This window comes from Collinsella sp. CLA-JM-H32 (assembly GCF_040098165.1).
GTDB lineage: Bacteria > Actinomycetota > Coriobacteriia > Coriobacteriales > Coriobacteriaceae > Collinsella.
In genome coordinates this window covers 115344-230686 of record NZ_JBBNMZ010000002.1, presented here as the reverse complement: position 1 = coordinate 230686, position 115343 = coordinate 115344, and the positions used below count along the sequence as shown (strand labels likewise).

Genomic DNA, 115343 nt, shown 5'->3' with positions numbered 1-115343 from the left:
ATGCGGTAGTAGTTAAAGGCGGATTGCCCACAAAGCGTCAGGTCCATAATGCCCTCCTGGCCGAAATCATCTCTTTGAAGCGAGTGATGCCAGCGTCAATCCGGAAGTATGCGGCAAAATCTGAACCCTATGAGCGGACCTGGCTTTTGAGGCTAGTTTATCAGGCATTTTGTTGCGAAAAAACAGGGTGTGCTCGGAGGTTCCAGAATTTGCCGCATACTTCCGAAAACCAGGTCGATTTGGTTCTTGCTAAAACGATTTATCAGCCCTGTGTGAGGTGTGGGTTTGCCACCGGGCGAACACTTTTAGCGCTTGGGGCTTTATTTTTTGGGCCTCGAAGGGTGGATTTCGCGCTTTTGGTAAAGAAATGAGTGCGTGTTTTGCCGTGCGGCGGCATTGGCACAGAAAAAGGGCCCGGAAGGCGAAGCCTTCCGGGCCCTTTGCAATGCAAATCTGCTTGCAAGTACGATTTAGCGCACCTGAGCGACGTATGCGACGTTGGTCGAGGAGACCTTGTCCTCGAGCTGGACGCTCATGCGGGGATCGCCGGCGGTAGCGACGGTCAGATCGCCGGCCTCGACGTAGCCGAGCTCCTTAGCGGTCTCGATCGCCTTGACGATCGTGCCGTTGACGGTGCCCTGGGTAATCTCGGCCTGATGCGGGATAACGCCCCAGTACATGATCATCTGCTGGACGGCCCACTCGTGGCGGGAGAACGCGCAGATCGGCATGTTGGGACGGAAGTGCGAGATCAGGCGAGCGGTACGACCGGTGGTCGTCGGCACGGTGATGCACTTGGCGCCAACGGTGGTAGCCATGTTCACAGCGGACATACCCACAACGTTGTTGACGACGCGGGTGCCATGAGCGTCAGCCGGAACCTCGAGTGGAGCGTGAGCCGGGAGGTACTTCTCGGTCTCGAGAGCAATGCTGGCCTGCATCTTGACGGCCTCGACCGGGTACTTACCGGCAGCGGACTCGCCAGAGAGCATAACGGCGTCGGTGCCGTCGTAAATGGCGTTAGCAACGTCGGCAACCTCGGCGCGCGTCGGGCGCGGGTTCTGCTGCATGGAGTCGAGCATCTGCGTAGCGGTGATAACGGGCTTGTAGGCCGCGTTGCACTTGGCGATGATCTCCTTCTGGATGTGCGGAACGAGCTCGGGCTTGATCTCGATGCCCAGGTCGCCACGGGCGACCATGATGCCGTCGGAAGCCTCGAGGATCTCGTCGAAGTTCTCGACGCCCAGGGCGCACTCGATCTTCGGGAAGATCGTCACGTGCTCGCCACCGTTCTCGCGGCAAAGCTCGCGGATGCCGCGGACGGACTCGCCGTCACGGATGAAGGAAGCGGCGATGTAGTCGATGTTCTCGGTCAGGCCAAAGAGGATGTCCTGACGATCGCGCTCGGTGATGGCGGGCAGCGAGATGTTGACGTTGGGCATGTTGACGCCCTTGCGCTCGCCGATCAGGCCGTCGTTCTTAACGACGCAGGTCATGTCCTGGCCGTCGACGGACTCGACCTCGAGGGCAACCAGACCGTCATCGATCAGGATAAGGGAGCCCTTCTCGACCTCGGAGGGCAGAGCCAGGTAGTCGAGGGAGATGTGCTCAGCGGTGCCGTGGAAATCCTCGGACGTGGGCTGAGCGGTGACGACGATCTTATCGCCGGTCTTGACGGCAACCTTCTTGCCGTCGACCAGAAGGCCGGTGCGGACCTCGGGGCCCTTGGTGTCGAGCAGGATGCCGACGGGCAGACCGAGCTCCTTGGAAATACGACGGACGCGCTCGATGCGACCGTGGTGCTCGTCGTAGGATCCGTGCGAGAAGTTAAAACGGGCGACGTTCATGCCCGCCTTGATCATCTCGCGGATGGTCTCGTCGCTATCGCAGGCGGGACCCATGGTGCATACAATCTTGGTGCGCTTGTACATTCAGACCTCCATCTGACATCGTCTTGCGCTGATAGATAAACCATAAGAAATAAAACTGAGATGATTATAACGAAATGCCGACCGAATACCCCAAAAAATCGACCGTATGCCGAATTAGAAGTTCATTTTTTGCGAATAAACGGTATATGCAAAAACTTTACCAACCGTTCTAACCGCTGCTATCTGGGCGATATTTCAGTTTGATGATGCACCGAAGAAAAAACGTTTTATCAATGTCGAACATCATACGGTCTGCATCGTTGCACTCGAGCCGTGTTTCCAATTGGAATGTTTTGGCTAGACGCGCCGCTTTGGGGTACCATAGCTCCACTATCAACTGCCGCTCAGCACGGCAGCCTTGATGAGCCCTTGCCCTTCTCCTGGGAATTATGATCGGGCATCAATCTGCTGAGTGGCCCGAATCCCAGGAGGGGACTCTATATGCAAAAGGAATACCTGTCCGCCGCGGCGGAGGTACTCAGCGACCAAGGTGTCGATGAGGACCTCGGCCTGAGCAACGACGAGGCGTCGTCGCGCCTCGCCAAGACAGGCCCTAACAAGCTCGAGGAAGCCGAGAAGACGCCGTTGTGGAAGCGCTTCTTTGAGCAGATGGCCGACCCCATGGTCATCATGCTGATCGTTGCCGCCGTCATCAGTGCACTCACGGGCATGGTCAAGGGTGAGGCGGACTTTGCCGACGTCGCCATCATCATGTTCGTCGTTATCGTCAACTCGGTGCTGGGCGTGGTTCAGGAGGCCAAGAGCGAGGAAGCTCTCGAGGCATTGCAGGAGATGAGCGCGGCGCAGTCCAAGGTTCTGCGCGACGGCAAGCTCGTGCACCTGCCGAGTGCCGAGCTCGTGCCTGGCGATGTGATCATGCTCGAGGCGGGCGACTCCGTCCCGGCCGACTGCCGCGTGCTCGAGAGCGCCACGATGAAGATCGAAGAGGCTGCACTCACCGGCGAGTCCGTGCCTGTCGAGAAGCATGCCAACGTGATCGAGCTCGCCACCGGCACCGACGACGTGCCGCTCGGCGACCGCAAGAACATGTGCTACATGGGTTCCACCGTGGTGTACGGTCGCGGTCGCGCCGTCGTGGTCGGTACCGGTATGAACACCGAGATGGGCAAGATTGCCGGCGCCCTGGCCGAGGCCAAGGAAGAGCTCACGCCGCTGCAGGTGAAGCTTGCCGAGCTCAGCCGCATCCTTACCATCATGGTTATCGTCATCTGCGTCGTCATCTTTGGCGTCGACATCATCCGTCACGGCGTGGGCAACGTCCTTACCGACCCGACGGCCCTGCTCGATACCTTTATGGTTGCCGTCTCGCTCGCCGTCGCCGCTATCCCCGAGGGCTTGGTCGCCGTCGTGACCATCGTCCTTTCGCTCGGCGTGACCAAGATGGCCAAGCGCCAGGCGATCATCCGCAAGCTTTCTGCTGTCGAGACACTCGGCTGCACGCAGACCATCTGCTCCGACAAGACCGGTACCCTTACTCAAAACAAGATGACCGTTGTCAAGCACGAGCTCGCTGCGCCCAAGGAGAAGTTCTTGGCCGGCATGGCGCTGTGCTCCGATGCCCAGTGGGACGAGGAGCTGGGCGAGGCCGTGGGCGAGCCGACCGAGTGTGCACTCGTCAATGATGCCGGCAAGGCTGGTCTTACTGGCCTGACTGCCGAGCACCCGCGCGTGGGCGAGGCCCCGTTCGACTCGGGCCGTAAGATGATGTCCGTGGTCGTCGAGACCCTGGACGGCGAGTACGAGCAGTACACCAAGGGCGCGCCCGACGTGGTGATTGGCCTGTGCACCCATATCTACGAGGGCGATAAGGTCGTCCCCCTGACTGAGGAGCGCCGCGCCGAGCTCGTGGCAGCCAACAAGGCCATGGCCGACGAGGCCCTGCGCGTGCTGGCGCTGGCGAGCCGCACCTACACCGAGGTTCCCGCCGACTGTAGCCCCGCTGCGCTTGAGCATGACCTGGTCTTCTGCGGCCTGTCCGGCATGATCGACCCGGTCCGTCCCGAGGTGGCCGACGCTATCCGCGAGGCGCACGACGCTGGCATCCGCACCGTCATGATCACGGGCGACCACATCGACACCGCCGTGGCCATCGCCAAGCAGCTGGGCATCGTCGCCGACCGCAGCCAGGCCATTACCGGTGCCGACCTCGACCGCATGAGCGACGAGGAGCTCGACGCGCACATCGAGGACTACGGCGTGTACGCCCGCGTCCAGCCCGAGCACAAGACCCGCATCGTCGAGGCCTGGAAGTCGCGCGATCAGATCGTCGCCATGACGGGCGACGGCGTCAACGACGCCCCGTCCATCAAGCGCGCCGACATCGGCGTGGGTATGGGCATCACCGGTACCGACGTTACCAAAAACGTCGCCGACATGGTGCTCGCCGACGATAACTTCGCCACCATCATCGGTGCCTGCGAAGAGGGCCGTCGCATCTACGACAACATCCGCAAGGTCATCCAGTTCCTGCTTTCGGCCAACCTTGCCGAGGTGTTCTCGGTGTTCATCGCCACGCTCATCGGCTTTACTATCTTCCAGCCGGTGCAGCTGCTGTGGGTGAACCTGGTCACCGACTGCTTCCCCGCGCTCGCGCTGGGCATGGAGGACGCCGAGGGCGACATCATGAAGCGCAAGCCGCGCAACGCCAAGGACGGTGTCTTTGCCGGTCACATGGGCCTGGACTGCGTGGTCCAGGGCCTGATCATCACCGTGCTGGTGCTGGCGAGCTTCTTTGTGGGCGTGTACTTTGACATGGGCTACATCCACATCGCCGATATGATCGCCGGTAATGCCGACGAGGAAGGCGTGATGATGGCCTTCATCACGCTCAACATGGTCGAGATCTTCCACTGCTTCAATATGCGCAGCCGTCGTGCGTCGCTGTTTAGCATGAAGAAGCAGAACAAGTGGCTGTGGGCTTCGGCCGCGCTGGCACTGGTGCTGACGGTGATCGTGACCGTGCAGCCGACGCTTGCCGAGATGTTCTTTGGCCCCGTGACGCTTGAGCTCAAGGGCGTTCTTGCCGCGCTGGGCCTGGCCTTCCTGATCATCCCGCTGATGGAGATCTACAAGGCGATCATGCGCGCGGTGGAGAAAGAGTAGCGCACTCGTCCGGGCCCGCCCCACGCCCTTTCTCCCTCACTGGTCCTCGCGCTTCGCGCTGTGGAATCGTTCGGGAGAAAGGGCTTCCGGGGCGGGCCCTGCGGTATCCTTGCTGGCTTTTCTCCCGCGCGGATGATAAAGGGCTGAGGGAAAGTTTGTGAGCTGGTCGGGCTTTGCCCGGCCAGCTCTTTTTGATTTAAAATACCTGCTCAGTTGTGATTTATGGTGCTGGGAGGCGCTTGTGGGCAAGGCTAAGGCTAAGGCGAAGAAAAAGACGACGGGGGCGCGGGCTAAGCGTGATCGTCGTCGGAAGCTCGCGACCGAGGCTCCCGTATCTGCTGAGGAGCTGCTGGCAAGCGTGCCGGGGCTTGACGCGCTGCAGGACGTTCCGGCGTTTGATGACCTGCCAGTCGATGAAACCCAGCAGACTGCCTTTGATGATTTCTGCGCACATGCTGAGGAGCCCGAGCAGATGCAGCTTGGCGCCGTGGTGCGCTTAGATCGCGGGTTTCCGCTGGTGGTGACGGCCGACGATACCTTTCGTGCCGAGCATGCCGTGGGGTTTGCCAAGTCGCGCGGCGAGGACGAGGTGCTGCTGCCCGCCGTGGGCGACCGTGCGGCGGTGCGCCGCGCTCCCGGGCACGATATGGGCGTGATTGAGTGCGTTCTGCCGCGCCGTACGAGCTTTGAGCGTTGGCGCGGCCGTGCCCGCGGAGAGCGTCAGGTGCTCTGCTCCAACGTGGATAGCGTGCTAATCGTGCAGGCGCTCGGTGCCGGTGAGGTGCTGCTCGACCGCGTGGCGCGCTCGCTGGTGTTGGCGCTCGACTGCGATGCCGAGCCGGTGGTGGTGCTCACCAAAGCTGACCGCTGCGATGCCGAGGAGCTCGAGCGCGATCTGGACCGCGTGCGCCGCCTGGTGGGTCCGGACGTGCGCGTGATCGTGACGTCCTCTGCTGAGGGCCGCGGCCTGGACGAGGTCCGTGTCTGCGTGCCTGCCGGGAGCTGCGCCATGATTCTGGGCGAGTCGGGTGCCGGCAAGTCGACGCTGCTCAATGCACTGCTGGGCCACGATACGTTGGCGACCGGCGGTGTGCGCGAACGCGACGACCAGGGCCGTCACACTACCGTCGCGCGCGTGATGGTGGCGCTGCCGGGCGACGCCGGTGTGATCGCCGATGCCCCGGGCCTGCGCAGCCTACCGCTCGTGGGTCACGAGCGGGGTCTGGCGCGCGCCTTCCCCGAGATTGTCGAGGCATCGCGCGCGTGCCGGTTTGGCGATTGCACACATACCCATGAGCCGGGTTGCGCCGTTCGCGAGGCCGAGGACGCCGGGCAGATCGACAGTCTGCGTCTGGAAACGTTCCAAAACTTGGCGTCATCCATGCGCGTGAGCGCTCAAATGCTCGATCCCGATGTTCATCTGTAATTGATTTTTCCTATGACAGCCGTCTCCCAACTGTTCGGGAGACGGCTTTTTTGCTGCGGAAAAGCCTCGAAACATGCAGTTTGCTGACGTGCTGACCAAAACCTTGCCATGAGCTTGACGGGCTGGTCAGCTTTTGGTCGGCGATTGGTTTGACATCGAAAACCAAGATCGCGATTGCGCCGCTTTGCACTCTGACCGCCCAGACAATGGTGGTACGGGCATTCGCCCGGCACTGCCATGAGAGGAGCGGCCGTGAACAAGAGCAAGCGCAACGCCATCAGTCTGGTCGCGGGCGTGCTCGCTGCTCTGCTCTGCATGGTTTACGGCTCGTCGATCCGCTCACAAGCCGAACAGGTCCAGGCTGAGACCTTGGCCAAGTACGGTGGCGATCGCGTCGAGGTATGCGTCGCGGCGCGCGATATCGATGTGGGCGAGACCCTCGATGAGACCAATGTCATAACCCAGGAATGGCCGACGAGCCTGCTGCCGCGTGACGCGGCGACCGAGCTGCGCCAGGTGCGCGGCGACGTGACGACTTCGCGTATTCCCAAAAACGCCGTGATCTGCAATGTCTACACCAAGGCCGAGAGCCACAAGCTCGAGGTGCCTAAGGGCAAGGTCGCCGTTTCGGTGGCGGTCGATGCCGAGCACTCGGTCGGCGGTGCCACGGGCGTGGGCAGCTATGTGGACGTGTACGTGCAAAAAGATGGCGTAACCGATCGACTGTGCGGCGCGCACGTGATCGATACCAGTGAGAATTCCGGTGCCACGCGCGAGGGCAAGATCGAATGGGTGACGCTGGCGGCTGACCCCGAAGACGTCAAGGAACTGCTGGGAGCCTCGGGCAAGGGAACGGTCAGCTTGACGATTCCCGCCACGGCGCGCGGCAAAAAGAGCGGAGGCGACGAGTGATGAAGGCGATCTGGCTTGCGTGCTGCGCGTGCGGCGATTACGGGCTGTTGCAGCAGGAAGTCGAGGGCCGTGATGCGGGTGCACAGGTGCTTCGCGTGGGTGACCTGGACGGGCTGGTTTCCATGGCGCGGGCGTTTCCGTCGCGCCGCGGGGCTGCCATCATCGCGGCGTCTCTGTTTGATATCGAAGATGTGCGCAAGACTGTTGCGCGCCTGACGGCCGAAGGCCGCGTGAGTCGCGTGGTCGTGTTGATAGAAGCGCTCGATCCGTCGGATATCGAGGGACTGTTTCGCGCGGGGGCGACCGAGGTCATCGCTGCGCACAGTATATGCGGCAACGGGCGCGCGGGCGAGGGAGCGGTTGATTCCGATCGGCGCATGACGATTGAGCCCGATGCTTTTGTTGATAGGGAACCCGGGGCGCCTCGCGCTACAAGAGGCCCGCGTGTTGATGATTATGGAAAAGCGGAAGCCGAGCATGGTCGGCGCCCCCGGAACCCCCTTGTATACGATGACGCTGGGGGGCCGGCACAGCATGCTGGCGACTCCCCGGCTGTAGATATGGGATACGTGCACGGCGTGAATCTGGCGGATGAACTCGACGAAGTTGAGGGCTTTGCCGGGTGCGGCGAGTTGTCGCTGATGCAGCATGAGCAGATTGCACAGAACGAGCCTGCCTTGCAGACCGAACAAGCTGCCATGCCGGCTTGGACGCAGCGTGTGGTTGCGGCGGGGGAGACGGGGACGCTGTCGCCGACGCCCGCCCCGCCGCCTCCGATGCCGCCGGCAGACGCTGCCGCTCCGCAGCATCGAGCTCCGGTCATCTGCGCCATTTCGGGTTCGGGCGGTTGCGGCAAGTCGACGATCGTTGCCACCATGGCACACACATCGTCGCTGTTGGGCTTGCGTGCCGCCGTGCTCGACCTGGACCTGATGTTTGGAAACCTTTACGACTTGTTAGGCGTCGATGCTCCGCGCGATATGGCGGCACTTATCGAGCCGGCGGCGGGCGCGCTCACCGAGCCGGATATCGTAGCCACATCGATGCGCGTGGCGCCAGGCGTTACGCTCTGGGGTCCCGTTGCGGCGCCCGAGCAAGCCGAGCTCATGGCACGTCCGGTGGAGCTACTGCTTGATGTTTTGCGTCGCGAATCCGACGTGGTCTTTATCGATACCTCGGTCTTTTGGGGCGACGCCGTGGCGGCTGCGGTGGCGGCGAGCGACCGTTGCCTGGTCGTTGGCGATGCTGCGGTGTCGTCCGCGACGTCGGCGTCGCGCGTCATTGAACTGGCGAGTCGAGTAGGTGTGCCGCGCACGCGCATGAGCGCCGTGTTCAACCGGTTCGGTGCGCGCGGAGCAGACGAGGACGTCGCCATGCGCTTTGAGATTGCCTGTGCGTTGAGCTCCAAGATTCGCATCGCCGATGGCGGGCAGGATCTCGCCGCGCTCATGGCGTTTGGGCGCGCTGACGAGGCAGTGGGGCAGACCAGCGCTTTTGCGACCAGCGTGCGCGAGGCCACGCGCGAGATGCTCGTGGAACTGGGGTGCGCCGTCGGCCCTTGGAGCGATATAGTCGCCGACCGTGCAACGCGCACCGATCGCCCGCGTATTCGCCTTCCCTGGTCGCGCGAGGGTGATCAGCGATGAGCCTGCAAACAAGGATTAAGGCTGCCGGCGCTGCAGCGGAGGCAGCGCCTGTAGATGCGGGGCGTCGCCGCGCGGTGAAACGACGTACCAAGCGCGCCGTGATGGACCGCATGGGTTACGACGAAGTGGCGCGTATCAGCGCCTATATCGACCCGGCACTTGCCCGCTCGGAATTGCGTCCCGCGGTGGAGGCGGCGCTCAATGTTGAAGAGCCGACCGATCTCGCGACGACCGAGCGCGAGGCCATCATCGACGAGATTTTGGATGACGTGGTGGGCTTGGGGCCGTTGCAGCCGCTCATCGAGGACGACACCGTTACCGAGATCATGATCAACGGCTGCCGCTCGGCTTTCTTTGAACGCGGCGGCGTCTTGTACCCCATCGAGCATGCGTTTGAGGATGATGAGCAGATCCGTGTGCTTATCGACCGCATCATCTCGCCACTTGGCCGCCGTATCGACGAGCGCAGCCCCATCGTCAACGCCCGTCTCAAAACGGGCTATCGCGTCAACGCGGTGATTCCGCCTGTGGCGATTGACGGACCGATTCTCACCATCCGAAAGTTCTCGGACCGTATCTGCTCGCTGGACGAGCTTGTGGGGCTGGGGTCGCTGCCGCTTTGGTATGCGCAGCTGCTGTCGTGCGCTGTGTCGCTGCGACAGGACCTGGCGGTTGCGGGAGGCACGGGATCTGGTAAGACCACTCTGCTCAACGCGTTGTCATGCGAGATTTCCACCGGCGAGCGCATCGTGACGATCGAGGACTCTGCCGAGCTCAAGTTTGCGCATCATCCGCACGTGGTGCGCCTAGAGGCGCGCGAGGCTTCAATTGAGGGTGAGGGTGCGGTGACGATTCGCGACCTAGTAACTAATGCCCTGCGCATGCGCCCCGACCGCATCGTGGTGGGCGAGGTGCGTGGTGCCGAGTGCTGCGACATGTTGCAGGCCATGAACACGGGCCACGACGGGTCGCTCACCACACTTCATGCGGGTTCAGAACAGGAGACCGTGGTGCGTCTGACGTTGCTTGCACGTTATGGCATCGATCTGCCGAGCGAGCTCATCGAGGAGCAGATTGCCATGGCGCTCGACGGCATCGTGATGTCCGAGCGCCACGCCGATGGCAGGCGTTTCGTCTCCTCGTATTCGGGGGTGCGTCGCGCCGCGTCGGGCGGCGTAGAGCTCGAGCGCTATGTGACTTTCGATGCCGCCGAGCGCACCTGGACGCTTGACCGCGAGCCGCCGTTTATCGCAGAAGGCCTGCGGTCGGGGACGCTCACACAAGAGGAGGTGGACGAATGGAGGTCGCTGTGCCCCTCGTCGTAGGGGGTTTGGCAGGGTTTTCTGTTGCGACGGCGTGCGGGGCGGAACCTCGTGTGCCGCAGGTGCCGCCGGCGGAGCTGGCGCGTCAGGCGCTCGAGACGGTGGCAGAGAGGCTGCCGCGTGAGCTGGTGGAAAACGATCTGCTGAAAAAGATCGCCCGTTCGTGGACATCGCTGGCTCCGGCGCATCGCCTTGGCCTCGTGATCGAAGATACTTCGGGGCGATTGGCGTTTCTACTGCTATCGAGCGGTGTCTGCTGCGTTTTACTAACGATGGTGTCGTTATCGCCCCTCGGGTTTGCCTTGGGACTTGTTGCTCCGATTGCCGCTGGCGCCGCTCGGGATGGCTTTGAGAGCCGGCGCGAGCAACACGATGCAGAAGAGGCCATGCCCGAGGCGTTTACCGCACTTTCCATGTCGCTTGCCTCGGGACATTCGCTGGCCCAGGGCATGCGCTTTGTGGGCGCTCATGCGCAAGAACCGGTGCATACCGAGTTTTTGCGGGTGGCGGCGGCGATCGATTGCGGTATCTCGGCGACCGACGCGCTCGATGACTTGCTCGTGCGCATCGACGCTCCCGGCCTTTCGCTTGTGACCTTGGCGCTTAAGGTGTCTCAGCGCACCGGTGCTCCGCTTGCCGACTTACTGTCCGAGGCGTCGAGCATGGTGGGGGAGCGCATTGAGCTCAAGCGCCGCCTGGATGTCAAGACGTCGCAGGCTCGCATGTCTGCGCATATGGTCGCGGCGATGCCGGCGGGCATGTGCGCGGTGTTGGCGCTGCTTTCGGCAGATTTTCGTCGCGGTCTTGCGACGCCTGCCGGCGTGGGCGCTGTGGTGCTGGGTCTTGCCCTCAATGCCGTTGCCCTGGTGGTTATCCGACGCATTATGCGGGTGGAGCTATGAGCGCCCCGGTTGCAGTTGCGGCTTGCCTGTGCGCCCTGAGTGTATTTGTCGCGACGGGTTTGGATCGGGCGGATGCACGCAAGATCGCAGGGGCCTGCAAGCGCGAGGCGGTGCTGGTCGCTGCCGCGGGTCGCTCAGTGGTCGATGCCCTGACCGCGCGAGTGAAGGGCGCGGTTGGAGTGGGCGGCCCGGCGCGAGTGCCGCTCGGCGAAGTGTCCGAGATGATCGATGTTGTGCGCTTGGGTCTTTCGGCCGGTCTTTCTTTTGATGCGGCGCTTGAGATTTTCTGCGCCAACCGCCGGTCAGTGCTGGCTCTTCGCCTTGAGCGGGCCTGCATGGCGTGGCAGGTGGGCGTGGGCACGCGTGAGGACGAGTTGTTGGCCGCCGCGCGCGACCTGGACGTGCGAGCGCTCGAGACCTTTGCCATCACGGTGGGGCAGGCGCTCGCCCTGGGTGCCCCACTTGCCGAGACGCTGGCCGCTCAAAGTCGCGAGATCCGTGCGGCTCATCGCGCTGCGGTCGAGCGCGAGATCGAGCGTGCGCCCGTCAAGCTGCTGATTCCCACCGGCACGCTCATCTTGCCGGCGTTGCTTCTGTCCATATTGGGCCCGCTGCTGGGAGCAGGCGGGATGATGTAGGGAGGAATACATGAACACGATGACTGACGCTGCTGGCAAGGTCCAGGGCTGGGCGTTTTGCCGGGCGGCACATGTTCGTCAACGCGCCAAGGAGCTACTGCAGGAGGAGAGTGCACAGGGTACCACCGAGTATGCCATCTTGGTCGGCGTGCTCGTGGTGATCGCGATTATCGCCATCGTCGCATTTAAGGGCAAGGTTAAAGAGCTATGGGATGCGATCAGCGAGGGCATCAACAGCCTGTAGAGGGCGAGCGCTCCATCGGGGTGCTGCTGGTGTTTGCTTGCCTGATCGTGGCGATGGCGGCGGTGCTTTGGGGGCTTAACGCCGCGCGGCAGCAGCGTCCTGGGGCCGCCTTCGATTCGGGCTCAGATTCGGCGGTGGCGTCTCAAAAAGATGAGATGCGAGATGCGGACGATTCGGATGTCGCTGTCACGGCGCAAACCTTTCTGCGGACGCTCGACAAGCGGTCTGGCACTACGACGGATTCGCCTGAGGACAGCGCGATTGCGGTCCGGCTTGCATGGTCCGAGGACCGACCGATGACCGAGGCAGCGGCGGATATGTTACGCGCCTACCGCGAGGTGCCAACGGCCCAGCTCGCCCTGAGCGGCTATCTCGATATTAAGGGCAACGTATGGGGCGCCATCGTGCGCGATGGGCGCGGCTGGGTCGATATGGTGACGGTTGCCGCGGATGCTGGCGATGCTTCATGTCGTCTGCGCGCGGTGCGCCTGGTCCCGCAAACAATAAGCTCAAAGGAGGGATCGTGAAATGCATGGCGTTCTGCGTGAAGAGGTTGCCCAAGCGACTGTGGAATACGCCATCGTCACGGTGGCGCTGCTATCGATCGTGCTGGCGATTGCGGGACTTTGGCGTGCTGGCACCGATGGACGCTTGGCGGCGCTGGTTGAGCGGGCGGCATCCCATGGCGTTGCCTCGATGTCGGTTATCGACGCCGCCGCGGGCGCTAAGGACATCGCGTTGTATTGATATCGCGCACGAGGACCGGGCGCGGTCTACGGTCGAGGCTGCTTTTTTGCTGCCGACGTTTCTGACGCTCATCCTTCTCGCACTGCAACCGGTGTGCCTGCTTTATACGCGCGCGGTCATGGAGTCTGCCGCCGCCGAGACCGCGCGGCTCATGACCACGACGACGGCGGAGGACGACGATCTTAAGGAGTTCACCCGCCGCCGGCTTGCCGCAGTGCCCAACGTTTCGATCTTTCATGCCGGCGGGCCGTTGTCGTGGGATATCGAGCTTGGCCGGGCCGGTGCGGGTGGCGTCTCGTCCGTGTCCGTTTCCGGCGAGGTCAAGCCGTTGCCTGTGATCGGTGCGTTTGCGCAGGCTATGGGTGGTACCGCCGAGGGCGGCTACGTTGAGCTCAAGGTTGATGTCTCGTATCAATCGCGTCCCGAATGGCTGGAGGGAGATTATGATTCGTGGATTGCTGCATGGGATTAAGCGTTTCTGGTCTAGATGCGTTTTGACGCGCCGTCCGAGCTGCCATCGCAAACGAGGCGGCTTTATGGGCCGCGCCGGTGTCGACCTGTTTATCGAAGACGGTGCCTACACCACGCTTTCTTCTGCCGTGGTCATCCTAGTGGTGCTCACGTTGTTGTTTTCGTCGACCGCGGCGATATGGAGCATGTCGCGTGCCGGGGATACCCAGGTGGCGGCCGATAGCGGCGCGCTGGCGGGTGCCAACGTAGTGTCGTCCTATCACACGGCTGCCACGGTGGTTGATGCGAGCATCTTGAGTCTGGGGCTGGCGGGGTTTGCCACAATCGGGACGGGCCTGGTCGCCATCCTCATCCCAGGTGCCGAACCAGTTGCCGGCAATATGGTCGACACCGGGATTGAGATCATTAAAACGCGCAACAAGTTTGCCAAAAGCGCATCGGAAGGCTTACAGAAAATCGAGACGGCTCTGCCGTATCTGATCGCCGCGCGTGCCACGCAGGCGGTGTCGGCGCAGGATACCGATAGTGTGGCCTATACCGGTACGGCGCTTGCCGTGCCCAGGACATCCGAATCGGACTTCGCTGCGCTCAAAGGGTCAGAGATCTCGACCGATACCATTAAAGACACATCAGATGATTTAGAGCGTGCGGCCGAGGAGCTGCGGAAGGCTTCTGAGGACACGGCGAAGGCTAAAGAGCGCGCTTGGCTGGCGGATTGTGGTGGGTCGGACGAGAGTTCGATTGGCAAGTACTCGTGTATGTGGGAGCGTGCGAAAAAACTAGCAGAACTATCTGACAGTCAGAACCGTCATGAAAAGTCGAGCATCACATGGGAGCCGCAAATAGCGCTCGATCGCGCGAAAATCTATTACCGGCAGCGCTTGGCGAATGAAAAACCTCAGGGATCGAGCGTCGAGATGAAAGCGCAGTCAGCCGCTCGAAAAGCGTTCTATGCCTATGCGATTGAAGAGGTCGATCGAGCATACATAAAAGATGATGGTGAACGGTTTTCTGCCTATATCCCACTATTGCCGCGTGTCCCAAACGAGGTGCGGCCGACCGAGCTTTACACCGATGCTGCATGGCCTGTAAGCAACAATGACGGCAGAACATACCTGCATTATGGAGCCGAATGCCCCGTCTATCAGAAAGGGACTCCGAGTGGGCTGGCATCTGTTGCTGATTATGATGGTCGTGATACATGCGAAGCGTGCGGCTTCGGCGTGGTTGCGCTTGGAAGCGCCCTTATGCCGCCTTCGTCCATCAGAAATGGCTTCGAATACCACTTCAATGAATTCAAAGAGGCTCTGGAAGACTACGTCGAATGCCGCAACAAAGAACTCGAACTTGAGCGTCAGACCGAGGATGAGGCCGACCGTGCGGGCAATGCGTTTGACCAGGCCATTAAAGCGCTTTCCGGCGAGCGCCCGCGTATCGCCCCACCTGGACGCAACGGCGTGGTCGCATTTGCAGTTTCGGGTGACATTACCAGCCCCGATCAACTTAACTCCTCGTTTAACACGGCAGTCAGGCTTGGCGATCGCGGTGCTATCTCTGCCGCGGTGCTGGCGCCCGATGAGGCGACGGCGCAAAACAACGTGCTTTCGCGATTTTTCTCGACATTGAAGGAACGCTCGGGCGGCGTTGCCGGCGTGCTCGACGGCGTCATGGATGTTTGGGGACGGCTGCTCGTGGGATACGGTGATATCCAAGGTTCGGTCGACGAACTTATGGACGAGATGATTAAAGACCTAGGAGGGGGCAGCGGTGCGTTGGGCTCCATTGCATCGTGGCTCGGCGATACCGTTTCGGCGTCCGTGGCGGCGCTGGGTTTGGAACCGTGCGACTTGCGCCTGCGAAAGCCGGTGCTGACCGATTCCGCCAACGTCATTAAGAGTCCGGGGTCTGACATTGCTGGTCTCTCTCAAGCGCAAGACAAACTGCGAAGTATTCCGTTGGGCGTGACCGATCCCAAGGCGCTTTGCGAGGCGTTGGAATATCAAGTCGAACGCACCATTAGCGGTACGGTGTTCACGCTTGCGGAGATTCCTCTGCCCGGCGGCGGCTCCATCCCACTCACCGTCGATGTCGCGACACTGGTTGGCGCTCTGGGCGGTGGGTCGTAATGAGTATTCGCATGCGTCTGCGTGAGGAGCGCGCCCAAGCGACGGTGGAGATGGCAGTGGTTACGCCCGTTTTGCTGGTGCTGGCACTCATCGTGTACAACGTCATGATCTTTGCCGGCGCTGTCGCGCGCTTCGACCGCGTGGTGCCCGACATCGTGCTGGCGCACGCTGTGGCGCCGGGCGGGGAGGGTGACGAGAGCTCTGCCGATGCCTCGGTGACGGTCCAGACTCAAATTCTGAATGCCATGGAAGGCTATGACTTGCAGATCGAAGTGTCGAGCGAGCAAGGCGCGAAGGCATCAGATGGTGGCCTGCTCTCCCTATCCGGTACGTTTAGGACCTACACCTGCACCATGCACTATGAGCCGTGGCCGACTTCTCTCAGCATCGCTGGCGTTCCGCTGGGGGCGCCGACAACGTTGTCGCACGAGCGCGCGGTGACGGTCGATCCATGGCGTCCGGGGGTGGTCATGTGACCGCGGTCTCGTCCTACATCGCTTACGCGCGGGCACTCAACAGGCTGGGTTGGACGCCGGCCGAGTTTGTGGTGGCGGAGTCGTTTGTCGTGCGCCTGCGCGGCATGCTGGGACGGCGTCAGGTTGCCGCCAACGGCCTGCCGCTCGTCATGGCGTTTCCACGCTGCTCTTCGGTCCATACGTGTTTTATGGCCTATCCCATCGACATCGCCTTCATCGATGCGCGCGGCAATATCCTCGCGCGCTACGAAAACGTATGTCCCTGGTGTATGTGCTCCTGCCCCGGCGCCTGGGCGGTATTGGAACGCCCTTCAATCCTCGCTACACCTCCCGCCCTCCAACAAGTGCCGGCGTAAGAGATTGGCGACAGCGGACTTTCGTCATACGAAATTGGGTAAGATGGAGGAGAAGGTGCATGGATGTTGAGATCCATCCGAACGCCAAAAAACACTTGACGGAAAAGCAGGTACTAGGTGCCTGGTTCGCGGTTACTGAGTGCATTCGCCGCGAGTCGGAGGACGAGCCGCCGAGATGGCTTGCCATTGGATGGCTTCCAGATGGTCGAAGTGTGGAACTTGTTGCGGTCGAACTAATTCGTGGATGGCTCATTATTCATGCCCTGTCTCCGGTTCAGAAGAAATTCTGGCAAGAGATCGAGCGAGCTCGGCAGAGGGGTCGATGATGGGCAAGACGTATACGGCCGCTAATGGTCAGGTTGTAACGGATGAAATGATTGACGCGTGGTGCGAGTCGTACGAGCGCGGAGAGTTTCCGGATGGCGAACACACCGTTGGTGGGATCGTGCATGGACGGCCCCCGCTCTCAGGTGAGGGGACGGCAACGCTGTCGGTCAAGATTCCTCTGGGAATGAAGGAGGCCATTCGTCGACGGGCGGCTGCCGAGGGGATGACGCCAAGTGAGTTTGCCCGTGCGGCTCTGAGCGAAAAACTTCTTGCTGCCGGCTGATGCCTCTGACGTGCCGATTTATAGAACCGAGGCTGTGCTCAAAAACTTTTTTAAAATTCTCGGTTGACCGGAACGCGTCCTTGGTTATACTAATCAAGCCTTGAAACAAGGCACACCTCAAATGGCTGGGTAGCTCAGTTGGTAGAGCAGAGGACTGAAAATCCTCGTGTCAGGGGTTCGATTCCCTTCCCCGCCACCTTGAATTGACTAGGACCTCTGCAAAGGGGTCCTTTTCTTTTATACAGCCCCCACATGGAATCGAACCCCGTGAGGGCGCGGAGCTGAGTAAACGCGTAAGCGTTTGCCAGCGCAGCTCGCAAGGCGCGTAAGCGCCACAGCGGTCCGTCCGCGCAGCGCGCGGACGCGATTCCCTTCCCCGCCACCTTGAATTGACTAGGACCTCTGCAAAGGGGTCCTTTTCTTTTATTGAGGGCTCTGCGGAAATTGCGTCCCGGAATTTGGCTTCAGAGTGGGATGCGCTTTCCGGCGCTTACTTCCGACGTGCGTGCACATCTCGGGCCCGCCCGCCCAGACATTCCTCCCGCTTTTGCGCCACTTTACAGACCGTTCGGTCGTCTGTCCGCACGCGCGGGTATACTCAAAACGATACTTTTCCTATGCAATACGATGCAGGCTCGGCCTGCACGATCCGAAGGGGGCAGTGATGGAGAGGATACTCGGCGTTAATCTCTCTGGCTGGTTTATTCCCGAGCCTTGGGTGACCCCGTCGCTATACGCGGCGACCGGTGCATCCAACGCGGCCGAGCTGCAGGAGGCCATGGACACCGCCGCCTATAACGAGCGCATGCGCCGTCATTACGAGACGTTTGTGAGCGAGGACGATTTCCGCCGCATGGCGCAGATTGGCCTCAATGCCGTGCGCCTGCCGGTGCCTTGGTATGCCTTTGGCTCACAGGAGTCCGATGCCTCCTACATCTCGGTTGTCGATTACATCGACCGCGCGATTGAGTGGGCTGCCAAGTACAACATTCGCGTGCTGCTTGACCTGGCGACTGTGCCCGGTGGCCAGGGCGATTCCAACGATTCGCCCGCCACGCCGGAGGCTGTTGCCGAGTGGCATTCGTCCACTAACGGCCGCCATGTCGCACTCGACGTGCTCGAGCGCTTGGCCGAGCGTTACGGCGAGGCCGAGAGCCTGCTGGGCATTGAGCTGCTGGATACGCCGCAGATGAGTGTCCGCAAGAGCCTCTTCACCATGACGGATGGCATTCCGGCGCACTACCTGCGCAACTTCTATCGCGACGCCTATGAGCTCGTCCGTTCGTATATGCCCGAGGATAAGATCGTCGTCTTTTCGTCTTCGGGGCATCCCAGCGAGTGGAAGCATTTTATGCGCGGCGCCAAGTACAAGAACGTCTACATGGACCTTCACCTGTACCATTACCGCGACGAGCATGCGCTCGACATCACGAGCCCCCGCGGGCTGACGACGGCGATTTCGCGTAACAAGCGCGAGCTTAAAGAGGCGATTTCGACTGGGTTCCCCGTGCTGGTGGGCGAATGGTCGGGCGCGGCGATCTTTGCCAACTCGTCGGTTACGCCCGAGGGCCGCAATGCCTACGAGCGCGTGTTTATCGCCAACCAGCTGGCTTCGTTTGCGCCGGCTGCCGGTTGGTTCTTCCAAACGTGGAAGACCGAGAAGCGCATTGCAGCATGGGATGCCCGCGCGGCGCTCGGTACGCTCGAGCGCGGCATGATTGAATAGGTTGATATGACGCAAAACAGCGCCCATACGGGCAAACTCTATGTGGTCGGCACGCCCATCGGCAACCTGGGCGACCTGTCCCCGCGCGTTGGCGAGGCCTTTGCCGCTGCCGATGTCATCTGCTGCGAAGACACGCGCGTGACGTCAAAGCTGCTGATGCACCTGGGCATTTCCAAGCCGCTTGTCCGTTGCGACGAGAATGTGATCGCCAGCCGCGCCACCGGCCTGGTCGACCGTCTGCTGGCGGGGGAGACCCTCGCCTTTGCCTCGGACGCCGGCATGCCGAGCGTGTCCGATCCCGGCCAGGCGCTGGTCGAGGCGGCGCGTGAGGCCGATGTGCCCGTCGAAGTTGTTCCCGGGCCCTCTGCTTGCGTCACGGCGCTCGTTTCGTCCGGCATTCCCTGCGAACATTTTTTCTTCGAGGGCTTTTTGGGTCGAAAGCGCGGCGACCGCGTGCGCCGTTTGCAGCGCCTTGCCGTGGTTCCCGGCGCACTCATCTTCTACGAGTCTCCACATCGCATCGTGGCGACGCTCGAGGCTGTGGCAGAGGTTTTTCCCCAGCGTGAGGTTGCCGTCTGCCGCGAACTCACCAAGCTGCACGAGGAGGTCTTGCGCGGGCCCGCCGCCCAGCTCGCCGAGGAGCTGCGTGCTCGCGGCGAGGTGAAGGGCGAGATTGCGCTGGTCATCGCGCCGCCGAGCGAGGACGAGGAGGCCGGTATCGTGCCGGTTGGCGCCGCGGCAGCGGATCCCGACGAGGCCCTGCGCGAGGATATCCGCGCCGCGCTCGAGGAGGGGGAGCCCGCCTCTGCGGTGGCCAAGCGCCTGTCTCAGAAGTATTCGCGCCGCAAGCGCGATGTCTATGCCATGGTGCTCGATATGCAATAGATGGAGGATATCCAGCCCTTGCGCTAGAATCATCCTCTGTATGCAACGTTTTTCTGGAGGACAAACCCCATGGATCAAAGCAAGCCTTCGTTCTTTATCACGACGCCCATCTACTACGTCAACGCCGATCCGCACCTGGGCACGGCTTATTCCACCATCATCGCCGACGTTCAGGCTCGCTATCGCCGCTCCGCCGGCTATAACGTCAAGTTCCTGACCGGCATGGACGAGCACGGCGAGAAGGTCGCCGAGGCCGCAGCCAAGCACAACATGACGCCGCAGGAGTGGACCGACAGCCAGGCTCCGCACTTCAAGGAGCTTTGGAGCAAGCTCGAGATTTCCAACGACGACTTCATCCGCACCACCGAGCCGCGCCAGCATCATGCCGTGCAGTACCTGTGGGAGCGCATGAAGGAGTCCGGCTACCTGTATAAGGGCAGCTACGACGGTTGGTATTGCGTGCCTGACGAGACCTACTTCACTGATACGCAGGTCCAGAAGGGCGACGAGGAGTACGGCAGCGTCGGCCAGCACCTGTGCCCCGACTGCCACCGTCCGCTTGAGCGCGTGCAGGAGGAGTCCTACTTCTTTAAGCTTTCCGCCTTCCAGGACAAGCTGCTCAAGCTCTATGACGAGCACCCCGACTTTGTCGAGCCTGCGTTCCGCATGAACGAGGTTCGCAGCTTTGTCGAGGGCGGCCTTAACGACCTTTCCGTGAGCCGTACGAGCTTTGACTGGGGCATTCAGGTCCCGTTTGACGAGGGTCATGTGACCTACGTGTGGTTCGATGCGCTGCTCAACTATATGACGGCCGTCGGCTACGGTGTCGACACCGACGAGGCGCGTGCCGAGCTGGCCTATCGCTGGCCCGCGCAGTTCCACATCGTGGGTAAGGACATCATCCGCTTCCACTGTGTCATTTGGCCCGCCATGCTCATGGCCATCGGCGAGGCCCTGCCCGAGCACGTCTTTGCCCACGGCTTCCTGACCGTGCGCAATGCCGAGACCGGCAAGGCCGAGAAGATGTCCAAGAGCCGCGGCAACGCCATCGCTCCGCAGGACGTTATCGACATGCTGGGCGTCGAGGGCTATCGCTACTACTTCATGACCGACGTCGTCCCCGGCACCGACGGTGCCATCAGCTTCGATCGCATGGAGCAGGTCTACAACGCCGACCTGGCCAACAGCTGGGGCAACCTTATCTCGCGTTCGCTCAACATGAGCGGCAAGTACTTTGACGGTTGCGCGCCCGCCAAGCCCGCGTCGTTCGATGCGTTCGACAACCCGCTGGCAAAGATCGCCGATGGCCTGGTCGAGCGCTACATGGCCAAGATGGACGTGCTCGATTACGGCGGAGCCAAGGATGAGGTCATGGAGCTCATCCATGCCGCCAACCACTACATCGAGGACTCCGAGCCCTGGGCGCTTGCCAAGGACGAGGCCAAGGCTGACGAGCTGGCATTTGTGATCTACAACCTGCTCGAGGCCATCCGCATTGCCGCTCACCTGCTGATGCCGCTCATGCCCCAGACTTCTGCCGAGGCCCTGCGTCGCCTGTCCTGCGAGGAAGAGGCCGCGAGCGACGACCTCAAGGGCATTTGCACTTGGGGCCTGCTTGCCGGTGGTCAGTCCGTCGAGAAGGGCGATCCGCTGTTCCCGCGTCTGGCGTAGAGACCGCGCGAGCGCCATATCGGCAATTTGCTGTTTAGCTGTAAGGGCATGGCCGCCACGGTCCATGCCCTTTTGTTTCAAGACGCCGCCATCATGCTAAGGAGGCAACCATGACAACTTCGCCTTTGGCAAACCCCACGGCCACCAGGGAGCTGCTGGAGGAGTTTGGCCTTGCGACCAAGCATCGCCTGGGCCAGAACTTCCTGATCGACAACCATGTAATTGAGCGCATTTGCGAGCTTGCCGAGCTTGCAGGCGATGAGCGCGTGCTCGAGGTTGGTCCGGGCGTTGGTACGCTCACGCTTGCGCTGTTGCAGGAGGCGGCGTGCGTCACGTCGATCGAGGCCGATCCCGAGCTCGAGCCGGTGCTCGATGCTCACGCCGCCGACTACGCCAACTTCCGCTTTATCATGGGCGACGCGCTTAAGGTGACGCCGGAGCAGATTGAGCAGGCCGCCGGCGGTGAGCCGACGGTATTTGTCGCGAACTTGCCCTATAACGTGGCGGCGACAATCATCCTGCAGTTCTTCCAGACGATGCCCGCGCTCAAGCGCGCCGTCGTCATGGTGCAAAAGGAGGTTGCCGATCGCATTGCCGCAGTGCCGGGCAACAAGACCTATGGCGGCTATACGGCAAAGCTCGGCCTGTATGCGCAGGTGACGGGTCGCTTTGAGGTGCCGCCGCGTTGCTTTATGCCGGCGCCGCACGTGGACTCGGCCGTCGTGCGTATCGACCGTGTTGACGGCGTGGTGCCCGAAGGACTCGATCGCGAATTTGTGGCCCGCGTGATTGATGCTGCATTTGCTCAGCGTCGCAAGACCATCCGCAATTCCATGAGCGCCAACGGTTTTGCCAAGGACGTGCTCGATGCCGCTTTTGAGGTTTGCGGTATCGCACCCACCACGCGCGCCGAGACGCTCGATGTTGCCGACTTTGTCCGTCTGGCCCGGGAGCTAATCCATGACGCCTAATGCCGAACGCGTGACGTTTACCAAGAAAAAGAAGACGGTTGCTTGTCCCGTGCCCTTGGCGCCGCTTGCCGACACGCATGCACATCTGCTTTGGTTTTGGGGCAAGGATGTGCCCGAGACGCTCGTGCGCGCCAAAGCCGCGGGCGTCGACCTGTTGGTGACGATGTTCGACCCCATTGCCGACAAGCGCAGCGTGGCGGACTATAGCGACTGGCTGGTGCGCGAGATTCTTCCGATGCAGGATATCCCGCAGATCAAGTATCTTGCCGGCGTGCATCCGTATGGCGCGCCGGACTATACCGACAACGTTCATGCACAGGTCGTTGCCGCACTTGATGACCCCTTATGCGCCGGTATTGGCGAAATCGGCCTGGACTATCACATGGACTATGACGACGATATCGCGCCGGCACCCCATAACGTGCAGATTGATTGCATGGCGCGCCAGCTCGAGCTTGCCGTGCGCCGCAATGTGCCGGTGGAGCTGCACCTGCGTCACGAGGACTCGGATGGGGAGCGCACCTCGCACGTCGATGCGTACAACGTACTGCGCGAGGTGGGTGTGCCCCAGGCTGGTTGTGTGCTGCACTGTTTTGGCGAGGACCGCGCCACGATGGAGCGCTTTGTGGATTTGGGCTGCTATATCGCCTATGGCGGTGCGGCCACCTTTAAGCGCAACGACGATGTGCGCGAGGCATTTGCGGCAACCCCACTCGATCGAATTTTGTTCGAGACGGATTGCCCGTATATGGCTCCGGAGCCCATCCGCGGTCTTGAATGCGAGCCCGCAATGATCTCTATTACGGCAAACACGCTGGTCAACGACCGTGTCGATCGTACCGGCGAGGATGCTGAGGCAATCGCGCGAGCAGCTTGGGAAAATGCCTGCAAACTTTTTCAAAAATAGTTCTTGCGTTCGCGATGGCGCTCCGTTATTCTAATTCCTGCACGCGGGCGTGGCGGAATTGGCAGACGCGTACGGTTCAGGTCCGTATGGGGGCAACCCCATGAAGGTTCAAGTCCTTTCGCCCGCACCATTAAATGAAAGAGCTCCCAGCAATGGGAGCTTTTTTGTTATGGGCCCATCACAGGGACTTGAACCTGTGAAGGAGCGAGCGTAAAGAAAACGCGGAGCGTTTTTAGCGAGCTGGCGAGGACGCCGGCAGGCGGCCGAAGCCGGTGCGGATCCGCGAAGCGGATACGCGGACGTCCTTTCGCCCGCACCATTGAATGAAAGAGCTCCCAGCAATGGGAGCTTTTTTGTTATGGGCCTCTTGTTGATGTCACGTTGCTGCTTCGTGCGGGTATCCTAATGCCAACGTGTGCCTATCAGAGGAGAGACCATGCTGTTGTCCGGTATCATCGCCGCCCTTACCAGCCTTTTGATTCCCATCATCATCCTGTTGTTGCTGCTTCCCAACGCCTGCTATGTCGTTGAACAACAGCATGCCGTGATCATCGAGCGTCTGGGCAAGTTTAACCGCATCGTCAACGCGGGCTTCCACATGAAGGTGCCCGTGATCGACCGCAAGGCCGCCACGGTGAGCCTGCGTACCATGAAAAACGGTTTTGGCATCGACGTTAAGACCCAGGACAACGTGACCATCGGCCTTGAGGTCTCTGCTCAGTACCACGTGAGCTATGACATGGGCGCCGGCCCGGCAGATTCGGGTATCTACAAGAGCTACTACATGCTGCAGGAGCCCGTCGACCAGATGCGTGACTTCATCACCGACGCCCTGCGCTCTTCGATCCCCGTCTACACACTCGATGAGGTCTTTGCCAAGAAGGATGACATCGCCAAGGACGTTAATGCCACCGTGTCCGAGCAGATGGCTGCCTACGGCTTCACCCTCGTGTCGACGCTCATCACCAAAATCGCACTGCCGACCGAGGTTGAGAACTCCATGAACGACATCAACGCTGCCCAGCGCAAGCGCGCTGCGGCACAGGAGCTCGCTGAGGCCGACCGCATCAAGCGCGTCACCGAGGCGACCGCCGAGGCTGAGGCTATGGAAAAGGCGGGCGAGGGCATCGCCAACCAGCGCAAGGCCATCGCGCTGGGTATCAAAGATTCGCTCGAGATCATCCAAGAGACGGGTGTCGGCAATGACGAGGCCAACCAACTGTTCATGTTTACGCAGTGGTCCGAGATGATGACGGAGTTCGCTCGCACGGGTAAAACCTCGACGGTCGTGCTGCCGAGCGACTTTTCGCAGTCGGCCTCTATGTTCGAGCAGATGCTGGCTGCCGGTAAGGTTCAGAACGAGTCAAAGGAGTAGGCACGCGTGAAATACACCGTCGTTTGTGTTGGCAAGCTCAAAGAGCGCTTTTGGAAGGACGCGTGCGCTGAGTACACCAAGCGCCTAGGCGCCTATGCCAAGGTGGATATCCGCGAGGTGGCCGATATCGACCCGGCTAAGGCGGGCGGCGTGGATGCCGCGCGCGACAAGGAGGGGGCGGCAATTCTTGCTGCATTGCCGTCTCGAGCGCATGTGATCCTGCTGGCTATCGAGGGCAAGGAGCGTTCGAGTGAGGAGCTCTCGGCGAGGCTCGACGATCTTATGCTACGAGGCAGCAGCGACATCGCCTTTGTGATTGGCGGTTCGGACGGCGTGAGCGATGAGGTGCGCGCCCGCGCCGACGAGATGCTCAGCTTTGGACGCATTACCTTGCCGCATAACTTGGCGCGCGTGGTGCTGCTGGAGCAAATCTACCGCGCCTGCAAGATCAGCCGTGGCGAGCCGTATCACAAATAGGTCGGCAATACGAAACAATGGCGTGGGACAATACCTTTCGTTTTGAGGAATGTGTCTGAAAGGACTATGAGATATGAAGATTGGATTTGTCGGTTTTGGCAATATGGCGAGCGCTATGGCCGATGGCTGGATCGCTGCCGGTGTAGCTGCGAGCGACATGTGCGCCTGCGCGGGTCGCTACGACGCACTGGTTGAGCGCTGCGAGGCGCGCGGCATGGTCGCCTGCCACGATGCCGCCGAGGTTGTCGCCGCATCCGATATCGTGGTCGCTGCGGTCAAACCGTACATGATCGAGAAGGTATTCGCCCCGCTCAAGGATGCTCTTGCCAAAAAGGTCGTTCTGTCGGTTGCCTGGACCTGGGACAGTGCCAAGTGGGAGCAGGTCCTGCCGGGCGTCGCGCATATCTCGACGGTGCCCAACACACCGGTTTCGGTGGGCGAGGGCGTCATCGCTTGCGAGAAGGCTTCCACGCTTAGTGATGAGCAGAGCGCAGTGGTGCTTGATCTGCTTGGCAAGCTCGGTGCGGTGGTCGAGCTCGACACGAGCCTGCTGTTTGTGGGCGGCACGGTGGGTGGTTGCGCTCCGGCATTTGTCGCCATGGCAATCGAGGCCCTGGGCGATGCAGCGGTCAAGCACGGTATCCCGCGTGCCGATGCCTATCGCATTGTGAGCCAGATGGTGTTGGGTACGGCAAAGCTGCAGCTTGCAACTGGCCAGCATCCTGCGGCGATGAAGGATGCCGTATGCTCGCCCGGTGGTGCCACCATCAAGGGCGTCGTTGCGCTCGAGGACGCCGGCATGCGCAGCGCCCTGGTCAAGGCAATCGACGCAACTCTCCAGTAAAACCGACCAAAAAAGGAAGGGTTTATTTTTGGCAGGTATTTTCTGCGGTTTTGTCCTTTTAGCGAAAAGCGCCCCGCAACTGGCTCAATTCCAGTTGCGGGGCGCTTGCGTTTGCCCAGATAAAACAGACCAAAATAAACCTGTCCCTTTTTGGCAGGTTAGTCCCAGAAGCTGTCTTCCTCATCCTCGGACTTGGGTCCGCGGTCGACGTACATCTTATGGGTACGCTTCTCCATTACAAAGGCAAGAATCGCAAATAACAGGATGCCGCCGGCGAAAAGGATGGCAAAACCGGTGCGGGTGCCAAACAAAAAGGAAAAAACTGCGTCCATTGGGTGCCTTCTTGCGTAGTTGAGTTGGGTCGTAAACGCTCATAAGTATATACTTGCCCATACATGTACAAGGTTGCAACCTAAATGGAATGTATATCGCCGGAGGATCTAATGCTTGATATCAAGTTTGTTCGCGAGAACCCCGATGCCATCGATGTCGCCATGGCTAACCGCCAGACGTCTTGGGATCGCGAGAAGTTCTTTGAGCTCGACGACGAGCGCCGTGCCGTCATCACCGAGGTCGAGGAGCTCCAGGCTACGCGCAATGCCGAGTCCAAGAAGATCGGCGCCCTGATGAAGGAGGGCAAGAAGGACGAGGCCGAGGCCGCCAAGGAGGCCGTGCGCGCCGTCAACGAGAAGATTGACGGTCTGGCCGAGCGCCGTACTGCTCTCGAGCAGGAGCAGTACGACTTCATGGCTCACCTGCCCAACATTCCTTGCGAGGCCACGCCGTACGGCAAGGACGAGGACGAGAATATTGAGCGCCGTCGTTGGGGCACCCCGCGCGAGTTCGACTTCGACTTTAAGCCGCATTGGGATCTGGGCACCGATCTGGACATCCTCGACTTCGAGCGCGGCAACAAGCTCTCCGGCAGCCGTTTTACCGTTCTCGGTGGCGCTGGCGCCCGCCTGGAGCGCGCCCTCATCAACTTCTTCCTCGATACGCACACCAGCCGTGGCTTTAAGGAGTGGTGGCCGCCCATCGTCGTCAAGCGTCAGACCATGTTTGGCACGGGTCAGCTGCCCAAGTTCGAGGACGACGCCTATCACGTCTCGGGCGACAACTTCCTGATCCCCACCGCCGAGGTCGTGCTTACCAACCTGCACGCCGGCGAGGTCCTCGATGCCGACACTCTGCCGCGTCGCTACACCGCCTTCACCCCCTGCTTCCGCGAGGAGGCCGGTTCCGCCGGTCGCGATACCCGCGGCATCATCCGTCAGCACGAGTTCGACAAGGTCGAGATGGTCAAGTTCGCTAAGCCGGAGGAGTCCGACGAGGAGCTCGAGAGCATGACCGCCGAGGCCGAGTATCTGCTGCAGCAGCTGGGCCTTCCGTATCGCGTGATTAGCCTGTGCACCGGCGACTTGGGCTTCTCTGCCCGTCAGACCTACGACGTCGAGGTCTGGCTGCCGAGCTACAACGCCTACAAGGAGATCAGCTCCTGCTCCAACTGCGGCGACTTCCAGGCCCGCCGCGCCAACATCAAGTACCGCGACCCCGAGAACTTCAAGGGCTCGCGTTACCTGCACACCCTTAACGGTTCCGGCCTGCCGGCTGGTCGTACCATGGCTGCCATTCTGGAGAACTACCAGAACGCCGACGGCACCATCACGATCCCCGAGGTTCTGCGTCCTTACATGGGCGGTCTCGAGAAGATCGAGCCGGTCGCGTAACTTGGCTGCATAGGGGATATGCAAGGGCGCTCCTTCGGGGGCGCCCTATTTCGTGCGCAGGTCCATACCATGCCGTGCGGACAGCTCGATAGAAAACACACGAACAAACGTTCTGTATACATGCATTTACCTGCTATGCTTTTGCTAACTAAGAGCAAGAGAAAGGGGATGTGATGGAGCTGTTCGACGAGCGGGTTGTGTTGTTCCAGAGTGATGAGGGCGGGGAGCACCTGCTGGTAACGTGCGAGCCGTCGGGTATGGGTGGCTTGGTGGTTCGGCAGACGAGTGAGGGACCATTGACGCAATGGTGCTTTGAGGAGTCGCCGCATGTGGTCGAGACCTTTGTGACGCACGTGGGGCTTGTGGCGCTGGAGCACTTCTATGGAGTTGGGACTTCCAACCAGGTCGCGCGCATGCTGAGCATCTCGTTTGCCGATTATGATTGTGCCCAGCGGGTGAGATCGCTCCTGAGGGAACTTGATGCCAAGTTTGACGTGATCGAAAAGCCAATCGATCGTACGGGGAACGGCGGTATATGCGGAGCAGCATGACAAAACTGCGTTTCACAAAAAAGTTTGAGATTGAGCTTGACTCCAATAAGCTAAAGTGGTTTTATATGTCTTGCGCTGCGGCGTTACCTCAGCTGGATAGAGGGTCTGACTACGAATCAGAACGTCATAGGTTCGAATCCTATACGCCGCACCAATTGAACTTGAAGCCTCCGGCAACGGGGGCTTTTCTTTTACGCCGGCACCGCACGGATTCGAACCTCGGTCGAGGCGCGAGCATCTTAATCATCACTTCGTAAAATTTTTCCAAATTGTCGCTTGACCCATCGAGGGGTCACGTGCATAATAATCCGTGCGTTGCGGCGTTACCTCAGCTGGATAGAGGGTCTGACTACGAATCAGAACGTCATAGGTTCGAATCCTATACGCCGCACCAATTGATTTTAAAGCTCCCGGCAACGGGAGCTTTTCTTATATCGCGATGCGTCGAAGATCGCATCAAGTGGTCTAAATGAGTAAAAATCAAATTCAATAACTTTTTTCGAAAAATGCTTGACCTTTATTCAGTCGATGTGCATAATAATCAACAAGTCGCGGCGTTACCTCAGCTGGATAGAGGGTCTGACTACGAATCAGAACGTCATAGGTTCGAATCCTATACGCCGCACCATTTGAGATTAAAGCTCCCGGCAACGGGGGCTTTTCTTTTACGTAAACACTGCATGGATTCGAACCTCGGTCGAGGCGCGGGCGTAAAGAAAACGCGGAGCGTTTTTAGCCCGCGGGCGAGCGCGCCGGCAGGCGGGCGAAGCCGGTGCGGATCCGCGCAGCGGATGCGCGGAATCCTATACGCCGCACCATTTGAGATTAAAGCTCCCGGCCACGGGGGGGGGCTTTCTTTTGCGCTAGCTTGAGTGCTTTTGTCCAAAGGGACGATTTCCTGTCGACTCGTGTAAGATTCCGAGTAGGTGTCGCGGCCCATCCGCGACCACTCCTTCTCTCAACGACCGATCAGGGTGATACTTCGTGGCAGAGCGTCCGACATACAAGCTCAGGTTTCTCGATCCCAAGAAGCGCTTTCCGGCGATGCCCGAGCAGCCTGCGGGACGCTCATATGGCGTGGTCTGGAAACTCTTTGGCGAGGACCAGCATGAATCTTGTTATGTCGTCGAATTCGTTGGCAAAAGTCATGTGTCGCTTTTGGGCTACGTAAGCGTTTCGGGTGAGGTGTACAAGGTGGACCGCCCCGTTAGCGAGGCTCCGCTGCCCAACGATCCCGACATGGAACTGGTCCTTGACGAGTCGGATTCCAGTATTGGTGAGATTATGGTAAGGGAAGCCAGCGGTGCAATGCGTACGTGCGCGCGAACCGTCGGCTCTCCCGAAGGCCCCATGCGCGAGCAGTCCGATCACGAGACATGGAATTCGGCCCGCTCCCTTCCTTACGGCGAGTTCATGGCGTCGATGTTCCTGCGCTACGTGATATTTGCCAACTCCGAAAGCGCTATTGCGAACACGGCGGGCGTCGACGGTCTCGATGCGGACATGCAAAACGTTGTCGACAAAATAAAGCTCGTAAAGTTGCCCGAGCCGGTCGAGGTGTTTTTGGGCTTTAACACGGCACCGCTACCTGACGCTATCGAGACGCTGCTCTACCGTGTCGACCATGCCGAGAATCCGAGCGGTATCGAGCGTTATGCGGCCGCCCTTATGAGCGAGGTCGACTTGCCCCGACTGCGCACCATCGCCGCCAAGTCCGAGATGAGCCTGGCTCGCATCGATCGCTCAAAGCTTTTCTATCTCAATTTTGATCGTAGCCTGCTGGACCAGGACGAGATTGACATGCTGCTTGCCATCGAGTGCCGTCTCAACCGCCTCTCTGGCATCCTCGAGCGCATCGGGGCCGGATTGGCCCCTGCGGCATCCTCGCCGAGCCTTGAGGGCTGCGCGCTCTTTGATGCGTGGCATATCGCCAAGACGACCAACGATGTTCCCCGACTGCTCGATACGGCCTCGAGCGATAACCCGTGGGGCAAACCGGGTACGGTGGCTTGCCAGCCGGGCGGTGAGTGGGATGTGCGTACCCGCTTCGCGCGTATTGTCGAGGCGCTTAACGTGGTCACACGGCTCGACTATACCTATCGGGCAAACGTTGCCGAGGGGATTATGCTCGTTCGGTTTGGGCGGTCTGTCGTTGATGCCATGCCGCAACGTGAATACGACGCTCAGGATGACGCCTGGCGCGAGCTGGACGAGGACATGCGCGCGATCTGGGCCGCGGAGCACGATGCGCGCGTGGCACTTACGCTTGCGGCAGCGTGTTTTGCCGCGGGCACCTGCATCACGCGCTGCTATGTGCAGATTGCTGCTCCCGACAGTGAGCAGGGCGAGCGCGTTGTCGCAACGTATTTCTTTGGGCGCGCGGCCTATCTGGCCGATTGCGTGCCTGTCGCCAAGGATCTTGAGAGCATGGACATGGACGATATGCCGTGCAAGCGTGTGCTTGAGGCGTATGAGTCAACCGCTCCGGAGACGATTGAGCCTGCGGAGGTTCATGCTCGTCCGCGTGATGACCATCGCACACTGCCGCCGGCGCTGCGCGATCTGCTGCTTGCCGATACGGCTGACGAGTTGGAGGTCATGGAAGAGGACGACGACCCATACGTGGCCCGCGTTGTTGAATTGCGCGAGCAGGCAAAAGTCGACCGTACAGGTGCCTTTGAAGGCTTTTCCCGTCTTGTCGAGGAGTTGGAGGCTAAGTGCGCCGTCGCCGAGCTTTTGGCGACAGGTCCGGTTCAAACGCAGTTTTGCGATAACCAGCTGGTACGCATGGTGCTACCGGTGTTGGAAGAAGACCGCTCTGTGCGAATCCTTCGTGCGCCCGATGCGCTGTACTTTGCCCAGCACGAGATCTGCAGCTTTTACGCCGAGCAAGAGGACTTTGAACGAGCACTGCCCGAGGTGCGCCATCTTTACGATCTGGCACGCTCGTCCATGCAATCGCACTTTGCGCTCATCAACGTGCTTGCGCGTCTGGAGCGCTTTGACGAGATTATCGAGGTGGCGCGCCACGGCCTACGTATTGCCAGCGATCGTTCTGCAATCGGCTACCTGTTCTATCGCTTGGCGTTTGCCTATTGGAATTGCGATCAGCTCGACCTGGCGCTGGCTTGTTACCGTCTGGTGCCGCGCGGCGAGGAGTCGGGCAGTAGCGCGCTGGAAGAAATGCAGGGCCTTATGAATGAGATGGGCGTCAGCGAGCCTCCGACGTTCGAGGAGGCGGTCGAGACCATCCGCAAGGCTGGACTCGAGCTGCCGCCAGTGTCCGCCGTGACGAATCAGCTGGCAGATGCCGCTGTGCAACTGGTCGACAACGGCTTCTTTTTCCTGGCACGCGGTTGCATCTTCCAAATGTGGCGCACCATGGGCAACGACGAGCTCGGCTCCCTCAACCGCTCGCTGGGGTAGGCGAAGCCTCCAAGGAGGAAAGGATGCTAGGCAATTAGAAAATTTCCTCTTGCCCATCCTTGGCTGTTTGGTTACTATAGAACGGCTGTTACGGAGAGCTGACCGAGAGGCCGAAGGTGCTCGCCTGCTAAGCGAGTATGCCCCAAAAGGGCATCTGGGGTTCGAATCCCCAGCTCTCCGCCAGTATGAATTTGAAGAAGGGTCCCATTTGGGGCCTTTTTTGTGCGGAGAAAGGAGGCTGGGGATTCGAACCCGAGAGGGCACGGGCGTTAAGCAAACGCGAAAGCGTTTGTAGCCCGTGGGCGAAAAGCCGCCAGGCTTTGAAGCCGGAGGGCATGCGTAGCATGCCCGGACATCCCCAGCTCTCCGCCAGTTTAACTTTAAAGAAGGGTCCCATCGGGGGCCCTTTTTTATTATCGAGAAAGGGCGCTGGGGATTCGAACCCTCAAAAAAAGGAGGCATCCTTTCGGACACCTCCTTTCAGCGAGTGTATTGTTCTTCGATCTTACATCTCGGGCGCCTTGGCTACGGTCTCGCTCTCGGCTGTGAGCGGGCGGTTGTCGATGCGGCGGCCCAAGCGATCGAGCTTCACGAGCAGCCATTCAATGGGATTCGGCCCTGCACCTTCCTCGTCGGCAACTAGGTCCATGACGGCGATCTTGGTGCCGTCCTGCTTGAGCGTAACGCTGCCCACCTTGTCGCCCACATGCACCGTGCCCGAAAGATCGTCGTAGCTAACCTTTTCGGTCACCTCGCCAGCAAGGGAAAACACGGTCGCTTGCGCCGTGGGGTCGGCGAGCGTGGCGTCGATCGTCTTGTCCGTCCAATCTGTCTGGCTAATGCGTGCCATGAGCGGGTTGCCGTTGGCGGTTTTTTCCTGCGTGTTGGCGATCGCGACCGTGACCTTGTGGCCGTAGTACCAATTGGCAAGGGTTGCGGTATCGGTAAAGCGCTGGTCGGTGGTGGTGGAGTTCAAAACGACGGTGTAGATCTCGTCGCCGTCGCGGTTGTAGGCGCTCGTAAAGCAATAGCCCGCGTCGTCGGTGGTGCCGGTCTTGCCGCCGATGTTGCCATCTTGGCCCAGCAAATAGTTATGCGTGTCCATGGAATGCGAATGGTCGGCGCCGTCGGCGCCCGTGACCTCGATCCAGGAATCCTCGCTCGCTACGACCTCGCGGATCGTGTCGTTTTTCATGGCCTCCTGCATCATCAGCGCTACGTCGTGTGCGGTTGAGTGCATATCGCCAGCCCACTCATCAAAGTCCAGACCGTGTGGGTTCTCAAAGACCGTGCCGGTGCAGCCGAGCTTCTTAGCGCGCTCGTTCATGGCCTTCACAAATGTGGCCTCGGCGTCTTTGGTCTTAGGGTCGATCTTCTTGCCCACATATTCGGCGAGCACGATGGCGGCGTCGTTGCCCGAGGGAATCATCAGGCCACGCAGTGCCTGCTCAACGGTAAGCTCGTCGCCTTCGAGCAAGCCGGCGGTCGAATTACCCACGGTGGCTGCGGCGTTGCTCACCGTGACCCTCTCGTCCATTTTGCAATTCTCGACGGTTAGGATTGCGGTCATGACCTTGGTGATCGAGGCGATTTTGACCTGCTCATCGGCGCCGCGCCCATAGTAGACGGTGCCGTCTTTGCCCATGACGAGGGCATTGGTCGCATCGATATCGGGCAGGTTTTCGGCCGTGATGCCGCGCGCATCGGCGGTTTTGCCGCAAACATTGTCGGTCGTAAGCACTTGGGCGCCGGCGACGGTGGGCACGCCAGCGGCAAGGGCGATAGCGCAGACAAAGCCGGCGGCAAGCTGGGCTGAGCGCTTTGCAAAAGAGGTGAGGGACTTCACGGATTTCGCTTTCGACGGGATGGTCTCTTCTGGAACAAGAGTATATCGTTTGCCGGCGTCGGCGATCATCGCGTGCGTGCGTGGCCCACATCCGCGCCCGAACGGGCACAAGGGTGCTTAAGGCCGACTTAATCACCCACGCTTGTTGTGTGTGACGGGCGCCCCCTCGGGCATAATGGAGCGCGAGAGGAGCACGCATGAACGAGCGCATTTTGGTAGTTGATGACGAAAAGGCCATCGCCGACTTGGTTGGTATCTACCTTACAAAAGAGGGCTTTGATGTCCAGATTGCCTATAGCGGGGCCGATGCTGCCAAGGCAATCTTGGAGCAGGAGTTCGATCTGGCGCTGCTGGATGTCATGCTGCCCGATATCGATGGCTTTGAGCTGCTGCGTACGATCCGTTCCAGCCATACCTATCCCGTGATCATGCTGACGGCGCGCGATGCCCAGCAAGACAAGATCGAGGGCCTTTCGCTTGGCGCGGACGATTACGTGGTTAAGCCGTTTCGTCCTCTGGAGCTCATCGCGCGCGTGCACGCTCAGCTTCGCCGCTACACCAGCTACGGTAGCCGCGCACAGGCGGCCGAGTCGCCGACCCTCCAGCTCGACGGCTTGGAGATCAACCGCGATGCTCGTTCCGTGACGGTGGACGGTGCACCGGTACGCCTCACACCCACCGAGTATTCAATCTTGCTGTATCTGGTCGAGCATCGCGGCAGCGTGGTGGCCGTGGAGGACCTGTTCCGTGCGGTGTGGAACGAGGATTTTATGCCCGGCTCCAACAATACGGTGATGGTGCACATTCGCCACTTGCGCGAAAAGATTGGCGACGACGCACAAAAGCCGCGCTTTATCAAAAACGTCTGGGGCGTCGGCTACATAATCGAATAACGCTTTTCGCTTGTGAGGATCTTGATATGACAAAAGACGATAGGCAAGCGTTCGAGGTGCCCGATCGGCTCTTTGAATACGTGAGGTCGGTCGTCGACAACCGCGCGCTTGCAACGGTGCTGCTCTTTTTGCTGAGCCTGCTGCTGATTGGCATCGACAACATCGTCGGAATCTTGGCGGTGCTGCTTGTCGGCTTTTTGCTGATCGATCGATTTGAGATCGTGTGCCGCTGCGTGGTGATTGGCGGCGCCGCGTGGGCCATGACGTTGGCGATTGGCGCCATGGCGCTCGGCGGCATCGAAGGGCCGGTGCTGTTCGATGCCGGCTTTGTATTCAACATGCTTGGCTTTGTGCTGGCGCTTGCCGCGTGCGTGCTGTTCTTGTGTGGCCGCGCCCTGTACTACCAGGGCTACGAGCAGGGCGAGCAGCATGCCGATTGTGTGCTGGCCGCTCGTATTCAAGATCGCCTGATCGATCACCCCGACACCTGGGATAACATCGACGGCGACTTCTTGGAGGTCGAGGGCGCCCTTAACCGCGTGCGTGACCGTGAGCGCAAGGTGCAGCAAGCTCTGCGTGACGAGTCGCATCGCAAGGACGATTTGGTCACGTACTTGGCACATGACCTACGCACCCCGCTTGCCAGTGTGGTGGGCTATCTTTCGCTGCTGCAAGAGGCTCCCGAGCTGCCGGTTGAGCAACGTGCGCACTTTACGGGCGTGGCGCTCGACAAGGCGCACCGGCTCGATACGCTCATCGAAGAGTTCTTCGATATCACGCGCTTTGACTTCCACGATATCGTGCTCACGCGCGGCTATGTTGATCTGGGGTTGCTGCTGGCTCAGGTGACTGACGAGTTCTATCCCATCCTCAACGAGCAGCATAAGGAAGTCCAAGTTGATATTCGCGAGGACCTGACGGTGCTCGTGGATGGCGACAAAATGGCTCGCGTGTTCAACAACATCATGAAAAACGCTATTGCCTATAGCTATGAGGGCTCGACCATCACGATCGAGGCCAGACGCCGGGACGGCGGTGGCGTGCGCGTGCGCTTTATCAATCAGGGCGATCCCATCCCTGAGGCAAAGCTCAAGGTGATCTTTGAGAAGTTCTATCGCCTGGATGCGGCGCGTGCGACCAATCGCGGCGGCGCTGGACTGGGGCTTGCCATCGCCAAGGAGATCGTATGCGCGCACGGCGGTACCGTTGCATGTGAATCGACGCCCGAACACACGATATTCACCATCGAGCTGCCCGCCGCATAGCCAGTGTGCCCTTACAAACACTTGACAATGCGCTCACGTGCATATGAGCCGCGATTCCTACTATCGATACTGCTGAATTGATATCGATGTGGAGGTATGCGGTATGACGGCTGCTGCGGCTGTGGAGCCCACGGAGCTTGAAGAACTCATGAAAGCGCAGGCCGAGGCCGCGCACGAGCGCGAGGTTGGGGATGCGACTCGCCCCACGGCAGAGGATCTTGCCGCCTCGCCGACGCGAATCGATGTTGAGGGCCTCGACCTGTTCTATGGCGACCACCATGCGCTCAAGGACGTGAATATCAAGATCCGCGACAAGCAGATTACCTCGTTCATCGGGCCTTCGGGCTGCGGAAAGTCCACGTTGCTGCGCTGCTTTAACCGCATGAACGACGGCATCAAGGACTGCCGAATCGAGGGCAAGATTGCGCTCGATGGTCAAGATATCCTGGGCGACTACGACATCTGCCGCCTTCGCCAGCGCGTGGGCATGGTGTTCCAGCGCCCCAACCCGTTTCCCATGAGCATCTACGACAACGTCGCGTATGGTCCGCGCGGAATGGGAGTGCGCGATCGCGTCGTGCTCGACGAGCTGGTCGAAGACTCCCTGCGACGCGCCGCCCTGTGGGACGAGGCCAAGGACAAGCTCAAAGAGTCGGGTCTGGGTCTTTCGGGCGGCCAGCAGCAGCGTCTGTGCATCGCCCGCGCACTTGCCGTGCAGCCCGACATTCTGCTGATGGACGAGCCGACCTCGGCACTCGACCCTGTGTCGACGCTGGTGGTGGAGCAGCTGGCCTGCGAGCTCAAAGAGACCTGCACGCTCGTGGTCGTTACGCACAATATGCAGCAGGCGGCGCGTATCTCCGATTCGGTCGCATTCTTTTTGCTGGGTGAGCTGGTGGAGCACGCGCCCACCGCGCAACTCTTCAAGAATCCGACCGATCCGCGCACGGCGGATTATTTGACGGGGCGTTTTGGCTGATACCATCTAGTAAAGGTACCTTTAGGGTTAAGATGCGGTCATGCCGGCCGCAAAGGGGTTCAACATGATCTATTACGTCGAGGACGATGACAACATCAGGGATTTGACGGTCTATGCGCTGCGCAAGCAGGGGATTGAGGCCGAAGGCTTTTCGTGCGACGGTGAGTTTAAGGCTGCCGTGGCGCGACGGGTACCCGATGCCGTCCTGCTCGACATCATGCTGCCCGATACCGATGGCTTGGCGATTATGCGTCGACTGCGTGCCGATCGCCTGACGGCGACGGTGCCCATCATGATGCTTACCGCCAAGGATACCGAGCTCGACAAGGTGATGGCGCTCGATGGCGGTGCCGACGATTACCTGACTAAGCCGTTTTCGCTCATGGAGCTCGCCAGCCGCTGCCGCGCACTGCTGCGTCGCGGCGGCATGGTCAAACAGGCAAGCGATGTGCTCAGCGTGGGCGACATTGTGCTCTCGCCCAGCCATCGTGAGGTGACTGTTGCCGGCGAGTCGCTTAAGCTCACCCTGCGCGAGTTCGACCTGCTCGAGTACCTCATGCGCAAGCCCGGCGTGGTCTTTACCCGCGAGTCGTTGCTGCAGAGCGTGTGGGGCTGGGACTTCGACGGCGGTTCGCGCACCGTTGACGTGCATGTGCAGACGCTTCGCCAAAAACTGGGCGAGCATGCCAGCGCCATCGAGACCGTGCGCGGCGTGGGCTACCGCTTGGCCGAGCCTTCTGCCGGTGATGGTGCCGAAGGTGACGACACCGCGGCCACCGCATCGGAGGAGTAACCCGTGGTCTTCGCCCCCCAGGGAAAACATACGCTGTCGCACCGCGTTTTTGTGACGATCTTTGTCTGCGCCATGGCGGTTATCGTGGCGTTTACGGTGCTGGGTGCGTTCTTTGTGCAAAACACCTTGGCGGATGCCACGAGTGCCAATCTGGCGCAGGAAACCGAGCTCATTGCTGCCGCCCTCGACGAGCAGCAGGAGCCCATCCCGTTCTTGCGTAGCCTCGATCGAGAGGACTTGCGCATCACGCTGATTAACAAGGATGGATCGGTTGCCTACGACAACGAGGCGTCGCCTTCCACACTGCCCAACCATGGCGATCGCCCCGAGGTCATCGAGGCCTTTGAGAGTGGTTCGGGTTCCGCGGAGCGCGCAAGCTCTACGCTCGACGAGATTATGCTGTATCGCGCCGTCGCCCTTGATAACGGCCAGGTTGTCCGCTTGGCGCAGGCCCAGCCTGGCGTTGCGGCGATTTTGCTGTCGATGGTGGCGCCGATGCTGCTTATCGCAGCAGCGGGTGCGGTACTCTCGTTTTTTATGGCGCGCCGCGAGTCCCGTGCCATCATCGCGCCTTTGCAAGAGGTGGATTTGGACCACCCACGCCGTAGCTATGAGCACGCCTATGCCGAGATGGTCCCCATGCTTGAGCGTATTGAGTCGCAGCGCCAGGAGCTCAAGCGCCAAATGGCGGTGCTGGCGGACAACGACCGTATGCGCCGCGAGTTCACGGCGAATATCACCCATGAGCTCAAGACGCCGCTTACGGCGATTTCGGGCTATGCCGAGCTCATCGCAAACGGCATGGTCGAGGGCGAGGGCGACCTGCGCAACTTTGGCGGTCGCATCTATCGTGAGGCGGGCCGCTTGGCAGCGCTTGTCAACGATATCCTTACGCTGTCTAACTTGGACGAGGCCGAGCGTGCAGCTGAGGGCGAGGCGGTGCCCATTGGGTCCACGGAGCCTATTGAGCTCTCGCGTGCCATCTACGCGGTCGAGCAGCGTCTTGAACAGGTCGCCCGTCAGGCGAATGTGACGATAAGTCATGAGACCAAGCCTGTGGTCATCGAGGGCGTGTCGCGCTTGATTGACGAGCTCATCTATAATCTGGCAAGCAACGCCATCCGCTACAATCGACCCGGCGGTACGGTTACGCTGCAGTGCGGCACCAACGACGAAGGCCATCCGTTCCTTGCGGTCGCCGACACGGGAATCGGTATCGCGCCTGAAGAACAGGGCAAGGTATTTGAGCGGTTCTATCGCGTGGACAAGAGTAGGTCCAAGGCACGCGGCGGAACCGGTCTGGGGCTTGCCATTGTCAAACATGCGGCCCTGTATCATCACGCCACGCTCGATCTGTCGAGCGAGTTGGGCGTGGGAACCACCATTACGGTGACGTTTCCCATACAGCAGGACGAGCCATTCGCATAGCGATACAACATAGATATTGATGCAGACGCCGCATTTGACTTTCGGGTGCGGCGTTGTTGTGCAATTTTACGATTGCTTCCGACATTTTTACAGGAGAGCCTGTTTCTTATGTATAGAGTTTGGTCTCGGTAAAAAGATGCGATAACATACGGACAGTTTTGTCAATCCGAACTGGGGAAATGAAAGGCAAGCTGCATGACCCTTCTCGAACTGTTCCAGCTGCTGAAGAAGCACCTTCAGCTGGTCATCACCCTTCCGGTGGTCTGCGCGATCGCCATGGGCATCGTGTCCTTCGTTGCGATGGACAACACCTACACCGCGACGACGAGCATGTACATTCTCGCCAAGACCGACGATAGCGGCCAGATGAGCTACAACGATCTCTCGGCGAGTCAGATGCTTTCCAACGATATCGCCACGCTGCTGGATAGCGATAGCGTTAAGAGCGGCGCCGCCAATGAACTGGGCCTCACCGATCTGGATGACTACAAGGTGTCTGTTTCCTCCGAGACCACCACGCGTGTCATTACGCTTTCGGTTACCGGCACCGATGCCAAGGAGACGGCTAAGGTCGCAAAGGCCATAGCTAGCTCGGTGAGTACGGTCGCTCAGAACGTCGGCGCTGCCCAGAGCATCAACGTTATCGACGAGGCTAAGACCCCCGAAGCCCCCAGCGGCCCCAAGCGTATGCTGTACGTTGCTGTCGCGTTCCTCGCGGGCATCTTTATCGCAGTTGCCTATGTCGTTTTGGCAGACATGCTCAATACCCGCATCCGCGGTGCCGAAGAGGCAGAAGAGCTCCTGGGCATTCCCGTTGTTGGCCGAATTCCGGCTATGAAAGGTGGTAAATAGGCATGGCTAAGGCAAAGAACACCGATAAGCTCGTTGTACAGAATGCCGCCAAGACCCTTCTGGCCAACATCCGCTTTGCGAGCGTGGACGACCCCATTCGCACTATTACCGTCACGTCCTCGATTCCCAACGAGGGCAAGTCTACGGTTTCCATCAACCTTGCCCAGGCTATCGCCACGAGCGGCAAGTCCGTGCTCCTGGTCGAGGCCGATATGCGCCGCAGGTCCCTTTCCGATATGCTCGGCGTTCGTTCGCGCGGCGGACTCTATGCGGTCCTTTCCGAGCAGATCTCCATTGACCAGGCAATTGTCGAGACGGGTCAGAAGAACTTCTACTTCCTCGATGCCGAGCCGCATATTCCCAATCCTGCCGACATCATTGTCTCTCACCGCTTTGCCAAGTTGGTAAAGGCACTGTCCGCCAAGTTCCAGTACGTCATCTTTGATGCTCCCCCGGTCGGCACCTTCATCGATGCTGCCGAGATTGCCAGCCTGACCGACGGTACGCTGTTCGTGGTGCGCGAGGACTTCACCAAGCGCGAGGAGGCACTCAACGCTATCGGCCAGCTTAAGAAGTCCGAAAAGGTCAAGCTCATCGGTACCGTTATGAACTACTGCGAGACCGAGACCAGCGAGTACTACTACTCCTACTACACCAAGGACGGTAAGAAGGTGAAGAAGGGCTCGGACGATCAGGGGACTTCCAAAAAGGGCATCTTCACCAACCGAGCAAACGTTTAGTTGATTAAGGCTGACCTATGCGTGACATTCATTGCCATATCTTGCCGGGTGTAGACGACGGCGCCGCCGATCTCGATGAGAGCTTGGCGATGCTCGAGGCTGCCAAGCGGGCCGGTGTAACCAGAATCGTTTGCACTCCTCACTGCCGTGATCCCTATTTTGATTACGACAAGATGTGGGATGCCTTTGAACTGCTGCGTGATAACGCTGACGGTTTTCCGCTCCAGATGGGCTTCGAGGTCAACCATCGAAAGCTCGTTGAACTTGGTATCGATGCCGCGGAGCACTTGCATTTCGATGGAACCAACGAGTTTCTGCTCGAGCTTTCGACGCATGCCGATGCGTATGCGTTTAGAGAGTACGAGAACACGATTTACGATTTGCAGTGCCGTGGCTACCAGGTGATCATCGCTCATCCTGAGCGCTATCGTGCGGTTCAAAAGGATGTAAGCGTGGCGGAGCGCCTGGTCGATATGGGCTGCAAGCTGCAGGCTTCGGCGGACTTTATTGCCGGCGGTCGCTTTGGTCGCGAAAAAAAGCCGGCACAGCGCCTGTTCGATCAGAACCTGTACAGCTTCATCGCGAGCGATGCCCATAACGTGGGTCATTACGACTGCCTGGCGAAGGCTCGCGCGAAGTTTAGCGTGCGCGGAGCTCATTTTCGCTAATATCTGTCCCTAACGTTCGCATTGAATGAAAGGGCAGCCATGGATATCCAACTTAAGACGGGATGCTTTGATGACGCGGCGTTGGTGCGCCGCGTCGTTTTTATGGACGAGCAGGGCTACGAGAATGAGTTCGACGCTATCGACGAGGATCCGAACTGCATTCATGTGACGCTCTATGTAGACGGCGAGCTTGCCGGTTGCTCGCGCGTGTTTCCCGAAGAGCTTGAGCGCGCGGCTGACGCAGAGGCTCCGGTGTCGCCGGCGTGCGACTTGGACGAAGGTGTCGCGGCGGGGGAGACCTACATTATGGGGCGCGTGGCCGTGCTGCCGAGCATGCGCCGTCGCGGTTTGGCGAGCAAGATTGTCGAGGCCAGTGATACGTGCGCGCGTGATGCCGGCGCCAAGCTCATTAAGCTGCATGCTCAGGAATACGTGCTGCCGCTCTATGCCAAGGCGGGCTACACGCAGATTGCCCCGGTGGACTACGAAGACGAGGGCCAGCCTCATGCCTGGATGGCCAAGCGCGTAGATGGCAGATAGGAACGTTCCTTTCCTGCCGGCAGTTTGGGACACTCCTTGGCAATTGGCGCATCAGAGCGCTCGGACATACAGTTTTTCGATTCCGTATGTATATATGCGCGTTAATGGGTTATAAAATCTAAGTCTGAACATAGCAGGTCTGCGATGCGGCTCGGGCGACCGAGCCGTTTTTGCGGACAGGGGTAGCGCGAAAGGACTGCACATGCGTCAATTTAAGACCGAGAGCAAAAAACTGCTCGACCTCATGATCAACTCCATCTACACCAATAAAGAAATCTTCCTGCGCGAGCTTATCTCTAACGCGAGCGACGCCGTCGACAAGCTCAACTTTAAGAGCCTGCAGGACCCGAGCGTCAAGATCGACCAGGGCGACCTGGCCATTCGCGTCTCCTTTGATAAAGACGCCCGCACCATTACCATCTCGGATAACGGCATTGGCATGACCGCCGAGGAGCTGGAGCGCAATCTGGGCACCATCGCCCATTCCGGCTCCGAGGAGTTTAAGACCGAGAACGCCGAGCAGCAGGGCTCCGATGTCGACATCATCGGTCAGTTTGGCGTGGGCTTCTACTCGGCTTTTATGGTCGCCAGCCATGTGAAGGTCGTCAGCCGCGCCTACGGCGAGGATGTCGCCCATGTGTGGGAATCCGACGGTCTTGAGGGCTACACCATCGAGGACGGCGAGCGCGCCGAGCACGGTACCGATGTCATCCTGACGCTGCGCGAGAACGAGAAGCTCGATGCCGACGGCGAGGCCGAGACCTACGATCGCTTCCTGACCGAGTGGGGTCTCAAGAGCCTGATTCAGCAGTACAGTAACTATGTGCGTTACCCGATCCAGATGATGGTGTCCAAGAGCCGCCAGAAACCCAAGCCCGAGGACGCCGGCGACGATTACAAGCCCGAGTACGAGGACTACCAGGAGCTCGAGACCGTCAATTCCATGACACCGATCTGGAAGAAGCACAGCTCCGATGTCGAGCAGAAGGACTACGACGAGTTCTACAAGTCCACGTTCCACGACTTTGACGATCCTGCGCGCACCATCAGCTTCCACGCCGAGGGCACGCTCGAGTATGACGCCCTGCTGTTTGTGCCGGGACGCGCGCCGTTCGATCTGTACAGCAAGGACTACGAGAAGGGTCTGGCGCTCTACAGCTCCAACGTCCTGATCATGGAGAAGTGCGACGACCTGCTGCCCGACTACTACAACTTTGTCCGCGGCGTCGTGGATTCCGCCGACGTGTCGCTCAACATCTCGCGTGAGACGCTGCAGCAGAACCGTCAGCTCAAGGCCATCGCCAAGCGCGTGGAGAAGAAGATTACTGCCGATCTTGAGGATATGCGTGACAACGACCGCGAGGCCTACGAGAAGTTCTTTGAGAACTTTGGCCGCGGCCTTAAGTACGGCATCTACTCGAGCTATGGCATGAAGGCCGATGAGCTCGCCGACCTGTTGCTGTTCTGGTCTGCCAAGGAACAGAAGATGATTACCCTGGCCGAGTATGCCAAGGGCATGCCCGAGGATCAGAAGGCCATCTACTACGCCGCCGGCGATTCGCGCGAGCGCTTGGCCAAGATGCCCGTGGTAAAGGGCGTGCTCGACCGCGGCTATGACGTGCTGCTGCTGACGCAGGATGTGGATGAGTTCACGTTCCAAGCTATGCGTGAGTACGTTGCCGCCGATATGCCCAAGATCTACGAGGACGATGCTGCCCGCGAGGCTGCCGAGAAGGCTGTGGCCGACGGTGCCGAGCCCGAGGTCGAGGATCGTCATCTAGAGCTCAAGAACGTTGCGACTGGCGATCTTGATCTGGCGACCGAGGACGAGAAGAAGGAGGCCGAGGACGCCACCAAGGAGAACGAGGACCTCTTTAGCGCTATGAAGGAGGCGCTCGGTGACAAGGTCGAGAAAGTTGCCGTTTCCGCGCGCCTGACCGATGCCCCCGCTTGCATCACCACCGAGGGCCCGCTTTCGCTCGAGATGGAGAAGGTACTCCAGAAGGGACCCGAGGGCGCGCCCGACGGCATGCCCAAGAGCCAGCGCGTGCTCGAGCTCAACGCCAAGCACCCGGTCTTTGACAAGCTCGTCGCTGCTCAGAAGGCAGGCGACGCCGACAAGATCAAGCAGTACTCCGGTCTGCTCTATGACCAGGCTCTGCTGGTCGAGGGCATCCTCCCCGAGGACCCCGTTGCCTTCGCGGCGGCTGTTTGCAACTTGATGTAGTTCGGGGATACGGCACCGTAACTAGATTAGAACGAGAGTGGATAATCTCCCGCTTTTGGCTCGAATGCGGGCTTGAAGTGGGAGATTTTCCACTCTCGTTTCCTTTTGAATGATCCCTCCGTCCCCAAGGGATCATTTATTTGTGCGGGTTGTGGTTTTGTGACCTGCTGAAATTTAAGATACTGTACATCTGTACGTTAACTCATCTTCGTAGTATATTGCTACCCGCAAAACTCAACACCATTGTGCTTTGAGACGTTAAAGCGCCTACTACAATGGTTGTCGATAGTACGATTCGATTTAACGACAGGATGGATGGTCCAAGCGTGAGTCTCGGCAGCAAACTATCCAATGCAAAGGTGTCCTTTGCGATATTTAAGCGCGACATTAAGCGACTGCTTGTGAACCCCGTCGCCCTGGTGGTTACCCTAGGCGTGTGCGTTATTCCCTCGCTGTATGCCTGGTATAACATCGTGGCAAACTGGGATCCGTATGGAAACACCCAAGGCATCAAGATTGCTATCGCCAACAACGATCGAGGCACCCAAAACGACTTGGTGGGTGAGCTCAACGCTGGCGACAAAGTGGTCGACCAGCTCAAGGAGAATCATCAGTTGGGCTGGACGTTCGTCGACTCGACGGCCGATGCCAAGGAGGGCGTCGAGAGCGGCGAGTACTATGCCGCTATCGTGATTCCCAAGAACTTCTCGGATAACCTGGTTTCGATGCTCGACGGCAACTACCATCAGCCCAAGCTCACGTACTACGTCAATGAGAAGAAGAGCGCCATTGCGCCCAAGGTTACCGATACCGGTGCAAACACCATCGAGGAGCAGATCAACTCGGAATTTGTCTCTACGGTAGGCAAGACTGTTGCCGGTATCGCCAAGGATGCCGGTGTCGATTTAAAGGACAAGGCAACCCAGACTCAGGACTCGCTGGCAAGTTCGGTGTCCGAGGCGTCCGACACCTTGGGCGAGGTGCGCGATTCGATTGGCGATATGAATGCCGCCATCGATAAGACGAGTGGCGCTATCGCCTCGGCTGATGCGGCACTTGCCGGCTTGCAAGGCCAGGCACCGTCGCTGACGCAGGCGATCTCCCAGGGCAACGACCTGCTGAGCGAAGCTCGCACCACGGCGGGCAACTCCATCACCTCGCTCTCCAAGGCGCTCTCGGAAGGCAGCCTTGCGCTCACCAAGACGTCGGCCTCTGCGAACGCTGCCATCGGCAAGCTGACGGGCGCGGTCACATCTACGACCACCCGTATCGACAACTCGCTCGAGTCTCTTCAAGCGACGATCGACCACAATAAGGCCGTTATCGGGCACTTGGAGATTCTCGCCAATGACACGTCGACAGGTTCCGAGGAAATTGACGCGCGCATTGTATCGACCATCGATTTGCTTCGAGAGCAGAATGAAAAGCTTCAGAGCATCAAGGACGGTCTGTCCGCGCAGTCGAGCGCCATGGCGAATGACGCAGCGGCTGTTTCGGGTGCCAGTGACGCTATCAATAACGCAATTCATACCGGTGCGACCAACCTTGGCCAAGCCCAGACGGACTTGGGCCAAAACGCGCTGCCGAAGGCCTCGAGCGCGCTCGACTCTTTTGCTGCCGTTTCGGGCGACCTGACCGGTATCGTCTCGGGTATGACACCTACACTTGCAAATGCGCGCGGCACGTTGGCGCAGCTTAGCGCTACGCTCGGCCAGGCCAAGACCACGCTGTCCCAGACCGATTCCTCGCTTGCCAAGGTCCAGGACAAGCTTGCAACCGCCGCCAATGACATCGCGGCGCTGCAGACCTCCGAGTCCATGGGCGAGCTGGCCGACCTTATGGGCGTCGATGTCAATGACGTGGCAGATTTCATGGCGTCTCCGGTTGAGTTGACGTCCAAGTCAATCTATCCGGTCAAGAGCTTTGGCTCGGGCATCGCTCCCTTCTACACCAATCTGGCGCTTTGGGTGGGCGGCTATGTGCTCATCGCCATTTACAAGCTCGAGGTCGACCGTGAAGGTGTTGGCAGCTTTACGGCGCGCCAAGGCTACTTTGGCCGCTGGTTGCTCATGGTGATCCTGGGCGCATTGCAGGCCATCATCGTTACGGTGGGTGATCTGGTTATTGGCGTACAGTGCGTCAACCCGTTGCTGTTCGTGCTGGGCGGCATCGCCATCTCGTTCACCTACGTCAATATCATCTATGCGCTGTCCACCACGTTTAAGCATATCGGCAAGGCTATCGGCGTCATTCTCGTCATCGTGCAGATCCCGGGTTCGTCGGGCATGTACCCCATCGAGATGATGCCCGGCTTCTTCCAGTGGCTGCACCCGCTGCTGCCCTTTACCTACGGCATCAATCTGCTGCGCGAGACGGTCGGCGGTATGTATTCGTTCAACTATCTGTTTAACCTGTGCATTCTGGGCGTGTTCTTGATCGTGGCGCTCTTTATCGGCCTGCAGCTGCGTCCGCTGCTGCTCAACCTTAACCTGCTCTTTGATAAACAGCTTTCCACGACCGGTATGATGATTTGCGAGTCCAACGACCTGCCGCGCCAGCGCTACTCGCTGCGCACGGCCATGCGTGTCATGCTCGATTCCGATTCGTACCGTCGCGAACTGCTCGATCATGCGGTCGCCTTTGAACATCGCTACCCGTACTACATCAAGGGCGGTTTTGCCGCCGTGGTGGGCGTTCAGGTCCTGCTCTTTGTCCTGTCGACGGTTCTCGATATCGACAATAACGGCAAGATCATCCTGCTTGTCATTTGGATCATCTCAGTCATTGCCATCTGCGGCTGGCTTATCAATATCGAATATATCCGCGCGAGCCTCAATACCCAGATGCGCATCTCGGCGCTTTCGGATGAGGACCTGCGTCGCGAGATGCGCGAGCACACGGCCGCCATTCCTGCCGCCCGCTACATGTTTGGCCTCAACGCCAGCGAGCGTGGTGCCAAGGGCGGCGATCAGTCCACGGGCCGCTTGCCGCATATAGGCTCGAACCATAAATCTCAGGACAGCGACAGTACAGCCACAAATGATGGAAATGCCACTCCGCTTGGCAAGCACTCCAAAGGAGGTGAGGCATAAATGAAGAACATCCTGCATCTGTTTAAGCGCGATGTCCAAAATGTGTCTCGCTCCGTAATCGGCTTGGTTGTCGTGATGGGCCTCGTTATCGTACCGTGCCTGTACGCGTGGTTTAACATCGCCGGCAGCTGGGACCCGTACGGCAACACCGGCAATCTTAAGATCGCCGTGGTCAACACCGATGAGGGTTACGAGAGCGATCTGATCCCCGTTGAGGTCAACGTGGGTGAAAACGTGACCGCCACCCTGCGCGGCAACGAGAGCTTCGATTGGGTCGTGCTCAACGACCGCGATAAGGCCATCGATGGTGTCAAGTCGGGCGCGTATTACGCCGCTGTGGTCATCCCCAAAACGTTTAGCGCCGACATGATGACGCTCTTCTCGACGAACGTGAAGCATGCCGATATCGAGTTCTACGAGAATCAGAAGGCCAACGCCATCGCACAGATCGTGACCGAGAAAGGCTCGAGCGCTGTTCAGAGTCAAGTTAACGAGACCTTTACCGAAACCATTACGACCATCGGGCTCAAGACGGTGTCCAGCCTGCTCGATTACATGAGCACCGACCAGGTGAGTAACTTTATCGCCAACCTGTCCTCGACGCTCGGCGATTCGATTGAGGACCTGCGAGACGTTCGGGCAAATGCTTCGTCGCTGGCGGGCATTTTGAGCTCCACGTCCGATTCGCTGACGTCGGCGAGCGGCATGCTCAAGCAGACGGGCACGGTCGATGAGTCAACGAAGCAGCTGATGGAGCATGTCAAAAGCGGTATTAGCGATTCCAAGGAAGCGCTGAAGGACGCCAACGACGCCATCAATGCCGCGATTGACGGAAGCGCGGGCTCGTTTGACAACGTGTCCGCCGAGCTTGCGAAGGCATTTGATGCCGCGAATCAACATGTCGACCTTACAGTGTCCCAGCTCAACGATGCCGCGGCGGCGCTCAACACGCGTGCCGACGATATCGACGCCACGGCCGACCAGCTCCGCAGCTTTGCCGATCAGGTGACTGACGAAAAACTCCAGGACAGCCTCAAGTCTGTGGCAACATCGCTGAGCAGGATTGCTGTGGAGTATCGCAACAACGCCAAGGACTTGACGGCCACCGCGAAGTCTCTCTCTGACAGCATGGCAGAGGTTAATAAGTCGCGTGCCGAGGTCGATCAGGCCATCGCCGATGCCAAGGCCGGCATCGCGGGCGCCAAATCCGATTACGATTCCACGTTCTCGGTTAAGGCTAAGGAGCTCAAGAAGACGGTTTCGGGGATTCTGGACTCGCTTGATGGCATCTCGGGCGACCTGGATAGCGCCGTAGGCGGCCTGACCGACGCGTCCGGTTCGCTGGCAAAGGGCCTCTCCAAGGCTGCAAAGCTGGTCAACAAGGCTTCTGATCAGCTGGGCGAGGCGTCGGACAAGATCAGCGCGTTTAAGGACGAGCTCGACGGCGCCTTGATGTCGGATGACCTCGCTACGATCAAGACGATGATCGGCAATGATCCCGAGGGTCTGGCCGTGTCGCTTTCCGGCCCCGTCGCGCTCGATCGCAAGCCGGTCTATCCGATTCGCAACTACGGTTCGGCCATGGCACCGTTCTACACGATTCTGTCGCTCTGGGTGGGCTCGATTGTGCTGGCGGCCATGATGAAGGTCTCGGTTGACGATGAGCTTATCAACGAGCTCATCCCCGTGCGCCTGCACGAGATCTACCTGGGCCGCTACCTGTTCTTTGGCGGTCTGGCCCTGCTGCAGGCAACGCTCGTGTGTGCGGGCGACATCCTGTTCTTTGGCATCCAGTGCGACGACCCGCTGCAGTTTGTGCTGGCGGGCTGGGTCGCGAGTCTCGTGTTCTCCAATATCGTCTACACGCTTACGGTTTCGTTTGGCGATATCGGCAAGGCTTTGGCCGTTGTGCTGCTGGTCATGCAGGTCGGCGGTTCGGGCGGCACGTTCCCCATCGAGATGACCGGCCCCGTGTTCCAGGCGATCTATCCGTTCCTGCCGTTCACCCACGGCATCAACGCCATGCATGCCGCCATGGCCGGTGCCTACCATATGGAGTACTGGATTGAGCTGGGCATCTTGGCAAGCTATCTGATCCCGTCGCTGGCCCTGGGCATCGTCTTCCGCCGCCCGGTCATCAAAGCCAACGACTGGATCATCGAAAAACTGGAGTCAACCAAATTGATTTAGTTCAGCAACGTAAACGCCGTCGGAACATCGAGATCTTCCAACCCGATGCTTTAGCGTAGTGAATTGCACGGGCTGCTTGGTTGTTGCTACAGTAGCGGGGCGTGCCGGGGGTCCGGTGCGCCCTGCTTTTATTTGACCATGAGGCGGCACGCAGCCATGCGCGTGCGGACACCACGCCCAGATTGAGCGCGAGGATGCCCTATGGCCCAGCATGCCACTGACAATATCGAAATGATGCCCGATAGCCCTGTTGCTCGCGAGGACCTGGGCGCGGGCGGCACCTCCCGCGGCGCCGGCGCTCGCTCGCCGCTGTTCTGGAAAGTCCTGCTGCTTTCGGTGGCAGTCGTCTGGGGCTACTCCTTTACGACCATGAAGGACGCGCTCGACACCATTCCGGTGTTCGAACTGCTCTACGTGCGCTTTCTGCCTGCGGCGTTGGTCATGTTTTTCATCTTCCACAAGCGCATCATCGCGCACCTCAACGCCCGCAACCTTATCGTCGGACTTGGCATGGGCGCACTTATGTGGGCCGCCTACGCCCTGCAGACAGTCGGTCTGGCGCACACCACGGCGGGCAAGAATGCTTTTTTGACGGGCACGTATTGCATCGTTGTGCCGTTCGCGAGCTATTTTCTGAGCGGCGAAAAACTCACCCGCTATAACCTGGGCGCGGCGCTGCTGTGCTTGGCGGGCATTGGCTTGGTGGCGCTCGATAGCGTTGAATTCAACATCGGTGATGTCATTACGCTGGCGGGTGCGGTCTTTTTCGCCATCCAGATGGCGGTGACTGCCAAGTACGGTCGCAAAATGGACATCAACGTCATCACGTTTTGGATGTTTGTGGGCAACGGCGTGCTGAGCCTGGCAACGTCGCTGCTATTCGAGACCCAAGCGCCTCTGTCCGTGTGGACGCCGAGCTTTATCAGCGCGATGGCGTTTCTCTCGGTTGGTTGCACATGCGCGGCTCTGCTCATCCAAAACGTCGGCTTGGCGCATGTCTCGGCCTCGACGGGCTCACTGCTCCTTTCGATGGAGTCGCCTTCGGGCGTGCTGTTCTCGGTGCTGCTGATGGGGGAGGCGCTCACCTCGCGCCTGCTCGCCGGCTTCGCGCTCATCTTTCTTTCGATTATCTTGAGCGAGACGCATTTCGATTTCTTGCGCCGAAAATCACACCCGCAATTGTAAACAACTTGTTGCGCCGCCCTCCCAGGGCGGCATTTTTATGTCATGCCCTTACAGTTGTACCTTGCACTTTACGCTATCAAAGTGCGTGCTGCAAAAACGTTACTGGAGGGCTTCTATGGCATCAGCTCTGTCCGATTTTCAACCGCAACCAGCGCCCCAGGCCACCGCGGCGGCGCAGGCCGCTATCGGTGACGGTCTTGTCGCAGAAGCTCAGGCTTTTGCAGACGAGCTCGCTGCATGGCGACACGATCTACACCAGATGCCCGAGCTGGGTAACAATCTTCCGCAGACGTCTGCCTATATCCAGGCACGTCTGGACGAGATGGACATCCCCCATACCACGCTAGTCGACGGTTCCTGCGTCGTTGGCCTGATCGGTGCCGGTGCGGCCGCTCAGGGCAATGGCACGTGCAAGGACGAGCAGGCCGGAACGGTCGTCATGCTCCGAGGCGATATGGATGCCCTTCCCGTTGTCGAGGAATCCGGCGAGCCCTTTGCATCCACCAATGGCTGCATGCATGCTTGCGGTCACGATATGCACGCGACGGCCCTGCTTGGTGCGGCGCGCCTGCTCAAGGCCCGCGAGGCCGAGCTTGTGGAGGCCAACGCTACCGTCAAGTTGCTGTTCCAGCCGGGCGAGGAGACCTTTGAGGGAGCACGCGCTGCCATCGCCGACGGCTTGCTCGAGAACCCGCGCCCTCAGGCGGCCTTTGCCATGCATGTCAACAGCCAGTCGCCGCTTGGCCTGGTGCTCTACGGCAGCCCGGCGCTCTCGGGTGTGTACGGTTTCCGCATCACGCTCCAGGGCAAGGGCGGCCACGGTTCCAGCCCCGAGATCTGCATCGACCCCATCACGGCCGGCGTCCACGTGCACCTGGCGCTCCAGGAGCTTATCTCCCGCGAGGTGCCGGCGGCCAAGGAAGTCGCACTTACCGTTGGTAAGTTCGCCGGCGGCTTGGCGGCCAACGTCATCCCCGACACCTGCGTGCTCGAGGGAACGCTGCGCGGCTTTGATGTTGAGCTCATGGCTCACCTAAAGACCCGCATCGCGGAGGTCGTTAACGGCGTTGCTACGACCTATCGTACGCCGGCGACCATCGAGACGCTTTCGGATGTTCCGCCGCTTGTACTCGACAGCGATATGACTCAGGCGTCGCTTGGCTACGTGGGCGCAGTGCTGCCCAAGACGGCTTTCTTGCCGCTTTTCCATGCCATGGCGAGTGAGGACTTCGCGCTTATCTCGAGCAAGATCCCAAGTGCGTACTTTACCGTGGGCGCGGCCGTAACCGACACGGACGAACACTTTGCCCAGCACCATCCCAAGGCACGTTTTAACGATGCCGAGCTGCCGCTCGGTGCCGCGGCCTATACCGCCGTCGCTTTGGGCTATATCGCCGACCACCGGTAGCACCCAACCTTGCCTTTCAAGCCTGCGGGCATGGCCGTAAGGCCTATGCCCTTGTCTTTCAAGGCAATCTTGGGCACTACCGGCGCCCGGCGCAGGCTATTCGTTTGTCTAAAAGGAGCAGTATGCCCCAGCAGCGTAAGTTCTTCCCCGGCTGGCTCGTGGTGGCCTCCGGCTTCGTGATCATGGCCACGTGTTACACGATTTTCGTCAACTGCATGAGCCTGTTCCAGCCGCTGATCGTCAGCGACCTGGGCATTTCCCTTGCGCAGTACAACATCTCCAATGCCATCTCCACCGTGGTGAGCGTCGTGGGTTCGCTCGTTATCGGCCATGTTGCCGATAAAGTGAGTGGCCGCGTATTGGGCTCGCTCACCGTTATCGCTACCTCGGCGGTGCTTGCCGGCATGAGCTTTGTCGGTGAGCTGTGGCAGGTCTACGTGCTCTTTGCCGTCTCGGGCTCCTTTGCGAGCACTTGGATCGTGTGCTTGGCGTGCTCCGTGGTCATGCTCGTGTTCCTGCTGGTATCCGAGCCCATCGCCGCCAAGCTGCGCGCGAGCGTGGCGGGGGAGTAGGCGTCCGTCGCTCTTTTCTGTTCGTCCCGTTCTGTCCGTGGCCGCCTTGGAAGCCGAATGGATGCTCGTACCATCATTCGGTTTCCAAGGCGGCCACGGGCCTACGAAATGATCCCTATTCCTCCGTCCCCAAGGGATCACGTGATCCGAAGGGGACGGAGGAAAAGGGATCACAAACAGCGGCGGCGCGTCTGGCCGAACGAGTCCCCATACCCTCGTTCGGTCAGACGCGCCGCCGCTGTTTGTATTTGTGCCGTATAATGACCGTTACCTATGACGCGATACAAAAGAAAGGTGTTTGCCCATGCAGGCACAGAAGGCGGAGGGAACCCGCGACCTTATCGGCGCCGAGATGCGCGCCTGGCAAAAGATGCAGCAGATTGCGGCCGGCGTGTTCGAGCCGTTTGGTTTTAAACCCATCGAGACGCCCGCGATCGAGCAGGTGGACGTGTTTGTCCACGGTATCGGCCAGTCGACCGACGTCGTGCGCAAGGAAATGTTCCGCGTGTTCAGCGGTGCCAACCTGGAGCGCGTCTTTACCGAGGGCACCGACACCAAACTCAAGCCCAAGCAGCGCCTGGCGCTTCGCCCCGAGGGCACGGCCGGCGTGGTGCGCGCTGTCGTCGAGAACAATCTGGTGCCCCAGGGCTCCACGCCGTTTAAGGCGTACTACGCCGAGGCCATGTTCCGCGGCGAGCGTCCCCAGAAGGGCCGCCTGCGCCAGTTCCACCAGGTGGGCATCGAGTGGCTCGGCGCTCCCGATCCGGCGGCAGACGCCGAGTGCATCATCATGCTCATGGAGTTTTACAAGCGCCTGGGCTTCGATCTTTCCAAGCTTCGTCTGCTCATTAACTCGATGGGCGACGCTCAGTGCCGTCCGGCTTACCGCGAGCAAGTCAAGCAGTTTATCCTCGATCACGCAGACGAGATGTGCGATGAGTGCCGCGAGCGCGCCGAGCTCAACCCGCTGCGTGCCTTTGACTGCAAGAACGACCACTGCCGCGAGATCATGGCCGAGGCTCCGCTGATGGGTGACAACCTGTGCGATGAGTGCCGCGAGCACTACGAGCAAGTCAAGCGCTATCTGGATGCCGCCGGTATCGAGTATGTCGAGGATCCCACCTTGGTGCGCGGCCTGGACTACTACACCCGTACTGTCTTTGAGGTCGAGGCCCCTGGCGCCGGCGTCGGCTCCATCGGCGGCGGCGGCCGCTACGATGGTCTCGTCGAGCTCGAGGGCGGCAAGCCCACGGCAGGCGTCGGCTTCGCCGTCGGTTTTGAGCGCGCCCTGCTGGCCCTGCAGGCCTTTGGCAGCGACCTGGGTGCCGAGGAGGTCCCGTGCGTCTACGTCGCCAATGCCGGCAAGGAGCTGCGTCAGAACGTCTTTACCATTACGCAGCAGCTTCGCGCCGCAGGGATTGTGACCGAGGCCGACTATCAGGGCCGTTCGCTCAAGGCCCAGTTTAAGCAGGCCGATAAGGTAGGCGCCAAGCTCATCCTGGTCCTGGGCGGCGACGAGCTTGCCGCCGGCAAGGTCAAGGTGCGCGACATGCAGAGCCATGACGAGGTTCTCGTCGATCTGGCCAACGTCGTCGAGGCGGTTCGCGAGCGTCTGTAGCGCATGATTTTTGAGCTGCGGACCCGCTAACATGTCCCGCTCGCGACGAGCTATTGTTACGGGGGTGTTTCGCATTTATGCGGAATGCCCTCGCTTGCATATGCCGCCCACCGAGAAATACGACCATTTGGGGCAAAAACCCTTGCAATGCAGAAAATACTTTTGTGTGGTAAAGCGCAATCAGTGTCGAAAGTATTTCTCAAGCGCCTATAATGAATACCACATGTTACGTGCATAGAAGGAGGAATGGGAGGAAACGTGGCTGAGAACCTAAGCAACCAGTCTGTACCCGAAGCCGCGGCGCGCGTCGCTGCCGTGGTCAACCGCCTCGTTAACCGAATCGGCTCGAATGCCGAGTCCAGGGAGCGTCTCGCCGAGATCGAGATCCCCGAGGAGCTGCGCGACAATCTGGCGTTGTTCCTGCGCCTGGAGCGTCGTGTGCTTAGCGAGTATGATCCTGAGATCGCGGACCTGTTCGACAAGATCCTGTCGGCCGAGATTGTGGCCAATGCCGGCAACCCCGGTACCCGCGCTGCCGACGAGGCCGTCGACGAGCAGGGCGTGCCCACTGCCGACGAGCCCACCGCCGTGGCATTTTGTGAGGTCGTCGATCTGATCGACAGCCTGCCGCTCGATAAGCAGCAGGTCATCGTTCGCGCCTTTACGAGCTTCTTCCATCTGGCAAATCTGTCGGAGGAGAACTACCGCGTGGCGCAGCTGCGCGAGCGCGAGGCCGGTGCGTCGACCGATACCGAGGTCGATCCCGCCAACGAGCTCACCGTCGCCTATCACCAGCTGGTGAATGAGCTGGGCGTCGAGGGCGCCAACGAGTTGCTCGGCAAGCTTGAGTTCCATCCCGTCTTTACCGCGCATCCCACTGAGGCCCGTCGTAAGGCCGTCGAGGGCAAGATCCGCCGTATCTCCAACCTGCTGGAGGAGCGTCCGCGTCTGGGCGGCTCCGACCTGGTGGAGAACGAGCGCCATATGCTGCAGGAGATCGACGCCCTGGTGCGTACGAGCCCCATCGCGCTCAAGAAGCCCACGCCGGTCGAGGAAGCCGATACCATCATCGACATCTTCGATAACACGCTGTTCGACGTTATCCCCGTTATCTATCGTCGTTTTGACGATTGGGTGCTGGGCGACAAGGCCGGTACTGTGCCGCCGCTGTGCCCGGCGTTCTTCCATCCCGGCAGCTGGATCGGTTCCGACCGCGACGGTAACCCCAACGTCACCGCCAAGGTGAGCCGTGAGGTCGCTGCCAAGTACTTCACCCACATGGTGCTCAAGCTCGAGGACAAGTGCCGCCGCATCGGCCGCAACCTGACGCTCGAAGCCACCTACAGCAAGCCGTCTGCCGAGCTCATCAACCTGTGGAACCATCAGGTCGAGATGAGCCCTCGGTACACGGCCCGCGCCGAGCTGATTTTCGAGCACGAGCCGCATCGCGCCGTCATGCTCGTCATGGCCGACCGTCTGAACGCCACCGTGCGCCGTATCACCGATACCATGTACCACAGCGCCGACGAGTTCCTGGAGGACCTGCGCGTCGTCCAGCGTTCGCTTGCTGCCTGCGGTGCCGTCCGTGCCGCCTACGGCCCGGTCCAGACCATCATCTGGCAGGTCGAGTCCTTCGGCTTCCATATGGTCGAGATGGAGTTCCGTCAGCACTCCGTGGTGCACGCCCGCGCCCTCAAGGATATCCACGAGAACGGTATCCATGGCGACCTGCAGCCCATGACGCGCGAGGTCATCGATACCTTCCGCGCTATCGGCTCCATCCAAAAGCGCTACGGCAAGAAGATGGCGCACCGCTACATCATCTCGTTCACCAAGAGCGCCCAGCATGTGGCCGACGTCTTTGAGCTGGCCCACCTGTCCTTCGCACACGAGGAGGATGTCCCCGAGCTCGACGTGATCCCGCTGTTCGAGCAGCTCGAGGACCTCGAGGGCTGCGTTGACGTGCTCGACCAGATGCTTACGCTGCCCGTGGTGCAAAAGCGCCTTGCCCAGACCAACCGCCGCATGGAGGTCATGCTGGGCTACTCCGACTCCTCCAAGGATGCCGGTCCTACCACGGCCATGCTTGCGCTGCACTCCGCGCAGGAGCGCATCGCCAAGTGGGCAGAGAAGAACGATATCGACCTGGTGCTCATGCACGGTCGCGGCGGTGCCGTGGGCCGTGGCGGCGGCCCGGCCAACAAGGCCGTGCTGGCGCAGCCCAAGGGTTCGGTCAACTGCTTCTTTAAGCTCACCGAGCAGGGCGAAGTCATCTTTGCCCGTTACGGCAACCGCACGCTGGCTCAGCGCCATGTTGAGTCCGTTGCCGCCGCAACGCTTTTGCAGTCGGCCCCGAGTGTCGAGAAGACCAACACCGAGACCACGCAGAAGTTCTGGGATATGGCCGAGAAGCTCAACACTGCAAGCCACGAACGCTATCTGGACCTGCTGAACACCGAGGACTTTACACCGTGGTTCTCGACCGTGACGCCGCTGACCGAGGTCGGTCTGCTGCCGATCGGCTCGCGTCCCGCCAAGCGCGGTCTGGGCGCCAAGTCGCTCGATGACCTGCGTACCATCCCGTGGATCTTCAGCTGGAGCCAGGCGCGCATTAACCTGGCCGCTTGGTACGGTCTGGGCACCGCCTGCGAGCAGCTTGGCGATCTTGACCAGCTCAAGGCTGCCTACCAGGAGTGGCCGTTCTTCCGCACCTTTATCGACAACATCGAGATGTCGATCGCCAAGACCGACCAGCGCATCGCCAAGATGTATCTGCACCTGGGCGACCGCCAGGATCTGTCCGAGAAGGTCTTTACCGAGATGCAGCTCACGCGTAAGTGGGTCCTTGCCATCGTCGGTGACGAGTGGCCGCTGCAGCGCCGTCGCGTGCTCGGCTGCGCCGTCCGTGTACGTAACCCCTACGTCGACGCCCTGTCCATCGCCCAGGTCCGCGCCCTTCGCGAGGTGCGTATGAACCAGGACGAGATGGCCGAGGAGAAGAAGGCCGAGTACATGAGCCTGATTCTTTCGACTGTGACCGGCGTCTCGGCAGGTTTGCAGAACACGGGGTAATCGATAGCCCTGTGGCTCTCACCGGGACCCGATGGGTTTCCCTCTGAATGCGTCCTCGCACTTGAAGCCCCCTTATCCTGCTCCTTCGGAGCTGCGGATAAGGGGGCTTCGTGCTGCGGAATGCATTCAGAGGGAAACCCATCGGGTCCCTTCGTCTTCGGTCTTCGGGGATTAAAGCTGAAGGGAATAAGGCGCGCTTCGCGCATAGCGTGGAGTGCGGCGAGGGCTTCTTGCGTCCTGCGGAGTGTGCCTAAAAGTAAACTAATGGCGGGCCCTGCGATGTCCGGTCTTCGGCGGATCAGCCGCTGGGTGAGGGTGGTGCTTGGGGCGACGTGCAAAAAACGGAGTTTTCAGCAGCCAAAGATTGATGCATAAGGCCATAGCCGGCTTTCGCTGCCTTTGTTGATGCTTTTGCACGACGATTGGGCTTTGGCGACGATCATATATGGCTGGTTTCTCGCCGCATGCTATCCAGATGGGTCGAGTCATGAGGACTATCTACCTTTTGAAAGATTTTTGGCGCCAAAATCTTATCCCGCGATGCTGAATACTCGCAAAAATGCACGCTCCGGAGGGTACTACCCAGTTATGGCCAGAAATCCATGCGCCATCTTATGCAATTAATTAACGAATTTATGCAAAATGGCTTACGTGCGTACGTCTCGGACTAGATGTTTGCCTCGGCGCTGCGTAAATCATCCTGTCTATAGTGTCTTTGACAGGCGGCCGCGGTCCCGTTTGGGGTCACGGCCGTTTTGTTGTGGGTCAAATATGAACGTTGTGTTAATGAGTCGGTGGACGGTGGTGTTTTTCGGTGAGCGGCGTATCCTTCCAACGGTTTATCTAGTGTGTCAGTTGAAAGGAAGAGGGCGCTCGTCATTGTTTGAATGTGAACTGCCGTTTGACCACAAGACGTTGCATCTGGAGCTCGAAGATAAGAACTTCGCGGGTGTGATGGAAGGTCATCAAAACGAGTTTAAGACTACAAAATCGCTGGAAGAGCTGGTGGAGGAGTCGCTTGCCAACCCTTATGGCTCGCCTTCGCTCGAGGAGCTTTGTGCTGGCAAGAAGGATATCGTCATTATTAGCTCCGATCATACGCGTCCCGTTCCCTCGCGAGTGACGATGCCTATTCTGCTGCATCACATCCACTCCGCTGCGCCTGAGGCGCGCGTTCGCATTCTGGTTGCTACGGGTATGCATCGTCCGTCGACGCACGAGGAGCTCGTCAACAAGTACGGCGAGGAGATCGTTGCCAACGAGGAAATCGTTATGCACGTCGCGACTGATGACAGCATGATGAAAAAGATCGGCACCCTGCCTTCTGGCGGCGAGTGCATCATCAACAAGATTGCTGCCGATTGCGATCTGCTGCTTGCCGAGGGCTTTATTGAGCCGCACTTCTTTGCCGGTTTCTCTGGTAGCCGCAAGTCCGTTCTGCCTGGCATCGCCAGCTACAAGACCATCATGTACAACCACAATGGTCAGTTTGTGAACGATTCCCATTCGCGTGCCGGCAACCTGTGCCACAACCACGTGAGCGAGGACATGTTTGCCGCTGCCGAGATGGCTCACCTTGCCTTTGTGCTTAACGTGGTGCTCAACGGCAAGCACGAGGTCATCGGCTCCTTTGCCGGCGACATTCACAAGGCGCACGAGGCCGGCTGCGAGTTTGTGAAGAACCTTGCCGGCGTTGAGCCCGTTGAGTGCGAGATTGCCATCACCACCAACGGCGGCTACCCGCTCGACCAGAACATCTATCAGGCCGTGAAGGGCATGTGCGCCGCTGAGGCCACACTTCCCGAGGGCGGCGTGATCATCGATGTCGCCGGTTGTGCTGACGGTCACGGTGGCGAGGGCTTCTATCACAACATCGCCGACAATGATCCGGCGGAGTTTGAGCGCGCCTGCATCGACCGTCCTAAGGACGAGACCCTGCCCGATCAGTGGACGAGCCAGATTTTCGCCCGCATCCTGGCGCATCACCCTGTGATCATGGTCACCGACCTGTGCGATCACCAGATGCTCAAGGATATGCACATGACGCCGGTCAACACTATCGAGGAGGCGCTCAAGCTCGCCTTTGAGATGAAGGGTGCCGATGCCAAGGTTGCCGTCATTCCCGATGGCCTGGGCGTTGTCGTCGCGCAGCACTAGTGCGTGGTCCAAACGAATCGTTTATAACCGACAAGAAAGATAAGGTTTTATGCTTACCAAACTCCTCTGCGAATTCGGCGCAACGGCCCTCATGATCATCTTTGGCGTGGGCGTGCACTGCGATACCGTGCTTAAGGGCACCAAGTATCAGGGCTCCGGCCACATGTTTGCCATCACCACCTGGTCTTTTGGCATCTCGGTCGCCCTGTTTATCTTTGGCGGCGCCGTGTGCATGAACCCCGCCATGGTGCTTGCCCAGTGCATCGTAGGCTTGGTGCCGTGGAGCAGCTGCATTCCCTTCATGATTGCCGATATGCTCGGCGGCTTTGCGGGTGCCGTGATCGCGTGGTTGATGTATGCCGATGAGTTCAAGGCTTCCGATGGTGTCGTCGATCCCATTGCCCAGCGCAACATCTTCTCGACTAACCCCACCACCGAGGGCACCAACTATGCCCGCAACTTCTTCTGCGAGGCTATCTGCACCTTCGTGTTCATTAGCGCCATCCTTGCTGCTGCTAACCGTGCTGGCGAGAACGTTCTGATGCTCGCCATCTGCGTCGGTCTGATCGTTTGGGCCGTTGGCATGGGCATGGGCGGCATCACCGGCTTCGCCATGAACCAGGCTCGTGACCTTGGTCCTCGCATGGCCTATCAGGTGCTGCCGATCAAGAACAAGGCTGACAACAACTGGAAGTATGGCCTGCTCGTTCCTGGCATCGCGCCGTTTGTCGGTGCCGCTCTGGCCGCGCTGTTTGTGCATGGTTTCTTGGGCATGTTCTAGTCTGAGGCTACATAGTTGTCCGCTGGCCGCATGGGGTAACTTCCCAGCGCGTCCTCGGACATGCAAAAAGGCTCGCTGCGCACTTCGTGCGGCGAGCCTTTTTGCGTCCTGCGGAATGCGCTGGGAAGTTACCCCATGCGGCCAGCTGCGGGGTCTTTGCTGCGCTCGAGCAAGCAGCCCAACATATAAATCTGAATTTGGATTTGGATGGGAGGGGCTTGTTGCTGTTGAGGGCGGTGAAGCGCGAGTGGCACTTTGGGATGCGTGGCGGCCTGGGTTGGGGCGATGCTTTGGGATGAGCTTCTTACTTAGCTGAAGAGGGGCTTTATGGCCGAGAGGTAGTCTTTGGCTACGTCGGCTTTGTCTGCTTGGAAGTTGTGCCAGGCCCACCATTGGACGGTTGCTACGAAGCTTGAGGCTATGTGGTGTAGTAAGAAGCTGCGGTCCATGGTGCTGGCGGGGTCTGCGGGGTCGGTGGGGACGGTTTCGGCTGCGCGCGACATGATGGTCTTGCGGAGACAGTCGGCGAAGACGCGTGAGCCGGCGCCGGCTACGAGGGCTCGAACGCCCTGGCGGCGCTCCCAGAGGTTGTTGAGGATATGCTCGACCTGCACGAGTGGGTCGTCGAGCGGTGTGCCATCGTCGTCGAGGGCGTGGGTGCAGATGTCGCTCACGAGCTCGGACAGTAGGTCGTCTTTGCTCTTAAAGAGGCCGTAGAATGTCGCGCGGCCTACGTGAGCGCGCGCGATGATGTCGCCGACGGTAATCTTGCCGTAGTCCACTTCGCGTAGCAGCTCGGAGAACGCCGCAACGATGGCAGCGCGGCTTTTTTCTTTGCGGGCATCCATGGCTATGCATCCACGTGAACGAGCAGACAACGGAGCGTGCCGGAGCAACCCTCGTAGGGGCGCTTACCGGCGCCGTAGCCGACGGCCTCGATGCGGTAGCGGGCCGGTAGGTGCTCGGACGTGCGCAGTGCGGCGACGATGGCGGCGCCCGTGGGCGTCACGAGCTCGCCGGCGACCGGTGCGGGCGTGAGGGCGATATTGCCTGCTTGGCATAGGTTGACGACGGCGGGCACCGGGATGGGCATAAGGCCGTGGGCACAGTGGATGGTGCCGTGACCCTCGGAGAGCGACTCGACGACAATGTCCTCGATACCCAGGTCATCGAGACAGATGGCGACCGAGCAGATGTCGACGATGGAGTCGATGGCGCCTACCTCGTGGAACATGACGGTCTCGGGCGTTTTGCCGTGGGCCTTGGCCTCGGCGGCGGCGAGCGCGGTAAAGATGGCGAGCGCGCGGCGCTTGGCGCCATCGCTTAACTGCGAGCCATCGATGATGGCGGTGACATCCGCCAAAGAACGGTGGTGATGGTGGTGGGTGTGGTGATGATCTTCGTGCTCATGGGCGTGGCCCTCATGGTCGTGCTCATGGCAGTGCTCGTGTTCGTGCCCGCCATGATCATGATGGTGATGCTCATGCTCATGCCCGTGCTCGTGCTCGTGCTCGTGCGTGTGCTCGACAGCTGTTTCGTTGCCGTAGAGCCAGGCCATATCGTGGTCGTGGTTCTCGAGTCCCTCTGCAAGCTGGACGTCGAAATCGCAGGCGTCGATGCCATGCTTGTTTGCACGCGTGACGGCGATCGTAAAGCCGTCGACCGGCAGTGTGGCGAGCTGTTCGCGCAGGTGCTCCTCGCTGGCGCCCAGATCGAGCAGGGCCGCGACGGTCATATCGCCGCTGATGCCTGAGGTGCCGTCGATGATAAGCGTGTGCTGATGATTGGACATGGAATGCTCCTTAGCGGGCGCGGGGTGTGCCGGCGCTCAGATGATTGATAAGACTTGCCTGGTAGGCGGCGCCAAAGCCGTTGTCGATATTGACGACCGAAACGCCGCTGGCACAGGAGTTGAGCATGGCGAGCAGTGCAGCTACGCCACCAAAACTTGCGCCGTAGCCAACGCTGGTGGGAACGGCGATGACCGGACAGCTCACCAGACCGCCGATAACGCTCGCCAGCGCGCCCTCCATGCCGGCGATGGCGATGACCACCTGTGCCTGGGCAAGCTCCTCGGCATGCGCGAGCAGACGGTGCAGGCCGGCGACACCCACGTCGTAGAGGCGGTCGACTTCGTTGCCATAGAACTCGGCCGTCAATGCGGCTTCCTCGGCGACGGGCAGGTCGCTCGTGCCGGCGCAGGCGACGACGATGCGTCCGTTGCCGGTAGGGGAGGGCATGCCGCCCACGAGGGCGAGCTGTGCGTCCGGGACATATCCCAGGTCGATGCCGTTGCCGAGAAGCTCAGCGGTGCGCGCAGCTTTTTCGGCATCCAAGCGTGTGACCAGGATGCGCTCCTGGCCGGCATCGCGCAGCGCTTCGATAATGGCGGCAATTTGCTCGGCGGTTTTACCGGCACCGTAGACAACCTCGCCGGCTCCCTGGCGCACTCCGCGCGAAAGATCGAGCTGCGCAAAGCCCAAATCGGCGGTCGGAGCCGTCTGGATGCGCGTAAGGGCGACAGCCGGGGTGACTGCTCCGCCGGCAACATCGCTCAGCAACTGCTCAAGATCTCGCTTATCCATATATGTTCCCTTCGACGGCGCAAAGTCTAGCACTCAAAAGGTATTTTTCCGAACACTAAGACAAAATTGTTCGGAAACTATAGGACAGACTGATTCAATTGTTGGGCGAACTTGCTAGTCGCGCAGGATGATGTCCATGGCGAGCATCAGGTTGCGCTCGTCGATGGCAAACGGGGCGGCTTCGCGCGTCTTGGGCTTGGCGCAAAACGCGATGCCCGTGCCCGCGGCCTGAATCATGGGGATGTCGTTGGCGCCGTCGCCGATTGCCACGGTGTGTGCCATATCGACGCCGCACTCAACCGCCCAATCCAGCAGCTGGATGAGCTTGGATTCCTTGGTCACAATGTCTGTCGCCAGCTTGCCGGTGAGCTTGCCGTCCACGACCTCCAGGCGGTTAGCGAGGCAAAAGTCGATGCCCGCGGCGGCCACGATCTTGTCAGCGACCTCGTGGAAGCCGCCGCTTACCACGCCGACCCTCCAGCCCTTGCTGTGCGCCGAGCGCACAAGCTCCAGCGCGCCGGGGGTAAACGTCACGCGCTCAAACGTGCGCTCGAACACGCTCTCGTCCAGGCCGGCGAGCAGCCCCACGCGCTTCTCGAGCGCTTGCTTAAAGTCCAGCTCGCCGCGCATAGCGCGCTCGGTGATTTGCGCAACTTGCTCGCCCACGCCGGCCTCCTCGCCCAACAGGTCGATGACCTCCTGGTTGATGAGCGTGGAGTCGATATCCATAACGATGAGGCGTGCAGTCATGGCGGGCCTTTCCGAGTGCAGTTGTATTGGGGCACATTGTCGCACGTCGCACGCCTGGGCGACGGTCACGGTGCGTCAATTGTTTCGTCTCCGTCAAGTCTTTGGGCAAGAGCTACTTTTTCGCGGCACATCGACACAGGTGCGATAAGATAGAACGCCATGTCTGGCTGCGCGGTTTACGCAGGCTGGGCAAATCTGTACGACGCCGCCCGGAACGACACGGGGCGGCACAGATCCATAAAGGAGGATCACTGGTATGAGCCAGACCCGTCCCATCGACGAGCATTCCATGCACACCCGTACCTGCGGCGAGCTTCGCTTCGAGAACGTGGGCGAAGAGGTCACCCTCACCGGTTGGGTGAGCCGTCGCCGCGACCACGGCGGCCTTATCTTCTGCGACCTTCGCGACCGCGAGGGCATCACGCAGCTCACCTTCGACCCCGAGCACTCCGACGGCGATGCCTTTAAGATCGCCGAGACCATGCGTCCCGAGTGGCCCATCAAGATCCACGGCGTCGTGCGCGCTCGTGGTGAGGAGACCACTAACACCAAGCTCGCGACCGGCGAGATCGAGGTCCTGACCGACCACGCTGAGGTGCTCAACACGTCCGTCACCCCGCCGTTCCAGATCGAGGACGGCATCGAGACGAGCGAGGACACTCGTCTGCGCTATCGCTATCTGGACCTCCGTCGTCCCGAGATGATGGCCAACCTCAAGCTGCGCTCCGACTTTACCTTTGCCATTCGCGAGGCGCTGCACAACCGTGAGTTCATGGAGGTCGAGACGCCCTCCCTGTTTAAGTCCACGCCCGAGGGCGCCCGCGATTTCATCGTTCCCAGCCGTATTCAGCCGGGCAACTTCTACGCCCTGCCGCAGTCCCCGCAGCTCCTGAAGCAGCTGCTCATGGTCGGTGGCGTCGAGCGCTACTACCAGGTTGCCAAGTGCTTCCGCGACGAGGACCTGCGTGCCGACCGTCAGCCCGAGTTCACTCAAGTCGATATCGAGATGTCCTTCGTGGACCAGAATGACGTCATGAGCGCGCTCGAGGAGGTCCTGGCCGACGCCTTCGGCCGCATGGGCGTCGAGATGCCCACGCCGCTGCGTCGCATGGACTACTGGGAGGCCATGGACACCTATGGCTCCGACAAGCCCGATACCCGCTATGGCATGCACCTGGTCGACCTGACCGACATCTTTGCCAACTCCAAGTTCAAGGTCTTTGCGACTGCCGCAAACGAGGAGGGCTCTGTCGTCAAGGCCATCAACGCCAAGGGCGCCGGTGCCTGGGCACGTGCCAAGATCGATAAGCTCGCCGGCGTGGCCTCCACGTTTGGCGCCAAGGGTCTGGCCTGGATCGCCTTCCGCGAGGATGGCTCCATCAACAGCCCCATCGTCAAGTTCTTCTCGGACGAGGAGATGGCCGCTCTGCGCGAGCGCATGGACGTCGAGCCCGGCGACCTTGTGATGTTCGCCGCCGGCCCGCGCCTGCTCTCTGACGAGATCCTGGGCGGCATGCGTTCTCACATGGCCAACGCACTCGAGATCAAGCGCGAGGGCCACGACTTCCTGTGGGTCGTCAACTTCCCGCTGTTCCACTGGGATGAGGACCGCAAGGCTTACGCTGCCGAGCACCAGCCGTTCACTCTGCCGACCGAGACCGACATCGCCAAGATCGAGGCCGACCCGTTGGCAGCCGGTTCTTGCACCTACGACTTTGTCATGGACGGCTTTGAGGCCGGCGGCGGCGGTATGCGTATCCACAACGCCGAGATGCAGATGTCCATGCTCAAGCTCCTGGGCTTTACCGAGGAGCGCGCCGAGTCTCAGTTTGGCTTCCTCATGGAGGCCCTCAAGTTTGGTGCGCCCCCGATGGGCGGTTTCGCTCTGGGCCTGGACCGCGTGTGCATGCTGCTTACCGGCTCCGACTCCATCCGCGACGTCATGGCGTTCCCCAAGACGGCCAGCGGCTCCGACCTCATGTCGGGTGCCCCGAGTGCCGTTAGTGGCGCCCAGCTCAAGGACGTCAGCCTGCGCCTGATGTAGGGAAGCAGCTACATATTGCCTGTAACGAGGGAAGGACACGTGCCTTCCCTCGTTTTTTATGTCGTGACGTCATGGTTTGGAGGCTTGCCGTCGTGCGCCGGGAAACTACAACCCGGAATCTGCGTCCAGAAGGGGTCGCGCTTTCCCAAAGGGGGTCCTCTGGGAAAGCGCGACCCAGTATTCGGCAAAATAATGGGGCACAGTTTCCGGTTGAGCTGTCTAACGGAAACTGTGCCCCAGAATGAGCGCTCAAACGGGACAGGCTTTCCGCAACAACTGTTTGGCGGAAAGCCTGCCCCAGTTTCTTATAGCGAGTCTCTCTGAACGAGCTGCATGTGCATGACGGTGGTGGTGGGCTCGGCACCCTTGATCATGTCGAGCGCAATGTTGGCGGCCATGTGTCCTTCTTCGCGCAGGGGCTGGCGGACGGTCGTGAGCGCGGGGACGCAGCGCGCCGCAATCTCGTGATCGTCGAAGCCGACGACAGAAACGTCCGCAGGAACGGATAGGCCTGCCTCGTTGAGTGCGGTGATGACGCCAGCCGCGATACGGTCCGATCCGCAGAGCACGCCATCGAAAGCAATCTCGCGCGCGAGGATCTGGTGCATGGCCTGATAGCCGTCTCCGCTGTTCCAGCCGGTATAGATAACGTTTGCGTCTGGGAGGTCTTCGCCCAAGACGGCGCGGTAGCCGCGCAGGCGGTCGACAACAGCGGGGTTGTCTTGCGGTCCCAACACGGCGACGATATCTTTGCGCCCGCGATCCTTCATGGCGAGTGCCGCAAAATGTCCGCCCTCTTCGTCGTCAGAGTAGACCGTCGAGAACACATCGCGATAGGGGTGGCCCTCGAGCTGGCCGCACAACACGGTGGGTACGCCCAGCTCGCGCAGCACCTCGAGCAGCTCGCTGCCTTTGTAGGGAGAGACGTCGATCACGGCGTCGAACGAGCGGCGCTCAAAGTGCTCGCGTGCGCGATTGCGCTCATGCGTAGAAGACGCCTGCAAGATAACGGGCAGATAGGACGACTCCGACAGTTCCTCGGTAATGCCGCTCAAAAACTCGCTATAGGTGGGGTCGCTGAAGAGTTCACTCAGAGGCTCGGTCACGAGCACGGCGATGATTTCCGTGCGCCCGACAGCGAGCGCTCGGCCACGAGCGTTGGGGACAAAATTGACTTCCTTGGCCGCCGCGCGGACGCGCTTTTTGGTTTCCTCGCTAATGCGGGGCGAATCGTTGAGGGCGCGCGATGCCGTGGAGCGCGACACGCCGGCAGCTGCGGCAACCTCGGCAAGCGTAGGTGCGGTGCGAACTGGTTGTGTCATGGCGTCTCCTGGAAAAATGCGGTCGATGTTGTCACTGATACGGGCTAGTGCGGATACAGCTTACTATAGTGCGCCTGAACAGCGTTCATGATATCCGGTGACCGGTGTCGTTTTGCAACCAAGCCGAAATCGAATACGTCTCGTGTGGGTGAGATATCAGCGGGCGTGGAGGTTGCCTACGAGCTTAAGAACGATGTCTTGTGCTGAGTTTCGATACTCAGGGTGACATAAGTGTTGCGATTGTACAACCGGTTGCACCGTTAACCCGGCCAAATCGACCGTTCAGCGGACAACCGGTTGCACAGTTTTTTGCATCGCCCGTAAGATAAGGACAACCGGTTGCACAAGAATCACTACGATGATGAAGGAGCATCACCATGGACGCCATTAACGATTGGGAAAACCAAGCGCTCACCCACAGGAACCGCCTGGCACCCCATGCGTACTTTATGGGTTACGAGACCGCCGATCTCGCTGCAACGTACAGCCGCGAGCTGTCGCGCGGGTTTGTCCAGCTGTCCGGCTCGTGGCAGTTCCGCCTCTTTGAGGGCCCCGCTGCCGTCTCCAACGAGGAACTCTCCACGTACAAGCCCGAGTGGGATCACGTGGAGGTTCCGCACCTGTGGCAGGTGGACGGCTATGGCAACCTTGCCTACACCGACGAGGGTTTCCCGTTCCCGGTTGATCAGCCGTTCGTTCCCTCCGACGACCCCACGGGCGTCTACCAGCGCATCGTCAACCTTCCCGCCGTTCCTGCTGGCGCTCGCGAGATCATTCGCTTCGACGGCATCGAGAGCTATGGCGAGCTGTACGTCAACGGTCAGTATATCGGCATGACCAAGGGTTCGCGCCTGTCTGCCGAGTTCGACGTGACCGACGCGCTTGTCGAGGGCGACAACCTGTTTGCGGTCAAGGTCCTGCAGTACAGCGATGGCAGCTATATCGAGGACCAGGATATGTGGTGGGCCTCGGGCATCTTCCGCGATGTGTACCTTATGCAGCGTCCCGCCGCGCACCTGGTCGACTTTAGGTTCCGCACGCACCGCGAGGGCGATACCGCTCTGATTACGCTCGATACGGTTGCCGAGGGCTCTTCCCGCGTTGTGTTTACGCTCAGCGATGGCGAGAACGTGGTGGCTGCGGGCGAGTGCGTCGACGGCCATGCCGAGTGCGGCGTGACCGATGCCCACTTCTGGAATCCCGAGGACCCCTTCCTCTACGACCTTACGTTTGAGGTCTACGACGGTGACCAGGTCAGCGAGTACGTCCCGCATCGCCAGGGTCTTGCCGAGGTGACGGTCGAGGGCAATCATATCTACCTCAACGGCACTTACTTTAAGATGCATGGCGTCAACCGCCACGATCACGACGATCACAAGGGCCGCGCCGTGGGCCTCGATCGCATGCGCCGCGACCTGGAGCTCATGAAGCAGCACAACATCAACGCGGTGCGCACGTCCCACTACGCCAACGACCCGCGCTTTTACGAGCTGTGCGACGAGTATGGCATCATGCTGGTCGCCGAGACCGATATGGAGAGCCACGGCTTCGAGAATATCGGCAATATCGCCCTGGTCACCGACGACCCGGCATGGGAGCCGGCCTACGTCGACCGCATTGAGCGCCTGGTGATGCAGGAGCGCAATCACGCCTGCATCATTATGTGGTCGATGGGCAACGAGAGCGGCTATGGCTGCAACATCCGCGCGATGTACGCCAAGGCTCACGAGCTCGATGGTCGTCCGGTCCATTACGAGGAGGATCGCAACGCCGATACCGTCGACGTTATCTCCACCATGTACTCCCGCGTGTCGCAGATGAACGACTTTGGTGAGCATCCATTCCCCAAGCCGCGCATCAACTGCGAGTACGGTCACTCCATGGGCAACGGCCCCGGAGGCCTGTCCGAGTATCAGGAGGTCTTCGATCGCTGGGATTGCATCCAAGGCCAGTTTATCTGGGAATGGTGCGACCACGGTCTGGCTGCTGTGACCGAGGACGGCATTGCCTACGATATGTATGGCGGCGACAACGGCGATTACCCCAACAACAGCAACTTCTGCATCGATGGCATGGTGTTCCCCTGGCAGCAGCCGAGCCCGGGCCTTACCGAGTACGGCCAGGTCATCTGCCCGGTTCGCATGGCTTATGACGCCGAGGCGGGCGAGCTGACTGTCACCAACAAGCGCTGGTTTACCACCCTCGAGGATGTTTGCCTCTCGGCGGAGACCCTGGTGGACGGCGACGTGGTCTGCCGCAAGACGCTCATGCCCGGTGCGGTTGCCCCCGGCGAGTCCGTCCAGCTTCCGCTGGTGATTCGCGAGGCCGCGGTAGGCGAGACCCTGCTGACCGTGCGCGCCTACACCATGGCCGCTCACGTCTGGTGCGAGCCGATGTTCCAGCTGGGTGCAAGCCAGTTTGCCATCGCAAACCATCCGGCGCCGGCCATCGCCGCCCCAGCTCGTCCTGAGCTTACGGTCGAGGAGACCGAGCAGGAGATTCGCATTCACTCCCTCAACGGCGAGCTGACCTTCAGCAAGGTAAACGGCACCGTGAGCAAGTGGAAGGCATCCGGCCGTGACGTCATGGCCTCTGGTCCCCAGGTTGGTTTTTGGCATCCGCTCGTCGATAACCACGCTCAGGAGTACGACTCCCTGTGGAAGGATAACTTCATCGATGTAATGCAGACGTCCACCCGCAAGGTTTCTTGGAAGCAGGACGGCAATGCGGTCGTCGTTACCGTGAGCCAGCGTATCGCTCCTCCCGTCCGCGCGTTCGGCATGCGCGTCGAGCTCGTCTATACCGTGCTTCCGAGTGGCCGCGTCGACCTCAAGGTTTCCGGCGAGCCCTACGGCGACTATTCGGACATTATCCCGCGCATCGGCATCTCCTTTGAGGTTCCCGGTTGCGATCGTGCCGTCGAGTGGTATGGCCACGGCCCGGGCGAGAACTATCCGGACTCGCTGCGTGCCAACCCGGTCGGTCATTACCGCACTACGGTCGACGACATGTTCACGCCCTACGTTATGCCTCAGGACTGTGCCAACCGCGAGGGTACCCGCTGGGTTGCCCTGCGCTCTAGCCACGGTGATGGCGTGCTGGTGACTCGTCCGGCCGACGCCGCTTCCAACCCGTTCTCGTTCTCGGCATGGCCCTATAGCTGCGAGGCTATTGATAATGCCAAGCACGTCTACGACCTTGTTCCGGGCGACACGGTCACGGTTAACATCAACGACCAGCTGCTCGGCCTTGGCTCGAACTCTTGGGGTTCCGAGGTGCTCGATTCCTATCGCACCCGTTTTGAGAGCTTCAGCTTTGAGGTGTCCCTGCGACCGCTGACGTCTGCCGATTTGGCTCAGGCGCTGGCACCCATTAAGGAGGCATAAGCCATGCATGTCTTTAACTCGCGCGCCGATTTCGACGCTCAGATGAAGTCCGTCAAGAAGTGGATGCGTACCGGTCAGGCACTCGACGGCGTTTCTGAACTGCAGCACGATGTGGCGTACTCTATCGGCGACTCGCTGGTGTATTGGTGGGTGAACGCCCACGAGGCGGCTACTGCCGATCTGGTCGGTCACCGTCGCTACCATGCCGTGCTCGCCCCGCTCGACGGCAATCTGACCGTTGAGGTGGCTTCCAAGGCCGATCTTACCTGTACGCGCGCCTACAGCGATATCGATGATCGCGAGCGCTTTGAGGGTACGGGGGAGACCGTGACGATTCCCGCCGGCGGCGTTGCCGTCGTCGAAATTGACGAGGCCTACCGTGTCGTGGCCGATGCCGCGGATCCCCGCGTCGTGGTACTGCACGTGACAGTCGAAGGTTATTCCTTCCCCAACAAGTAGTATTCGTCCGCCTGGACGTTTGCTTCGCGCCGTTAAGGGGGATGGCTTTGTTGACTCCCTTTTCCCCATTCCCCTTAGCAGGTGCGCCATCCGTGTTTGCACTTGCAGCTCGGACGGTTTTAGATGACATTTAACAGATGATTGGGAGGGCTTATGAGCTCTGAAAAACGAGGAACGATTGGTTCGTTCGCTCTGCTGGGCATGACGGTCGCCGCCGTGTTCGGTATCAAGAACATCATCAACAACAACGCGGCCATCGGCTTGGCAGCTGCGCCGTCGTTCTTCTTCGCCACGCTTTTGTACTTTGTCCCCTATACCCTGGTTACCGCCGAGTTCGTCGGCCTCAACAAGGACTCCGAGTCTGGCGTGTACGCATGGGTTAAGACCTCGATGGGTGGTCGCTGGGCGTTCCTGACGGCATTTAGCTACTGGTTCGTTAACCTGTTCTTCTTTGCGTCCGTCCTGCCCAACGTCATCATCTACGCGAGCTACGTGTTCTTTGGTGCCAACGCCGAGCTTTCGCAGCTGTGGATCACCATTATCGAGATCGTCGTCTTTGCTATCGCCACGTGGGTTTCGACCAAGGGCGCTAAGTGGATCGGCTCCATTTCCTCCTTCGGTTCGACCGCGGCTCTCGGCCTGACCGCCGTGTTCATCCTGCTGTCCCTGGCTGCTGCCTTTGGCGGCGTTGAGTTCGCTACGGCTCCTACTCCCGCTAACATGGCTCCCGACATGAGCAACTTCGCAACTGCGTGGGGCTTCTTCGGTACGCTTGCCTGGATCATCCAGGGCGTTGGCGGCGCTGAGTCTGTCGGCGTGTTCCTTAACGACCTTAAGGGTGGCGTCAAGGCCTTCGTGCGCACCGTCGTTATCGCCGGCCTGACCATCGGCCTTCTGTATGCAGGCGCTTCGCTGCTGGTCAACCTGTTCATCCCCGAGGGCGGCGTTGCCATCTCCACCGGTATCTTCGACGTATTCGGCGCTGTCTTTGCCCACTTTGGCATTCCCATGGAAGTGTCTACGCGCGCCATCGGCTTGATCCTTCTCGCCGCCACGCTGGGCTCCCTCATGATGTGGACCTCCGCTCCCATCAAGGTCTTCTTCACCGAGATCCCCAAGGGCGTCTTTGGTAGCAAGATCGTCGAGCTCAACGAGCATGGCATTCCTGCCCGCGCTGCTTGGCTGCAGTTCGCCATCGTCGTCCCCATCCTGATCATTCCGGCCCTGGGCTCCGGTAACCTCGACGACCTGCTCATGATCGTCACCAACATGACGGCTGCCACCGCTCTGCTCCCACCGCTGCTGATTTTGCTTGCCTACTTTATGCTGCGCAAGAACTTTGACGCCGCTCCCCGTGGCTTCCGCATGGGTTCGCGCAGCTTTGGCCTGGTCGTTGCCGCATTCCTGCTTGTGGTCTTCTGCTTCGTGCTTATCTGCGGCACCATTCCGCTCGATCAGCCGCTGTGGCTGACGCTGGTCTACAACGTTGGCGGCGTGGTTGTCTTCTTGGGCCTTGCCGTGATGTGGTACAACCGCTACATCAACCGCCTGCGCGAGACCGATCCCGAGGCCGCCGAGAACGAGCTTCGCCCTTCCGTCCTCGATATGATGGAGTAGCGGCTAGGATTAATCTACGGCTGTGGAATAAATCGATTCCCTTTCCTAAGGAGGGGCCTTACGAGGCCCCTCCTTTTGTGTTTTGGGGCATGGTCTTGGCCCCCGTGGTCAAAAAATGCCAAATATGAGTACTGTTGCAAAAGAAGTGCCATATTTTTCGGCCTGCTCTGAGCGAAAATGGGCTCAAAATCGATTTATCTAACTCCCTTTAAAGGGCGTTTGACGGCTTTCAACCTCTTCGAATCGCTCAAATTAGGCAATTTGCTCTCGATTTTGCTGCTACTAAATTGGTGACAGTACTCATATTTGCCACTTTTTGACCACGAGGTGTTCAGAGGAGCTCTCGAGAAGCATCTAACGGTACAATAGCTACCACGTGGCTGGGTTTTGCCGGCCGATGTGCGATGTCGCGGGAGGGGACATGGTCGAGTTTACGAAGACGATTAAAGATCCATTGGGACTACATGCCCGCCCGGTTGCGCTGCTCTATGACATCATTGCCAAGCATCGTAGCGACGTGTCGGTTTCGATTGGTGATCGCCACACCGACGGCCGCGACGTCATGGGGCTCATGGCCCTCTACGGCGAGTGCGGCGAGGACATCATCTTTCGCGTTTCGGGCGTAGACGAGGCTTCCTGCGTTACGTCGATCAGAAACCTCTCGCTCTAAGCATGACAGGGCGTGGTAAAGGATGGTCCTTTGCCGCGCCCTTTTGTTTCGTATAGGAAACTTTTTCGAAATCTGAATGGGGACCCTTTCCAAAAAGTTAACCACGTGTTAGTTTACTAAAGCGAACATAGGCGTGGTTAACTTTTACCGCGTCGATGTTGAGGACGAACTGACGTTAGGAGCCACTCATGTCTTGCGGACCGCAGATGCCGGCAATGCCGCTTTCGATGGTAAAAGCGGGCGAAACCGTGCGCGTGTCTCGTGTAAAGGGCAATGAGGATATGAAGCACCACCTCAAGGACCTCGGCTTTGTCGAGGGCAGCGAAATCCACGTGGTGAGCTCGAGTGGCGCCAATATCATCGTCACTGTGCTGGGCGCACGCTTTGGCATCGATTCCAAGGTCGCCATGCACATCATGACCGTCGGTTAGTTCGCAGCATTTGATAAAAACCGAAAGGGGGACAAGAGGATGAAGACGTTGGGTGACGTTAAGGTGGGCGAGAGCTCCACCATCGTCAAGCTTCACGGTGAGGGTGCGCTTCGCCGCCACCTTATGGACCTGGGGCTCATCAAGGGCACTTCGTTCAAGGTCGTGAAGGTTGCACCGCTCGGTGATCCGGTCGAGATTAACGTGCGCGGCTACGAGCTTTCCATCCGCAAGGAGGAGGCCGCCGTCGTCGAGGTCCAGTAAGGGCTCACGACGTATATTTCTGCAGATAAAGTTAGGTTTTTCTAACTTAATGCAGCAACTTTGAAGCACATTATCCAGCCTGCGCGGAGAAAGCAGCGCAGGCGCACAAGGAAGAAGGATTGAATGGCGGATTCTCAGATCCATGTCGCGCTGGCGGGTAACCCCAACTGCGGCAAGACCACGCTTTTCAACCTGATCACCGGCGCCAACGGCTACGTTGGCAACTGGCCCGGCGTCACGGTTGAGAAAAAGGAGGCCAAGCTCCTAAGCGACAAGAACGTTACCATCACGGACCTCCCTGGCATCTACTCGCTTTCCCCCTACAGCCCCGAGGAGCAATGCTCGCGCGATTACCTCATGAGCGGCGAGCCCGATGTTGTCGTCCAAGTCGTCGATGCCACCAACCTCGAGCGTAACCTGTACCTGGCGCTTCAGGTTATCGAGACCGGCCTGCCCGTGGTCGTTGCCCTCAACATGGCCGACCTGGTCGAGAAGAACGGCGATAAGATCGACACGGACAAGCTCTCCAAGAAGCTCGGCTGCCCGGTCATGATGATCTCGGCTCTTAAGAACAAGGGCATCAAGGAGCTCTTCGAGCAGGTCAAGAAGTCCGCTGCTTCTAAGGGCCAGGTGCCGGAGCACAAGTTCGATTCCTCCATCGAGGACGTTCTGGACCACATCGAGAACAATCTGCCGGCAAGCGTTCCCGCCAAAAAGCGCCGCTACTACGCGGTCAAGCTGTTCGAGCGCGACGCGGACGCCTGCAAGCTCATCAACCTCACTAAGGAGAAGGCTGCTCGCGTGGAGGAGCTGGTCGCCCAGTGCGAGCAGGACTGCGACGACGATGCCGAGTCCATCATCACCGGCGAACGCTATGGCGTGATTGCCCATATCATTGACGAGTGCCTCACCAAGGCTCCGGCCAAGATGAGCACTTCCGAGAAGATCGACCGCGTGGTTACCAACCGTATCCTGGGCCTGCCGATCTTTGTGGTCATCATGTTCTGCGTGTACTACATCGCCGTTTCTACCTTGGGCGGCACGGTGACCGACTTCACCAACGATCAGCTCTTTGGCACCGACGGCTGGTACGTGCTCGGTCAGGGCCGCGACGCCTACGACGCGGCCGTCGAGGCTGCGGGCGACAATGCCGACTCGGTCGACCCGGCACAGTACGGCCTCTATGTTCCGGGTATTACCACCGTGGTGCACGACGCCCTTGTGGCGGGCGGTACCGAGGACGGTGGCCTGGTCGATTCGCTGGTCTGCGACGGTATCGTCGGCGGCCTGGGCGCCATCTTCGGCTTTGTGCCGCAGATGTTCCTGCTGTTCGTCATGCTGTCCTTCCTGGAGGACTGCGGCTATATGGCCCGCGTCGCCTTCATCATGGACCGCGTGTTCCGCCGCTTTGGCCTGTCCGGTAAGTCCTTTATCCCCATGCTCGTGTCCTCGGGCTGCGGCGTCCCCGGCGTCATGGCTACCAAGACCATCGAGAACGAGAAGGACCGCCGCATGACGGTCATGACCACCACGTTTATTCCCTGTGGCGCCAAGCTGCCGATCATCGCCCTGCTCATGGGTTCCATCATCGGCGATTCTTCCACCACCGCCGCGTGGATCAGCCCGCTCTTCTACTTCCTGGGCGTCTTTGCCGTCATCGCCTCGGGCCTCATGCTCAAGAAGACCAAGCTCTTCGCCGGCCGTCCGACCCCGTTTGTCATGGAGCTCCCGGCTTATCACTTCCCGGCGATCCGCTCTTGGGCGCTGCACGTGTGGGAGCGCTGCTGGGCCTTTATCAAGAAGGCTGGCACGGTCATCTTTGCCTCCACTGTCGTGGTTTGGTTCCTGTCCAACTTTGGTAGCTACAACGGCTCCTTTGGCTTCCTGCCTGCGATGGACGGCATCCCCGAGGAGTTCATGGACTACTCCGTGCTTGCCATGCTCGGCAACCTGATCGCCTGGATCTTCGCCCCGCTCGGCTTTAGCACCTGGCAGGCAACAGCACTGTCCGTCTCGGGTCTTGTCGCCAAGGAGAACGTCGTCGCCACCGCCGGCTCGCTGCTGTCCGTTGCCGATGCCGCCGAGACCGATCCGAGCCTGTGGACCGCGTTCGCCGGCATGTTCCCGACCATGGGCGCTTGCGTTGCCTTTGGTGCTTTCAACCTGCTGTGCGCTCCGTGCTTTGCCGCTATGGGTACCATCCGCAACCAGATGGACTCCGGCAAGTGGACCGCGATTGCCCTCGGCTACGAGTGCGCCTTTGCTTGGGTGATCGGCCTGTTCATCAACCAGTTCTACAACCTGCTTGTTCTTGGACAGTTTGGTATCTGGACGGTGGTGGCCATTGTGCTGCTGGTTGCGATGCTCTTCCAGATCTTCCGTCCCATGCCAAAGCATGCATGGACCGACGAGGACGAGACCAACGCTGCTTCCGCTGCAGTTTCCGCTTAAGTCCGAATAAGGATTAACCCCTTTCCACGAGCCCGGGTGTCCCAGCGACACTCGGGCTTTTGTTTTAACCGCTAGGCAATTTCGTTATAATCGACGTCCGCAAATCGATTCATTATGTTGGAGAATCCATTTGATCATGGCAGATATCGACAATAGGATAGCTTTGGTGATTCCCGCGTATGAGCCGAGTGGTCGGCTGGCCGCGCTACTTGAGGAGCTCGTGCTCGGATGGCCGGGACCGATCGTTGTGGTGGATGACGGGAGCAGCACGTCCTGTTCTGTGGTGTTTGACCGCGCCCGCGCGCTTGGTGCTACGGTTCATGTCCACGGGCTCAACCGCGGCAAAGGTGCGGCTCTCAAGACTGCCTTTTCTTATCTCTTGGAACAGGTCCCGACTGTTGCGGGGGCCGTCACGGCAGATGCCGATGGTCAGCATTTGCCTGCCGATATCCGCGCCGTTGCGCGCGAACTCGGTCTGCACCAGGACTCGTTGGTGCTTGGCTGTCGCCGATTTGACGGTAATGGCGTTCCTGCGCGCAGTAAGCTCGGTAACAATTTTATGCTTGGGGCCATGCGCGTGCTCTGCGGTGTCGATGTGAGTGATACGCAGACGGGCTTACGTGGCCTTCCGGCGTCGCTTATGCGCCGTATGCTCGCTGTGGTGCGAGACGGATATGAGTTCGAGACAGAGATGCTTGTGCTGGCGCGGCGTGCGGGTGGCATCTTCGAGGTTCCCATTACCACGGTCTACGAGGGTGACAACGAGGCATCACATTTCCGTCCCGTTGTTGATTCGCTTCGCGTGCTCGGTGTCTTATTCTCTGCGTTTGCGCGCTACACGCTCTCTTCGCTCTGCACATCGTTGTTGGATTGGGCACTGTTCTCTGCGCTCGTACTCCTATGGTCGCATGGTGTCGCGACCAGCGCAGCCATCGTGTGGGCAACCGTCGTTGCGCGGGTCGTCTCGGCATTTGTCAACTATATGCTGAATCGAAATATCGTCTTCAAAGCGGATAATTCCAGCTGTTCTCGGAGCCTTTGCCGCTATATTGCCCTGTGCGCAGCTTGTATGTTGGCGAGCGCAGCTCTCGTCCTCTTGATTTCCGTTGCACTGCCCATACCGGTCTTCATCATCAAACCGTTTGTTGATACGGCATTGTTCTTTGCTAACTACCGTATCCAGCAGTCATGGGTCTTTGAATAGGGGGATGATTCCGTGAACGTTCATGAGCTTAAGAAAGCCAAGAAAAGCGTGGTGGAAAAACAGGGGGCACGGAAGCGCGATGTGACGACCTTTATCGTCACTGCAGTCCTTATGGTCATCTATCTGCTATGGCGTCTGCTGTTCACCCTGCCGTTTGATCAGGGGATTCCCCAGATGGTTTTTGCGGTCTTGCTGCTCATCGCTGAGACAGTAACCGCGTTTACGACCTTCGAACTTTACTACCGCAAGGTTAAGGCCGACAGCGGACATCTCGTTATGCCGAAAATCTTGCCCGAAGACTATCCCGACGTTGACGTGGTAATCGCTACGCACAACGAGCCGACTGACGTGTTGTTCAAGACGGCGAACGCCTGTACCTACATGGACTATCCCGATCGTTCTCGGGTGCACGTCTATTTTGCTGACGATGGCTGCCGCAAAGAGGTCGCTTCCCTTGCGGCTGAACTTGGGATTGGTTATATCCCCTGCGAGGATAACAAGTATGCCAAATCGGGCAACCTCAACAACGCGTTAAGGCACACGACTTCACCGCTGATCGCGACGTTCGATGCCGACATGATTCCGCGTAGCAGCTTTCTCGTAGATACCGTGCCCTATTTCTTGCTGCCTCGCTATATTCAGGATGGCGCGACCGGCGCATGGCGTTATCGTTCCGAGGACGAACTCAATGAGGACCTTAAAGTCGGTCTGATTCAGACGCCGCAAAGCTTCTATAATCTCGATCTTTTTCAGTTCAATCTGTATGCCGAGGATAAGATTCCTAATGAGCAAGATTTCTTCTCACGCGAGGTAAACCAGATGCGCAACTCTTCCAACGCCTGCGCATACACCGGTAGCAATGCCGTGATATCGCGCGCCGGTATGGAGGAGATTGGCGGGTTTCCGTATCATACGATCACCGAAGATTTCGAGACGAGCTGTCGTCTGCAGATGGCGGGTTATATTACCTACGCCACTGATAAGGTCGAAGCTCACGGCCTCTCGACGACGGATGTGCGCTCGATGGTGCGCCAACGCATCCGCTGGGCGCGCGGTGTGATTCAGAGCATCCAAAACACGGGTGTCATCTTTTCTCACAAGATTTCTTTTTCCGCGCGCATTACCTATCTGTGCAGTTTTCTGTACTGGTGGTCATTCTTCAACCGCATCATCTTCATTCTTGCGCCCATTATGTTTGCCTTGTTTGACTTCCAAGTGGTTAACTGCACACTCTGGCAGTTGCTAATTTTTTGGCTGCCGAGCTATTTCTTTTATAGCAGGTCTATGAAATTGCTTTCGAGCAATGTTCGCAGTCAGAAATGGAGTCAAATCATCGACACCACGCTGGCGCCATCACTTATTATTCCCGTATTTCTTGAGACGCTCGGTATCCGCGAGACCAAGTTCAAAGTTACGCGTAAAGACAAGACGACCAATCGCAGCGGTAGCCTGTGGAACATGCTTCCACACCTGTTGCTCGTGGTGCTCTCGGTTGCAGCTATTATCAGATTTACATGGGGAAAGTATGGCATGGCGCTCGTGTACAGTTCTGTGATCATCTATTGGTTGTGCTACAACTTGATTGCCCTTTTGTATGCTATTGCCTTTTCGGGCGGTCGGTCCATGCCGCGCAAGAGTACTCGCATCTCCGTAGACGAACCTGCGGTGCTGACGGCGCTGCCGGTTGAGGATGAGTGGTCGAAGCTAGCCGAGGACACCGGCGAAGCCGTGGTCGAAGGTGGTGTTTCCCTCGATTGCAGCTCGGACGCAATGGATGGCGAGGGTCCTGTGGGTGTTTTCGCGGGGCGCGCCATCAACATGTCAGACGGTGGTGTACTCGTGCGCATCGATGATCCCTTTCCCGAGGAGCTACGCAGCTTTGCGGTGCGCTTGGGAGATGGTCGCTATTGCACATGCGTTTCTGGTAGGCTTGTGCGCCTCTTTCAATCCAAATGTGGCGATGATGAGTCGTGGTACGCGGCGCTTCGAATCGAGCACCGCTCGCTCGAGGAGCGTCGCATCTATGATCAGCTGCTGTACGATCGCGAAACGGGCATCGCCGAGGAGCTTGATAGCTGGAACACCACCTATGACGATATCGTGCGTATTGTCCGCATGAGGATAAGGGCGCTTCTTTCGCGTTACCGCGTATGGAGATCCCGCCGCCGCTCCAGGCGTGATAGCGATCGATGCGGCGATTCACGGGATGCGGAGCGGACCAGTCACGATTCTGCTCATGTCGAAGGAGACGCTGCATGCTGATTATTGCTGCCTTCGGCCGTGCGGCGCTGTTCCTGCTAGCGCTCTTCGGTCTGTGCTATTGGATCCATCGTTTGACCGAGACGGATGTGCATTTCGCTCCCGTGTGTGCCTTGTGTGTCATGGGGGTCGTCACGTATGCCGGTGGAATCGTGGGCGCGCTTGCCCCTGCCACCTGGGGGGTGGTTGTGGTGGGCGCCATCGCCGGTACAGCGGCAATGCCCTGTCTCCATGGTCGTGGTCTTGCTAGATTGCCCTTTGGTCTCCCTGACGCGTGTTTTCTCCTAGGTATGTTGATCTTTCTGTGGCCCCTGCTGTCGGCGCGTCTCGAGCATTACGATAACTTTACGCATTGGGCTATAGCGCTCAAGGTCATGCTGGAGACGGGGGCTTTCCCCACGGCGTCAAGTGGTCTCGTTGAGTTTTTCAACTATCCGCTCGGCACAACTTCACTGCTGTACTGCGCATGCACGTTTTTAGGCCATGCCGAGGGAACAATGCTCGTTGTTCAGGCAGCCTTTATCTTCTCGTGTTTTTATGCTGTTCTTGGTATTGTGCGCAATCGCCGTTCGTTTCTGCCATATGCGGTGTTAGGGGCTGGCTGCTCGCTCCTTACGTTTTTCAATGTAACGATTCGCATTAATAACCTTTTGGTTGATTTCGTGCTCCCGGTCCTCACGATGGCGTGCTGGGCAGTCGTGGATCGTTATAACGGTGATGTTCGCCGCGAGCTCAAGTTGCTCGTGCCGTTGATGGCGGAGCTCATAGTGGTGAAGTCGACGGGCGTCGTATTCGTTGCATTTGTGCTCGCTTACCATTTAGCGCGCGGACACGTTGCTCTCAGGAATCGCAGCTGGAACGCTCGCCTGCGCTGGTTTGGTGCAACTGCCGTCGCAGGTGTTTTGGGTTTTTCCACTTATCTGATGTGGAGTTGGCACATGGCCACGGCGCTCGCGGGCGTCAAGAATAAGTTCGATGTGGGCGATGCTGCTCACGCGGCGGTGGTCGGCGGTAAGAATACTGCCCAGATCGCGCAGGTCGTCTCGACGTTTTTTGCGACCTCCATCGATTTAACTACCAGGCCTGCGCTCGGTTTCCTGCTCGGCAACTTGGCTGTTGTCGCATTGCTAGCGGCTGCTCGGTGGCGCTTTGGGCATCAGTTGACACATGTGCGCCGCGCACTGGTTGCGCTTGATTTCATGACAATTGTTTACTATGTGGGTATTCTCGCCATGTACATTTTCTCGATGCCAATGGACGAGGCCTTGAGGCTTGCTGGATTCGATCGTTATGCTTGCAGCATCATTGCATTGTTTGTCGGCGGCCTGGCGATGGCAGTTACCGTTGAGCTTGAGGGGCAGATGAAATTTCGGTCCGATGGTTCCCCCTGCTATGCAACGCCGTTGCATAAGCGGCGATACCAACAGGTTGTAATGGGCTGCATCGCCTTGTCGCTTGGCCTTTTGACGAGTGAATACAACGGCATGCTATTCAATGCAAAGACATACGACTCTTCGCTTCCGGCGACGGTCCGAGATGTCGTCGGCGATCGCTGGCCGGCATCGGGCGAAGAAGACGGTACTCGTTATTTGCTGTTCGGTTCCGATCGCGATGGGCTTATGACTTCGTACTACTTCACGTATGTGGCTCGATATTATTTGTTTGCCCCGCATTCCGATGTCATATGCACGTTCTATGAGCCCAATATGGACAACCTTCTGTCGGGTTATGACAAGCTCATCGTAATTGAGTCCAATTCTGCGGAGATGGGTCTACTCAAAAAGCATTATGGCGTTACAGGCAAGGTCGGCGTCTATCGTATCGAGAAAAATGGCACTAGGGTAAACCTTATTGCTGAGTGAAGCAGTGGGATGAGCGCTGTGATTATGAATTTTCCCATTCCGGATAGGTTGTCTTGCACCAATGTGGTGGGGAGATGTGGCGTTTCCACAGATAAAACCGACCAAAATTAACCTGTCCCTTTTTGGTAGGTGGAGAATGGGGTAAAGTAAGTGATGGTTAACTAAAGGAGGCTTGCTATGGCACCTATCGATATTGTTGTACTGGCTGTTATCGGTATTGCGTTTGTCGCGGTATGCGTGCGCATCTACCGCAAGGGCACTTGCGCCGACTGCGCTCAGGGCGGCGTTTGCACCGGGCATTGCTCCAACAAAAAGACGTGCGCCGCACTTAAGGGCGTGGACAAAATCGCCGAAGACTTGGGTCGCGGTATCAAATAAGGTCCGGACATCCAAGCGCTCCGCGGGCATCCGTTCGCGGGGCGCTTTGTGCATTTGAGGGAGAGCACGGCGAGTCGAAGAGTATTTTTGGGGTATCGTTAACTGGACTATTAATTGGCAACTTATCTATAACGGAGTAACCGCATGAGCGCTCGCGTAACCATGAAGGACATAGCCGCCGAGCTTGGCGTTTCCATCAATACCGTGCACAAGGCTCTGACGGGAAAGGCCGGCGTGAGCGAATCCGTGCGCGCCAAGGTGAACGCTAAGGCCGAGGCCATGGGCTATCACCGCAACACAAGTGCCTCAAGCCTGCGCCGCAAGGATATCAATCTGGTGTTTTGCCTGCCCCGCGCATCGCGCGAGGGAGCGTACTTTTTCCGTTACCTGTGGGAAGGCTGCAATCGCTTTGAACAGGAGGTCATCGACCGGGGCATTACGGTTGAGCGCGTTGAATTTGGCGTGGGCGGCTACGCTGATGCACTCGAGCAAATCGACGAGCGTCTGCAGGTGGGTGAGAAGATTGATGGCTTGCTCGCCTATGCGCCGGGCGACGATCGTGCGACTGAGCTTTTGGGGCAGATCGCCGAGGCGGGCGTGACGATTGAGCTTGTCGACGGCGACCGTCCGCATTTGAATCGTTTGGGTGCGAGCTTGGCCGATTATTCGACGGCAGGCAGCCTTATGGCCGAGCAGGCGGCAAACCTGGTCCATGCTTCTGGGGCCGACGCCCGCGTGCTCCTTTTGACGGGCGACCCATATACCGATTCACACTATCTAACCGCCCGTGCCTTCCACAATTACCTGCGCGAACGAGATATTCCATGGCAGGTCGAGGACCTTGCCGGTGCCCATGCGCAAGTCAAACAGCTCAAGCATGAGCTCGAAAAGCGCTTGAGTGCGCCGGACGCCCCTGAGCTCATTTGTAGCGTTTTTGCCGTTGGTTCCGAAGTGGTTGCCGACGCGCTTGTCTCGACCGGCAAGGCCGGTCAGGTCATGGTGATCGGCAACGACCTGTTTCCCGAAAGTGCTCTGGCCTTGCGCCACGGTATCTTTACCAATATTGTCTATAAGGACCCGACGAGCCTGGCGTATCGCGGCGCTAAGACGCTGGGCGATTATCTGCTGTGGGGAAGGACCCCGACGGTGCCCGTCCAGAAGGGCGCCGTCGAGATGGTATTTGCCAGCAATGTCGACCACTACTGCGAACTTGCGGGTATTTAGCCGATTGAGCAGGTACCCCCTCTTGCGACGTGCATTTTTGGGAGTATTCAGCATTGGCATGCCCTGAATGAGGTGCAGAACGACTGTTTTAAGTGCCCCCGATGGCGTAATTTGCCATCGGGGGCACTTTTTATGCCGATCGGGCGCTATCTGCGTTCCAAATAGGACGCTGAGGATGGCGCACGGTGCGCTCCAATGCTGAATACTCCCAAAAATGTACGTCGGGACATGACCCACCTGAGCAAAAGCGCTCAAGTTCGGTGTTCGGGGACGCCAACCAGTCCGCAATACATGCAAGTCACATCCCCAGCAACCGTTGAACGGGCAAAATCTACCGTTCACCCCGTGGTGGTTAGGTGAACGTTCACCTTTTGAGGTGCAATGGATTAGTATAGTGAACGTTCACCTAAAGGATAACGAGCGCGCCGTGCGCCCGCCTTGCCAGCAAAGGGGCTGTTTGATGAAAAACTTTATGGACGATCAGGATTTCCTGCTGAGCACCAAGACCGGCGAGGAGCTGTTCCACAACTTTGCCGAGGGCATGCCCATCGTCGACTACCACTGTCACATTTCTCCCAAGGAGATTTGGGAGGACAAGCGTTTCGAGAACATCACCGAGGTTTGGCTGGGCGGCGACCACTACAAGTGGCGCCTGATGCGTGCCAACGGCGTCGACGAGCGCTTTATCACTGGCGACGCCCCTGCTCGCGAGAAGTTCCAAAAGTGGGCCGAGACCCTGGGTCGCTGCGTCGGCAACCCCGTCTTTGAGTGGAGCCACCTGGAGCTTAAGCGCTACTTTGGCTACGAGGGCGTCCTCAACGGCAAGACTGCCCAGGAGGTTTGGGACCTTGCCAACGCCAAGCTCGCCGAGGCCAGTTTCACCTGCCGCAACCTGATCAAGCAGTCCAACGTCCGCATGATCTGCACTACTGACGACCCCGCCGACAGCTTTGAGTGGCACAAAAAGATTGCAGCCGACGACAGCTTTGACGTTCAGGTCGTTCCCGCCATGCGCCCCGATGCCGCTTTGCGCATCGAGCGTGGCCAGGAGTTTGCCGACTACTGCAGGCACCTCTCCGAGGCTGCCGGCGTTGAGGTCAGCGACTTCGAGGGCATGAAGTCCGCCATTTCCAAGCGCTACGACGTTGCTCACGAGCTGGGCTGCCGCGCCTCCGACCACGCACTCGATTACGTCATGTACGTCCCGGCTACCGCCGACGAGATCGAGGCCATCTTTGCCAAGGGCCTGGCTGCTGAGCCGCTCACCGAGGAAGAAGTCCTCAAGTACAAGACTGCCTTTATGCAGTTCGTTGCCGGTGAGTATGTCCGTCTGGGCTGGGCCATGCAGCTGCACTTTGGCTGCAAGCGCGACAACAACCGCGCCATGTTCGCCAAGCTCGGTCCCGACACCGGCTACGACTGCATCTCCAACTACACGCCGTCCGACCAGCTCGCCGATTTCCTCAACTCCATCCAGGAGACCTGCGGCCTGCCCAAGACCATCCTGTACAGCCTGAACCCCATCGATAACACCATGATCGATACCGTCATGGGCTGCTTCCAGGAGGCTCCGACCGCCGGTAAGATCCAGAACGGCTCCGCCTGGTGGTTCAACGACAACGAGGTCGGCATGCGCGAGCAACTCACGGCTCTGGCTAACGAGGGCGTGCTGGGCAACTTTGTGGGCATGCTTACCGACTCCCGCTCTTTCCTGTCCTATCCGCGCCACGAGTACTTCCGTCGCGTGCTGTGCAGCGTGATCGGCGAGTGGGTCGAGCAGGGCAAGTACCCGGCCGACATGGAGCTGCTGGGCAGTATCGTGCGCGACATCAGCTACAACAACGCGGTCCGCTACTTTGGCTTTGACCTGGACACCGACGAGGCCTAAGCCCGCATCGAATCACATCGAACCCTGGGCGCCGTTGCCACACGCGGAGCCCCGTTTTGCTTGCACGCTAACAAACATCTAAGGAGACACATAGATGGAGAACATCAGCTACGATGCGCTCGAGAAGATCGGCTACAAGGGCTATTTGCTGCCCAAGGATGCTCCCGAGAAGGTTCTGCAGTTTGGCGAGGGCAATTTCCTGCGCGCCTTCGTCGACCGCTTCTTTGACATGGGCAACGAGGCCACCGGCTGGAACGGCAAGGTCGTCATGGTGCAGCCCATCAGCGGTGCCTTTGGCTTTGCCGACGGTATCAATGCCCAGGACGATCTGTACACCGTGCTGGTGCGCGGCAAGGAGAACGGCAACACGGTTGACGAGTCCCGCGTGATCAGCGCCTGCAGCCGCTGCCTTAACCCGTATCGTGAGGACGACTACCGTGCCATGATGGAGGTCGCTGTCTCCGACGACCTAGAGATCATCGTCTCCAACACCACCGAGGCCGGTATCGCCTATGACCCGTCCTGCAAGGCCGACGACATGCCACCCGCGAGCTTCCCCGCCAAGCTTGCCCAGGTGCTCCACACCCGCTGGGCTGCCGGTAAGCCGGGCGTCATCGTCCTCGCCTGCGAGCTCATCGATCACAACGGCGAGGAGTTGCTGCGCATCATGAACCAGTATGTGAGCGACTGGGGCTGGGAGGACGAGTTTGCGCAGTGGATGGCCAACGACTGCACCGTCTGCACCACGCTCGTCGACACCATCGTACCGGGCCGTATCCGCGACGCATCCGAGGCCGCCGCGGTGGCTGAGCGTCTGGGCTACGAGGATCCCTTCCTGGCCGTGCGCGAGCCCTTCCAGATGTGGGGCATCCAGGGCGACGAGTCGCTTGCCGAGAAGCTTCCCTTTGTGAAGGCTGGTCTTCCGGGTGTCTTTGTGACTCCCGACGTCACCCCGTACAAAAAGCGCAAGGTCCGCATCCTCAACGGTGCCCACACCGCCTTCGTTCCGGGTTCCTGGGTTGCCGGCTTTGATATCGTGCGCGACTGCATGCATGACGAGACCATTCGCGGCTTCATGAACACCATGCTCTACGACGAGGTCATTCCGACGCTTGCCGCCGACTTGGATGTCGAGGACTGCAAGGCCTTTGCCGCCGCCGTCGAAAACCGCTTCGACAACCCGTTTATTGATCATGCGCTGCTCTCCATCTGCCTCAACTCCACGGCTAAGTGGCGCGCTCGCGACCTGCCCACGCTCAAGGACTACGTTGCCGAGACCGGCAACCTGCCCAAGTGCCTGGCGACGAGCCTCGCTACGCTCATCTCCTTCTACACGCAGGAGCTCGTGTCCCGCGAGGGCGACGGCCTGCACCTGCGTCGCTCCGACGGCACCGAGTACACCGCTCAGGACGACGCCTTCGTGCTCGACTTCTACGCCGCCCATGCCGGCGCCGACGATGCCCAGCTGGTGCACGACGTGCTCACCAACGAGCAGATGTGGGGCGAGGACCTTACGCAGATCGCAGGTCTTGAGGAGTTTGTCGTCAGCGCGCTCGCTGTCGTGCGTGCCGAGGGCGCCAAGCAGGCCTTCGCCAACGCTCAGGCGTAAATTTCCGGCGCAGACGCGGGCGCGGGACGGCGTGCCCGCGTCTCGACTTCTGCTCAACCTGTAGGGTTAGGACCATTTGTAATGAATACTATCCAGATCAATCCGGCCGATAACGTGATCGTTGCGCTGTCGCCGCTTGCCAAGGGCACTGCCGTCGCGGTTCCCGGGGTGGGCGAGGTCGTGGCCGTGGAGGATATTCCGCAGGGCCATAAGATGGCGGTGCGCGCGATTGCCGCAGGGGAGGACGTCATCAAGTACGGCCTTCCTATCGGCCATGTGACGGGCGATGTCCAGCCCGGTCAGTGGCTCCACACGCACAATGTGAAGACCAACCTTTCGGGCGAGGTCGAGTACACCTACAACCCCACACATCCGGTCGTGGATCCCGTTGAGCCCGAGACCTTTATGGGGTTCCGCCGCGCCGACGGTCGTGCCGCGACGCGTAATGAGCTGTGGATCATCCCCACGGTCGGCTGTGTCAACGAAGTCGCCCGTGCCATGTGTGAGCAGGCCCAGGATCTGGTCGATGGCTCGCTGGAGGGTGTTTACTACTTCCCGCATCCCTTTGGCTGCTCGCAGACCGGCGCCGACCATGCCCAGACGCGTCGTCTGCTGGTGGCGCTCTCGCGTCATCCTAATGCGGCCGGCGTGCTATTCCTGTCGCTCGGTTGCGAGAACTGCACGCACCAGCAGGTGCTCGACGAGCTCGGTGACTTTGATCACGAGCGCGTCCGCTTCCTCACCTGCCAGGACGTTGCCGACGAGCAGGTCGAGGGCCACAAGATTCTGGCCGAGCTGGCAGACCTGGCAAAGCAGTCCAAGCGCGAGCCCATTCCAGCCTCCGAGCTGGTCATTGGTCTTAAGTGCGGCGGCTCTGACGGTCTTTCGGGCATTACCGCCAACCCCACGATCGGTCGCGTGAGCGATATGGTCGTCGCCCGCGGCGGCACGTCGGTGCTTACCGAGGTGCCCGAGATGTTTGGCGCGGAGAGCATCCTGCTCGACCGTTGCGAGAACGAGCAGGTCTTTAACGTCGCCTCCGACATGCTCAATGGCTTTAAGGACTACTTTATTAGCCACGGCGAGGTTGTCTACGAGAACCCGAGCCCCGGCAACAAGGACGGCGGTATTACCACGCTCGAGGACAAGAGCTGCGGCTGCGTGCAAAAAGGCGGGTCTGCCCCCATCGTCGACGTGCTGCCGTATGCCGGCCAGGCAAATAAACACGGCCTGAACATGCTGTGCGGTCCGGGCAACGACATGGTATCCACCACGGCGTTGACGGCTGCCGGCTGCCACGTGATTCTGTTCTCGACCGGCCGCGGCACACCGTTTGGCGCGCCGGCGCCTACGCTCAAGGTGTTCACCAATCAGCGTCTGTGCGACCACAAGGCCAACTGGATGGACTTTAACGCTGGCGTGATTGCCACGGGTGAGCGCACGCTCGACGAGGCTGCCCACGATCTGTACCAGCTGGTGCTGGAGACGGCGAGCGGTAAGCTCACGAGTGCCGAGCGCCGTGGCTGTCACGAGATCAGTATCTGGAAGGACGGCGTCTGCTTGTAGCGGCAAGTGCGCCCAAGCATAGCGAGATGTCATCGGCCCCATCGGGAGTGTTCCCGGCGGGGCTTTTTCGTTTCGTGGTTAAGTGAATATGTTAGAAAATCTGATAAACGTTCACCTATCTCATGGCTGTCCAGCATGGCACCATTACCAGCAGAAAATAGGTGCGAGGATCTCGATTGTGTCCGTTCAGCGGTAAAAATCGACCGTTCGGGGATAATATGCAAGTGAACGTTCACCTTTCGTAAGGAATCGCGCATAATCTAACTAAACGTTCACCCTGAACGCTGGGCAGACAGATGTCAGTGTGGACTCAAATGTCTTGTTACAAGACAATCGAGAAAAGAGAGGGAGCTCGATGACTAATAAGATCGGAAAAAAGCGTAAGATCACATTCTGGACGCGCTTGGGTTTTGGTATGGGCGGTATGCTCAATTCCGGTGCCCTGACCTTTACGCACAGCTACATGGTGCTGTTCCTGTCCACGGAGTGTGGCCTGTCCGCAGGCGAGGCTGCACTGATCAGCTCGTTTGCCATCTATGTCAACGCCATTCTTTGCCCGCTGATGGGCTTTGTGGCCGATAACTTCTATGCCACCAAGATTGGCCGCATCTTTGGTCGTCGTCGTTTCTGGATCTTGCTGGCCATCCCGATGATGATCGCCGAGCCGCTCATCTTCGTGGCTACGCCGTTTGGCTTCCCGTACTACTTTGTGCTGTACCTGATCTACAACGTCGCGTACACGTTCTGCACCGCCAACCTGTCGCCGCTTACCATCGAGATGACCGACGACTTTAAGGAGCGTACGTACCTCACCGGCTACAAACATCTTTTTGGTAACGCCGCCGGCTTCCTGATGGCTGCACTTGTGGGCTTCGGCTTTGGCACCTTCGGCGAGACCAACCCGTTCAGCTACTTCATCATCGCTACGGTCAACGCTTCGGTCATGGCAATCTCGCTGCTCTGCGTGTACCTGTCCACGTGGGAGCACACCCCCGAGGAGGTCGCTCAGGAGAAGATCGAGAGCGTCGGCGAGGGCATCAAGAAGTTCTTTGTGGACGTTATCTCCACCTTCCGCAACAAGTCCTTCCGCAAGGTCCTGTATGCACAGGTCTCCACGAAGCTCGCTGCTGCCTGCTGGTCTGCCTGCCTGTCCTTCTTCATCGTCTACTGCCTGCAGATTCCTAAGTCCTACGAGTCCGTGATGGAGATGCCTGGCAAGGTCGTCGCTATCGTCTGCACCGCCATCTGGGTCGCTCTCATGGCCAAGAAGGGCTTCCACAAGTCTTGGTACCTGGCCAACGTCGGTTGCGCTGCGTGCATCATCGCCTACAACTACTTCGCCTTTGGTCAGATCAATGGCACCTCCACGGTCGCCATCGCCATGATCGCCTACCCCATCATCTTCGCCATCTGGAAGTTCTTCTACGTCGGCTTCCAGTACCTGCCCGATGTTCTGCTCAACTACATCCCCGATGTCGATGAGCTCATCACCCTGCGTCGTCGCGAGGGCATCTACAGCTCCGCGCAGCAGCTCTGCCAGCAGATCGCCCAGGCTATTGCCGTCAACGTGTGGGCTATTGTCCTTGCTGCCTCCGGCTTCATTCAGACCGCCGGCAATAGCGACGCCGTGACCCAGCCCGCTACCGTGCCTCTGTATATCTGCGGCTACATGATCATCGGCTGCGCCGGCTTCTTCCTGCTTGCGGCCGTCCTTGCCCGCGGCATCAAGATCGACAAGGAGCAGTGCGACGTCCTTTGCGACGAGATTCACCGAGTCAAGGAGGGTGGCAAGATGGCCGACGTCAAGCCCGAGGTCAAGGCGCTTTGCGAGGAGCTCTCCGGCTTTAAGTACGAGGACTGCTTTGCCCACAACAACGTTGGCTTCCAGGACGGTAGCGTAACTCCCGCCGAGTAAGGCCGACATATCGTCCAAATCACAGGGCCGTGCCACCGGAATTCCGCCGGCAGGCACGGCCCTTTTTCAACAGCGTACAATTTGCCTTTAGAGCATCTTTTTGAGGGAGAAACCCATGGAGACGAACGTTATCTGGCGCAACGCGCGCGCGGCGGTTATCGAGCTTGACGACGGCGGTTACTTTACCTGCGCCGATACGTGGGAGATCTTTGTCAACGACGAGCCCGCCGGTACCACGAATACGGTCGAGACCTATGTCGACGGTCTGACCCCCGGCAAGCGCAACCTGGTCCGTTTTGTCTGTGGCGAGCGTGAGCTGAGCGTAGGTGTCACCACGCCGGCTGAGCCCTTTACCATCAACGTTCGCGACTGTGGCGCCAAGGGCGATGCCGAGCATGATGACACCACCAACATCCAGGCTGCTATCATGGCCTGCCCCAAGGGTGGCCGCGTGCTGATCCCCGCCGGTAGTTATCGCATCAAGTCTCTCTTCCTTAAGAGCAATATCAACATCGAGCTCGCCGAGGGAGCGGTGCTGCTGGCCCGCCACGATCGTGCCGCGCTTTCCTACATTCCGGGAACGGTCACGGGCAACGAGGGCGCCGGTTATGCCGGCACCGATATGCTGCCCCTGGGCCGCTGGGAGGGCGAGAGTTTCTCGATCTACTGCTCTACCTTTACGGGTCTGAGCGTGCACGACGTGTGCATCTATGGTCGTGGTGCCATCGACGGTCAGACCGATTTTGCCGAGGACAACTGGTGGAACAAGGACTTTAAGAACATCTTTCGCCCGGAGGAGGGCCGCGAGGTCGCCCGCCCGCGCATGATCTTCCTATCCGAGTGTGAGAACGTGAGCATGGCCGGCTTCACCGTCCGCAACAGCCCGGCGTGGAACATCCACCCCATCCTGTGCGAGCACGTCGATGCGCTCTGCCTGTCCATCGAGGGTCCCAAGAACTCCCACAACACCGACGGTTTCGATCCCGAGAGCTGCGGTTTTGTTCGCATCCTTGGTTGTCAGTTCTCAGTGGGTGACGACTGCATCGCCATCAAGAGCGGCAAGCTGGGCATTGAGCCCGAGCTTCGTCCCGCCACGCACGACGTGCTGATCTCTCACTGCTACATGCACGACGGCCATGGTGCCGTGGTGCTGGGATCCGAGGCTGCCGGCGGCATCAAGGACCTTACCGTGAGCAAGTGCCTCTTTGAACGCAGCGACCGCGGCCTGCGCGTCAAGACCCGCCGCGGGCGCGGCAAGGACGCCGTCAACGAGGGCATTACCTTTGAGCACATTCGCATGGACGAGGTGCTCACGCCCTTCGTGGTCAACTCGTTCTACTTCTGCGACAAGGATGGCAAGACCGATTACGTGCAGTCTCGCGAGGCGCTGCCCGTCGACGACCGCACGCCCGGCTTTGGTGCCACGACGTTTTGTGATATCGAGGCTACTAACTGCCACGCGGCTGCTGCTTACATCACGGGCCTGCCCGAGAGCAAAGTGACGCGCCTGACGTTCCAGGATGTCCACGTGACCTTCGCGCCGGATGCCGAGCCCTTTGTCCCGGCCATGGCCTGCGGCGTTGAGCCCATGGTGCGCCAGGGCATCATCGCGCAAAACGTCAAGGTACTCGACCTGCAAAATGTGGTGATCGAGGGCCAGGACGGCGAGGAACTGCAGCTCCAGAACGTCGACAAGGTCGTCCGTTCCTAACTCGGGGTGATGACCAGGGCTGCATTGTCGGATAAATCGGCAATGCAGCCCTTATGCGATACGGCCGTGTGCGCTGCGCTACGCATCATGGTGAAAGGGAATACATGCTCAATAAAACGATTCCTGTCGGGGTCGATGGCTCGTCTGCCACGATTACGTCTTATGTTTTTGCCCCGACCGAAGATGCTTATGCTTTAAAACCGCTGCCTGCAGTTGTGGTCGTGCCAGGAGGCGGCTACGATCACGTTTCGCCGCGCGAAGGCGAGCCGGTAGCGCTCCGTTTGTTGGCGATGGGCTACCAAGCGTTTGTACTGAACTATTCGGTTGCTCCGGCTGTCTATCCGCTGGCATTGCAAGAACTCGCGCGGGCGGTCGATACCGTCCGAAGCCATGCGGCAGAGTACTGTGTCGATCCTGATCGGATTACGGTCATGGGTTTTTCGGCCGGTGGGCATCTAGTTGGCTTGCTCGGGGCGCTTTGGGACCAACCCTGGCTTGCAGAGTCGATTTCGGCATCGCCTGAGTCGATTCGGCCTGACACACTTTGCTTGGGCTATCCGGTCGTAAGCTCGGGGGCCTATGCTCATCGTGGTTCGTTTGAACACCTAACGGGTGCCGATGGCGCTTTGGCTCAAAAGTTGTCGATCGAGAATATGGTGGGCGATGGCTTCCCCCGTACGTTCTTGTGGCATACCGCCGAGGATGCATCGGTACCAGTTCAAAATAGCCTCCTTCTTGCGCAGGCTCTTGCCGACCACGGGATTGGCTTTAGCCTACATGTCTTTCCGCATGGAAAGCATGGGGCATCGCTCGCCACGGCCCAAACGGCATTTAAGGGCTGCGCCGAGCATATTCAGCCACAGGTTCAGGGCTGGCCTGAACAGTTCGTTGCATGGGAGCGTGATGGACGATGAGCGAAAGTATCTATACGCTGCGCGTTTCGAGGGCTGCGGCAGGAGCGTATCCAACGATTTCCGATGCCTTGGCGGCAGCCGATCAGCTCTATCCGGATGCCGAGCAACCGGTGATGATTCGCGTCGATCCGGGCGAGTATTGCGAGCGGGTCGAGATTCATCGCTCGCATGTGACGATTGAGGGAGAGACGGCCGACAGCGTGCGTATCGTGGGCAGCCTGGGTGCCAAGATGCCTTCGGAGGACGGCTCGGGCGTCGACGGCACGCTCGGCACGTTTAGGACCTATACCGTTTTGGTCGATGCCGACGACGTACGGCTCGAGAACCTCACGATCGAAAACGATGCGGGCGATGGGCGCGAGGTCGGTCAAGCGATTGCCCTGTACGCCGATGGCGACCGTCTGGTTGTCGATGCCTGCTGCATTAAGGGACACCAAGACACGCTGTTTTTGGGTCCGCTGCCGCCGCATGAGGCCAAACCGGGCGGGTTTATAGGACCCAAACAGTATGCGCCGCGCCGGGTGGGGCGCCAGTATTTTCGACGTTGCCGGATCGAGGGCGATGTCGACTTTATCTTTGGCGGCGCGCGTGCCTACTTTGAGGGGTGCGAGATTCGCTCGCTCAACCGCGATATGGACGTGAACGGCTACGTGACGGCGGCGTCGACGCCCGAAGGCGAGCCGCACGGCTTTGTGTTTCACGGCTGTTCGTTTACAGCTCCGGATGGCGTGGCGCCGGATTCGGTCTACCTGGGTCGTCCTTGGCGCGAATGGGCGCAAACTGTGCTGATCGATTGCTGGTTGGGGCGACATATCAAGCGCGAAGGCTGGTGGGATTGGAATAAGCCGGCGGCACACAACTGCGTGCAGTATGCTGGCGCGATTCTGCATGGGCCGGCGGGTGATACTACCGGCTGGGTGCCGTGGGCGAATGAACTCGATGTGATGGCTGCCGCCGGGTACGCTCGCGAGCAGGTGCTTGCCGGTGGGGATGGCTGGGATCCCGAGGGCGGCGACGGTGATGCGGTTGAGACGGCTGAACTGTCTGCCAACGGCCGCACCGTGCACATCGAGACGTACTGCGAAGACGAACCTGCGCTGCGTGCCCGGCTGAAGTGCGAGGGGCGTTCGGCTGCTTTTACGGGCAAGACTCCTGCAGATTTTGAGGCATGGAAGATTGCGACCAGGACTCGTCTGTACGATGTTTTGGGCCTTTCGCTTATGGACCGCGTCCCGATTGAGATTCGTGAGCTCAGCCGCGTGCGGGTTGCCGGCGGCATTGTGCGTACTCATGCGATGCTGCAGGTTGAGCACGATGTGTGGATGCCGTTTTACCTGTTGGAGCCGTCTCATCCGAAGCTTGATGGACGGGGGCTTAAGCGTTGCTATATCTGCCCGCATGGCCATCAGGGAGCAGGCGCCGCAAGTGTTGCGGGCGTGACGGGCGTGCCGGCGGTCGATGATGCTGTGCGTAAGTTCAATTACGACTACGGTCTGCGTTTGGCGCGTATGGGTTACGTGACCGTCTGCCCCGACGCACGCGGTTGGGGATACCGTCGTGACTGGAAGGGTCAGGGCGATGACGAGAACAGCTTTCTGCGCGGCACGTGCCTAAACCAGGCGCGCATGGCCGAGCCGCTGGGACTTACCGTTGCGGGCCTCAACGCCTGGGATAACATGCGTCTGATCGATTACTTGGAGGCGCGCGGCGACATTGCCATGGATGACCTGGGTTGCTTTGGTTTTTCGGGTGGCGGCTACATGACGTTGTACCTGGCCGCACTCGACCCGCGTGTGCGCAAGGCGTTTGTCTCGGGCTATCTGTACGGTGTCGACGATTCGCTGCTGCATCTCAATGGCAATTGCAGCTGCAACTACACACCCGGACTTTGGCGCTTACTCGACATGGGCGATATTGCCTCGCTCATCGCGCCGCATCCGCTGCTGGTGCAAAGCTGCGAAGAGGATCATCTGAACGGTTCGCGCGGGCTGAAAAATGTTGACGAGCAGCTCGAGATCGTGCGCGATGCCTACAAGTTGCTGGGTCGCAGAGATGGCCTGCGGCACGAGGTATGTCCGGGTGAACACCATCTGGGCGTGACACATCTTGCCGAGGATATCGAATGGCTCGATTCGCACGTTGCGGAATGCGCCCGTGCATAGCCCCTCGGCATGCTGCGAATAAACGGTACGTTCCTGTATGACCGCCGATGGGCGGATGAGGAGAAGATTATGGAAACGAAGAGTTTGAGTGAATCGACCATTTGCTGCTTTGGCGATTCGACCACATGGGGCGATAACGGATGCGGCGCAGGCGGCAACGACATCTCTTGGACTTCGCATCTGGGCGCGTTGCTGGGAGGCGCGGTCGTCGAGAACTTTGGCATCAAGGGTTCGCGTATCGCCATCAAGGCCGACCGTACCGATTCGTTTGTCGAGCGCCTTGACGGTATCGACGATGCGGCCGATATCTACATCGTCTTTGGCGGCGTCAACGACTTTAGCCGCAACGTGCCGCTTGGAGAGCTCGGCAGCACGGACGTGCATGAGTTCTATGGTGCACTCGATTACCTGATCCGTACCATCACGGCGCGCTCGCCTCGGGCAAAGCTCGTGTTTATGACGCCGTGCAAGACGAGTGGTAAGCACGAGAAGGATATCCCGGCAAGCGATGAGGCGAACCATTTGGGTCTGACGCAAGACGCCTACGTGCGAGCGATGCTGGAGGTCTGTGACCGTTACTCCGTTCCGGTGATTGACCTGTATGCGCAAAGCGGCATCAGCCCGTTTTTGCCGGAGCACCGCGAGCTCTATATGCCGGACGGTCTGCATTACAGTCCTGCCGGCTATGAGCGCCTGGCGCATCGCATCGACGCGGGTCTCACCGCCGTTTGCCGCTAAAAGTCTGCCGTTTGCGGGGAATATAGGGTTAACGTTCACCCTATATTCCCCGTTCGCGTTACACTAGGGGTAACGTTCACCTATCGTTTATGTCAGAGGGGACAGCAATGGGTTGCAATCAAATCCTGGACCGTTATATCGAGCAGTTGATCGAAACCTCTACGCCGCAGGCGCCGGCTTGGAATATCGAAAAGATTCGCGCCGGCAAGGAGAACACCTGGAACTATATCGACGGCTGCATGATCAAGGCGCTCATCGAGCTGTACGAGATCACGGGTGAGCAGCGCTACCTGACCTTTGCCGATGACTACATCGATTTCTTTGTCCAGGACGACGGTACCATCAAGCATTACAACCCGCAGGAGTACAACCTCGATAACGTCAATGCGGGCAAGACCCTCTACAAGCTCTATGACCTGGTGGGCAAGCCCAAGTACCGTGCCGCCATGGATACCATCTACCGCCAGCTCGAGACCCAGCCGCGCACCAAAGAAGGCGTGTTTTGGCACAAGGCCGTCTATCCCAACCAGATCTGGCTCGATGGCATGTATATGGCCCAGCCGTTCTACATGCAGTACGAGCTGAGCTTCCACAACCGTCGTGCCTGCTCGGACAGCTTCCATATGTTCCAGGTCGTGCATGACCTGATGCGCAACCCCCTCAACGGTCTGTACTATCACGCTTACGACGCGAGCCGCAAACAGTTCTGGTGCGACCCGGTCACCGGCCTTTCGGCTAACTTCTGGCTGCGCGCCGAGGGCTGGTTTGCCATGGCACTCATCGATACCTGGGAGCTCATGCCGCCTTCGATGTCAGCCGAGAAGGACGAGATTCGCAAGATGTTCCACGACCTGATCGACGCAATGCTGCCGTATCAGGACGAGAAGACCGGCATGTGGCATCAGGTCATCAACCTGCCCAATATCGCCCCCAACTACCTGGAGGAGTCTGGTAGCGCGATTTTTGCCAATGCCATCATGAAGGGCGTGCGTCTAGGCGTGCTGGGCGAGCGTTACTACCAGTACGGCCGTCGCGCCTTCGACGGCATCTGCGAGACCTGCCTGTCCGAGCATGATGGCCAGCTGGCGCTCGACAACATCTGCCTGGTCGCGGGCTTGGGCAACACCGCGCACCGCGAGGGCACGTTTGATTACTACATGAGCGAGCCCGTGGTCAAAAATGATGCAAAGGGTGTGGCGCCGCTGGTGCTTGCCTATATCGAGACCATGCATCACGACAAGCTGGCCGGTAAGCGCGATCCGCTCGCCCCCTCGGGCGTGTGCTCCATCGAGGACCCGTTTGGCGGATACACCCCGGGCATCAACGCTCATAAGGGATGTGAATAACGTGGGGGCTATTACTCCGGGTGTGCGTTTGCACGACCTTCCGCAGGGGACCGTCGAGGAACGCATCCGCATGGCGGGAGAGCTGGGCTTTTCGTGCATTCAGCTGCCGAGCAAGGTGCTCTACGCATCGATGGGGATCGATCGAGGCGGCCTGACCCGCGAGCTTGCCGACCATTTGCGTGCGGTGCTCGACGAGGCGGGCGTTTCGGTCGCCGTGCTCGGCTGCTATAAGAATTTGGCGACGCCCGATCGCCAACAGCTCATGGATAACATTGCCGAGTACGAGGCATGCCTGAACTTTGCCCAGATGCTCGGCGGATGCCCGGTTGGCACCGAGACCGGTCGCCCCAATGCGCAGAACCGCGTTGCTGACGACCGCATGACCGATGGGGCACTCGAAGCGTTTACAGACGGGCTTGCACGCGTTTGCGATCGGGCCGAGGCCGTGGGCGGGCAAATACTGATCGAGCCCGGTTGGAACGAGACGGTTAATACGCCGGATCGCTGCCGTGAGGTGCTGGAGCGCGTCTCGAGCCCGTCGCTCGGCGTGATCTACGACCCAGTGTCGCTGCTGCACCCCAGCGTTGTTGACGAAGCGCAGGAAATCACAGCGCGCATGCTCTACTTATGCGGCAGTAAGATCCGCGTGCTGCACGCCAAGGATTTTGAGGTCGTCGACAACGAGGACAAAGCCGGTTGGTGCGACGGTACGGGCTCACGCCTGGTGTGCCACGGCGTGGGCGAGACGGGTCGCTATGACTTTGAGCCCGTGGTGGCCTGGGCTGCCGCCGCCTGCCCTGGGATTCCCTGCGTGGTCGAGAACAGCGTGCCGGCGACGGCGGCTGACTGCCTGGCGACACTCGAGCACATGTCCGCTCGCTGCGGGGCTTCGCATCGCGAGTTATAGCATTGGCTTTTGCCGTGTCGGCAGATTGAGATTACCTGTATGGGACGGCGGTGAAGGGTCTTTATCGTCGCCCCATTGGATTGCATTAAAAAGGGGAGTTGCGTGGCTATCCACATTGTCGAAGAGGCGAATCGTTGCCTAGGTTGTAAAAGGGCGTTCTGTCAGATTAAGGGCTGCCCGGTTCAGACGCCTATTCCGCGGGTCATCGACCTGTTCAAACAGCGTCGTCTAGAAGAGGCGGGCGAGCTGCTGTTCCAGAACAATCCCATGAGCGCGGTCTGCTCCATGGTGTGCAACCATTCGGGCCAGTGCGAGGGTGCTTGCATCCAGGGCCGCAAGGGCACACCCGTACATTTCTCGAGCATCGAGAACTATATCTCGACAGCGTATTTGGATCGTAAGGAGTGGACGCCCGCGCGGTCGTGCGGCAAACAGGTTGCTGTGGTCGGTTCCGGTCCTGCCGGTATTACCGTGGCCATTAAGATGGCCCAGCTGGGCTGTGCCGTCACGGTATTTGAGCAGCGCCCCGAGATCGGCGGTGTGCTGGAGTACGGTATCCCCGAGTTCCGCCTGCCCCGTGCGCTCGTGCAAAAGTATCGTCACGTGATGTGCTCGCTCGGCGTGCGCGTTCGTCCGTCGACTACCATCGGCGGTGCGCTCCACATCGACGACCTGCTGCGCGACGGCTACGATGCGGTCTTTGTTGGCACCGGTACCTGGCGAGCTCGCAAACTGGGTATTCCCGGCGAGTCGCGCGGCAACGTGCTGTTTGGTATCGATTACCTGGTCGATCCTTCGAGCGTGGCGATCGGACAGAATGTGGCGGTCATCGGTGCCGGTAACGTGGCCATGGATGTGGCCCGCACGGCGCTGCGCTCGGGTGCTCGTAAGGTCACCGTGTATGCTCGATCGCGCCATATCTCGGCCATCGATGACGAGGTGGAGCTGACCGAGCTTGACGGTGCCGAGATTGTGTGCGGCAAGGCGATCTGCGCCATCGACGATAACGGTCCGGTGTTCGAGACGGCTATCTTTGACGAGGACAACAACGTGGTGGGCTACGAGGAAGAGCTCGACCATGCGTCTGCCGACACAGTTGTGATTGCGGCTTCGCAGGTGCCCAAGGACAAGCTTGTGCTTACGACGGGCGGTCTGGAGACCGACCATCGCGGCCTTCTTTCGGTCGATGAATGCGGTATGACCACCGTGCCTGGCGTCTTTGCCGCCGGCGACGTGGTTAACGGCCCGCTCACCGTGGTTCATGCCGTGGCAGGCGCCAAGCTTGCCGTCGAAGGCATCACCAGCTACCTGGGTCTCTAACCCATCCCACCCATCAGTTGCGGTGAAATACGGACTGTTTTGGCTGTCAAAAGCCTTATCTACTCCGTATTCCACCGCAACTTTTTGGGGGTTGAGCAGAGACTGGGGGAGCGCGTGCGGTCGGGTGCTGCACGGTTGCTGGTACGATAGGTACGTCAGCAACTGCCGCCGAGCGGCTCAAATGAAAGGAACCCTGTATGGAGTCCTCTGCCTATCCAATGCTCTTTAGCCCGATCAAGGTCGGTACGACCGAGGTCAAGAACCGCGTCTTTATGCCGCCGGTGTCCACCAACCTGGCCGATCATGGCTATGTGACCGACGACTTGGTCGATCATTACCGTGCCCGCGCCAAGGGCGGCGTGGGCCTCATCATCACCGAGGTCGTGACGGTCGAGCCTACCTATACCTATCTGCCGGGTGACATGTGCTGCTACGACGACACGTTTATCCCTGGCTGGGAAAAGCTCGCCGCGGCCGTCCACGAGTATGGCTGCAAGATCATGCCGCAGCTCTTCCACCCCGCCTACATGGCCTTTAACATTCCGGGTACGCCGCGCCTGATCGCTCCGTCCTTTGTGGGCCCGTCCTATGCCCGCGAGGCGCCGCGCCCCATTACGGTCGATGAGATTCACGAGCTCACGCATCAGTTTGGCGACGCTGCCGTGCGTATGCAGAAGGCCGGTGTCGATGGCGTCGAGGTCCATGCGGCGCACGCCCACGGCATGCTCGGCGGTTTCTTGACCCCGCTCTATAACAAGCGTACCGATGAGTACGGCGGCTCGCTCGACGCCCGCATGCGCTTTTTGCTCGAGGTCATCGCCGAGATTCGCGAGCGCTGCGGCAAGGACTTTATCATCGACGTCCGCATCTCGGGCGATGAGTACACCGATGGCGGCCTGACCCTCAACGACATGATCTATGTCTCGCGTCGCTTGGAGAAGGCCGGCGTCGACATGATTCACGTGTCGGGCGGTACCACCATCAAGCGCGGTTCCGCAATTCCCGCCGCCGGTACTCAGCAGGCCTCGCATGCCGCCTGCTCGCGCGAGATTAAGAAGCACGTGAACATTCCCGTCGCCACGGTCGGCCGTATCAACGAGGCCTGGATCGCCGAGGAGCTGATCGAGGACGGCGCTGCCGATATCTGCATGATGGGCCGCGCCAATCTGTGTGATGCCGAGTTCTGCAACAAGGCCGCTGCCGGCAACGCCGACGATATTCGCCCCTGCATTGGCTGCCTGCGCTGCCTGAACGGCATTATGTTTGGCAAACGCATCTCCTGCACCGTTAATCCGGACGTGGAGCGCGACGAGGCTGGCTACGAGCCTGCCGCCGAGGCCAAGAACGTGCTCGTTGTGGGCGCTGGTCCTGCGGGCATGGAGGCGGCGTTCATTGCCGCCAAGCGCGGCCACAACGTGGTGCTCGTGGACAAGCAGGACGAACCGGGCGGCGAGATGCGTATCGCAGCCGTTCCGCCGGCAAAGCAGGAACTCACCCGTGTGATCAAGTATCAGTATCGCCGTCTTGCTGAGGCGGGCGTGAAGTGCGTATTTGGCACCGAGCTTACTGCCGAGGACATTCAGCGCGACTACGCCGGCTACGAGGTCGTCCTGGCCTATGGCGCCGAGCCCATCGCTCCGGCCTTCATGCAGGGCTTTAAGCAGGTTATGACGGCCGACGACCTGCTGGGTGGCAAGGCTTTCCCGGGTAAGAAGATCGTCATCGTGGGCGGCGGCACCGTTGGCTGCGAGACGGCCGATTACCTGGCCCCGTTGGTCAACGACCTGTCGCCGGCCAACCGCGATGTCACCGTCATCGAGATGACCAAGACGCTCGCCGCCAACGAGGGCGGTGCCGGTCGCGCGGTGCTCATCACGCGCATGCTCTCCAAGGGCGTCCACGTGCTGACCGAGGCCAAGGTGACCGAGATCACAGAGGACACCATCAGTTACGAAAAGGACGGCGAGGTCCACACCATCACCGGTGCCGATACGCTGGTGCTTGCCATGGGCTATCGTCCCAATACCAAGTTGGCCGACGACCTTGCCGCTGCCGGCGTTGCTGTCCACGTGCTGGGCGATGCCCAGAAGTGTGGCAACATCCGCGATGCCATCGGCGATGGTTACAAGGTTGCCTGCGAGCTCTAGTCGGCCCCTTGGTGTATGGGGGACCTATCCCCGCGGCGCCAGTCGGTAGATAGCAAAAAGCGGCGGTCGTTCCATACGTGGGACGACCGCCGCTTGCGTTAGCTGCAATGAGTCGTGCGATTAGAGGCCCAGGATCTCCTTGACCTTGGCGATGATGGTCTCATCGGTGGCGTTGGCAAAGAAGTACTCCTGGAAGTGCTCGCCAGCCAGGGCGCCGCGGACCAGGTCCTGATCGATCTCGCCCAGGACGTCGACGAGCGGGCGCATGGTCACAGCGCGCACGCCGTCGAGGATTTTCTTGTTACGCTGCTCGGGCTCAACGCGCTCGGCAGGATAGCCGTTGCCCGAACCAAAGCCAAAGAGCTTCTCGAAGGTGTACTCAAGATTGAGCTCCTGGCCCCAGCCATTCTTGAGGGCGAAGGGCATGGCGACGGCGTTGCCATCGTTGACCTGGGCAAAAGTGTAGGCGTCGAGCGGGTCGGCAACATGGCCGCACAGCACGCCGGGGAAGGAGTTGCAGGCGAGCATGGCGCCCTCGCCGGTGCCGCAGCCGGTCACGACGTAGTCGGCAGCGCCGGAGTTCAGCAGCACGGCGGCAAGGATGCCGTTCTGCACGTAGGTGAGGGGCTTGGAGTCGGCGTCGGCATACATGCCATAATTAAAGACGGTGTGGCCCATGGGCTCGACAACCTTCTTAAGGGCAGCCTCGATCATGGGGTTCTTGGAGTTCTGAGAGTTCTCATTGATCAGAGCGATCTTCATTGCGAATTACCTTTCTATTTCTAACTTGCGGTGAAATGCGGACTGTTTTGCCTGATAGAAGCCAAAACCAATCCTTATCTCACCGCAACTCAAATGAAAAACGAGTGGATGAAACCTGATGTGGGCAGTTGCGGCGACGCTTATTGAGGCTGTTTTCCAATGTATGCGAGGATGCCGCCGTCGACATAGAGGATGTGGCCGTTGACGAAGTTCGATGCATCGGAAGCCAAGAACACGGCGGGGCCCTTCAGATCCTCGGGCGTGCCCCAGCGGGCTGCCGGCGTCTTAGCAATGATGAACTGGTCAAACGGATGGCGGCTGCCGTCGGGCTGCGTCTCGCGCAGCGGCGCGGTCTGCGGCGTGGCGATGTAGCCGGGTCCAATGCCGTTGCACTGGATATTGGCCTCGCCAAACTCCGAGCAGATGTTCTTGGTGAGCATCTTGAGTCCGCCCTTGGCGGCGGCATAGCCGGCGATGGTCTCGCGGCCCAGCTCGCTCATCATCGAGCAGATGTTGATGATCTTGCCGTGGCCCTTGGCGATCATGCCGGGCAGGCAGGCCTTGGACACGATAAACGGTGCGTTGAGGTCAATATCGACGACGCGGCGGAAGTCCTCGGCGCTCATGTCGAGCATCGGGGTGCGCTGGATGACGCCGGCGTTGTTGACCAGGATGTCGGGCGTGGTGCCAAAGTCGGTCTCGATCTTGGCGATGAGCTCGGCGACGACGGCCTCGTCGGTGACGTCTGCCACGTAACCATGAGCCTCAAAGCCCAGCTCGCGGTAGTGCTTCTCGGCCTCGGCTACCTTGTCGGCGTGACGTGCGTTAAAGGCGATCTTGGCGCCGACCTCTCCGAGCGCCTCGGCGATGGCCATGCCAATGCCATAGGTGGCGCCGGTTACGAGCGCGACCTTGCCATCCAGGCGGAAGCTGTCCATAAGATCAGACATAGCGATCCTTTCAAAAGAAACGTTCATCTATATAAGTCTTGCTTTTCATACAAGGTCAGTATAGGAGAAGAGGAGGATTTAAAAATCAGATTCTTCTAAAATCAGGTGAACGTTCACTTTTAAAAGGCGAACGGTAGTCTCGCCCTTGCCGTGCGGACGTCTATTTGCTCTGTTCCTGCGCTCCCTCTGCGATCATGTTGCGGTTGTACACCAGATGCAGGTACATCGCGTCGTGCGCTGCGGTGGGATTGCGCGCGGCGATGGCGTCGGCCACGCCACGGTGGGTGCGGATGGTTTCCTCAACCAGCTTTTTGCCGGTCACGTCAATAAACAGGGGGACAGACGCCTTGAGCACGCCCATTAGGCGGGGAACGACGAGGTTGCCGCAGCTTTCGGCAATTGCGATGTGAAACGCGGTGTCGGCGGCAGAATAGTCTTCGTCCCGCGCGGCCAAGTGCTCGGACTCATCGCAAAGCTCTTTAATGCAGATGATTTGATCGTCGGTCGCGTGCTCTGCGGCCATGCTGGCCATCTGCGGCTCGATCATAAAGCGCACTTCGAGCAGGTCGCGTGCCAGGCGCCTCTTGTCATCGATAAAGGTAAAGCCCAGCGGATCGTCGGCAACGCCGGGGTTTGATGCCACATAGGTGCCCGAGCCCTGCTTAATGCGCACGATGTTGCGCGACTGCAGCAGCTTCATAGCCTCGCGTACGGTGCTCCTGCCAGCACCCAGGCGCTCGACGAGCACAGCCTCCTTGGGCAGGCGGTCGCCTTGCTCAAGATGCTCATCCAGGATCAGTTGAATAATTTTCTCCGAAATCTGCTCGGGGAGTCCCGAATCGGCTCGTGCCACGCTTCACCTCATATCAAAAGAATTCATCAGAGCTATTCTAGCTCATTTAACAGAAGCCGCGGTGGTTCGCTCCGACAATGGAGAACTGTAAGTGGCCGTTTACCGTAAAAAACAGATCGTTCAGCAAATACATCAGATGTATTTCGAAAAAGTTTCCCTTTTAAACATCAGACCTATTGAAAATACGCTATAGTCTAAGGCGAATTCAAAAGGTCTGATGAATTGGAGGAAAGATGTCAGACCCAACGTTTATGGCCGACCCCACCAGGCTGGTCATCGCCGCTATCGTGGGCATCGCGCTGCTGCTTGCGCTCATCATTAAGTTCAAGCTGCATCCTGTGCTTTCGATGATGGTCTCGGCGCTCGCGATCGGCATCGGCGCCGGTATGCCGCTCGACCTGGTGGCGGACACTGTCACCAAGGGCGTGGGAACCACGCTGCAAAACATCGCCCTGCTCATTGGCCTCGGCTCGATGTTTGGCCAGATTCTTGAGGAGAGCGGCGGCGCCAAGAAGATCGCCCAGACCTTCATCGATACCTTTGGGCAGGGTCATTCCAGCTGGGCACTGGGTATTACCGGTCTGGTCATCGGCACTACGGTGTTCTTTGAGGCCGGCGTGGTCGTTTTGATCCCGCTCGCCTTTAGCGTGGCGTCGCAGACCAAAAAGTCGACGCTCTACTACGGCATCGCGCTACTCGCGGGACTTGCCGCTGGCTATGCGTTTGTGCCGCCATCGGCCGGGTCGGTTTTGGTCGCCGGCACGCTCGGTGTCGACCTGGGCACCATGATCCTCGTCGGTATCCCCACCGCCTTCATCGCCATGGCGATTGCCGGCGTCATCTGGGGCCGCAACGTGGGCGGTCGCATTTTTACCGATGTTCCGGAGCACTTTACCTCTGCCGAGGGTGCGAGCGACGAAAAGGAGCTTCCCTCCTTTGGCATGGTGCTTGCCATCGTGCTCACGCCGCTTTGTCTGATTTTGCTGGGCACGTTGTCCTCTTATATCCCCATGCCCGCCGAGTTCGCCTCGATTCTCGCCTTCCTGGGCAAGCCGTTCGTCGCTTTGACGCTCGCCACGCTCGTCGCGATGTATCTGCTGGGCGCGCGCCGCGGCTACTCCGGCGCCGAGCTCAAGGCCTTGCTCGACCGCTCTCTTAAGCCCGTCGGCATGATCTTGCTGGTTATCGCTTGCGGCGGCGTCATTCGCTGGATGCTGCAGGACTGCGGCTTGGGCCAGGTTATTGGCCCTATGCTCGAGGCTTCACCGCTGCCTTTGGTGGTTGTTGCCTTTTTGATTGCCGTCATGGTGCGTGCCTCTGTCGGCAGCTCCATCGTCGCTATGACCATGGCATCGGGCATTATGGCCGCCATGCCCGCGGTTGCCGGTGCTTCGGTGCTCATGCGTGCCGCTATCTGTCTTGCCATCTGCGGCGGTGCCACGGCCCTCTCGCACGTCAACGATGCCGGTTTTTGGATGTGCTCCTCATTCCTGGAGATTGACGAGAAGACCACCCTCAAGTCCTGGACCGTTATGGAGACGCTCATCGGCCTTTCGGGTCTTGCCTGCGCCCTGGTGATTTCGTTCTTCGCCTAGTTCGCGTAGCTAAGCATCTTTCGCCGAGTGCATCGCTCGGTACCCATTTTCACCTGATTCATTAACCAACGATTGGTACAACCGTTCAAACCAAAAGAGGAGAACATCATGGACGAGAAAACCAAAGCACAGATTCAGCAGGAGGCCGCCGACCTGGTTGCCAAGCTGCAGCCGCGTTCTGGCAAGTTCCGCACCATCAGCCCCGAGATGGACCCGCTGCGCCTGGGCTCTGGCTGGTCCATCGAGGATCTGGACAAGCCGCAGGTCATTATCGAGTCGACGTTCGGCGACTCGCACCCGGGTTCTGCCGGCCTGTTTGATCTGGTCGAGGAGGTCCGTGCTGGCGTTGCCGAGGCTGGCGGTCACGGTGCTCGTTACTTCTGCACCGACATTTGCGACGGTGAGGCCCAGGGCCACGACGGCATCAACTACTCGCTGCCCAGCCGCGACATGATCGCCAACATGATCGAGATTCATGCCAAGGCCACTCCATTCGACGCCGGCGTCTTTGTCGCCAGCTGCGATAAGGGTCTGCCTGCGAACCTCATGGCCATGGGCCGCATAAACATCCCCTCCATCGTCGTTACCGGCGGTGTCATGGATGCCGGTCCCGACCTGCTGACCCTGGAGCAGCTCGGCGCCATCTCGGCCCGCTATGAGCGCGGCGAGATTTCCCGCGAGGAGCTCGAGTTTGCCAAGCACAACGCATGCCCCAGCTGCGGTGCCTGCTCCTTTATGGGTACCGCCTCGACCATGCAGGTTACCGCCGAGGCCCTGGGCCTTATGCTCCCCGGCACGGCTCTGCTGCCCGCAACCAGCTCCGATCTGCGTGAGTTTGCGCGCGAGGCTGGCCGTCAGTCCGTGTGGCTCTCCGAGCACAACCTGTGCCCCCGCGACATCGTGACCAAGGAGTCCTTCGAGAATCTCATCATGGTCCACGGCGCCATCTCCGGTTCCACCAACTCGCTGCTGCACATTCCCGCGATCGCCCGCGAGTTTGGCATCGAGATGTCCGCCGACGATTTCGATCGCCTGCACCGTGGCGCCCACTACCTGCTCAACGTTCGCCCCGCAGGCGAGTGGCCGGCGCAGTTCTTCTACTATGCGGGCGGCGTGCCGCGCATCATGGAGGAGATCAAGTCGATGCTCCACCTCGGCGTTATGACCGTCACCGGCAAGACTCTCGGCGAGAACCTCGAGGACCTCAAGAACAACGGTTACTACGAGAAGTGCGGTCGTTACCTTGAGAAGTGGAATCTCAAGCGCGAGGACATCATCCGTCCGTTTGACCAGGCCTTCGGCACCGACGGTTCCATCGCCATCCTCCACGGCAACCTTGCCCCCGAGGGCGCCGTCGTCAAGCACACGGTTGTTCCGCGCGAGATGTTCCAGGCTACGCTTAAGGCACGTCCGTTCGACTGCGAGGAGGACGCCATCCACGCCGTCCTGACGCACGAGGTCAAGCCCGGCGACGCCGTCATCATTCGCTACGAGGGCCCCAAGGGTTCCGGCATGCCCGAGATGTTCTACACCACCGAGGCTATCGCCAGCGACCCCGAGCTGGGCGCGAGCATTGCTCTGATCACTGACGGCCGCTTCTCCGGCGCCTCCAAGGGCCCGGCTATCGGTCACGTTTCGCCCGAGGCTGCCGTGGGCGGCCCGATTGCCCTGATCGAGGAGGGCGACCTGATCCAGATCAACATCCCCGAGCGCTCGCTGTCTATCGTAGGCATCGCCGGTAAGGAGATGGAGCCGGCCGAGGTCGACGCCGTCCTGGCCGAGCGCCGAGCCGCTTGGAAGCCCAAGGCTAATCGCTATACCTCCGGCACGCTCAAGTTCTTTACCGAGCATGCAGTTTCTGCCATTCAGGGTGGCTACATGGAGTAGCGCCCATGCGCATCAAATATCTCCTCTCATAGATGCGCGGCACAAAGAGCCCCGAGCCACGTCACCGGGGCGCGTTGTTCAGCGCCGCCGGGGCGCTCCACTCAAACGACAAGAGACGTCTTACGCAAGCGCCCGCGTCCGTGGATAAAACCACGGGCGTGGGCGCTTCACTTTATTCCCAGCCGCTTTATTCCCAGCCCTTCCACACGTCAGGCTCGTAGCCAACGGTTGCCTGGCGGCCGTTGCGAACGATGGGCTCACGAAGAATCTGCTGGTTATCGAGCACCTTTTCGAACTTCTGGTCGGCAGCAAGATACTGTACGAGCGCAACCGTGTCGGCATCTTTCGCCTTTGGATCGATCACAGCGTCGATCCCGCCGACGGCGCGCGCCACGCTTTCGAGCTCGCCTTCGCTCAATTCTCGTCCGTCCATGATACGACAAGGGAGCCGAGCAAAAACAGAGCAGGCGGAGATGGAGGAGGACGGCGACCGACCGTCGGCAAGAGTCGGCCGGATCGGACTGGCGCCCAGCGCGCGCCGGCGACACGCTCGCAGCTGCACACATAGCCGATGTACAAGCTCGCCGCGGCGTTCCCTCGCCCCGCGGTGTGGCGATAGAGAAGCACGCCACCCGTCAACGATGGCGCCTCGGTGAAGAAAATCAACGTCTGGGTTACATCCCTTGAAAGGGGCGAAGACGGCTGCTAGAATACCTCCCCGCTATGAAGGATTTGACCAAAGCATACATCGCAATTCGGCGGCCCCTGGTATACGGGGCCTCTCCTGTTGTTCCCCAAGTGCGCTCTGAGCAGCCGCTTTCTTCCTGTCGTATCTGATGCACGCATAGCACGTGCATGTTATTTCGCCCGTGGGCCGGCGCGCCTTCGGCGAAGAATCGAATAGATACGAAGGAAGCTTATGTCTGATAATTGTACGGTCGCGCCCGCCAATGGGCGCATTACCGGTACCCAGATCCGCATCGTCGCGGTCGTCGTCCTGGGTGCCTTCTTGGCGCTACTGAACCAAACGGTGATGTCGCCTGCGCTGCCGGTCATCATGTCCGATTTCGCCATCGATGCCTCGACTGCCCAGTGGATCATGTCCATATACCCGCTGGTGAGCGGCATCATGGTCCCCGTTTCGGCGTTCCTTATCGACAAGTTCAGCACCCGCGCGCTATTCTTCGGGGCGACGCTGGTGTTCGCGCTGGGCACGCTGCTGTGCGCCGCAGCCCCTGATTTCCTGTTCCTCATCATCGGTCGCGTGTTGCAAGCGGCGGGCTCAGGCGTGCTCATGCCGCTTGTCTCGGTGGTTCCCATGCTGGTGTTCCCCGTCGAGAAACGAGGAACGGCTATGGGCATGGCGGGCATCGTCATGTCGGCGGGTCCCGCGGTCGGCCCCGTCGTAGGCGGTGCGGTGATCGACACGTACGGCTGGCGCACCATGATCGGCGCCATCGTCCCCCTCGCAATTCTCGTGCTGGTGCTGGGCGTGTTCATGCTGAAAAACGTGGGCGAGCTGAAGAACCCCAAGCTCGACCTGCCCTCGGTCGTCCTCTCCACCATCGCCTTCGGCGGACTTCTCTACGGGTTCTCGAGCGCCTCGTCGATGGGTTGGGGCAACCCCGTGGTGCTCGGCTCGATCGTCGCGGGTGTCGTGTGCTTGGTGCTGTTCGTCGTACGCCAGGGCAAAATCGAGGACCCGCTGCTTCAACTGGGCACGCTCAAGACGCGCGAGTTCCGCGTGGCCGCCATCATCGTCACGCTCATCAACGCCGCATGCCTGGTCACCAACACGCTGTTGCCGTTGCTGCTGCAAACCTCGCTTGGCGCTTCGGCCTTCGAAACCGGCATGGCCATGCTTCCCGCCGCGGCGGTGGGCATCATCATCAGCCCTATCTCCGGCGTGGTGTTCGACAAGTTCGGTCCGCGTGCCATCTCGATCGTCGGCCTGGCCCTCATGACCGGCGCCCTGTTCCTGCTCTCGCTTTCGACGGTAAACACGCCCATCTTGGTGGTTGCGCTGTTCTGCATGCTGCAGTCCGCCGGCCAGTCGCTCGCGAACATGCCGGTGAACACATGGGGTGTCAATGCCTTGAAAAATGACATGATCGCCCACGGCAACGCCATCGCGAACACCGGCCGCCAGGTCGCCGGCGGTTTGTGCACGGCGCTCATCATCACGGTCATGACAAGCGTCACCGCGTCGGCCGGCGTCGATGCGAGCATCCAAGTAGCCACCGCCGTGGGCGCGGGCGTCGCTTACAAGGTGTGCGCGGCAATCGGCCTCGTTTCCCTTATCTGCGCCATATTCAGCGTGCGCACCAAGAAAACCGCACCGAAAACGAAGGAGGCATAAGCGATGTCCGAGATTCTGTCCGAGCGCATCCCGCTCGAGCTCGAGGGGACGCCCGTTTCGAGCATCATGATTGAAGAGCCGTTCACCTGCACGCAGGATTGCACGATTTCCGACGTGGTGCGCATGCTCGCCGAAAACGAGGTGAGCAGCATGCCCGTAATCGATGAGCGCAACCAGGTGGTCGGGTTCATCTCCGACGGCGATGTCATGGGAGCCATCGCGCAGCATCGCGCTCACACCATCTTCACGGGCGGCGACGCGTCCATGCTGTACTTCGACGATCAGAGCCTTGAGCAGCGCATCGAAGACCTGAAGGATCGCTGCGTCATGGATTTCGCGACGCGCCAGGTAGTGTGTGCCCGTCCCGAGCAGAGCATCGCCCGCGTCGCCGCGCTGCTGGCGAAGAAGAAGTTCAAGAAGCTTCCTGTGGTTGATGACGAGGGCAAACTCGTGGGGGTCATCCGCCGCTCCGCCATCACCAAATACATCTTCGGCATCCTTTTCCAATAGGGGCAGGTCGCACTTGAGGCGAACATCTCGAGGCATCGAGCCAGCAACTGGACCAGACAACCTTGACACGCACGCGCTTTCCCTCGATGCTTCGGTAAGGGGAGCTGCGAAAATCGCAGCACGGGTGATCGGCGCCGCGCCCCCGAAGGCAAAAGCGAACACGGGAGCGATACGATGGGAAAAGTCCTGGACGAAGATTTGGTTTATGAGATTCTCTCCGTCGTGGCAGAGATTCCGGCGGGATGCGTCGCCTCGTACGGTCAGATAGCGCGCCTCATCGGCAGGGAGAAAAACTCTCGCCTGGTCGGAGCGGTGCTGAGCGAGGCGGATCGCTACGGCGATTATCCCTGCCACCGCGTCGTCAACCACGCGGGACGCCTCGCGCCAAACTTCCCCGACCAGCGAGCACTACTGACGGAGGAAGGAGTCGCCTTCCGAGACAACGGCTGCGTCGACATGAAAAAGCACCAGTGGAACGAGTGGCCAGGCAGCGTAGCGTCGAAAGGAGCGACGCCACGGGGAACGACCTGCGCCCCGCCGCCGGACAACCTATGGCAAAGTGACACGTCCCACAAAGAGCGGCGCACCAGTACGAGACACGACCGCGACGTAAAAAGACCCTATGATACTCGTAAGCATCTATCTGATTGCCCGCCTCGAGGTACCCAAAGAACGAGAGATGCCGAAACCCCTAGACAAAGAAAAAGGTCGGGAGCTTTTATGCTTCCGACCTGAAGTTTCATGGTCGCGGGGGGCGGATTTGAACCACCGACCTTCGGGTTATGAGGTCGCTACGACGTTGTTTCATTCAGACATTTCGACCCAAATTGAAGTCAATATAACTCCAGGTCATTTGATGTTTTCATAGATTTACGAAAGAAAAGTACGCGGAATAATTCGACCCAAATTCGACCCACAACGAGCTTGAAAGCGGTCAGGCGGAGCATTACCCTTGGGGTGTGACCCCACGCAGGGCCCACCACCAAGGGTAATGCCCACCCGCCCCAGCCCTTTGCGCCATTCCGCGCAACCGAGCGCGATTCTCAGGCACTTCAGGCAAGGAACACGATGAACGACCGACCTCTCGTCATAGGCAAAGGAACGAAGCAACGCCGCGACAAATACACGTGGCGCTACCGTCACAGCCTCGGCAAGGATCCGGTCACGGGCAAATACCGCTATTCGCCGTGGCAGACCGTACATACCACCAAAAGCCGAGAGGTCGACGCCGCACTCGAAGCCTACAAGGCAGAACTCAACAGCGGCACCTACGTCCAAAAATCGAGGGACACCGTCGGCTCGTACGCAAAAAAGTTCCACGACAACCGCGAAGGAACCATCACGCCGCTCGCCTACTCGACATCCTACTCAATCGAGAACCGGACGCGCACATCACATGCGTGATGCTCATGCTCGACACCGACATGAGAAGGGCAGAAGCCCTCGGGATGACGTGGTCCGATGTCTCCGTCGAGAACAGAAGCATCCTCATTGAGCAGCAGTTCGCGGCCGATCGAAGCGTTCGCTCGCCCAAAAGCAAGAAAAGCGTGCGGAGGATCTCGATAAGCGAGACGCTGACGTCGTATCTCGAATTCTGGAAAAAGGAGCAGGCCCGCGAAATGGAAGCCTTCGGCCTGGAACAAGTCAAAGGCACTCCGCTCGTCCACTCATTCGAACGAACGAAAGACAGGCATCCCCAAGTCAACTTCATGGACCTGAATGGGTTTTCGCGCTGGTTCAGAAACTTCAGCGTCGAGAACGGGTTCGGCAAGTTCGAAGGCGTTCGAACATACCATTATGTGAAGGAAACTGTCGACGGGGAAACGATTTCGAAGCGTTATGAGCATAAAGAGTGGCTCGAATTGAGGGATTACCTCAGGAAGCATCCCAAGGTTCGCGAGGCGAGGCATATCAGCACATATGAGAGCGAGCACCTTCCTTACGGATATTCGGGCCTATCGAGCCACACCGCTACTGCCGCTACTGCCCGCCAGCTTCCGAACCAGCGGGCGGTAGCAGCACCCCGAACATCTCGCCGACAGCGCAGAGAGTCGTCGACCTGGCGGCCAAGGCCGACATCGAGGACGTGATGCTGTGCGACCTGCCCGGCGTCCTGTCCTTCCTAGGGCTGCCACCTGAGACGGAGATGCCGCCGGGCAACAAGGGGAAGACGAAGCTCAAGAAGCTCTACAGGAAGGTGGCGCCGAACAAGGCATACCACTCCGGCGAGCGCGCCAAGGATTTGATCTCGCACCTCGACATGGCAGAGATCAGGGCATCGGCGCCCGTCCCGCTCGGAGAGATAGACAGAGCGGTCATAAGCGGCTGATGTAACTTCTGACACCCTAGAACTTACATCGAGCCCCGAGCTCGGGGCTCTTTTCGTCTAGATTGGGGACGCATGGCCGGACGAAAACAATTTGCGTCTGGTAATAAGCGTACGAAAGCGCAATTTACGTCTTAATTCCGTACGCAAATCAAGACGAAAATCGTTTACGTCTGCTTTAATCCGTACGAAAACGGTTTTCGTCTTGCAGGGCAGTTGCCGTTTCTACAGTTCAACTTCCAGTTCGGCTTTGTGCTCGTAGAGGTAGTCGCGCATGTAGGGGATGGCAAATGAGACCTTGCCGTACGAGGGAGCCTCGATAATCGATTCTCTTAACAGGCGGCTGCGGACGGAACTCACCTGTTGAGGCGTTTTGTTTAGGGCATCGGCAACCATGCTGGTCGAGCTCGTCTGCCCCAAAGATGCCATGCTCAGCAGATAAGCGATGCACGTGGGCGGAATGCGCTGTAGCGCGGGCTCAATCACCATGGCACAGAAGCGTTCGCGTGCCGTTGCAATGCCGCGCTCGGCTTCTTCTTCTCCAATAATCGGTGTATGTGCGCGTCTTGCCAACTGCCATGCGTAGTATCCAACGAGTTGGATCATGAAAGGATAACCTTGCGTTGCCTCGGCAAGTTGGCCGGCAATACCTGGCTGCAACTCCATGCCAGACGCTTCAATGGTTTCCTCGAGGGAGTACGACACTTCGGTTACTGCCACAGCCTTCAGGTCAAAGGGGAGGGCACGGCGCAAAAACGTAAGTGTCTTTCCGTTGATGATGCTTTCAATCATCGAAGGCAGCCCCGCAAAAACAAAGGCTATATCAAGGTCTTCGCCGATAACCTGCTGAATCGCAATGGAGAGCGTTCGGACCTCATCGAGCTCTGCGTCTTGAACCTCGTCGAGAGTGATGAGCAGGCCATTTTCATTCTTGGATATTGTCTGTCTCATGGCGTCGCGTAGCGATGGGCCGATTCGCTCGATATCTATGCTGCCGATGGATATGCCAGCTACGGTGGGCTCAAATCTGGCGTGTTTGGCCTGGAATTTGGGCTGCAGCTGTTCGAAAATGCGCTGGCAAAGTCCCTCGGTTGCGACCTCTTTTATGACCGTCCAGCCACGGCTTTGCGCCAAACGTGAGCACTCGTCAAGGAGGACCGTCTTGCCCGTTCCACGGACGCCGGCTATGCGCATTAGGCGCCCCGGGGTACCAGGCCCGTTGACGAGGCCCTCATTGAATTCTTCGAGCACATCTTCGCGGCCGATAATCGTGGGAGGTGTTTTACCTGCTGTGGGCTTAAAAGGGTTTGTTTGCATGTGAGCCACCTTTGCTCAAGATATAGCAAGATATAGCAAAGTATAGCAAGATATAGCAAAGTATAGTGAGATATAGCAACGTATAGCGCTGTTCGCGGGTTCTTACGGTGGTGCTATTTTCCGAATGCCGCGCGGATAAAGCGCTGGGCGAACAGCTTGTTGGCAACTCACGAGGGCTCGGGGTGCCAATTTGGGGTGCAGTAGTGCTGCGCCACGAAAAGGGCCTATCTACTACGTTTAAGCCGCAGGGGTCAACCATAGTCGGCTTTTTCGAAAATCGACAAGCTGTCTACCTGCGGTTTTGTTTTTGCACTTTTCAGCATGGTCTGGGCTCTCCGCGTTAACGTAGTAGATGGGCTCCTTTTGTGGCAAGGGGCCGACCTGCGGCTCAGGGTAGCCAAAAAAGCCACGTCCCAAAAAGACTGTTGGAAGTTGCGGTGGAATAGTTCCTGTTTTTGCTGCTGAAGGCTTTGAGCAGGAACTATTCCACCGCAACTTATGAGGGGGCGGGGGATGCGATAGTATTGCATGGTGGTATTCGACTAACCGAGGACTTATCCGAGGGCTTTATGGAACAGCACCAGCATTATCAGAGCCTGCAAGATCAGGCATACAACGCATTGCGCTCCAAGATCATTTATGCCGAGCTCAAGCCCGGCACGCGCCTTTCGGCGATTGGTCTGGAAAAGGAGACGGGAATCGGGCGCACGCCCATTCGCGAGTCCTTTGTGCGCCTGCGTGAGCAGGAGCTGGTGGAAACGCGTCCCAAAAGCGGCACCTATGTCTCAAAAATCAGCATGGAGCGCGCCGAGAACGCCTGTTTCTTGCGCGAAAAACTCGAGAGAAGCGTGCTCATTAAATGCTGCTCTGCCGCCACACCCGAGCAGAAGTGTCGGCTCGAGCAGATTCTTGCCGAGTCCGAGTCGCTCGACCATAGCGAGACGCGTCGTTTCTTTGATCTGGATAACCTGTTCCATGAGACGTGCTTTGAGATTGCCGGCCGTCATATGTTGTGGGATTGGATGAAGAGCGTCAATACGCATTTTGAGCGGTATAACTGGCTGCGCGCGGTATCTCAGGACCTTGATTGGGAGCCGATTCGTCGTCAGCACCGTCGGATTTTGGAGGCCATTAAGGAAGGCGACACCGATACGGCGAGCTATCTGGCAGAGACGCACTTGCACCTGATGCCCGAGGAACAGGGCCCGGTTATCGCCGTGCATCCCGACTATTTTGAGCTGTCCAAAGACTCGTTCATCTAATCAATCCCCATATAAAGTTGCGGTGAAATAGGGACTGTTTTGCGGCCTAGGTGGCGTAAACAGTCCGTATTTCACCGCAAGTGCGAGACGCTACCGGGGCACAAAAAAGCTACGGCGCCGCTTGGAGGAAAAGACCGGAAGCAAAGGTCCATTCCTCCAGACGGCGCCGCAGCTGTTTTGATGGCTCGGCTTTTACCGAAGTGGCTCAGTTGAGCGCGACTGCCAGCCGATTATACAAAGCGGCTCGGGGGCGTGTCGCTTCCGTCACGTTCTATCAGCATACAAGACGGTTTTGGTTCTTGTTCGTGACGGAAACGGCGCGCTTCCGAGCCGCTTTAAAAGAAAGGGGCGAGGTCTAGGGCACGCCCCCTTTCACGATAGAGAGCTAAACCTAGCCGCGGACCTTCTTGACGACGTCCATGGCCTCGTGGGCGATCTGCTCGACCTTGGAGAAGTCGCCGTCGGCAAACAGGGCCGGCTTGACCATCCAGGTGCCACCGCAGGCGATGATGGCGGAGGAGCTCAGGTACTCCTCGACGTTGGCGGTGCTCACGCCGCCGGTAGGCATAAAGCGGTGACCGACAAACGGAGCGGCGAGGG

The 115343-nt window shown here is 59.5% G+C and carries 95 protein-coding genes and 6 tRNA genes (2 of these 101 cut by a window edge); 86 read left to right on the top strand and 15 right to left on the bottom strand.

Features of this window, described 5'->3' with window-relative positions:
• On the bottom strand, nucleotides 1–47 hold the start of the coding sequence (locus AAA021_RS02115) for a hypothetical protein (RefSeq protein ID WP_349087740.1). 1027 nt of this gene lie to the left of the window's left edge; 47 of the gene's 1074 nt are visible here — the first part of the coding sequence; it begins with the start codon at nucleotides 45–47; the stop codon falls past the left edge of the window.
• Between the two features lie 423 nt (nucleotides 48–470).
• Nucleotides 471–1931: a pyruvate kinase gene (gene pyk / locus AAA021_RS02110; RefSeq protein ID WP_055250555.1), complete on the bottom strand. Its 1461-nt coding sequence runs from the start codon at nucleotides 1929–1931 to the stop codon at nucleotides 471–473.
• A gap of 441 nt (nucleotides 1932–2372) precedes the next feature.
• Here pyk and AAA021_RS02105 point away from each other — a divergent pair, with 441 nt between their 5' ends.
• The 26 genes from AAA021_RS02105 to proC all read left to right on the top strand — a co-directional run bounded on the left by AAA021_RS02105 (nucleotide 2373) and on the right by proC (nucleotide 25786).
• On the top strand, nucleotides 2373–5054 hold the full coding sequence (locus AAA021_RS02105; RefSeq protein WP_349087739.1) for a cation-translocating P-type ATPase: 2682 nt from the start codon (nucleotides 2373–2375) through the stop codon (nucleotides 5052–5054).
• Nucleotides 5055–5295: 241 nt separating this feature from the next.
• Complete coding sequence (rsgA, locus tag AAA021_RS02100) at nucleotides 5296–6480, top strand: ribosome small subunit-dependent GTPase A (protein ID WP_346979005.1); 1185 nt, start codon at nucleotides 5296–5298, stop codon at nucleotides 6478–6480.
• Between the two features lie 252 nt (nucleotides 6481–6732).
• Nucleotides 6733–7392 carry a Flp pilus assembly protein CpaB gene (gene cpaB / locus AAA021_RS02095; protein WP_349087738.1) on the top strand — a complete coding sequence of 220 codons (660 nt, stop codon included), beginning with the start codon at nucleotides 6733–6735 and terminating at the stop codon, nucleotides 7390–7392.
• Nucleotides 7392–9038 (top strand): P-loop NTPase, encoded by a 1647-nt coding sequence (locus AAA021_RS02090; RefSeq protein ID WP_349087737.1) that lies wholly within the window; start codon nucleotides 7392–7394, stop codon nucleotides 9036–9038. The genes cpaB and AAA021_RS02090 overlap by 1 nt, the downstream gene beginning before the upstream one ends.
• Entirely contained in the window at nucleotides 9035–10363 is a 1329-nt protein-coding gene (locus AAA021_RS02085) for a CpaF family protein (protein WP_349087736.1), read from the top strand. The genes AAA021_RS02090 and AAA021_RS02085 overlap by 4 nt, the downstream gene beginning before the upstream one ends.
• A complete protein-coding gene (locus AAA021_RS02080) occupies nucleotides 10336–11262 on the top strand; it encodes a type II secretion system F family protein (RefSeq protein WP_349087735.1) in 927 nt (308 codons plus the stop codon). Before AAA021_RS02085 ends, AAA021_RS02080 begins: the two co-directional genes overlap by 28 nt.
• Nucleotides 11259–11900, top strand: a complete 642-nt coding sequence (locus AAA021_RS02075; RefSeq protein ID WP_349087734.1) for a type II secretion system F family protein — start codon at nucleotides 11259–11261, stop codon at nucleotides 11898–11900. The genes AAA021_RS02080 and AAA021_RS02075 overlap by 4 nt, the downstream gene beginning before the upstream one ends.
• Nucleotides 11901–11910: 10 nt before the next feature.
• A complete protein-coding gene (locus AAA021_RS02070) occupies nucleotides 11911–12144 on the top strand; it encodes a hypothetical protein (RefSeq protein ID WP_138374415.1) in 234 nt (77 codons plus the stop codon).
• Entirely contained in the window at nucleotides 12108–12671 is a 564-nt protein-coding gene (locus AAA021_RS02065) for a hypothetical protein (RefSeq protein ID WP_349087733.1), read from the top strand. The genes AAA021_RS02070 and AAA021_RS02065 overlap by 37 nt, the downstream gene beginning before the upstream one ends.
• 1 nt (nucleotide 12672) lies before the next feature.
• Nucleotides 12673–12891 carry a hypothetical protein gene (locus AAA021_RS02060; protein WP_006235089.1) on the top strand — a complete coding sequence of 73 codons (219 nt, stop codon included), beginning with the start codon at nucleotides 12673–12675 and terminating at the stop codon, nucleotides 12889–12891.
• Nucleotides 12827–13363 carry a TadE family protein gene (locus AAA021_RS02055; protein WP_349087732.1) on the top strand — a complete coding sequence of 179 codons (537 nt, stop codon included), beginning with the start codon at nucleotides 12827–12829 and terminating at the stop codon, nucleotides 13361–13363. Before AAA021_RS02060 ends, AAA021_RS02055 begins: the two co-directional genes overlap by 65 nt.
• Nucleotides 13335–15488, top strand: coding sequence for a hypothetical protein (locus tag AAA021_RS02050; protein WP_349087730.1), 2154 nt, complete (start codon nucleotides 13335–13337; stop codon nucleotides 15486–15488). The genes AAA021_RS02055 and AAA021_RS02050 overlap by 29 nt, the downstream gene beginning before the upstream one ends.
• Entirely contained in the window at nucleotides 15488–15964 is a 477-nt protein-coding gene (locus tag AAA021_RS02045) for a hypothetical protein (RefSeq protein WP_349087729.1), read from the top strand. Before AAA021_RS02050 ends, AAA021_RS02045 begins: the two co-directional genes overlap by 1 nt.
• Nucleotides 15961–16320, top strand: a complete 360-nt coding sequence (locus tag AAA021_RS02040; RefSeq protein WP_349087727.1) for a DUF192 domain-containing protein — start codon at nucleotides 15961–15963, stop codon at nucleotides 16318–16320. The genes AAA021_RS02045 and AAA021_RS02040 overlap by 4 nt, the downstream gene beginning before the upstream one ends.
• A 59-nt stretch (nucleotides 16321–16379) precedes the next feature.
• Nucleotides 16380–16646 carry a hypothetical protein gene (locus AAA021_RS02035; protein ID WP_035136816.1) on the top strand — a complete coding sequence of 89 codons (267 nt, stop codon included), beginning with the start codon at nucleotides 16380–16382 and terminating at the stop codon, nucleotides 16644–16646.
• Nucleotides 16646–16930, top strand: coding sequence for a ribbon-helix-helix domain-containing protein (locus AAA021_RS02030; RefSeq protein WP_035137167.1), 285 nt, complete (start codon nucleotides 16646–16648; stop codon nucleotides 16928–16930). The genes AAA021_RS02035 and AAA021_RS02030 overlap by 1 nt, the downstream gene beginning before the upstream one ends.
• 123 nt (nucleotides 16931–17053) lie before the next feature.
• Nucleotides 17054–17126, top strand: a tRNA-Phe gene (locus tag AAA021_RS02025).
• Between the two features lie 468 nt (nucleotides 17127–17594).
• On the top strand, nucleotides 17595–18656 hold the full coding sequence (locus AAA021_RS02020; RefSeq protein WP_349087726.1) for a cellulase family glycosylhydrolase: 1062 nt from the start codon (nucleotides 17595–17597) through the stop codon (nucleotides 18654–18656).
• A 6-nt stretch (nucleotides 18657–18662) separates the two neighbouring features.
• The gene (rsmI, locus tag AAA021_RS02015) at nucleotides 18663–19541 is read left to right on the top strand and encodes a 16S rRNA (cytidine(1402)-2'-O)-methyltransferase (RefSeq protein WP_349087725.1); all 879 of its coding nucleotides are present in this window, start codon (nucleotides 18663–18665) and stop codon (nucleotides 19539–19541) included.
• A 69-nt stretch (nucleotides 19542–19610) separates the two neighbouring features.
• Nucleotides 19611–21212 (top strand): methionine--tRNA ligase, encoded by a 1602-nt coding sequence (gene metG, locus AAA021_RS02010; RefSeq protein WP_238057947.1) that lies wholly within the window; start codon nucleotides 19611–19613, stop codon nucleotides 21210–21212.
• Nucleotides 21213–21322: 110 nt separating this feature from the next.
• Nucleotides 21323–22183 (top strand): 16S rRNA (adenine(1518)-N(6)/adenine(1519)-N(6))-dimethyltransferase RsmA, encoded by an 861-nt coding sequence (rsmA, locus tag AAA021_RS02005; protein ID WP_055285922.1) that lies wholly within the window; start codon nucleotides 21323–21325, stop codon nucleotides 22181–22183.
• Nucleotides 22173–23090, top strand: coding sequence for a TatD family hydrolase (locus AAA021_RS02000; RefSeq protein WP_349087723.1), 918 nt, complete (start codon nucleotides 22173–22175; stop codon nucleotides 23088–23090). Before rsmA ends, AAA021_RS02000 begins: the two co-directional genes overlap by 11 nt.
• Before the next feature lie 43 nt (nucleotides 23091–23133).
• A tRNA-Leu gene (locus AAA021_RS01995) sits at nucleotides 23134–23220 on the top strand.
• A gap of 306 nt (nucleotides 23221–23526) precedes the next feature.
• On the top strand, nucleotides 23527–24465 hold the full coding sequence (locus AAA021_RS01990; protein ID WP_022094529.1) for an SPFH domain-containing protein: 939 nt from the start codon (nucleotides 23527–23529) through the stop codon (nucleotides 24463–24465).
• A gap of 6 nt (nucleotides 24466–24471) precedes the next feature.
• Nucleotides 24472–24942 carry a 23S rRNA (pseudouridine(1915)-N(3))-methyltransferase RlmH gene (rlmH, locus tag AAA021_RS01985; RefSeq protein WP_035136824.1) on the top strand — a complete coding sequence of 157 codons (471 nt, stop codon included), beginning with the start codon at nucleotides 24472–24474 and terminating at the stop codon, nucleotides 24940–24942.
• Between the two features lie 73 nt (nucleotides 24943–25015).
• The gene (proC, locus tag AAA021_RS01980; RefSeq protein ID WP_055285927.1) at nucleotides 25016–25786 is read left to right on the top strand and encodes a pyrroline-5-carboxylate reductase; all 771 of its coding nucleotides are present in this window, start codon (nucleotides 25016–25018) and stop codon (nucleotides 25784–25786) included.
• Nucleotides 25787–25944: 158 nt separating this feature from the next.
• Here proC and AAA021_RS01975 read toward each other — a convergent pair whose 3' ends face one another.
• Nucleotides 25945–26118, bottom strand: a complete 174-nt coding sequence (locus AAA021_RS01975) for a DUF6724 family protein (protein ID WP_006235069.1) — start codon at nucleotides 26116–26118, stop codon at nucleotides 25945–25947.
• A 111-nt stretch (nucleotides 26119–26229) separates the two neighbouring features.
• Between AAA021_RS01975 and serS the strand changes: the two genes are divergently transcribed.
• The 7 genes from serS to AAA021_RS01940 all read left to right on the top strand — a co-directional run bounded on the left by serS (nucleotide 26230) and on the right by AAA021_RS01940 (nucleotide 31673).
• Complete coding sequence (gene serS, locus AAA021_RS01970; RefSeq protein ID WP_040359108.1) at nucleotides 26230–27513, top strand: serine--tRNA ligase; 1284 nt, start codon at nucleotides 26230–26232, stop codon at nucleotides 27511–27513.
• A gap of 173 nt (nucleotides 27514–27686) precedes the next feature.
• Nucleotides 27687–28064: a hypothetical protein gene (locus tag AAA021_RS01965; RefSeq protein WP_349087722.1), complete on the top strand. Its 378-nt coding sequence runs from the start codon at nucleotides 27687–27689 to the stop codon at nucleotides 28062–28064.
• 77 nt (nucleotides 28065–28141) lie between these two features.
• Nucleotides 28142–28218 (top strand) — tRNA-Arg (locus tag AAA021_RS01960).
• 163 nt (nucleotides 28219–28381) lie between these two features.
• A tRNA-Arg gene (locus tag AAA021_RS01955) sits at nucleotides 28382–28458 on the top strand.
• A gap of 157 nt (nucleotides 28459–28615) precedes the next feature.
• Nucleotides 28616–28692 (top strand) — tRNA-Arg (locus AAA021_RS01950).
• A 356-nt stretch (nucleotides 28693–29048) separates the two neighbouring features.
• Nucleotides 29049–31490: a hypothetical protein gene (locus AAA021_RS01945; RefSeq protein WP_349087721.1), complete on the top strand. Its 2442-nt coding sequence runs from the start codon at nucleotides 29049–29051 to the stop codon at nucleotides 31488–31490.
• A 92-nt stretch (nucleotides 31491–31582) separates the two neighbouring features.
• Nucleotides 31583–31673, top strand: a tRNA-Ser gene (locus tag AAA021_RS01940).
• A 322-nt stretch (nucleotides 31674–31995) separates the two neighbouring features.
• On the opposite strand, the gene AAA021_RS01935 is transcribed toward AAA021_RS01940, so the two are convergent.
• Nucleotides 31996–33336 (bottom strand): D-alanyl-D-alanine carboxypeptidase family protein, encoded by a 1341-nt coding sequence (locus tag AAA021_RS01935; protein ID WP_349087719.1) that lies wholly within the window; start codon nucleotides 33334–33336, stop codon nucleotides 31996–31998.
• A gap of 197 nt (nucleotides 33337–33533) precedes the next feature.
• Here AAA021_RS01935 and AAA021_RS01930 point away from each other — a divergent pair, with 197 nt between their 5' ends.
• From AAA021_RS01930 to larD, 19 genes are all read left to right on the top strand, one after another.
• On the top strand, nucleotides 33534–34229 hold the full coding sequence (locus AAA021_RS01930; protein WP_349087718.1) for a response regulator transcription factor: 696 nt from the start codon (nucleotides 33534–33536) through the stop codon (nucleotides 34227–34229).
• A gap of 26 nt (nucleotides 34230–34255) precedes the next feature.
• A complete protein-coding gene (locus AAA021_RS01925) occupies nucleotides 34256–35494 on the top strand; it encodes a HAMP domain-containing sensor histidine kinase (protein ID WP_195503859.1) in 1239 nt (412 codons plus the stop codon).
• 103 nt (nucleotides 35495–35597) lie between these two features.
• The gene (gene pstB, locus AAA021_RS01920) at nucleotides 35598–36473 is read left to right on the top strand and encodes a phosphate ABC transporter ATP-binding protein PstB (protein WP_006234803.1); all 876 of its coding nucleotides are present in this window, start codon (nucleotides 35598–35600) and stop codon (nucleotides 36471–36473) included.
• 64 nt (nucleotides 36474–36537) lie between these two features.
• On the top strand, nucleotides 36538–37266 hold the full coding sequence (locus AAA021_RS01915) for a response regulator transcription factor (protein ID WP_050766101.1): 729 nt from the start codon (nucleotides 36538–36540) through the stop codon (nucleotides 37264–37266).
• Between the two features lie 3 nt (nucleotides 37267–37269).
• Nucleotides 37270–38694, top strand: a complete 1425-nt coding sequence (locus AAA021_RS01910; RefSeq protein WP_161156574.1) for an ATP-binding protein — start codon at nucleotides 37270–37272, stop codon at nucleotides 38692–38694.
• A gap of 195 nt (nucleotides 38695–38889) precedes the next feature.
• Nucleotides 38890–39546 (top strand): Wzz/FepE/Etk N-terminal domain-containing protein, encoded by a 657-nt coding sequence (locus tag AAA021_RS01905; RefSeq protein ID WP_117786113.1) that lies wholly within the window; start codon nucleotides 38890–38892, stop codon nucleotides 39544–39546.
• 2 nt (nucleotides 39547–39548) lie between these two features.
• Complete coding sequence (locus AAA021_RS01900) at nucleotides 39549–40286, top strand: CpsD/CapB family tyrosine-protein kinase (protein ID WP_055309657.1); 738 nt, start codon at nucleotides 39549–39551, stop codon at nucleotides 40284–40286.
• A gap of 17 nt (nucleotides 40287–40303) precedes the next feature.
• Nucleotides 40304–40954, top strand: coding sequence for a CpsB/CapC family capsule biosynthesis tyrosine phosphatase (locus AAA021_RS01895; RefSeq protein ID WP_022094060.1), 651 nt, complete (start codon nucleotides 40304–40306; stop codon nucleotides 40952–40954).
• Between the two features lie 39 nt (nucleotides 40955–40993).
• The gene (locus AAA021_RS01890) at nucleotides 40994–41494 is read left to right on the top strand and encodes a GNAT family N-acetyltransferase (RefSeq protein WP_117637372.1); all 501 of its coding nucleotides are present in this window, start codon (nucleotides 40994–40996) and stop codon (nucleotides 41492–41494) included.
• Between the two features lie 202 nt (nucleotides 41495–41696).
• Nucleotides 41697–43721, top strand: coding sequence for a molecular chaperone HtpG (htpG, locus tag AAA021_RS01885; RefSeq protein WP_099432638.1), 2025 nt, complete (start codon nucleotides 41697–41699; stop codon nucleotides 43719–43721).
• A 326-nt stretch (nucleotides 43722–44047) separates the two neighbouring features.
• A complete protein-coding gene (locus AAA021_RS01880; RefSeq protein ID WP_349087717.1) occupies nucleotides 44048–46813 on the top strand; it encodes a YhgE/Pip domain-containing protein in 2766 nt (921 codons plus the stop codon).
• Entirely contained in the window at nucleotides 46814–49003 is a 2190-nt protein-coding gene (locus tag AAA021_RS01875; RefSeq protein ID WP_349087715.1) for a YhgE/Pip domain-containing protein, read from the top strand.
• Between the two features lie 201 nt (nucleotides 49004–49204).
• Nucleotides 49205–50188, top strand: coding sequence for a DMT family transporter (locus AAA021_RS01870; RefSeq protein ID WP_117770437.1), 984 nt, complete (start codon nucleotides 49205–49207; stop codon nucleotides 50186–50188).
• Nucleotides 50189–50303: 115 nt separating this feature from the next.
• Nucleotides 50304–51596, top strand: a complete 1293-nt coding sequence (locus tag AAA021_RS01865) for a M20 family metallopeptidase (protein WP_117790210.1) — start codon at nucleotides 50304–50306, stop codon at nucleotides 51594–51596.
• 122 nt (nucleotides 51597–51718) lie between these two features.
• A complete protein-coding gene (locus tag AAA021_RS01860; protein ID WP_349087714.1) occupies nucleotides 51719–52168 on the top strand; it encodes a hypothetical protein in 450 nt (149 codons plus the stop codon).
• 304 nt (nucleotides 52169–52472) lie between these two features.
• A complete protein-coding gene (gene hisS / locus AAA021_RS01855; protein ID WP_055285961.1) occupies nucleotides 52473–53786 on the top strand; it encodes a histidine--tRNA ligase in 1314 nt (437 codons plus the stop codon).
• 339 nt (nucleotides 53787–54125) lie between these two features.
• Entirely contained in the window at nucleotides 54126–56858 is a 2733-nt protein-coding gene (locus AAA021_RS01850) for a phosphoenolpyruvate carboxylase (RefSeq protein ID WP_349087772.1), read from the top strand.
• An 879-nt stretch (nucleotides 56859–57737) separates the two neighbouring features.
• On the top strand, nucleotides 57738–59015 hold the full coding sequence (larA, locus tag AAA021_RS01845) for a nickel-dependent lactate racemase (RefSeq protein WP_349087712.1): 1278 nt from the start codon (nucleotides 57738–57740) through the stop codon (nucleotides 59013–59015).
• 49 nt (nucleotides 59016–59064) lie between these two features.
• Nucleotides 59065–59796: a D/L-lactic acid transporter LarD gene (gene larD, locus AAA021_RS01840; RefSeq protein ID WP_195234155.1), complete on the top strand. Its 732-nt coding sequence runs from the start codon at nucleotides 59065–59067 to the stop codon at nucleotides 59794–59796.
• Nucleotides 59797–60104: 308 nt separating this feature from the next.
• Here larD and AAA021_RS01835 read toward each other — a convergent pair whose 3' ends face one another.
• The 4 genes from AAA021_RS01835 to serB form a co-directional block, all read right to left on the bottom strand.
• Nucleotides 60105–60644: a TetR/AcrR family transcriptional regulator gene (locus AAA021_RS01835; protein WP_349087711.1), complete on the bottom strand. Its 540-nt coding sequence runs from the start codon at nucleotides 60642–60644 to the stop codon at nucleotides 60105–60107.
• Nucleotides 60645–60646: 2 nt separating this feature from the next.
• Nucleotides 60647–61588 (bottom strand): LarC family nickel insertion protein, encoded by a 942-nt coding sequence (locus tag AAA021_RS01830; RefSeq protein ID WP_349087710.1) that lies wholly within the window; start codon nucleotides 61586–61588, stop codon nucleotides 60647–60649.
• A gap of 10 nt (nucleotides 61589–61598) precedes the next feature.
• Nucleotides 61599–62381, bottom strand: a complete 783-nt coding sequence (larB, locus tag AAA021_RS01825) for a nickel pincer cofactor biosynthesis protein LarB (protein ID WP_349087709.1) — start codon at nucleotides 62379–62381, stop codon at nucleotides 61599–61601.
• Between the two features lie 114 nt (nucleotides 62382–62495).
• Nucleotides 62496–63131 (bottom strand): phosphoserine phosphatase SerB, encoded by a 636-nt coding sequence (serB, locus tag AAA021_RS01820; RefSeq protein ID WP_349087707.1) that lies wholly within the window; start codon nucleotides 63129–63131, stop codon nucleotides 62496–62498.
• A 256-nt stretch (nucleotides 63132–63387) separates the two neighbouring features.
• Between serB and aspS the strand changes: the two genes are divergently transcribed.
• Nucleotides 63388–65175 carry an aspartate--tRNA ligase gene (aspS, locus tag AAA021_RS01815; protein ID WP_117770446.1) on the top strand — a complete coding sequence of 596 codons (1788 nt, stop codon included), beginning with the start codon at nucleotides 63388–63390 and terminating at the stop codon, nucleotides 65173–65175.
• A gap of 305 nt (nucleotides 65176–65480) precedes the next feature.
• Here aspS and AAA021_RS01810 read toward each other — a convergent pair whose 3' ends face one another.
• Complete coding sequence (locus tag AAA021_RS01810; RefSeq protein WP_195234166.1) at nucleotides 65481–66497, bottom strand: LacI family DNA-binding transcriptional regulator; 1017 nt, start codon at nucleotides 66495–66497, stop codon at nucleotides 65481–65483.
• 377 nt (nucleotides 66498–66874) lie between these two features.
• Here AAA021_RS01810 and AAA021_RS01805 point away from each other — a divergent pair, with 377 nt between their 5' ends.
• The 24 genes from AAA021_RS01805 (at nucleotide 66875) to AAA021_RS01690 (ending at nucleotide 100922) form a co-directional block, all read left to right on the top strand.
• Complete coding sequence (locus tag AAA021_RS01805; protein WP_349087705.1) at nucleotides 66875–69883, top strand: glycoside hydrolase family 2 TIM barrel-domain containing protein; 3009 nt, start codon at nucleotides 66875–66877, stop codon at nucleotides 69881–69883.
• A gap of 3 nt (nucleotides 69884–69886) precedes the next feature.
• Entirely contained in the window at nucleotides 69887–70342 is a 456-nt protein-coding gene (locus tag AAA021_RS01800; protein ID WP_138339703.1) for a hypothetical protein, read from the top strand.
• Between the two features lie 153 nt (nucleotides 70343–70495).
• Nucleotides 70496–71959 (top strand): amino acid permease, encoded by a 1464-nt coding sequence (locus AAA021_RS01795; RefSeq protein ID WP_117563668.1) that lies wholly within the window; start codon nucleotides 70496–70498, stop codon nucleotides 71957–71959.
• 421 nt (nucleotides 71960–72380) lie between these two features.
• Complete coding sequence (locus AAA021_RS01790; protein ID WP_022094361.1) at nucleotides 72381–72629, top strand: HPr family phosphocarrier protein; 249 nt, start codon at nucleotides 72381–72383, stop codon at nucleotides 72627–72629.
• A gap of 188 nt (nucleotides 72630–72817) precedes the next feature.
• Entirely contained in the window at nucleotides 72818–73060 is a 243-nt protein-coding gene (locus tag AAA021_RS01785) for a FeoA family protein (RefSeq protein WP_040358815.1), read from the top strand.
• Nucleotides 73061–73099: 39 nt separating this feature from the next.
• Nucleotides 73100–73321: a FeoA family protein gene (locus AAA021_RS01780; RefSeq protein WP_006234774.1), complete on the top strand. Its 222-nt coding sequence runs from the start codon at nucleotides 73100–73102 to the stop codon at nucleotides 73319–73321.
• A 123-nt stretch (nucleotides 73322–73444) separates the two neighbouring features.
• Nucleotides 73445–75772, top strand: coding sequence for a ferrous iron transporter B (locus AAA021_RS01775; RefSeq protein ID WP_349087702.1), 2328 nt, complete (start codon nucleotides 73445–73447; stop codon nucleotides 75770–75772).
• A 136-nt stretch (nucleotides 75773–75908) separates the two neighbouring features.
• Nucleotides 75909–76976, top strand: coding sequence for a bifunctional glycosyltransferase family 2/GtrA family protein (locus AAA021_RS01770; RefSeq protein WP_349087700.1), 1068 nt, complete (start codon nucleotides 75909–75911; stop codon nucleotides 76974–76976).
• 12 nt (nucleotides 76977–76988) lie between these two features.
• The gene (locus AAA021_RS01765; RefSeq protein ID WP_349087698.1) at nucleotides 76989–79238 is read left to right on the top strand and encodes a glycosyltransferase; all 2250 of its coding nucleotides are present in this window, start codon (nucleotides 76989–76991) and stop codon (nucleotides 79236–79238) included.
• Nucleotides 79232–81097 (top strand): hypothetical protein, encoded by a 1866-nt coding sequence (locus AAA021_RS01760; RefSeq protein WP_349087697.1) that lies wholly within the window; start codon nucleotides 79232–79234, stop codon nucleotides 81095–81097. Before AAA021_RS01765 ends, AAA021_RS01760 begins: the two co-directional genes overlap by 7 nt.
• 177 nt (nucleotides 81098–81274) lie before the next feature.
• Entirely contained in the window at nucleotides 81275–81475 is a 201-nt protein-coding gene (locus tag AAA021_RS01755; protein WP_035136858.1) for a hypothetical protein, read from the top strand.
• Between the two features lie 144 nt (nucleotides 81476–81619).
• Nucleotides 81620–82699 carry a substrate-binding domain-containing protein gene (locus AAA021_RS01750; RefSeq protein ID WP_349087696.1) on the top strand — a complete coding sequence of 360 codons (1080 nt, stop codon included), beginning with the start codon at nucleotides 81620–81622 and terminating at the stop codon, nucleotides 82697–82699.
• A gap of 460 nt (nucleotides 82700–83159) precedes the next feature.
• Complete coding sequence (gene uxaC, locus AAA021_RS01745; RefSeq protein WP_349087695.1) at nucleotides 83160–84587, top strand: glucuronate isomerase; 1428 nt, start codon at nucleotides 83160–83162, stop codon at nucleotides 84585–84587.
• A gap of 94 nt (nucleotides 84588–84681) precedes the next feature.
• Complete coding sequence (locus AAA021_RS01740) at nucleotides 84682–86196, top strand: tagaturonate reductase (RefSeq protein ID WP_195543842.1); 1515 nt, start codon at nucleotides 84682–84684, stop codon at nucleotides 86194–86196.
• A gap of 81 nt (nucleotides 86197–86277) precedes the next feature.
• The gene (locus AAA021_RS01735) at nucleotides 86278–87762 is read left to right on the top strand and encodes an altronate dehydratase family protein (protein ID WP_349087694.1); all 1485 of its coding nucleotides are present in this window, start codon (nucleotides 86278–86280) and stop codon (nucleotides 87760–87762) included.
• Between the two features lie 355 nt (nucleotides 87763–88117).
• On the top strand, nucleotides 88118–89677 hold the full coding sequence (locus AAA021_RS01730; RefSeq protein ID WP_117848131.1) for an MFS transporter: 1560 nt from the start codon (nucleotides 88118–88120) through the stop codon (nucleotides 89675–89677).
• Nucleotides 89678–89792: 115 nt separating this feature from the next.
• On the top strand, nucleotides 89793–91388 hold the full coding sequence (locus AAA021_RS01725; protein ID WP_349087692.1) for a glycoside hydrolase family 28 protein: 1596 nt from the start codon (nucleotides 89793–89795) through the stop codon (nucleotides 91386–91388).
• A 104-nt stretch (nucleotides 91389–91492) separates the two neighbouring features.
• Complete coding sequence (locus tag AAA021_RS01720; protein ID WP_006234764.1) at nucleotides 91493–92302, top strand: alpha/beta hydrolase; 810 nt, start codon at nucleotides 91493–91495, stop codon at nucleotides 92300–92302.
• Nucleotides 92299–94464 carry a pectinesterase family protein gene (locus tag AAA021_RS01715; protein ID WP_349087691.1) on the top strand — a complete coding sequence of 722 codons (2166 nt, stop codon included), beginning with the start codon at nucleotides 92299–92301 and terminating at the stop codon, nucleotides 94462–94464. Before AAA021_RS01720 ends, AAA021_RS01715 begins: the two co-directional genes overlap by 4 nt.
• Nucleotides 94465–94533: 69 nt before the next feature.
• Nucleotides 94534–95202, top strand: a complete 669-nt coding sequence (locus tag AAA021_RS01710) for an SGNH/GDSL hydrolase family protein (protein WP_349087690.1) — start codon at nucleotides 94534–94536, stop codon at nucleotides 95200–95202.
• Between the two features lie 107 nt (nucleotides 95203–95309).
• Nucleotides 95310–96548, top strand: a complete 1239-nt coding sequence (locus tag AAA021_RS01705; RefSeq protein ID WP_271737941.1) for a glycoside hydrolase family 88 protein — start codon at nucleotides 95310–95312, stop codon at nucleotides 96546–96548.
• 1 nt (nucleotide 96549) lies between these two features.
• Nucleotides 96550–97455 carry a sugar phosphate isomerase/epimerase family protein gene (locus tag AAA021_RS01700; RefSeq protein ID WP_349087689.1) on the top strand — a complete coding sequence of 302 codons (906 nt, stop codon included), beginning with the start codon at nucleotides 96550–96552 and terminating at the stop codon, nucleotides 97453–97455.
• Nucleotides 97456–97557: 102 nt separating this feature from the next.
• Nucleotides 97558–98775 carry an FAD-dependent oxidoreductase gene (locus AAA021_RS01695; RefSeq protein ID WP_349087688.1) on the top strand — a complete coding sequence of 406 codons (1218 nt, stop codon included), beginning with the start codon at nucleotides 97558–97560 and terminating at the stop codon, nucleotides 98773–98775.
• Nucleotides 98776–98972: 197 nt separating this feature from the next.
• The gene (locus AAA021_RS01690; protein ID WP_349087686.1) at nucleotides 98973–100922 is read left to right on the top strand and encodes an NAD(P)/FAD-dependent oxidoreductase; all 1950 of its coding nucleotides are present in this window, start codon (nucleotides 98973–98975) and stop codon (nucleotides 100920–100922) included.
• 120 nt (nucleotides 100923–101042) lie between these two features.
• Here the strand turns inward: AAA021_RS01690 and AAA021_RS01685 are convergent, their stop codons facing one another.
• The 3 genes from AAA021_RS01685 to AAA021_RS01675 form a co-directional block, all read right to left on the bottom strand.
• The gene (locus AAA021_RS01685) at nucleotides 101043–101684 is read right to left on the bottom strand and encodes an RpiB/LacA/LacB family sugar-phosphate isomerase (RefSeq protein ID WP_161115487.1); all 642 of its coding nucleotides are present in this window, start codon (nucleotides 101682–101684) and stop codon (nucleotides 101043–101045) included.
• Nucleotides 101685–101824: 140 nt separating this feature from the next.
• The gene (locus AAA021_RS01680) at nucleotides 101825–102634 is read right to left on the bottom strand and encodes a gluconate 5-dehydrogenase (protein WP_349087685.1); all 810 of its coding nucleotides are present in this window, start codon (nucleotides 102632–102634) and stop codon (nucleotides 101825–101827) included.
• A 160-nt stretch (nucleotides 102635–102794) separates the two neighbouring features.
• Nucleotides 102795–103487 carry a FadR/GntR family transcriptional regulator gene (locus AAA021_RS01675; RefSeq protein ID WP_349087684.1) on the bottom strand — a complete coding sequence of 231 codons (693 nt, stop codon included), beginning with the start codon at nucleotides 103485–103487 and terminating at the stop codon, nucleotides 102795–102797.
• A 233-nt stretch (nucleotides 103488–103720) separates the two neighbouring features.
• On the opposite strand from AAA021_RS01675, the gene AAA021_RS01670 reads away from it, so the two are divergent.
• Both AAA021_RS01670 and ilvD read left to right on the top strand, forming a co-directional pair.
• Complete coding sequence (locus AAA021_RS01670) at nucleotides 103721–105082, top strand: gluconate:H+ symporter (protein ID WP_349087683.1); 1362 nt, start codon at nucleotides 103721–103723, stop codon at nucleotides 105080–105082.
• 108 nt (nucleotides 105083–105190) lie between these two features.
• Nucleotides 105191–106969, top strand: a complete 1779-nt coding sequence (gene ilvD, locus AAA021_RS01665) for a dihydroxy-acid dehydratase (RefSeq protein WP_349087682.1) — start codon at nucleotides 105191–105193, stop codon at nucleotides 106967–106969.
• A 187-nt stretch (nucleotides 106970–107156) separates the two neighbouring features.
• Here the strand turns inward: ilvD and AAA021_RS01660 are convergent, their stop codons facing one another.
• Entirely contained in the window at nucleotides 107157–107387 is a 231-nt protein-coding gene (locus AAA021_RS01660) for an ArsC/Spx/MgsR family protein (RefSeq protein WP_230320329.1), read from the bottom strand.
• Between the two features lie 501 nt (nucleotides 107388–107888).
• Between AAA021_RS01660 and AAA021_RS01655 the strand changes: the two genes are divergently transcribed.
• The 6 genes from AAA021_RS01655 (at nucleotide 107889) to AAA021_RS01630 (ending at nucleotide 112167) form a co-directional block, all read left to right on the top strand.
• Entirely contained in the window at nucleotides 107889–109328 is a 1440-nt protein-coding gene (locus tag AAA021_RS01655) for an MDR family MFS transporter (RefSeq protein WP_035136865.1), read from the top strand.
• Nucleotides 109329–109331: 3 nt separating this feature from the next.
• Nucleotides 109332–109838: a CBS domain-containing protein gene (locus AAA021_RS01650; protein ID WP_006234745.1), complete on the top strand. Its 507-nt coding sequence runs from the start codon at nucleotides 109332–109334 to the stop codon at nucleotides 109836–109838.
• A gap of 174 nt (nucleotides 109839–110012) precedes the next feature.
• Nucleotides 110013–110573 carry an MGMT family protein gene (locus tag AAA021_RS01645; protein ID WP_195520936.1) on the top strand — a complete coding sequence of 187 codons (561 nt, stop codon included), beginning with the start codon at nucleotides 110013–110015 and terminating at the stop codon, nucleotides 110571–110573.
• A 333-nt stretch (nucleotides 110574–110906) separates the two neighbouring features.
• On the top strand, nucleotides 110907–111242 hold the full coding sequence (locus tag AAA021_RS01640) for a hypothetical protein (RefSeq protein WP_349087681.1): 336 nt from the start codon (nucleotides 110907–110909) through the stop codon (nucleotides 111240–111242).
• A 5-nt stretch (nucleotides 111243–111247) separates the two neighbouring features.
• Nucleotides 111248–111928, top strand: a complete 681-nt coding sequence (locus AAA021_RS01635) for a tyrosine-type recombinase/integrase (RefSeq protein ID WP_229077193.1) — start codon at nucleotides 111248–111250, stop codon at nucleotides 111926–111928.
• A complete protein-coding gene (locus AAA021_RS01630) occupies nucleotides 111928–112167 on the top strand; it encodes a hypothetical protein (protein ID WP_349087680.1) in 240 nt (79 codons plus the stop codon). Before AAA021_RS01635 ends, AAA021_RS01630 begins: the two co-directional genes overlap by 1 nt.
• A 222-nt stretch (nucleotides 112168–112389) precedes the next feature.
• On the opposite strand, the gene AAA021_RS01625 is transcribed toward AAA021_RS01630, so the two are convergent.
• On the bottom strand, nucleotides 112390–113481 hold the full coding sequence (locus AAA021_RS01625) for an ATP-binding protein (RefSeq protein ID WP_349087679.1): 1092 nt from the start codon (nucleotides 113479–113481) through the stop codon (nucleotides 112390–112392).
• A gap of 569 nt (nucleotides 113482–114050) precedes the next feature.
• Between AAA021_RS01625 and AAA021_RS01620 the strand changes: the two genes are divergently transcribed.
• On the top strand, nucleotides 114051–114743 hold the full coding sequence (locus AAA021_RS01620) for a GntR family transcriptional regulator (protein WP_349087678.1): 693 nt from the start codon (nucleotides 114051–114053) through the stop codon (nucleotides 114741–114743).
• A 391-nt stretch (nucleotides 114744–115134) separates the two neighbouring features.
• Here the strand turns inward: AAA021_RS01620 and eda are convergent, their stop codons facing one another.
• Nucleotides 115135–115343: the 3' end of a bifunctional 4-hydroxy-2-oxoglutarate aldolase/2-dehydro-3-deoxy-phosphogluconate aldolase gene (gene eda, locus AAA021_RS01615; protein ID WP_349087677.1), read on the bottom strand. 433 nt of this gene lie beyond the right edge of the window; the window shows 209 of its 642 coding nt (coding positions 434–642); the start codon falls outside the window, past its right edge; the stop codon is at nucleotides 115135–115137.

What these genes read in the sequence shown, in the direction of transcription:
- AAA021_RS01670 (WP_349087683.1), top strand. Translation starts at nt 103,721, where the DNA reads ATGTCAGACCCAACGTTTATGGCCGACCCCACCAGGCTGGTCATCGCC.
- AAA021_RS01790 (WP_022094361.1), top strand. Translation starts at nt 72,381, where the DNA reads ATGGTCGAGTTTACGAAGACGATTAAAGATCCATTGGGACTACATGCC.
- AAA021_RS01640 (WP_349087681.1), top strand. Translation starts at nt 110,907, where the DNA reads ATGAACGACCGACCTCTCGTCATAGGCAAAGGAACGAAGCAACGCCGC.
- AAA021_RS01715 (WP_349087691.1), top strand. Translation starts at nt 92,299, where the DNA reads ATGAGCGAAAGTATCTATACGCTGCGCGTTTCGAGGGCTGCGGCAGGA.
- rsmI (WP_349087725.1), top strand. Translation starts at nt 18,663, where the DNA reads ATGACGCAAAACAGCGCCCATACGGGCAAACTCTATGTGGTCGGCACG.
- AAA021_RS01900 (WP_055309657.1), top strand. Translation starts at nt 39,549, where the DNA reads ATGGCTAAGGCAAAGAACACCGATAAGCTCGTTGTACAGAATGCCGCC.
- AAA021_RS02070 (WP_138374415.1), top strand. Translation starts at nt 11,911, where the DNA reads ATGAACACGATGACTGACGCTGCTGGCAAGGTCCAGGGCTGGGCGTTT.
- AAA021_RS01865 (WP_117790210.1), top strand. Translation starts at nt 50,304, where the DNA reads ATGGCATCAGCTCTGTCCGATTTTCAACCGCAACCAGCGCCCCAGGCC.
- AAA021_RS02020 (WP_349087726.1), top strand. Translation starts at nt 17,595, where the DNA reads ATGGAGAGGATACTCGGCGTTAATCTCTCTGGCTGGTTTATTCCCGAG.
- AAA021_RS01690 (WP_349087686.1), top strand. Translation starts at nt 98,973, where the DNA reads ATGGAGTCCTCTGCCTATCCAATGCTCTTTAGCCCGATCAAGGTCGGT.
- AAA021_RS02080 (WP_349087735.1), top strand. Translation starts at nt 10,336, where the DNA reads ATGGAGGTCGCTGTGCCCCTCGTCGTAGGGGGTTTGGCAGGGTTTTCT.
- AAA021_RS01870 (WP_117770437.1), top strand. Translation starts at nt 49,205, where the DNA reads ATGGCCCAGCATGCCACTGACAATATCGAAATGATGCCCGATAGCCCT.
- proC (WP_055285927.1), top strand. Translation starts at nt 25,016, where the DNA reads ATGAAGATTGGATTTGTCGGTTTTGGCAATATGGCGAGCGCTATGGCC.
- AAA021_RS02045 (WP_349087729.1), top strand. Translation starts at nt 15,488, where the DNA reads ATGAGTATTCGCATGCGTCTGCGTGAGGAGCGCGCCCAAGCGACGGTG.
- AAA021_RS02035 (WP_035136816.1), top strand. Translation starts at nt 16,380, where the DNA reads ATGGATGTTGAGATCCATCCGAACGCCAAAAAACACTTGACGGAAAAG.
- AAA021_RS01750 (WP_349087696.1), top strand. Translation starts at nt 81,620, where the DNA reads ATGAGCGCTCGCGTAACCATGAAGGACATAGCCGCCGAGCTTGGCGTT.
- AAA021_RS01720 (WP_006234764.1), top strand. Translation starts at nt 91,493, where the DNA reads ATGCTCAATAAAACGATTCCTGTCGGGGTCGATGGCTCGTCTGCCACG.
- AAA021_RS01710 (WP_349087690.1), top strand. Translation starts at nt 94,534, where the DNA reads ATGGAAACGAAGAGTTTGAGTGAATCGACCATTTGCTGCTTTGGCGAT.
- AAA021_RS01770 (WP_349087700.1), top strand. Translation starts at nt 75,909, where the DNA reads ATGGCAGATATCGACAATAGGATAGCTTTGGTGATTCCCGCGTATGAG.
- AAA021_RS02090 (WP_349087737.1), top strand. Translation starts at nt 7,392, where the DNA reads ATGAAGGCGATCTGGCTTGCGTGCTGCGCGTGCGGCGATTACGGGCTG.
- AAA021_RS02105 (WP_349087739.1), top strand. Translation starts at nt 2,373, where the DNA reads ATGCAAAAGGAATACCTGTCCGCCGCGGCGGAGGTACTCAGCGACCAA.
- AAA021_RS02055 (WP_349087732.1), top strand. Translation starts at nt 12,827, where the DNA reads ATGGCGTTGCCTCGATGTCGGTTATCGACGCCGCCGCGGGCGCTAAGG.
- larB (WP_349087709.1), bottom strand. Translation starts at nt 62,381, where the DNA reads ATGGATAAGCGAGATCTTGAGCAGTTGCTGAGCGATGTTGCCGGCGGA.
- AAA021_RS01725 (WP_349087692.1), top strand. Translation starts at nt 89,793, where the DNA reads ATGGAGACGAACGTTATCTGGCGCAACGCGCGCGCGGCGGTTATCGAG.
- AAA021_RS01680 (WP_349087685.1), bottom strand. Translation starts at nt 102,634, where the DNA reads ATGTCTGATCTTATGGACAGCTTCCGCCTGGATGGCAAGGTCGCGCTC.
- AAA021_RS01915 (WP_050766101.1), top strand. Translation starts at nt 36,538, where the DNA reads ATGATCTATTACGTCGAGGACGATGACAACATCAGGGATTTGACGGTC.
- AAA021_RS01805 (WP_349087705.1), top strand. Translation starts at nt 66,875, where the DNA reads ATGGACGCCATTAACGATTGGGAAAACCAAGCGCTCACCCACAGGAAC.
- AAA021_RS01755 (WP_035136858.1), top strand. Translation starts at nt 81,275, where the DNA reads ATGGCACCTATCGATATTGTTGTACTGGCTGTTATCGGTATTGCGTTT.
- AAA021_RS01895 (WP_022094060.1), top strand. Translation starts at nt 40,304, where the DNA reads ATGCGTGACATTCATTGCCATATCTTGCCGGGTGTAGACGACGGCGCC.
- ilvD (WP_349087682.1), top strand. Translation starts at nt 105,191, where the DNA reads ATGGACGAGAAAACCAAAGCACAGATTCAGCAGGAGGCCGCCGACCTG.
- rsmA (WP_055285922.1), top strand. Translation starts at nt 21,323, where the DNA reads ATGACAACTTCGCCTTTGGCAAACCCCACGGCCACCAGGGAGCTGCTG.
- AAA021_RS01810 (WP_195234166.1), bottom strand. Translation starts at nt 66,497, where the DNA reads ATGACACAACCAGTTCGCACCGCACCTACGCTTGCCGAGGTTGCCGCA.
- AAA021_RS02000 (WP_349087723.1), top strand. Translation starts at nt 22,173, where the DNA reads ATGACGCCTAATGCCGAACGCGTGACGTTTACCAAGAAAAAGAAGACG.
- AAA021_RS01630 (WP_349087680.1), top strand. Translation starts at nt 111,928, where the DNA reads ATGCTGTGCGACCTGCCCGGCGTCCTGTCCTTCCTAGGGCTGCCACCT.
- AAA021_RS01780 (WP_006234774.1), top strand. Translation starts at nt 73,100, where the DNA reads ATGAAGACGTTGGGTGACGTTAAGGTGGGCGAGAGCTCCACCATCGTC.
- AAA021_RS01830 (WP_349087710.1), bottom strand. Translation starts at nt 61,588, where the DNA reads ATGTCCAATCATCAGCACACGCTTATCATCGACGGCACCTCAGGCATC.
- metG (WP_238057947.1), top strand. Translation starts at nt 19,611, where the DNA reads ATGGATCAAAGCAAGCCTTCGTTCTTTATCACGACGCCCATCTACTAC.
- serS (WP_040359108.1), top strand. Translation starts at nt 26,230, where the DNA reads ATGCTTGATATCAAGTTTGTTCGCGAGAACCCCGATGCCATCGATGTC.
- AAA021_RS01925 (WP_195503859.1), top strand. Translation starts at nt 34,256, where the DNA reads ATGACAAAAGACGATAGGCAAGCGTTCGAGGTGCCCGATCGGCTCTTT.
- AAA021_RS01620 (WP_349087678.1), top strand. Translation starts at nt 114,051, where the DNA reads ATGGAACAGCACCAGCATTATCAGAGCCTGCAAGATCAGGCATACAAC.
- AAA021_RS02050 (WP_349087730.1), top strand. Translation starts at nt 13,335, where the DNA reads ATGATTCGTGGATTGCTGCATGGGATTAAGCGTTTCTGGTCTAGATGC.
- AAA021_RS01975 (WP_006235069.1), bottom strand. Translation starts at nt 26,118, where the DNA reads ATGGACGCAGTTTTTTCCTTTTTGTTTGGCACCCGCACCGGTTTTGCC.
- AAA021_RS01905 (WP_117786113.1), top strand. Translation starts at nt 38,890, where the DNA reads ATGACCCTTCTCGAACTGTTCCAGCTGCTGAAGAAGCACCTTCAGCTG.
- aspS (WP_117770446.1), top strand. Translation starts at nt 63,388, where the DNA reads ATGAGCCAGACCCGTCCCATCGACGAGCATTCCATGCACACCCGTACC.
- AAA021_RS01890 (WP_117637372.1), top strand. Translation starts at nt 40,994, where the DNA reads ATGGATATCCAACTTAAGACGGGATGCTTTGATGACGCGGCGTTGGTG.
- AAA021_RS01875 (WP_349087715.1), top strand. Translation starts at nt 46,814, where the DNA reads ATGAAGAACATCCTGCATCTGTTTAAGCGCGATGTCCAAAATGTGTCT.
- pstB (WP_006234803.1), top strand. Translation starts at nt 35,598, where the DNA reads ATGACGGCTGCTGCGGCTGTGGAGCCCACGGAGCTTGAAGAACTCATG.
- AAA021_RS01635 (WP_229077193.1), top strand. Translation starts at nt 111,248, where the DNA reads ATGCTCGACACCGACATGAGAAGGGCAGAAGCCCTCGGGATGACGTGG.
- AAA021_RS01685 (WP_161115487.1), bottom strand. Translation starts at nt 101,684, where the DNA reads ATGAAGATCGCTCTGATCAATGAGAACTCTCAGAACTCCAAGAACCCC.
- hisS (WP_055285961.1), top strand. Translation starts at nt 52,473, where the DNA reads ATGCAGGCACAGAAGGCGGAGGGAACCCGCGACCTTATCGGCGCCGAG.
- larD (WP_195234155.1), top strand. Translation starts at nt 59,065, where the DNA reads ATGCTTACCAAACTCCTCTGCGAATTCGGCGCAACGGCCCTCATGATC.
- AAA021_RS02030 (WP_035137167.1), top strand. Translation starts at nt 16,646, where the DNA reads ATGGGCAAGACGTATACGGCCGCTAATGGTCAGGTTGTAACGGATGAA.
- AAA021_RS01795 (WP_117563668.1), top strand. Translation starts at nt 70,496, where the DNA reads ATGAGCTCTGAAAAACGAGGAACGATTGGTTCGTTCGCTCTGCTGGGC.
- AAA021_RS02075 (WP_349087734.1), top strand. Translation starts at nt 11,259, where the DNA reads ATGAGCGCCCCGGTTGCAGTTGCGGCTTGCCTGTGCGCCCTGAGTGTA.
- uxaC (WP_349087695.1), top strand. Translation starts at nt 83,160, where the DNA reads ATGAAAAACTTTATGGACGATCAGGATTTCCTGCTGAGCACCAAGACC.
- AAA021_RS01735 (WP_349087694.1), top strand. Translation starts at nt 86,278, where the DNA reads ATGAATACTATCCAGATCAATCCGGCCGATAACGTGATCGTTGCGCTG.
- AAA021_RS01625 (WP_349087679.1), bottom strand. Translation starts at nt 113,481, where the DNA reads ATGCAAACAAACCCTTTTAAGCCCACAGCAGGTAAAACACCTCCCACG.
- AAA021_RS01835 (WP_349087711.1), bottom strand. Translation starts at nt 60,644, where the DNA reads ATGGATGCCCGCAAAGAAAAAAGCCGCGCTGCCATCGTTGCGGCGTTC.
- AAA021_RS01740 (WP_195543842.1), top strand. Translation starts at nt 84,682, where the DNA reads ATGGAGAACATCAGCTACGATGCGCTCGAGAAGATCGGCTACAAGGGC.
- AAA021_RS01760 (WP_349087697.1), top strand. Translation starts at nt 79,232, where the DNA reads ATGCTGATTATTGCTGCCTTCGGCCGTGCGGCGCTGTTCCTGCTAGCG.
- AAA021_RS01650 (WP_006234745.1), top strand. Translation starts at nt 109,332, where the DNA reads ATGTCCGAGATTCTGTCCGAGCGCATCCCGCTCGAGCTCGAGGGGACG.
- AAA021_RS01645 (WP_195520936.1), top strand. Translation starts at nt 110,013, where the DNA reads ATGGGAAAAGTCCTGGACGAAGATTTGGTTTATGAGATTCTCTCCGTC.
- AAA021_RS01990 (WP_022094529.1), top strand. Translation starts at nt 23,527, where the DNA reads ATGCTGTTGTCCGGTATCATCGCCGCCCTTACCAGCCTTTTGATTCCC.
- AAA021_RS01785 (WP_040358815.1), top strand. Translation starts at nt 72,818, where the DNA reads ATGTCTTGCGGACCGCAGATGCCGGCAATGCCGCTTTCGATGGTAAAA.
- AAA021_RS01705 (WP_271737941.1), top strand. Translation starts at nt 95,310, where the DNA reads ATGGGTTGCAATCAAATCCTGGACCGTTATATCGAGCAGTTGATCGAA.
- AAA021_RS01730 (WP_117848131.1), top strand. Translation starts at nt 88,118, where the DNA reads ATGACTAATAAGATCGGAAAAAAGCGTAAGATCACATTCTGGACGCGC.
- AAA021_RS01965 (WP_349087722.1), top strand. Translation starts at nt 27,687, where the DNA reads ATGGAGCTGTTCGACGAGCGGGTTGTGTTGTTCCAGAGTGATGAGGGC.
- AAA021_RS01775 (WP_349087702.1), top strand. Translation starts at nt 73,445, where the DNA reads ATGGCGGATTCTCAGATCCATGTCGCGCTGGCGGGTAACCCCAACTGC.
- AAA021_RS01860 (WP_349087714.1), top strand. Translation starts at nt 51,719, where the DNA reads ATGCCCCAGCAGCGTAAGTTCTTCCCCGGCTGGCTCGTGGTGGCCTCC.
- AAA021_RS01930 (WP_349087718.1), top strand. Translation starts at nt 33,534, where the DNA reads ATGAACGAGCGCATTTTGGTAGTTGATGACGAAAAGGCCATCGCCGAC.
- AAA021_RS02060 (WP_006235089.1), top strand. Translation starts at nt 12,673, where the DNA reads ATGCATGGCGTTCTGCGTGAAGAGGTTGCCCAAGCGACTGTGGAATAC.
- AAA021_RS02085 (WP_349087736.1), top strand. Translation starts at nt 9,035, where the DNA reads ATGAGCCTGCAAACAAGGATTAAGGCTGCCGGCGCTGCAGCGGAGGCA.
- AAA021_RS01655 (WP_035136865.1), top strand. Translation starts at nt 107,889, where the DNA reads ATGTCTGATAATTGTACGGTCGCGCCCGCCAATGGGCGCATTACCGGT.
- pyk (WP_055250555.1), bottom strand. Translation starts at nt 1,931, where the DNA reads ATGTACAAGCGCACCAAGATTGTATGCACCATGGGTCCCGCCTGCGAT.
- serB (WP_349087707.1), bottom strand. Translation starts at nt 63,131, where the DNA reads ATGACTGCACGCCTCATCGTTATGGATATCGACTCCACGCTCATCAAC.
- AAA021_RS02065 (WP_349087733.1), top strand. Translation starts at nt 12,108, where the DNA reads ATGGGATGCGATCAGCGAGGGCATCAACAGCCTGTAGAGGGCGAGCGC.
- AAA021_RS01800 (WP_138339703.1), top strand. Translation starts at nt 69,887, where the DNA reads ATGCATGTCTTTAACTCGCGCGCCGATTTCGACGCTCAGATGAAGTCC.
- htpG (WP_099432638.1), top strand. Translation starts at nt 41,697, where the DNA reads ATGCGTCAATTTAAGACCGAGAGCAAAAAACTGCTCGACCTCATGATC.